Source organism: Kumtagia ephedrae (assembly GCF_003012745.1).
Lineage (GTDB): Bacteria > Pseudomonadota > Alphaproteobacteria > Rhizobiales > Rhizobiaceae > Kumtagia > Kumtagia ephedrae.
Window position 1 is genome coordinate 1 of sequence record NZ_PXYK01000024.1, and the last position, 90,324, is coordinate 90,324.

Sequence of the window (90,324 nt, forward strand, 5' to 3'; positions counted from 1 at the left end):
CGCCGCGCCGCAGGCCGTTGCGCCCGCTCCCCAGAGCCCGCCGCGGCCGCAGCCGGCCCCGCCGCCGCGCGAGGCGCCGCGCCCGCAGCCCGAGCGCAGCGGCATGGTTCTGAACGAACTCTCGATCAGCGAGATCGAGGCACGCCGCCGCGCGCTCGAGGGCTCCAAGGCGCGCGAGCAGGAAGACCGCCACCGGGCGCTGGAGGAAGCACGCCGCCGCGCCGAGGACGAAGAGCAGCGCAAGCGCGAGCGCGAGGCCTCCGCCCGCCGCCAGGCCGAGGAAGAGGCGCGGCTTCAGAAGGAAGCCGAGGCGCGCAAGCGCGCCGAGGAGGAAGCGCGTCGCCGCGCTCCCCAGCTGGAGACCGCCAGCGACGACGAAGAGCCTGCGGCTCGTCCACGTCTCGGCATCGGCGCCGGCGCGGGTGCCGCGCGCGGCGCTCCGGTTCGCCGTCCGGTCACGCCCGAAGTCGCCAAGCCCACCAAGACGCGCGGCGACGACGACCGGCGGCGCGGCAAGCTCACCGTCAGCTCGGCGACCGGCGACGAGGATGCGCGCGCGCGCTCCCTGTCGGCGATGCGCCGGCGCCAGGAGAAGTTCAAGCGCGCCATGCACCAGGAGCCGCGCGAGAAGATCTCGCGTGAGGTGGTGCTGCCCGAGACGATCACCATCCAGGAACTGGCGCAGCGCATGTCCGAGCGCGCCGTCGACGTCGTCAAGTACTTCATGAAGCAGGGCCAGATCCTGAAGCCCGGCGACGTGCTCGACGCCGACACGGCCGAGCTGGTGGCGTCCGAGTTCGGCCACACGGTCAAGCGCGTCGCCGAGGGCGACATCGAGGAAGGTTTCTTCGGCGGCCCCGACAACCCCGAGGACCTGCGGCAGCGTCCGCCGATCGTCACCATCATGGGCCATGTCGACCACGGCAAGACCTCGCTGCTCGATGCCATCCGCAACGCCAACGTCGTCTCCGGCGAGGCCGGCGGCATCACCCAGCATATCGGCGCCTACCAGATCGAGAAGAACGGCCAGAAGATCACCTTCATCGACACGCCTGGCCACGCCGCCTTCACGGCGATGCGCGCCCGCGGCGCCAACATCACCGACATCGCGGTGCTGGTGGTGGCGGCCGACGATTCGGTCATGCCCCAGACGATCGAGTCGATCAGCCATGCCAAGGCCGCCGGCGTACCGATCATCGTGGCGATCAACAAGATCGACAAGCACGAGGCCGATCCGCAGAAGGTGCGCAGCGAGTTGCTGCGCCACGAGGTTTTCGTCGAATCGATGGGCGGCGAGGTTCTCGACGTCGAGGTTTCGGCCAAGACCGGCCAGGGCCTCGACAAGCTGCTGGAAGCGATCCTGCTGCAGTCCGAACTGCTCGACCTCAAGGCCAATCCGGACCGCACCGCCGAGGGCGTGGTCATCGAAGCCAAGCTCGACAAGGGCCGTGGCCCCGTGGCCACCGTGCTCGTGCAGACCGGCGACCTGCTGGTCGGCGACATCATCGTGGCCGGCAACGAGTGGGGCCGCGTCAGGGCGTTGCTCGACGACCGCGGCGATCAGCTGGAGGGCGCCCTGCCCTCGCAGCCGGTGGAGGTTCTCGGCCTGCAAGGCACGCCGATGGCCGGCGACCGCTTCGCGGTGGTCGACTCCGAGGCCCGCGCCCGCGAGATCACCGAGTATCGCCAGCGCAAGGCGCGCGACAAGGCCGTCGCCAAGCATGTCAGCCAGCGCGGCTCGCTGGAACAGATGATGTCGCAGCTTCAGGCGACCGGCATCAAGGAGTTTCCGCTGGTCATCAAGGGTGACGTGCAGGGTTCGGTCGAGGCGATCATCGTCGCCCTCGACAAGCTCGGCACCGACGAGGTTCGGGCCCGCATCGTGCACAGCGGCGCGGGAGCGATCACGGAAAGCGACATCTCGCTGGCCGATACGTCGGGCGCGGCGATCATCGGCTTCAACGTGCGCGCCAACCCGCAGGCCCGCCAGGCGGCCGAACACGCCGGCATCGAGATCCGCTACTACAACATCATCTACAATCTGGTGGATGACGTGAAGGCGGCGATGTCGGGGCTGCTCTCGCCGGAGCGCCGCGAGACCTTCCTCGGCAATGCCGAGATCCTCGAGGTGTTCAACATCACCAAGGTCGGCAAGGTCGCGGGCTGCCGCGTCACCGAGGGCCGCGTCGAGCGCGGTGCGGGCGTGCGCCTGATCCGCGACAACGTGGTCATCCACGAGGGCACGCTGAAGACGCTCAAGCGCTTCAAGGACGAGGTGCCCGAGGTGCCGGTCGGCCAGGAGTGCGGCATGGCCTTCCAGAACTACGAGGACATCCGCCAGGGCGACATCATCGAGTGCTTCCGCGTCGAGATGGTGACGAGGACGCTGTAACTCGCGGAGACCTCGATATGATCGCACGACCATGTGGTGCGAAACCTAATGTAGGTTTCGCCGCGGTTGTGGTTTTGTGGTCTATTGTAGTCGTTTTCTCGGGCAAAGCCGCTTGGGCGGATGACCGTTCCGCTCAAGCAGACCTTGTGCTCAGAACCGCAATCGATCTCTATGGCGAGTATGCTGCAGCGCTTGGTGTCAGCGAATATTGCCCCGGCGCGTTTAGCAAAAGTGAAGTCACCTTTATCAAGTCACGTTTGCCGCAGTATGTTCAAGCCATCCAGGCATTGTCACAGAAGCACGGCATCAACGCCGAGGAAACCTCATTTCGGTTGAATGCGCTTGGCCAGAACAATTTGAAGCAAGTTCGTCAAGAAGTTGCTTCAGGAGGCTGCTCAAGCCGCAAAATCGTACAAACGATTGACTATGTAAAAAAGGCGAAACGTCGCCAAAACTGATCTGATGGCGTAGATTCGGGAACGTCCCGCGCTCTCAATGGAACTATAACTATGACTCAAAGTAGCAGTGGCCCCTCCCAGCGCATGCTGCGCGTCGGCGAGCAGGTGCGCCACGCGCTTTCCGACGTGCTGCAGCGCGGCGAGGTGCGCGACGACCTGATCGAGACGACGGTGATCTCGATCTCCGAAGTGCGCATGTCGCCCGACCTCAAGATCGCCACCGCCTTCGTCGCGCCGCTGGGCGCGGCCGACGACGAAGCCGTCATCGCCGCGCTCAACCGCAACGCCCGCTTCATCCGCGGGCGCGCGGCGGCCGCGCTCAGGCAGATGAAATACATGCCGGAATTCCGCTTCCGGCTCGACACCAGCTACGACAATTTTTCGAAGATCGACCGCCTGCTGAGGTCGCCCGAGGTGGCGCGCGATCTGGACAAGGACGAGGAATGACGGACGCCGACATGCTCTCCCCCCTTGAGGGGGAGATGGCTGCGAAGCAGCCAGAGGGGGTAATCGCGGCAGCGCGGGACGTATTGATCGGGTCGAGCCCTTCCGGGGCGACCCCTCCCGGCCGCTTCGCGGCCACCTTCCCCTCGAGGGCAGGGCTATCGCATATGGAATTACCCCCACCCCTAACCCCTCCCCACAAGGGGGAGGGGGACCGGCTGGCTCTCCGCCAGGCACAATCGCCGACGATTTCGCGTTGCACAACGGCCGCGAAGTCCCCCTCCCCCTTGTGGGGAGGGGTTAGGGGTGGGGGTGCGGGCCGGGCAGCAGTCGCTGAAATCCGATATGCGGCCACGCTGCCCTCGGGGGGGAGGGACTGATGGCCCGTCGCGGCAAGAAGAAGGGCCGGCCGGTCTCCGGCTGGCTGGTTTTCGACAAGCCGGTCGGCATGGGCTCGACCGAGGCGGTGTCCAAGATCAAATGGCTGTTCCAGGCCGAGAAGGCGGGCCATGCCGGCACGCTCGACCCGCTGGCGTCGGGCATGCTGCCGATCGCCCTCGGCGAGGCGACCAAGACCGTGCCTTACGTGCAGGACGGCGCGAAGGTCTACCGCTTCACCGTCGCCTGGGGCGAGGAGCGCTCCACCGACGACCTCGAAGGCCCGGTGACGAAAACCTCGGACAAGCGGCCCGGCGAGGCGGAGATCCGCGCCCTGCTGCCGAACTACACCGGCGTGATCATGCAGACGCCGCCGCAGTTCTCCGCCATCAAGATCGCCGGCGAGCGCGCCTACGACCTCGCCCGCGAGGGCGAGACGGTCGACATCCCGGCACGCGAGGTCGAGATCGGGCGGCTGGAGCTGATCGAGACGACGCCGGAAGGCAATTCCATCTTCGAGATCGAGTGCGGCAAGGGCACCTATGTGCGTTCGCTCGCCCGCGACCTCGGCCGCGATCTCGGTTGCTACGGCCATATCGCCACGCTGCGCCGCACCGAGGTCTTTCCGTTCACGGCCGACGACCTCGTGCCCCTCGACGCATTGGAGGCCGCCGCGCCCAAGCGCGAGGAGGCTGCGCCGGAAGGCGGCCGCCCGTTCGCGGCGCAGGGCGAGCGCTTTGTCGCCCTCGACGCCTTCCTGCTCGACACCGGCGAAGCGCTCGACTGCCTGCCGCAGGTGGCGATCACCGACGACGCGGCGGCCAAACTGAGGCTCGGCAACCCGATCATCCTGCGCGGCCGCGACGCGCCGGTGCAGGCCGACGAGGCCTGCGCCACCGCGCGTGGAAAACTGGTGGCGATCGGCGAGATCGAGGCAGGCATGTTCAAGCCGAAGCGGGTGTTCGCGGGGTAGCTGAGAATGTCGCCGGCGTCGGCGACGGACACCTGCGCCGATTTTCTACGAGGCCCGGTCATCCCGTTCCGCACCGCCGGAGCACTTCGCTGGCGTTCCGGCATGGATCCTATGGTCTCCGCGACGGCCTTCGGCCTGCTCCGCCATAGGATGACGAAGGCAAAAGGGGTTTACCGCTAGTCTCCGACGTCGGCGATTGGCGGAGACGTCCGACGAATTCGTCATCCTAGGGCGGAGCCGGAGCGAAGCGGAGGCGGAGACCCTAGGATCCATGCCGTACCGGTGGCGAAGTGCTCCGGCGGTGCAGAAGCCCCGCATCTCCGCCGCATTTCGGCTCGCCCGACGACGGACACGAGCGGGATAAGGGGATAGTTTTCTTTCCTTCCGCCGAAAAACGGTGCCGCTTCAAAGCCGACGCGAACCAGAAAAGCGAAATTTCCCCGTCACTTGACCGTTTCCGCTGGCTCGGGCGAACAGGCTGACGGCAGCGACTTTATCCCCTCCCTTCTCGCCTCCCCTATACTTGCGCCCGAAAGCCGCTCCCTTGCGGGAATCTGGTGCGCACCGGGTATCAGGAGGGAGCGTCGGCGCCGGGTCGGTCGTGCAATCGGTAGCGCGGCTGGCGAGAGCTGGAGACCCGGGCCCCAGCCGCGACACCTGCGGAAATGCAGAGCTAGCGGACGGGCAAGAACGCCGGCGGGGCGCGGGTCACCGCGCCACGTACTTTACTTAGAGAGGCTCGGCCCCGCGCCCCGCTTCCCGCACTTTCCTTTCAATGGCCAGACTGCGAAAAGCAGGGCGTGGCGAGGATGAGGCTTGGCTACAGGGGACAGTTTAGTTTCTTTCGGCAGAAATGCCGCAGCGGTTCAGAGGTCGCGCGGGCCGAAAAAAGTAAACTGTCCCCGGCGCCAACACCCGTTCCGGCCGCGAATGCCCCCGCCGAGTCAGCAGTCTGCGACACAAGGCTTTGCTTGCGCGTGCAAAACCTTATCTTCGGCCTCATGCGTGCCCGCGACCTGCTTCACCCGCGGCCGGAAGGCCTTTATTGCCCGCCTGGCGACTTCTTCATCGACCCGGTCCGGCCGGTCGGCCGGGCGCTCATCACCCACGGCCATTCCGACCATGCCCGTGCGGGCCACGGCGCTGTGCTCGCCACCAAGGAAACGCTCGACATCATGGGCCTGCGCTACGGCGACGGTTTTGCCGGCTCGACGCAGGCCGCGAAACTCGGCGAAAAGATCGCCATCAACGGCGTATCCGTCACCTTCCACCCGGCCGGGCATGTGCTGGGCTCGGCGCAGATCGCCGTCGCGCACAACGGCACCTGCATCGTCGCCTCCGGCGACTACAAGCGCCAGGCGGACGCCACCTGCGCGCCGTTCGAGCCGGTCGCCTGCGACGTGTTCATCACCGAGGCCACTTTCGGCCTGCCGGTCTTCCGCCATCCGCCGGACAGCGACGAGATCGCCCGCCTGCTGAAGTCCGTCCGCCAGTTCCCGGAGAGCGCGCATCTCGTCGGCGCCTATGCGCTCGGCAAGGCGCAGCGCGTCATGCGGCTGCTGCGCGAGGCCGGCTTCGACCAGCCGATCCATATCCACGGCGCCCTGGCGAAGCTCAGCGCCTACTATCAGAGCCGCGGCATCGACCTCGGCGAGCTTCAGCCGGCGACGCTTGAGGACAACACCAAGGCCGATTTCGCCGGGGCCATCGTCATAGGTCCTCCATCCGCCTTCGCCGACCGCTGGGCCCGGCGCTTTCCCGAGCCGATCGCCTGCTTCGCCTCGGGCTGGATGCGCATCCGCCAGCGCGCAAAACAGCGCGGCGTCGAGCTGCCGCTGATCATCTCCGATCATGCCGACTGGGACGAGCTGACCCGAACGATCCGCGAGACCGGCGCCCGCGAAGTGTGGGTCACGCACGGCCGCGAGGAGGCGCTGGTGCGCTGGTGCGAGCTTTCCGGCATCGCCGCGCGGCCGCTGCATCTGGTCGGCTACGAGGACGAGGGCGACTGATGAAATCCTTCGCGGAACTCCTCGACCGTCTGGTGCTGACGCCGTCGCGCAACGGCAAGCTGAAGCTGATGAGCGACTATTTCGTCGCAACGCCGGACCCCGACCGCGGCTATGCGCTGGCAGCGCTCACCGGCGACCTGTCGATCGCGGCGGTGAAGCCGGCGATGCTGCGGATGCTGGTCACCGAGCGCATGGACCCGGTGCTGTTCGGCTATTCCTACGACTATGTCGGCGACCTCGCCGAGACGGTGTCGCTGGTGTGGCCCGACCCGCCGCCGGAGAAGAAGCCGAACCACGCGCCGACGCTGGGCGAGGTGGTTGCCGCGCTGCAATCGGCGAGTCGTTCCGACGGGCCGGCGGTGCTGGCGAAACTCCTCGACAGCGCCGGCATCTCGGCGCGCTATGCCATCATCAAGCTGGTGACCGGCGGCCTGCGCATCGGCGTGTCGGCCAGGCTCGCCAAGCAGGCGCTGGCCGATCTCGGCAAGATCGAGGTGAGCGCGATCGAGGAGGTCTGGCACGGGCTGGAGCCGCCCTACGCCACGCTCTTCGCCTGGCTGGAAGGCAAGGCGCCGCCGCCGCAAAGCACGGCGCGCGCGCTGTTCCGCTCGGTGATGCTGTCGCATCCGGTCGAGGACAACGACCTCGAGAAGCTCGATCCGGCCGACTATGCGGCTGAATGGAAATGGGACGGCATCCGCGTCCAGGTGGTGGCGGAAGGCGGCGTGCGAAAGCTCTATTCGCGCACCGGCGACGAGATCTCCGGCGCCTTCCCCGATCTCGTCGAGGCGATGGCTTTCGACGGCGCGCTCGACGGCGAGCTGCTGGTCGGCCACCCGCCGCAGCACACCGGCACCTTCTCCGACCTGCAGCAGCGGCTCAACCGCAAGAGCGTGTCGCCGAAGATGCGCGAGCGCTTTCCCGTGTTCGTGCGCTGCTACGACCTGCTGCAGGACGGCGCGGAAGACCTGCGGGCCCTGCCCCTCCTCGTGCGGCGGGCACGGCTGGAATCCTTTGTCGGCGGGCTCGATCCCTCCCGCTTCGACGTCTCGCCGATCGTCGCCTTCGCCGCCTGGGCTGAACTCGACGACAGGCGTCGGCACCCGCCGCATCCGGTGATCGAGGGCGTGATGCTGAAGCGCAAGGACTCGCCCTATCTCGCCGGCCGGCCGAAGGGCCCGTGGTTCAAGTGGAAGCGCGACCCGCACACGGTCGACGCGGTGCTGATGTACGCCCAGCGCGGCCATGGCAAACGCTCCAGCTTCTATTCCGACTACACCTTCGGCGTCTGGGCCGGACCCGAAGGGGCGGAGGAACTGGTGCCGGTCGGAAAGGCCTATTTCGGATTCACCGACGAGGAGCTGCGGCAGATCGATAAATATGTGCGCGACAACACGGTCGAGCGTTTCGGCCCGGTGCGCTCGGTGCGCGCCGACAAGCGCAGCGGGCTGGTGCTGGAGATCGCCTTCGAGGGGCTCAACCGCTCGACCCGGCACCGCTCGGGCGTGGCCATGCGTTTTCCGCGCATCTCGCGGCTGCGCTGGGACAAGCCGGCGGCCGAAGCCGACCGCATCGAGACGCTGCAGGCGCTGCTCGACGAGCCCGGGCCGGCGAGCGCCGGCGGTCAGGGCGAGACCGAGACCTTGATCTCGTAGATGTCGACCGCCTGGCCCTCGTTGCCGAAGTCCGGGATGATGGCGATGGTGCCGCCGGCGCCGGGATCCTCCTCCGGCAGCGCGAGTTCGAACAGGAAGTCGGCGCTTTCGTAGCCGACCGCATAACGCTTGCGGCCGCAATCGCCGAGCTCGCCGAAGTTGCAGTCGACCGCCATCTCCGTCTCCTGCCCGTCGGCGGCGCGCGCGACGATGTCGAAGGTGGCCTTCCTGCCGGCGATCTTCTCCAGCACGCCCTGGCCGACGTCGAAGACGACGGCCGCTCCCGATTCGTTCGAGCGGATGCGGAAGAAGCTGCCGGTGTCGTCCTCCATCGCCTCGGCACTGGTGCCCGCCGGCGCGCTCACCGACGTCGCGTCGTCCGGGGTGAAGATGCCGATCCAGTCGCGCTGCAAATCGGGCTGGCTGGAGAGCACCGGCGGCCCTTCGTTCTCGGGGATGAAGTCCTCCTCGCCGGCGGTCTGCGGCGGGTTCGGCACGGACGTGTCGCGCTCCTCGGGCGACTTGAACAGCCCGGTCTGGTAGGCGAACAGCACGCCCATGCCGACCAGGGCGACGAGCGTGGCGGCAACGAAGATCATGGCAAGCGGCCGGCGGCCGCGGGCGGCGCGCTCCGGCTCGGGATCGGGCCTGACCGAAGGGGACGACTGCGGCGCCCGTGCCGGAGCGGCCGCGTCCCGCTCCGCGCGCATGTCGAGACGCCCGAGTTCGTCGGAAGCACCGGCGTGGCGGCCGTTCGCCCGCGATTCCACCGACACCTCGGGCGCCGATACGGCCGGAGCCTCGCCCGGCTCCATGCGCAGCTCGAAAGCACCGGCGAGCGGGTCAGGCTCGGGCGCCGGCACGGCCGGGATGAATTCCGTCTCGATCTCGGCGACCTTCGCCTGCAGCACCTTGCGACGATTGATCGCCGCCTCGACCGTCAGTTGCGGGTTGGCCTGCAAAGCGCGGTCGAGCGCGGCGAAGGCCTTGCGGTACACGCCTTCGCGAAACGCCTTGTCCTCGGCGTCGCCTTTCTCCAAGGCGCCGCGGATCGCTTTCTCGATCGGATCCAAACCGTTCTCCCACGAACCGAACACCCTTCACATGATCGTTAGCGGCAGCGGCGCGTTCAATCAACGGGCGGACGGAAGGGAAACGCCGATGGTCGCCGACAAGCCGGCCCGGCGGCCGACGGGGCGCCCCGGGATGAAGCCGCGCCGCCAGTCCGGCAGTCCCTGCAAATCGCCGCCTCGACGGCTTGAATTTGCCGCGCAATCCGGCTATCAGGCGCTCACCGTCGGGCCAGCCCGAACCGGCAGCCGCTTTAGCTCAGTTGGTAGAGCACATCATTCGTAATGATGGGGTCGCGTGTTCGAGTCACGCAAGCGGCACCAGCTCTCGCGCAAATTGACTATAAAAATCAACTTGATGGCCAAGTGCCGCTGTCGACGTGTCCTGCCGGAAAGGCAGGCTACCATGTCCAGCGCAGGTACGAAGTCGCCAAACCGACCTATCCCCATATCGCGCCATACAAGGTCCAGATGACGGCGATGGTCACGACGGCAACCGCCAGCATGAAGCCGATCCCCAGAGCCCAAGGCCGGTTGTGAGGTTCTTCTGGCGACGGCATCGACCGATCCCCGGCTGTTTCACGGCAAGTCAAACAGGTTTTGAGCCGCAACGAAAGGCTCGACCACGTCACCGCAGCCGGGGCTGGCTACCAATGATGACCTGGCTGGGATGGAGCCGCGAAAGCATGTCAGAGAGCGGTGGCGGTTGACTCCCTCCCAAGGTCGACCTCGCAAACGAACGCGGGCCCGGCACAGCGCCGAGCCCGCGACTTGATCTCCCGCGGACGTGTCGTCCCGGCCGCCGTCGGCGGACGCCGCCGGAATCGAGGTCCTATTCAGCCGGCACGGCCGCCGCATCACCGGCATAGCCGGTGCGTTGCTGGCGCTGCGCCGCCGCGGCGTTGATCTTGGCCAGCACTCCGGCACGGTTCACCGATCGGCGCTCCGCATCGATGCGGTTGATCAGGAGGTCCGCCCGCTCGACGCTGCCGAGGATGGCGAGGATCGCGCCGCGCTCGGCGGCGCCGATCGCCGGCCCGGTGTTCAGCACCTTGGCGCGCATCTCTTCCACGGTCGGGATCTGCACGTGGCCGGCCGGCATGGCCGGCGCGGTCACGCCGCCGTTCGGCATGATCAGGCGCATGGCGTGGTCGAGCTTGAGCAGCGCCGTGTCGACGACCTCCTGGGCCTGGCCGCCGAATTTTTCGCGCTTCACGCGCCGCGCCACCTGATGCAGCGCCTCGGCGAGGCTCGCGGTGAAGTCGGCCTCCTCGATCAGGCTGGCGACGAGGTCGAGCTGGTCGTAGGGCATGTCGTCCTTGAACAGCGACGCCGAATAGGCGCGGATGTCGCGGTTGAGGATGTCGACGGCGGTGAAATGCTCGCCCGGATCCTTGGGCGCATTCTTGGCGCCCCGCGCGATGTCGAGGAAGACGGCGCCGGCTTCGAGGTCGCGCAGCGTTTCCTGCTGCACGGCGGGAACGGCCTTCAGCAGATCGCCCGAGAAGGCGCGGTCGAGATATTTCGGCGTGGAATAGTCCTCCATCTCCTCCGCCGCCGTATGACCGATCCGCGACAGGTATTTTTCGAAGACGCCGACGAAGGGGAACAGCAGCATCGTGTTGAAGATGTTGAAGGCGGTCGAGTAGATGCCGATGGCCACCGGCACCAGCGGATAGGTTTCCTTGCCGTTGACCATGACCGGCAGGCCCGGATCGCCGCCGAACCACTGCATCGCCGCTTCCAAGAGCTGCATCGACAGGAAGAACAGCGGCAGCATCACGGCCACGCCGAGGAAGTTGAAGGAGATGTGGGCGTAGGCCGCGCGCTTGGCGTTCTTGGAGAGATTGAGCGAGGCCATCCAGGAGGTGATGGTGGTGCCGAGATCGGCGCCGAGCGAGAAGGCGACCGCCGTCTGCCAGTCGAGGATGCCGGCCGCGCCGAGGCCCATGACGATGCCGATGGTCGCCGACGAGGAATGGATCAGCGCTGTGATGCAGGCGGCCACCAGCACGCAGCCAAGCAGGCCGAAAAAGCTGTCGGCGTTCAGGCTGGAAATCAGCGACATGATCTCGGGCATGTTGCGCAGCGGCTTCAGGCCGCCGGTCATCAGGTTGAGGCCGTAGAAGATCAGGCCGAAGCCCATGCAGGCGAGCGCGATGTTGCGCACCCTCTCGCTCTTGGAGAAGACGTAGACCAGCGCGGAGACGCCGGCGAACAGCAGGCCTAGCGGCCCGAGCGGCAGCGCGATCAGCCCGTTGCCGAGCGTGGTGCCGATATTGGCGCCCATGATGACGCTGATCGCCGGGCGCAATGCCACGACGCCGGCATTCACCAGGCCGACGACCATCACGGTCATCGCCGTGGACGATTGCAGGACGCCGGTGATGACGGTTCCGGCGAGCACGCCCTTGACCGGCGTTCCCGCGAATTTGGCCAGCAGCGCGCGCATGCGGTTGACGGCGAGCGCCTGGATACCGTTCGACATGAATTCGAGGCCAAGCAGAAAGATGCCGAGACCGCCGATGACCGGCACGATGATCTCGCGGAAATAGTCGACTTCCATGGTGTGGATCCTTTCGGCCCGAAAATCGTCCAGGCGTGCTTGTGCTACTCAGAGCCCGGCGCCGCCCGGCAGGGTGCTATGCCAATAGTCCTTGACCTTGCGCACCAGAGGCTCCGGCAGGGGCACGTAGCCGAGCCCGGCCGCCTCCTCGCCGCCGCGCTCCAGCGCGTGCGACAGGAAGAACAGGGTGCGGCGGGTCCGTGCCACCGAGCGCTCGCTCTTGTGCATCATCACGAAGGTCGCGGCGGTGAGCGGATAGGCGTCCGCGGCGTCGACCTCGGTGAGTTCGAGATAGAAGTCGCGCTCCGGGTCCCAGGCGGCCTTGGCCGCCGTCGCCGCGAAATTTTCGGCGCCAGGCGCGATGAAATTGCCGCTGCGATTGCCGACCTGGGCATAGACCAGCCCGGCGCGGCCGACCTGGCCGAATTCCATGTAGCCGATCGCGCCAGCGGTCTGCTTGACGGCGGCGATCATCCCGGCGGTCCCTTCCGCGGCTGTCCCCTTCGGCCACTCGACCAGGGTGTCGGCACCCACGCGCTCGCGCCATTCGGCGCTCGCGGCGGAGAGATAGCGCGTCCAGGTCAGCGTCGAGCCGGAGCCGTCGCCACGGTGGACAACGGCGATCGGCAGGTCGGGCAGAGAGAGATCGGGGTTGACGGCGACGACAGCCGGATCGTTCCAGCTTGTGACCTTGCCGAGATAGATCTGCGCCAGGACATCGCCGCCAAGCTTCAGCCGGCCGGGCTCGACACCCTCCAGGTTGACCACCACCGCCAGGCCGCCGATGACGATCGGAAACTGGGCAAGGTCGAGCTTGGCCAGTTCCTCCGGCGGGAGGGGTGCGTCGGACGCGGCGAAATCGACCTCCGGCTGGGCAAGCCGCATGACACCGCCGAGCGAGCCGATCGGCTCATAGTCGACGCCGATGTCGCCGAAGACGAAGTCGCTGCCGGCCGCCCGGAACTCGAGGAAGCTCTTCGTCCACGCACTGATGACCGGAAAGGCGAAAGTCGAGCCGGAACCCTGGATGCGCTCGGCCTGGGAACGCTCGACGGAGGCGAGCGTGAAGGCGACGGCAAAGAAAAGGGCGAGAGCCAACAACGGCCAGCCCCGCCGACCGTCCGGCCGAAACGCAAAGAAAAATCCCGACACGCGACGCCCCCATCAACTTGTCGCTTCAACCTAGGGGCATGATGTGACAGTCGAGTGAAGGTTTACGGGTGGTTAAGGAGCCGGCCAGTTGCAACTTCGGCCACCGTGGCGGCGCAATTCGCCAGCGGTTCGGGTCCGGCAAGCGTGCGAGACGGTTTCTTGCGATCAAAAGGCGAACGAGGCGAGGAGATGGTCCGGCCGCGCGCCATGCTCGCCATAGAGCGCCTCCAGTCCCTCCGGCGCGAGATCGGCCAGAACGCCCGATCTGACCAGGGCCGCGGCCAAGCCAGCGCCTTTCGCGCCGGCGATGTCGTGCTCGATGCTGTCGCCTATGCCGACGACGCGGGCCCTTTCGGGGTCGCCGACCAATTTCAGCGCCGCTTCGTAGATTGCGGGATACGGCTTTCCGATCCATTCGACCGTGCCGCCGAGCTCGGCATAGAGCTCGGCGATGCGGCCGGCGCCGAAGCGCGGGCCGACGGCGGTCAGCATGATCTTGTCGGGATTGGTGCAGACGAGCCGCGCGCCGCCTTTCGCCGCCGGCGCAAGCAACCCGGCATAATGCTCGAGCGGAAAGCGGTCGCCCTCGCTGCCGCTGAGCAGCACGATCTCGGCCGCCGCCGTATCATTCACGATGTCGAGGCCGAGTCCTTCGACCGCACTCCTGTCGCCGTCGCGGGCAATCAGCAGGCATTTCGTGCCGGGGGCGAGCCGCGGCTCACCCATCTCGCCGGCAAAAACCTTCCAGGCCACCTCGCCGGAGCTGACGAAGACGTCCCAGGAAGCGGGATCGAAGCCCAGCCGGGCCATGCGCTCCTCGTTGGGCCTGGCGCGCTTGCCGGAGTTGGAGAGCAGCACCACCGTCTTGCCTGCCGCCTTCAGCCGCGCCAGCGCCTCGATGGCACCGGGGTAGGCGGCGCTGCCGTCATGCAGCACGCCGAACTGGTCGACGAAGAAGACGTCGTAGCACGCCGCCAGTTCGGCTAGGCCGGTCGTCCCGGCTGCTTTTGCCGCGGTGCTCACAGCAATCCCTCGGCGCGCGCGCCCTGCAGCGCCAACCGCGCCGTTCCGGCAGCCGCTTCCTCGGATAGCGCCGGCAGGAAGGGCACATCGAGCCGGCGCCGGCGAATTGCGGTCCAGACAGGATTCGCCGCGCCGCCGCCGACACTGCGCAGCGATGCGAGCCTCGGTCCGCCGAGTTCGGCGAGCAATGCGTAGGCGCGCGCCTCGATACCGGCGATGCCTTCCAGGATGCCATGCAGGAACAGACTGTCGTCGTCGGGCCGCGGCTCCATGCGGGGCGCAAGCTCGGGGTCGGCGACCGGAAACCGCTCGCCGTTGCCGAGCAGCGGATAGTAGTCGAGGCCGCTCCGCCGCTCCGGATCGATCCGCTCCGACAGCGCCACGATCCACTCGACCGGGAAATAGTGGGCCAGCACCTTGCCGCCGGTGTTGGAGGCCCCGCCGGCCAGCCAGCGGTCGCCGATGCGGTGGCTGTAGAGCCCGAAGCGGGGCGAGAAGATCGGCTTGTCCGACAGCACCTTCACCGTCAGCGAGGAGCCGAGCGCCGTCACGCCGTCGCCGATCACGGCAGCACCGGTCGCTAGGAAGGAGGCGCAGCCATCCGTCGTGCCGGCCACGACGATCGCCTGCGACGGCAGGCCGAAGCGCCGGGCCTCCCGCGCATCGACGCGGCCGACCGGTGTTGCCGGTGCCACCACCTCGGGCAGCAGGTCCGGGTCGGCGCCGGCCGCCGCGATCCAGTCAGGCCAGCGCCGCGCCACCGGGTCGTATCCGGTCTTCAGCGCGTTGTTCTCGTCGCTGACGTCGAACCGGCCGGAAAGCTGGCCGGCGATCCAGTCGGCCTGATGGATGACCCTCCACGGCGTCAGCGTCTTGCCGAAACGCATCGCCTTGGCGAGGCCGGATGTCGGCCCGTGCGCGGCGCTCTCGGCGGGCGCCGCCGCGGCGATCGCCGCGAGAATGCCGGCGTCCGCGACCGGATCGGAATACATCAATGCATCGGTCAGCGGCCGCCCGTCGCGGTCGATCGGCAGCATGGTGCCGGAGGTGCCGTCGACAGCGAGCGCCACGACCGCAGCAGGATCGATGCGCGACAGCAGATCGCCGAGTGCAGCCTGCAGCGCGCGCAGCCATACCGCCGGGTCGCGGCCGTTTTCGCCATGCTCTGCCATTCTGGTGCCGGCCTGCGCGGCGACGGTGCCCGACGGGTCCATCGCCACGGCGCGCACGCCCGACGTGCCGACATCGATGCCGACGACGAGGCTCATTGCCGGGCGGCTTCCATGCGGCGGGTCAGCTCCTGTCGGTATTTCTCGGCATCCCAGTTGAGAAGCTGGTGGGCGTCGGCGGCGCCGAGATAGTGCAGGCTGGCATGCTCGTCGATGCGCGCCGTGACGTCGGCGAGGCAGCGGGCCAGCGCCTCGGCGCCGGCATTGGCGTCGTTGCGCATCAGCACGCCCTTGCCGGGGAACAGGATCGACATCGGTGCGTCGCGCCCTTCGGCGGCAAGCCGGTGCACAACGGCCTGCGCCGTCTCGCCCGGCGCGGCGACGACCGACCCCTCGCCGAGGAAGATCACATGATCCGGGTAGAGCGTTCCGCCGGCTGCGATCTGGCAGCTCGCCGGATCGCTCGCCGCCGCATGCGCTTCGGGCGATGCCGGCAGCCGATAGTTGCTGCCTGCGGCCAGCCGGAGCAGCGCGTCCGTATCGGCCTGGGGCGCCGGGCGCGGTGTCCGCGCCAGTAGATCGCAGACGCGGGCGAGCAGGTCTTCCGTTTCCGCCACCGTGTCGGCCGCCACCACCAGTCCGTGGTTGCCGAGGACGAGGACGTTCGTCTCCCGCCCCCGCCGCTCGGCGATGGCGCGCGCCAGCGGCAAGCCCGGCCGGCAATAAGGGACGAAGACCCAATCGAGCCCGCGCAGCCGCTCACCGACCACGGTCTCGGCATCCGACCGCACGGCGAGCGAAATGGTCTCGACGCAATGCACATGGACGACGACACGCTGCGGCATCAGCGCATGCACGGTAGTCTCGATGGAGGGCCTCAGCCCCAGCGGATTGAGGTCGGCGACGACGAAGGCTTCGGCCTTCTCCGCCGCCGGGTCGAGGTCCGCCACCGCCTGAAGCAGCGGCGGCATCTTTACCGGCACGAAGATGTCGTCGCGCCCGGCATGCATCAGCCAGGTGCCGGAGGCCTTGATCCACAGCACGCCGTCGTCCTTCAGCGAGGTGTTGCCGCCCGCCGCCTGCACCAGCAGCGGATCAGCGCCTACGCGCGCCGACAATGCCCTCAACGCCGCGAACTCCGCGGCGGCCCGATCATTCCTGAACCCCGTCATCATCCTGCCTTTGCCAGCCGTCCGGCGCACCAGTCCTCGAAGGCGGCCCGCTCCTCATCGTCGAGGTGCAGCCCGTGCTTGGTGCGCCGCACCAGAATATCCTCGGCCGTCTCGGCCCACTCCGTTTCCGTCAGGAACGCCGCTTCGCGCTCGTAGAAATCCGGGCCGAAGCGGCGGCCGAGATCGGCCAGCGACTTGGCACGGCCGACCAGCGCGGCGGTGCGCGTCCCGTAGAGGCGGGCATAGTGCTTCGCCAGCGAGACCGGCAGCCACGGATAGGCGGTGCGCAACCCGCCAAGAAACCGGTCGAAGTCCGCGTCGGCCAGGTCGCCTCCCGGAAGATGCGCCGCCGCGGTCCAATTGCCGCGCATCGCCGGGAAGAACGGCTTCAGCTTCTCCAGCGCATGCTCCGACAGCTTGCGGAAGGTGGTGATCTTGCCGCCGAAGACGGAGAGCAGCGGCGCCTCGCCGGCCCTGGCGTCGAGCTCGAAGATGTAGTCGCGCGTCACCGCGCTCGGATTGTCGGCGTTGTCGTCGTAGAGCGGCCGCACGCCGGAGAAGCTGTGGATCACATCGTCACGCGTAAGCTTGCGCTTGAAGTAGCGGTTCACGACCTTGATCAGGTAGGCGATCTCGTCCTCGCCGGCCACGACGTCCTCCGGCCGGCCGGAATAGGGAATGTCGGTGGTGCCGATCAGCGCCAGGTCGCCTTCATAGGGATTGATGAAGATCACCCGCTTGTCGGTGTTCTGCACGAGATAGGCCTGCCGGCCTTCCCAGAACTTCGGCACGACGATGTGGCTGCCCTTGACCAGGCGCACGGCGCGCGCGGCGTTCACCCCGGCGACATGGCCGATGACGTCGTTCACCCATGGTCCGGCGGCGTTGACCAGCGCGCGTGCCCGCCAGGTCTGCCGGACGCCGGTGCGGCCGTGGCGCGTCTCGACAAGCCAGGCGCCGCCCTCGCGGCGGGCCGAGACGCAGGCGGTGCGCGTCATCACGCGCGCGCCGCGCTCACGCGCATCAAGCGCGTTGAGGACGACCAGCCGGGCATCGTCGACCCAGCAGTCAGAATATTCGAATGCTTTCGTGAAAGCCGACTCGATCGGCGCGCCCTCGGGCGCGGTGCGCAGGTTCAGCGTACGCGTGCCAGGCAGCCGCTTGCGGCCGCCGAGATGATCGTAGAGGAACAGGCCGAGCCGGACCAGCCAGGCCGGCCGGTCGTCGGGGCTGTGCGGCAGCACGAAGCGCATCGGCCAGATGATGTGCGGCGCCGAATTGAGCAGCACCTCGCGCTCGATCAGCGCCTCGCGCACCAGCCGGAACTCGTAATATTCGAGATAGCGCAGCCCGCCATGCACCAGCTTTCCCGAACGCGAGCTGGTGCCTTGCGCGAGGTCGTCCTTCTCGGCGAGCACCACCGACAGGCCGCGCCCCGCCGCGTCGCGGGCGATGCCGGCGCCATTGACGCCGCCGCCGACGACGAAGAGATCGACTGTGTCGGGCTCGGTCATGGACGGTACCCGCCGGCGGCGCGGCCAGCACTCTTCTCCCCGGATGAGGGGCGGCGAAGGTCCGGGGTTCTGTTTTCACCGCCGGAGTACGGCCGCACCGGTACGGCATGGATCCCGGGGGCTCCGCCTCCGCTTCGCTCCGGCTCTGCCCTACGATGACAATAGGGTTTTGCGGCCAATCGCCGACGTCGGAGACTGGCGGAGGCACCCCTCCCATTCGTCATCCTAGGGCGAGAGCCGGAGCGAAGCGGAGGCGGAGACCCTGGGATCCATGCCGTAACGCTGCGGCCGTACTCCGGCGGTGACCGTTCTATTACTGCAACCATCGCCCGGCACTCAACACGGATTGACCGGCGGCTGCCCCGCCAGATACCGCCGCACCTCCTCGGCCGCCTTCTCCGCCGCATAGGTCACCGTGCGCACCGAGGCGCCGGCGATGTGCGGGGTCAGCGTCACGTTGGGCAGCTTCAGCAGCGGCCAGTCGGCCGGCACCGGCTCGACAGCGAAGGTCTCCAGCATGGCGCTGCCGATATGGCCGGACACCAGCGCCTCGTAGAGCGCATCGTAGTCGGCCAGCGGACCGCGTGCGGTGTTCACGAAGATCACGCCCGGCTTCATCTTTGCGATCGTGTCGCGGTTGATGATGTGCTTCGTCTCCTCGCTCACGCGTGAATGCAGCGTCACCACGTCGGAGCGCGACAGAAGCTCGTCGAGCGCCACCAGCTCGACGCCGGCATTGCGGTCCTCGGCGCTGAGCTGCACATAGGGGTCGGCGACGAGCACCTTGGTGCCGAAGGCGCGCAGCAGCTTCACCACCTTGGTGCCGATGTTGCCGTAGCCGACCACGCCGACGGTCATCTCCGACAGCTCGCGGCCGGTGCGGTCGGCGCGGTAGAGATCGCCGCGCCATTCGCCGGCGCGCAGCGACTCGTGGCCGACGCGGATCAGCCGGGTCTCGGCCAGGATCGCGCCGAGGGTGAACTCGGCGACCGCGCTGGCGTTGCGGCCGGGCACGTTGACGACCTTGATGCCATTGCGCCTCGCCGCGGCGATGTCGATGTTGACCGGCCCGCCGCGCGACACGGCGACCAGCCTGAGGTCGGGCAGGCGCTTCATCATGCCGTCCGACAGCGGCGCGAGCTGCGTCACCAGGACCTCGGCGTCACCGATGAAGCCGACCACGTCGTCGGGATCGCCAAAGTACTCCTTCAGCCCGTCGAGGCCGTTCACCGCATAGCCGTGCTCCATCGGCTCGTCCGGCCAGGGCTGCTCCAGCGTCCGGATGTCGAGGCCGTCGCCGCAGGCCTTCTCGATCTCCTGCCGAAACACCTCCGGCAGCATGAAACGATCGCCGATGATCGCGATCTTGCGTGTCATTTCAGTGCTCCCGCGCCATCGTCCGCCACACCGGGCGCAGCGCCCGCCACGCCTGCGCATAGGCGGGATAGGCTTTCTCGTAAATGCCAGCCAGTGTCGCATCCGGCTCCTCGGCCGGGCCGAGCAGCGGCGCGACCCATTCGGCCGCGCAGGCCTCCATCGACGGGTAGAGGCCGATGGAGACGGCGGCGATCATCGCGGCGCCTGCCGCTCCCGCCTCCTCGCGCTTGCTGGTGCGCACCTTCGACCCGAGAGCCGCGCCGAGAATCCGTCGCAGCGCGTTGCTGCGCGCGGCGCCACCGGTCAGCCGCACCTCGCCCGGCAGCGGGCCGGCCGCCGCGTAGCAGTCGCGCGCGGCGAAGGCCAGGCCCTCGAAGACGGCGCGCACCAGGTCGCCATAACCGTGCCGGCTCGATATGCCGATGAAGCCGGCGCGGGCGTTGGCATCGACGAAGGGCCCGCGCTCGCCCGCCTCGGAGACGTAGGGCTGGTAAAGCAGCGACGCCGGCTCGGAGGTCGCGATCCACTCGTCGATCAGCGGGATCATCTCGGCGGAGGAGCGGCTGATGCCCTGCGAGGCGAGGATGCCGGCGGCCAGCCCCAGCACCCAGTCGATGTTGAGCGTCGCCGCCATGTTCGACTGCATCTGCGCACAGACGCCCGGCGCCGGCATGCACATGGTGTAGCCGGTGCGGTCGTTGTTGAGCTGCACGTCGTCGGCGCCGACCGCGAGCCGCATATGCATGCCGGTCGAGCCTATGATGGAACAACCCGGCCTGGCGGCGGGGTCGAACAGGCCCGCGCCCAGCGCCGTGCAGGCGACGTCGACATAGCCCAGCACCACGGGTGTGCCGGGCAGCAGCCCGGTCATGCCGGCTGCGGCGTTGGTGAGCGCGGTGCTTCGCGCAGCCCCGTCGACGATCTCCGGCAGCAGCCGGCTGAGATGCGTCAGCCCGAGGATATCGATCACCTCGTCGGAATAACGCCTGGCGGCGAAGTCGCCGAAGGTGAAGCAGCCCTCGGACGGATCGCTGGCGCGCTCGCCGGTGAGCTTGAAATAGAGCCAGTCCTTGCAGTGGAAGGCGGTCGCGGCGCGCTGCAGGCGCTCCGGCGTCGTCCGCTCGATCAGCCTGAGCTGCGGGCCCTGCTGGCAGGCGGCGAGGCCCGTGCCGGTCCTTTCGTAGCGCAGCCGGTCCTCCGGACGCGCGCGGATGTCCTCGACGATCGAGGCGGCGCGCGCGTCGAGCCACAGCCAGCCCTTGCCGACCGGCTCGCCGTCCCTGTCGATCAGCCAGGTGCCGTCGCCCTGGCCGGTGACGGCGATCGCCGCCGTGCGCCGCGCCAGATCCGGCACCTCGTCGCAGAGTAGGCGCAGCGTGGTCGCGGCGTCCGCCCAGGTACGCGCCAGATCCTGCTCGGCGCCGCCGCCGGGTATCGTCTCGTAACGGTTCGGCAGCGCCGTGCAGGCGATCTGCCGACCGGAGAGGTCGAAGGCCACCGACTTGATGACCGAGGTGCCGGCATCGATGCCGATGAGCACGTCCGGAGCGGCATTCATGCGGTCGCTCCAGATTGCTGGCGTGTCGCTCGATATTCACCCCCACCCCTAGCCCCTCCCCTCAAAGGGGAGAGGGACCGGCTTGCGGCTCCGCAGGGCACCGACTGTCGTCGGTCTTGTGCGGCATGGCGGCCGCAAAGTCCCCCTCCCCCTTGAGGGGAGGGGCTAGGGGTGGGGGTAAACTTCCATCCAGACAACCGCGACATCAGGCGAGCTCCGCGCCGTGCGAGATCGCCGCGCCCGAGCCGGCGTCGAAGACGTGCAGGTTCTGCGGATCGATGCGGATGCCGATCCGCTCGCCGCGCTCCAGCCGGGTGCGGTCATGCTCGACCAGCACCAGCGAGCCGCCGGCGAAGTCGGCGGCGATATGGGTCTGATCGCCGAGCCACTGGTTGGCGGAAACGGTGGCCGGCATGCCGTCCCTGGCGCGGCGCACCGCATAGGGGCGGATGCCGATGACCACGCGCTGGCGCCGCAGCAGCGCGTCCCGCACGTCGCGGGCGAATGCACCCTGCTCATAGTCGAGCGCCAGGCCGTCGGGCAGCCGCAGTTTTATGCCGTCGCTCTCGCCGGTCACGAACGCCTCGAACACGTTCATCGGCGGCTCGCCGACGAAGGTGCCGGTGAACAGATTGGCGGGCCGCTCCTTGATGGTCTGCGGCGCGTCGAACTGCTGCAGCACGCCGCCTTCCATCACGGCGATGCGGTCCGCCAGCGCGTTGGCCTCGGTCTGGTCGTGGGTCACCAGGATCGCCGTCAGCCCGCGCTCCTTGATGAAATGCTTGATGCGGCCGCGCAGCACGGCGCGCAATTGCGGCTCGAGCTGACCCATCGGCTCGTCGAGCAGATGCAGGTCGGCATCGCGCACCAGTGCGCGGCCGAGGCTGGCGCGCTGCTGCTGGCCGCCGGAGATCGAGCTCGGATAGCGGTCGAGGATGTCCTCGATCTCGAGCAACCCGGCGATCTCCGCCACCTTCTTCTCGACCGCCGCCTTGCCGAGCCGCGACGCCTTGAGCGCGAAGCCGATGTTCTCGCGCACGGTGAGCGGCGGATAGAGCGAATAGCCTTCGAATGCCATGGCGACGTTGCGCTTGACCGGCGCCAGCATGTGCACCGGCCGCCCGGCGATGGCGATGGCGCCCCGCGATACCTCCTCGAAGCCGGCGATCATGCGCAGCGTCGATGTCTTGCCGCAGCCGGACGAGCCGAGCAGGGCGACGATCTCGCCCTTGGGAATGTCAATGGAGAGCTGCCTGACGGCGTGGACACCGCGGTCGATCGGACCGTAGAACTTGTCGACGTTCTGGATGGAGAGGATGGTGGTCATGAGAACGTCTCCACCGTCGATTCCTTGTGACACCCTCCTCTGTCCTGCCGGACATCTCCCCTGCAAGGGGGGAGATCAGCCGGCCGCATTGATTTCGCCAATCGCCGGCGTTGCCGGAAGCACAGCGTCGTCAAAGCTGCCAATCTCCCCCCTTGCGGGGGAGATGTCCGGCAGGACAGAGGGGGGTGCGAAGGAGCACGATGCTGAACGAGGTCGACTGCATCAACACTCATGCCGCTTCTCCGCTCTTCAGCGCCACCACCTTGTTCGCGCCGATCCGGTCGCCGGTGGCACGGTCGAACAGCAGCGCGCTCTTCGGATTGACGGCGATATGCGCATTGCCGCTCACCGGTCCCGGCGTTCCGGCCGGACGCGACACCAGGATCTCGCGGCCACGCACGGTGCGCACCAGCGTAACCGTCTTCTCGTTGAGCGGCGTCTCCGCCTCAACCGTCACCGGAACCGCCGCCGGCGCGTCGGCGCGCACGAACGAAAGCGCCTCCGGCCGCAGCCCGATCACGCAGTCGCGCCCCACCGCCTGCTCGAACGGACCGGCCAGATGCACCTGCACGTTGGACAGGCCTACATAGACGCCGCGTCCATCCTTGGCCGGCTTGACGTCGAGCAGATTGATGGTCGGATCCCCGAACAGCCGGGCGATCTCGATGGTGGCGGGCTCGAGATAGATCTGCTCGGGCGTGCCGAGTTGGCGGATGCGGCCCTGCGACATCACAGCGATGCGGTCGCCGAGCGCCATCGCTTCCTTGTAGTCCTGCGTGACGTAGACGACCGTCGCGCCCTGCGTGTCGAGCAGGCGCGGCAGCTCCAGCCGCATCTCGAAGCGCAGCTTTGCGTCCACATTGCGCAGCGGATCATCGAGCAGCAGCACCGGCGGCGAGCCTGCCAGCGCCCGGCCGAGCGCGGTGCGCTGCTTCTGGCCGTTGGAGAGGGCACGCGGCTTGTGGCTGAGCACGTGGTCGATCTTCAGCAGCTTCGCAACGCTTTCCACGCCCGCCTTGATGGCGCCAGGCGCCTGCCGCCTCGCCTCGAGCGGAGTGGCGATGTTGTCGAAGGCGCTCATATGCGGGAACAGCGCAAAATTCTGGAACGCCATGCCGACGCCGCGATACTCCGCGTCGACGTCGGTGACGTCCTCGCCGCCGATGAGGATCGCGCCCTCGTCGGGGTCGACCACGCCGGCGATGAGGCGCAGGAGCACGGTCTTGCCGGCGCCGGACGGGCCGAACAGCACGACCGTCTCGCCGTCCGCAACCTTCAGCGTCACGTCGTCGAGGACGGCCTGACCCTTGTAGCGCTTGACGATGTTCTTCAGTTCGAGCGTTGCCATGCCGCTACCCCTTGACCGCGCCGAGTGACAGGCCCTCGACCAGATAACGCTGGGCGTAGAGCGCGAGCGCCAGCGTCGGCGTGATCGACAGCACGATCGCCGCGGCGATCTGGCCGTACTGGATGCCGCTGGCGGTGACGAAGGCGAGCGCGCCGACCGTGACCGGTTGTTTGTCGGCCGAGGCGAGCACCAGGGCGAAGACGAAATTGTTCCACGCGAAGATGAAGGCGAGCAGGCCGGCCGCCGCGATGCCCGGCCCGGCGAGCGGCAGCGCGATCTTGCGGAAGGTCGCGAACCACGAATGGCCGGCGATGCGATAGGCATATTCGACGTCGGCCGAAATGTCCTCGAAATAGCCGCGCACGATCCACAGGATCAGCGGCAGGCAGATGAGCTGGTAGACCCAGACCAGGCCGAAATAGGTGTTGGAAAGGCCGAGTTGCTGGAAATAGATGGTCAGCGGCAGCAGCACCAGCAGCGGCGGCGCGAAACGGAAGGACAGAAGCGTGAAGGCGATGTCCTCGGAGCCGCGGAACTTGTGCCTGGCGAAGGCATAGGCCGCCGGCACGCCAAGCAGCAGCGCCACCGCCACCGAGGTTACCGACAGGAAGACCGAGTTCCACAGGGTGCGCAGGAAGTTGATCTCCAGCGTGCCGGCCGCCGTCTCCAGCCGGCCGGTGATCAGCGCCGCATAGTTGGACAGCGTCGGCTCGAACACGATCGACGGCGGAATGCGCAGGATCGTCTCGTTAGTCTGGAACGACATCATGAAGATCCAGAACAGCGGAAACATGAAGAAGATGACGACCAGCGCCAGCGCTGCGCCGCGCAGCACACGTTCGAGGGTGGACGTATGTTCCATGACAGCCTCCCCTCAGCCGTTGCCGCGGGCGCGCTCGCGCAGACGCAGCCAGTTCTTGATGAAGATGTTCGACAGGAAGTAGGTGATCGCCCACAGGATGATCATCAGCGCCGCCGACCGACCGACATTGGTCGACTGGAAGAAGTTGAGATAGGCCTCGACCTGGAACACCGTCAGCGTGTCGCCCGGCCCGCCCTGGGTCATGGCGTAGATGATGTCGAACTGCTGGATGGAATCGAGCAGGCGGAACAGCGTCGCCGTCAGGATGTAGGGCGTCAGCATCGGCAGGGTGATGCGGAAGAACACGAAGGTTCGCGGCACGCCGTCGAGTGCGGCCGCCTCGAAGGGCTGCGTCGGCAGCGACCGCAGGCCGGCAAGCAGCAGGATCATGATGAAGGGCGTGTAGACCCAGATGTCGACGAGCACGACCGTGAACAGCGCCGTGGACGGCGACGAGGCCCAGCGGAAATCGTGGAGCCCGATCAAGCCGGCCAGGTAGCTCAGGATGCCGAAGCCGGGATTGGTCATCAGCTTCCACATCAGCGCGGCCAGCGCCGGCGCCGTCATCAGCGGCAGCAGCAGCATGATCGAGATGAAGTTGTTCAGCGTCGTGCGCTTCTGCAGCAGCAAGGCGATGCCGAGGCCAAGCAGCAGTTCCAGCACCACCGTGGTCGCCGCGTAGGTGAGCGAGATCTGCAGCGTGTTCCAGAATTTCGGATCGGTGAAGAAGGCTGCGTAATTGTCGAACCAGATGAACTTGTAGCCCCAGGGCTGGCTCAGCCGGTAGCGGTGCAGCGAGTACCAGGCGGCCGTCAGGAACGGGATCAGGATGCCGATGCAGACGAGCAAAGCCGGCAAACTGAGGACATAGGGCAGCACGCGCTTGCTGATGCGGAAACCCGACGGTCGTGCGCGGGCGGTGGCGGCGGCGGTCATTCACGGCTCCGGATTTGAAGAGGCGCCCGGCCGGCCTGACAGGGAGCGGCGGCCGGGCGGGCGGTCAGCCGCGCACTGCGCCGCTGGTACCAGACGGTGGTTTCATGGCGTTCGGACCGGCCGCACCGCGACCGGTCCGAGACCCGGATCAGCCCAGGCCGGCGTCCTTGAGCTGCCCGTCGATGCTCTGCGCCAGCTGGTCGAGACCCTCGTCCACCGGCACCTGCTTGGCCACCATCTTCTGCAGCGTCGCCGCCCATTCGGTGGTGAGGTCGAAGAACAGCGGCTGCGCCGTGAACTTGATCGAGGCGCCCGGAGCCGAGGCCGTGAACATCTCGAAATAGCCGGGGTACTTCTTCAGCTTCTCCACGAACATCTCGTCCTTCCAGACCGCGTTGCGGACCGGGTTGACGAAATCATGCTTGGTGGCGCCGAAGATGGCGTGCTCGACGCTCGAGGCCCACTGCAGGAAGTACCAGGTGGCGTCCTTGTCCTTGGCGAAGGACGACATGGCCAGCGACCATATCCAGATGTTCGGCGTCGGCGCCTCGGCCGCCGGGTTGGCCTTGAAGCCGTGGAAGGCGAGCTTGCCGGCTTCCTTGGTGCCGCCGTTCTGGAAATAGCCGAGGATGTCGGCGTCGAAGATCATCGCCGAGGCGCCGGCGCCGAGGTCGGTGCCGACCTGATACCAGGTGTAGGTCGACCAGTCCTTCGGGCCGCTGTTCTGGATCATCTCGACCCACTTGGCGTGGAAGGCCTTCGATTCGGCCGTGTTCATGGCTGCCGACAGCTTGCCGTCGGTGACGTTGAGGTCCTTCTGGCCGAAGTTGGCGTAGGCCGAGAGGAAACCGGGATGGATCGTCGCCCAGGAGCGCGAGCCGCGCACGCCGACGCCGTAGACATTGTTGCCGACGTCCTTGGTCAGCTTGGCCGCCACCGCGACGAGGTCGTCGAGGTCCTTCGGCGGCTGCACGCCGACCTTGTCGAACATCTCCTTGTTGTAGGTGATGTTGTTCTGCTCGAAGCCCCAGGGAATGCACCACTGCTTGGCGTCGTCGGAGCCGAGCGTGCCGCCGGGCTGGCCGTTCCAGGCACAGGACTTGCGCACGCCCTCAAGCACGTCGTCCCAGGCATAGGTCGGGCTGGTCTTGGCTGGATCCTTGATCCACTGGTTGAGATCTTCGGTCCAGCCGGCCGGGCCGTAGGTCCAAGTCATGTAGGCACCGGTCATGAAGGCATCATATTCCGACGAGCCCGACGACAGCGCCGCCGTCACCTTGTCGAAATAGACGTCTTCCGGGAACACGTCATAGGTGACCTCCATCCCCGTCAGGTCCTTGAAGGCCTGCAGGTTGGCGATCATGGCGTCGGCATAGGGATGCTTGTTGAGCAAGAGCTTGAGCGACTTACCCTTGTGCGCCTGCCAGTCGAAGTCGGCGGCCATGGCGCGGCTCTGCGCCATGGCGAGCAGCGTGCCGCCCATGGCGGCCGTCAGGCCGAGCGCGCCGAGGCCCTTGATCAGGCCGCGACGATCCACCTGCCCGCGAATGAACGCGTCAACGAGGTCTTTCTCTCTTTCATACATCTTCCATTCTCCTCCACAGGGTAGTTCCGTTGCCAATGTTTGCCGGCTACCCGACCGGCTTAGCCTCCACGAGCGACCGCGCCGTCCGCTCGTCGGTGATGAGGCCGCGCAGATAGCGGCTCTCCAGCACCGAGCGGACCGCCCGGATCTTCACCTTGCCGCCGGCCACGGCGACGATCCGGCGGTTCCTCAAATCCTCGCGGCCGAGCGCCATCACCCGGCTCGACAGCGGCGCCTCGAACGGCGCGCCGTCGGCATCGAAGAAATGGCCGAGCAGCTCGCCCACGCCGCCGCCGCGCTTCACCTCCTCCATTTCCGGCCGCTCGACCATGCCGGTCGCCACCAGCGACGCCTGCCGCTCGGTCGTGCCGATGCCGGCGAGCAGCAGGTCGGAGGTCCGGGCCAGGTCGAACACCTCGGCCACGCCCTTCTGGCCGAGCAGAACCTGGCGGTCCTCGACCGTGTTGGCGAACATCGGCACGGGAACGACATAGGCCTCGGCGCCGGTGCGTTCGGCCAGCCGATGGATCACGTCGTGCGGATTGGCCGAGAATTTGCGCGTCAGCCCGCCTAGCAGCGAGACGAAACGCGCCGTCGGCGCAGCGGTCCGCGGCAGATACTCCACGCAGGCGGCCAGCGTGCGGCCATGGCCGACGCCGATCATGATCCGGTCGCCGCGCTCGATCTCGCGCTTCAGATACTGGGCGCCGGCGACGCCCAGCGCCTTCAGCGGCAGATCCTCGTCGTCGAACTCCGGCACCACTTCGCAATAGTCGAGGCTGTAGCGGGAGCAGAGTTCGGTCTCCAGCGCCACGCATTCCGAAACGTCGCCGTCGATATAGACCTTCACCAGCCCGTCCTGGTTGGCCTTGGTGATCAGGCGATGCGCCTTCAGGCTGGTCAGGCCGAGACGCTTGGCGACTTCGGACTGGGTCAGGCCGCCGGCATAATGCAACCAGGCGGCACGCGTCGCCATGCTGCTTTCGTCGTCGCGAAGGAGGCCGTTTCCCGTCCCTGACATCGTCCAGGTTTTTCTGCTGCGGACTGATATTTTTTGCAACGATTGCAAAATTTTTCATGCCTGTCAACGCGCCCGATGAAGGCACCATGGCGTTGCTCGTCTGACTGTCGGCGTCACGTCGAGCTTGGGAAAAGGCCGTACAAAAGGAAGCATTGCCTTTTCCGGTGGGCTATTCTCGGCTGGAGAAATGGCTGTCCTCCAAACAGTCTTCAGCCATCGGAGCCGCACCGTGACGAAAGCCGATCTCTCCGACCTCTACCGAGGCTACATAACCTGCCTGAACCGGCAGGACTGGCCGGATCTCGGACGTTTCGTCGACGAGGACGTGCGCTACAACGGCCGGCGGATCGGCCTGTCGGGATACCGCGAGATGCTGGAGCGGGATTTTCGCGACATCCCGGACCTACGGTTCGACATCCGGCTGCTGATGTCCGACCCGCCCTATGTAGCGAGCCGGCTGGCATTCGACTGTTCGCCGAAAGGCTCGTTCCTCGGCCTCGAGGTCAATGGGAAGAGAGTATCCTTCGGCGAGAACGTCTTTTATGAGTTCCGGGACGGAAAGATCGTTGAAGTCTGGTCGATCATAGACAAGGCCGCCGTCGAGGCGCAGCTCTGACACCGCGGTTTATCGCCGAGCGGGGCGGCGATGTCCTTCCTCGTCGCTACCGCTCGGGTGCCCTCCCCTTGAACTCAGGCCGACACTTTCGGCCGGCGGTCCTTCCACGGCATCTCCTGCTCCAGCACTACGGCAAGCGCCAGCACCGTCGCCTCGTCGCCGTAGCGGCCGACGGCCTGCACGCCGATCGGCACGCCGCTTTCGGACATGGCGAGCGGGATCGACATGGCCGGTTGCCCCGATATGTCGAACGGGAACATGAACACCGAATCCGTCCAGAGATCGTTGTAGGCGTCGAGATCGGTCATCGACATGTCGTAGAAGCCGACCGGCCGCGGCAGTTGCGTCAGCGTCGGTGTGAGATAGATGTCATAGCCATCCAGATCCGTGGCAATGGCGCGGCTGGCCTGGCGCACCGCCTCGACGTCGGAGATGTGGCTGATACCACTGGTGGCGCGGCCGCGCTCGATGATCGCCCAGGTGATCGGCTCGACGTCGTTCCTGGTTACCGGGCGGCCGAGAGCGCCCTCAAGCCAGTCGAAGACCGCCGCAGTCTGCACGCAGCTCATGTTCGTGTAGGTGCGCCAGATCCTGCCGGCGTCGAGGCTCATGTCGTGCTCCTCGACGTCATGGCCCAGCCGCTCCAGCAGCCTGGCGGTGTCGAGAACGGCCCGCCGGACCTCGGGATCGATCGGCCGGCCGTGCGGCGGCGTCACGGTAAAGCCGACACGCAGCTTGCGGGGCGAACGCCGCGACAGCTCCAGCCATGACTTTTCCGGCACCGGCGGCTGATACGGATCGCCCGGCAGCGCGCCGGCGACCGCGTCGAGATAGGCGGCGGTGTCGCGAACCGTACGGGTGTTGGCCAGGAAATAGGCGCAGCCGTGCCAGACGTCGCCGAAGGGCGCCATGGTGACGCGGCCGCGCGACGGCTTCAGGCCGAGCACGCCGCAGCAGGAGGCGGGCACGCGGATCGAGCCGGCGGCGTCGCTGGATTCTGCCACCGGCACCATGCGCGCGGCGACCGCCGCCGAGGAGCCGCCGCTCGACCCGCCAGCCGTCACGTCGGCGCGCCAGGGATTGACGGTGGCGCCGTAGAGCTTCGGCTCGGTCGAGATCGACCAGCCGTTTTCCGGCGCGTTCGACTTGCCGACCAGCAGAAACCCGGCCTTCTTGATGCGGGTCACCACTTCGGCGTCGAAATCGGCGACGACATCCTTGAGGTAGACGGACGAGTTGGTGTTGGGGGTCCCCTTCCAGGAGGTGGCGAGTTCCTTCAGCAGATAGGGGACGCCGGCAAACGGTGCCTCGCGATCGACGGCGACGGCGGCCATGCGGCCGATGTCGTAGAGCTTGTGGACGACCGCGTTCAGCTCCGGATTGAGCTTCTCGATGGTCGCCACGGCGGCCTCGACGAGTTCGCCCGGCGACACCTCGCCCTTGCGCACCAGTCCGGCCAGCGCCAGCCCGTCGGAATCCGCATAGGTCCGCAGCAGGCTTTCGGTCACACCAGGCATCTTTCTTCCTCCCATCCTTGTTGTCCGGAGCACGACCCGTTGCATCGGGACTTGCCGGGACCGTGCCAGGACGCGCCACGCAACCTCGCGCGCCGCTCCTGATGCTGGGTCAACTCAAGAGGATTCGAAGGCCGACCGACAGGGATCAGTTCGGGAAGAAATTGGGGCCAACGACCCGGACCTTGCGGTCAGCCGGCAAGTCGACCACCGGCGCCTGGTTATCGCCCGTCAGCGCCATCAGCGGCACGGGCTCGTCGGGACGCTCCCTCGGCAGCGGGATGACGGCGTTCTTCATGTTGAACGGCGTCACCGTTCTGGCGCGCGCCTCGTTGACGCGGCGATGATAGCCCTGGAAATCGCAGGCTTCGAAGCCCGTCCTGTTGCGATAGGCGAACGCGGTCGGCAATTCTCTGTACGGCCTACCGGTGTCGACCGAGATCATCTCCTCTGTCTCCAGTTCTGGGTCGTCGAGCCGGTAGACCGAGGTCTGGCTGCCGCGGCAGATGTAGCTGCACTGGTCGACGGCCTGCTTGTAGTCCCTGGAATCGATGAACTGCGACCCGGGGACCGGGAAGAAATAGCCATCCTCCACGCGCACGCAGAACAGCATCACGCCCGTATCGATGGATGGACCGGAACGGGCCGGCGCCGCGCGCTTGACGGAAGCTTCCACCACCTCGCGGCGTTCCTTGCGCTGCTGCGGCTTGCCGCAACCGAGAGCGGCGATGCGCGCGCGCAGCGCCGCCTGGTTGCCGCCCTGCGACCGGGCCAGCTGGCGCTGCACGTCGGCCTTGCGGTTGGCGAGATCGGCGCAGGGGTTGAAGAGGCCGCCGGTACCCCTGGACGAGCACTGACGCTTGCGCTCGAGGGCCTGGATCGCGGAGAGCTGCTTGGACAGCGCCACGCTTTGCGCGCTGGCACCGCCGCGCGCGGCGCGGGCGAGCAGGTCGGCGCAGGCATTGGCGTAGGCCGACGTCATGCCTAGGGAGAGCAGCGCGGCAACCGCGCCGATCCCGATCAGACTACGCTGCAACCGCATCAATGAACGGGAAAGCGCCAGCCGGTGATCACGATTGTGCAATGCCGGCTCATCCGAACGAACGGACCTTGCCTCAAAGACCCGACGTACCATCGCATGCTACCCCAGATTGCCCGCGGACACGCTTCGACACGCAATGGCAGCAACCTGACCAAAGGTCAATTGCCGCCCGAAAAACCTACAGAACAAGGTAAACGATTTTACGGCAAGTCGGACCTGCCGGAATCGCGCTCCAGTGCCGCAACCGTGCCGCGCCCGATCGCGAAAATGTGATCGCGAATTGGTCTGCCGCCTTGCTTCAGACTGCGTTTTTGCGTGCTCCGGGAAGCGGGGTACCGGCCGGAATGCGCCGCGGCGTAGGATGGCCGCGGCGCAAGGTTTCCTGGTCAGATCTCGGTGACGAACTTCGTGCGCAGGTATGCCTCCAGACCTTCGATGCCGGATTCAGAGCCGTAGCCGGATTCGTTGATGCCGCCGAAAGGCGTCTCCGCCGTCGACACCATCATGTGGTTGACACCGACCATGCCGGCTTCGAGGGCCATTTCGGTCTTCTGCGCAAACGTGCCGTTTTGCGTGAAGACGAAGGAGGCAAGACCGAAGGGCAGGCTGTTGGCGCGCTCGATGACCTCGTCGAAGGTCGAGAACGTCGTCGTCGGCGCAAGCGGCCCGAACGGCTCCTCCGACATGATGAGGGCGTCGTCCGGCACGTTCTTCATCAGGGTCGGCGCATAGAAATAGCCTTGGTTGCCGATGCGCTCTCCGCCGGTGACGATTTCCGCGCCCTTGGCCCTGGCGTCGGCCACGAAGGAGTCCATCACATCAAGGCGGCGCGGCGCGATCATGGGCCCCATCTGCGTGCCCTCGTCGAGGCCGTTGCCGATGCGTATCCTGCGGGTGCGGGTGGCGAAGCCGTCGATGAAGGGCTCGTAAAGCGACTCATGCACGTAGAAGCGGGTCGGCGAGGTGCAGACCTGACCGGCATTGCGGAACTTGAAGGCGACGACCGTGTCCAGCGTCTTCTCGAGATTCGCGTCGGCATGGACGATCACCGGCGAATGGCCGCCCAGTTCCATGGTGCAGCGCTTCAGCGTGTCGGCCGCCTGCTTCTGCAGGAGCTTGCCGACGGCGGTCGAGCCGGTCAGCGACACCTTGCGCGGGATCGGCGAGGACAGGAGGTGCGACGAGACCTCGGCGGGAACGCCGAAGACGATGTTGAGCACGCCCGCCGGAAGGCCCGCATCCTGGAAGCAGCGGCCGAAGGCGACCGCGGTGCCGGGCGTCTCTTCCGCCGGCTTGATGATGATGGAGCACCCGGCGCCGAGCGCGCCGGCGATCTTGCGGATGACGTTGCTGGCGGGAAAGTTCCATGCGGCGAAGCCGGCAACCGGCCCGACGGGCTCCTTGAACACCATCTGGCGCACGCCAGGCAGACGGGCCGGCACGATGCGGCCGTAGGCGCGCTTGCCTTCCTCGGCGTACCAGCGGGTCACGTCGGCGGAGAACTGCACCTCGCCAAGGGCCTCGGCCAGCGGCTTGCCGTTCTCCATCGTCAGCGTGCGGGCGATCTCGGCCTTACGTGCCTCGATCAGGTCGGCCGCCTTGTCCATCACGGCGAAGCGCTGGATCGCGGTCATAGCCTTCCACACCTTGAAACCCTTCGCCGATGCCGCGAGCGCCTCGTCGAGGTCGGCTGCCGAGGCGTGCGGCAGGCGGGCGATCGTCTGGGCCGTCGCCGGATTGATCAGGTCTTCGCCCGCTCCGGTGCTTCCCTGGCGCCAGACGCCGTCGATCAGGAGTTCAAGTTTCTCGAGGTACATATCGCTTTCCTTCCGTTCGGCTTCGCGCCAAAGCCAGCCGCATATCACGCGAGATCGGCTCCTGGCTGCCCGGAACGCCAGCTTTACACAATCTCGGCGACGCCGCTTGACCTGTACATTGTATACAGTATGGTGTCGACATGCTTTTGCAACGTCCATCACGTCTGACCGTGGCCATCCCCGAGAGCCTTGCCGAGATGCTCGAGGAGGAGATCGTCATGGGTCGCCTGAAGTCCGAGGAGCGCTTGACCGAAGAGGACGTCGCCGAGCGCTACGGGGTGAGCCGCTCGCCCGTTCGCGAAGCGCTGCGCCTGCTGGAGCGCGACGGCCTCGTCATCCGCGAGCCGCGGCGCGGCATCTGGGTGGCGCCGATGTCGCAGCGCGATTTCGACGAGGTCTACACCTGCCGCATCGCCCTCGAAGGGCTGGTGGCGCGGCAGGCGGCCGAATCCACCGAGATCGAGCGCAAGCAGGAATTGCGCGGCGTGCAGGCCGAGCTGGCGGAAACGCAGGCCAGCGGCGATGTGCGCCGGTTCTTTGCCGCCGACGTCCGCGGCTCCTTCATGATCTACGATCTGGCCGACAACCGGACCCTGTCGCGGCTGCTGCGCGGGCTCGAAAAGCAGGCCCTGCGCTATCGCTTCCACGCCTATCAGCGCAATCCCGACATGATCAAGCTGTCGCTCGAGGACACGACGCGCATCTTCGATGCGATCCTGGAGAGCGACGGCGCCGCCGCGCAGGCGGTCACCGAGAAGCTGATCCGCGAGATCTGGCAGAGCATGCGCGACGAAGTGCGGAACTCCTTCGGAAGCTGAGTTTTCATGGTATCCCTGAGTGCGTCATTCTCCGTCGTCGACAGCCATACGGCCGGTCATCCGACACGCGTCGTCTTCAGCGGCATTCCGAGACTGAACGGCAGGACCGTGCGGGAGCGCCGCGACGACTTCCGCACCCGCTTCGACCATTTGCGCCCGGCGCTGCTGCACGAGCCGCGCGGCCATGCGGCCATGGTCGGGCTGGTGCCCGTCCCTTCTGAACTCGCCGACTACGGCGCATTCTTCATCTCGTCCTACGTCTATCTGGACATGTGCGGGCACGGCACGATCGGCCTTGCCAAGACGCTCGCCTTCACCGGTGAGATCAGCCCCTCGACCGGCGACAGCTTTACGCTGGAGACGCCGGCCGGCATCGTCACCGTCGGTCTCGTCTGGGGCGAGGACGGCACGCTCGACGCCGTCACCATCCGCAACGTGCCGGGCTATGTCGGCCTGGAAGGGCTTGCCCTCGACATCCCCGGCGTCGGCCGCGTGACCACCGACATCGTCTATGGCGGCATGTGGTACGCCATGGTCGACGGCGCCGGGCTCGGGCTGGAACTTGTCCCCGACCAGGCGTCGAAGCTGATGCTGGCCGGCGCGGCGATCAAGAGCGCCATCAAGGAGGCCATCGCCGGCAACCCGCTCTTCGCTGGGGCGGCCGCGCCCAGCGTCCTGTTCCACGCCGCCGACGCGCCCGACAGCGCGACGCATTTCCTGGTGCTGGAGTCCAACAAGTTCGATCGCTCGCCCTGCGGGACCGGCACGGCGGCGCGCATGACGCACCTCCTGCACACCGGCGTCCTCAAGCCCGGCGACGTCTATCGCGCCCGCAATATATTCGGCATCCCGTTCGAAGCCCGCCTGTCCGAAATGGTCAAGGTCGGAGAGCAGGATGCCGCAATCGTCGAGATCAAAGGCTCCGCCTTCATCACCTCGGCGCAAACGATCTTCTTCGAGAGCGGCGATCCGCTGTCGGGGGGATTCCTCAGCCGTTAGCACTCTGAACAAAAGAAGGGGCGCATCAATGATATCGTTCAGCCTGAACAAGATTTTCGCCGCGGCCGCCGTAGCGCTGTCGCTTCTGGCCGCTCCGGCCGCGGCCGTCGCCGACGACAATCCGTCCGCCGTGCTCGACCAGATCCGCTCCTCGGGCGTGCTCAAGATCCCGGTCATGACCGGCGAGGAGCCGGGCTACATCAAGGACCCGGCGACCGGCCAGTGGAGCGGCTTCTACGTCGAGTTCCTTTCGGAGATCGCGACCGAGCTCGGCGTGAAGATCCAGCCGGTCGAGACGACCTGGGGCAACCTCGCCGCCGACTTCCAGTCGAACAAGATCGACATCGCCATCGGCGTCAATCCGAACCCCAAGCGCGGCCTCGTGGTCGACTATCTGTGGGAAGCGCTGTTCACCGACGCCTGGGCCGTGCTGACGCCGGTCGGCAAGCCGGTCAAGACCTGGGCCGAACTCAACGATCCGTCCAAGACCGTCGTCGTCCAGAAGGGCTCGACCATGCAGGTCGTCGCCCAGGCCCTGCTGCCCAAGGCGAACATCACGCCGGTCGAGGATCGCGGCCTGGCGCTCATGGAGTTGCAGTCGAACCGCGCCGACGGTGTCGTCCTGTCTGTCTTCGACGCCCTGCAGATCACCGAGAAGAACATCGGCGAGGTCTCGCTGCCGGAGCCGCTGCTGCGCAATCCGGCAACGCTCGCCGTCGCCCGCAAGCCCGGCAACGCCGGCTACATCAACTTCCTGACCAACTGGGTCCTGCAGCAGCGCTCGCTCGGCCAGGCGCAGGGCAAGCTGATGCAGTCGTGGGAAGCGCGCGGCATCGACATGTCGATCCTCCCGGAAGGCTTCAGCTTCTGATCCCGAAGCCTTGATCGCACCCGGTCGCCGGCACGAGCCGGCGGCCGGGGTCCCTGGCCGGGCCGCGGCCCAGCCGAACATGGGGAAAGACAATGTTCGATTTCTCGGTCATCACGAACAATATCGGCCTCCTCTGGGACGGCCTGCTGATGACGCTCTACTTCACGGCGATCACCATCCTCGCCGGCCTCGCCATCGGCCTGGTCATCGGCCTCATCCAGCTCAGCACGTTCCGTCCGCTGGTCCTGCTCGGCCAGATCTACGTGGAGTTCTTCCGCAACATCCCGCTGCTGGTGACGCTGCTCTGGGTCTACTACGCCTTCCCGATCTTCGCCGGCGTCAACGTCACCAAGTTCTGGGCCGGCTTCATCGGCCTGAGCTGCTACGTCGGCTCGTTCTACGCGGAGATCCTGCGCGCCGGCGTCCAGTCGGTCGATCCCGGCCAGACCGACGCCGCGACGGCGATCGGCATGTCCTACGGGCAGCGCATGCGCCGCATCATCCTGCCTCAGGCGTTCAGGAAGATGATCCCGCCGCTCGCCGGCCAGTCGATCATCCAGATGAAGAACACGACCCTGCTGTCGATGATCACCGTGCCGGACCTGCTTTATCAGGCGAGCTACATCTCCAGCTTCACCTACCGCCCGATGGAGGTCTACACGGCCGTCGGCGTGATCTTCCTGATCATTCTGGTGCCGCTGACCTTCCTGTCGCGCAAACTCGAAAAGAGCGGAGCGGCCACGAAATGACGCACGAACCAAATTCAGCCGCCGAGAGGGCGGCCACGCCGGGCAAGGAGGTGCTCCGCCTTGAGCGCATCTGCCTCGATTTCGGCAATCGCAGCGTCCTTCGCGGGATCGACCTCACCGTGCAGGAGGGCGAAGTGGTGGTGCTGATCGGCGCCAGCGGCTCGGGCAAGACATCGCTGCTGCGCTGCATCAACCTGCTCAACACACCGACCAGCGGCAGCATCGTCATCGACGACGACGTGATCTTCCAGCAGCAGGCCGGCGGCGCCGCGCGGGCCATCTCCAATCAGGAAGTCAACCGCATCCGCTCGAAAACCGGCATGGTCTTCCAGCAGTTCAACCTGTTTCCGCACATGACCGCGCTCCAGAACATCATGGAAGGTCCGGTCACCGTGAAGAAGGAAGCGGCCGACCCGGTCCGCCGCAAGGCTATGGATCTGCTCAGGATGATGGGGCTGGAGCAGCACGCGGAAAAATACCCGCGCCAGCTCTCCGGCGGCCAGCAGCAGCGCGTGGCGATCGCCCGCGCCATGGCGATGCAGCCGAAGGTGATGCTCTTCGACGAGCCGACCTCCGCGCTCGACCCCGAACTGGTGGGCGAGGTGATGAAGGCGATGGTGGAGCTCGCCAGGAGCGGCATGACGATGGTGATCGTCACCCACGAACTGGGCTTTGCCTTCGAGATCGCCGACCGGGTGGTCTTCCTCGACGAGGGACTCGTCGCCGAGCAGGGGCCGCCGCAGGAGATCCTGCTTCATCCCCGGCACGAGCGGCTGAAGAGTTTCGTCGGGCGCTTCCACGAGTCCGCCGACATGCTGCGTCCGTTTCTTGAGGCAAAGCACGCCGAAACCGCGTGATCCACTGCCCTGCCGGCAGCGAACGAGACTTCCGCCGATAGCGACCGGCACGAGGTCCGTGCGCCGGCCGTCGAGACAATGGCTGCCTGGCAGCCCAAAAAGGAAGACACCATGACCCTGAGTTTCGATCCGAACAGCATCAGCGTTCCGAAAGGACACCATATCGGCGGGCGCTCCGTGGAGCTTCCCGGCGCCGGCATCGAGGTTCTTCGCCCTTCCGACCAGCAGCCGATGGGCACCGTCGGCGACGGCGGCGAGGAAGCCGTCGAAATGGCGGCCGCCGCGGCCAGGGCGGCGCTCAAGACCAGCAACTGGGCGAAGATGGCGCCGCGCGAGCGCGCCAAAGTGCTGATGCGCTTCGCGCAACTCATCGAGGAGAACAACGTCTATCTCGGGCAGCTCGAAGCCATGGGCTCCAGCCGTCTCGTCTCGGGAACGATCACCGGCGACGCGATCCGCACCGCCGGCGTCGTGCGCTACTTCGCGGAATATTGCGACAAGCTGGAAGGCATCGTGACCGCTACGGAAGGCGGCACGCTGAGCTATGTGAAGCGGGAGCCGTACGGCATCGTCGGCGCGATCGTCCCGTGGAACTTCCCGATGATCACCGCGGCATGGAAGTTCGCGGGCGCGCTCGCCGCCGGCAACGCCGTGATCATGAAGACATCGGAGCTGACGCCGCACAGCCTGCTCGCCCTCGCCGAGCTGGCGGCCAAGGCCGGGGTGCCCGCCGGCCTGTTCAACGTCGTCAACGGCTACGGCCACACGACGGGCGCGGCGATCGTTCGCCATCCGGACGTGATGATGATCTCCTTCACCGGCTCGACGCAGACCGGCGCCGCCATCATGGCGCTCGCCGCGCAGTCGGGCATCAAGCCGGTCGCGCTGGAGCTCGGCGGCAAGAGCCCACAGCTGGTGCTGGCCGATGCGGGCGACCTCGACGTGGTCGCCGGGCGTGTTTCCACCGCCTTCATGGCCAATGCCGGACAGGTCTGCACGGCCGGCTCGCGCATCATCGTGGACGAGAAGATCGCCGACGAGCTCGTCGAGCGCATCGTCGGCAAGGTCAGGCAGATAAAGGCCGGGCCGACCTGGGACGAGACGACGACCTTCGCGCCGATCATCAGCCGCAGGCAGCTCGACCGCATCGATGCCATGGTGCGCCAGACGGTCGCCGAGGGCGGTTCGGTCGTCACCGGCGGTGCGCCGCTGGAAAGCCGCAACGAAGGCAATTTCTACGCGCCGACGCTGCTCAAGGACGTGGCGGACGACAATATCGGCTTCCGGGAGGAATTCTTCGGCCCGGTCGCTACCGTGCGGACATTCGCCGATCTCGAGGAAGGCATCGCGCTCGCCGCGCATCCGACCTACGGCCTCTCGGCCAGCATCCATACCTCCGACTTGAAGAAGGCGCTCAAGGCCGCCGACGGAATCGAGGCGGGCATGGTCTGGGTCAACCAGCACGGCCGCAGCCCGGAATTCACCTACACGGCAGGTGGCTTCAAGGGCTCGGGTTTCGGCAAGGACATGGGCCGTGCCGGCTTCGAGGAATTCACCCGGCAAAAAGCTGTCTGGGTCAACTACGCCTGAAACGAGCCCGCGTCATGCAACTCGACTACATCATCGTGGGCGGCGGATCGGCCGGGGCCGTGCTCGCCAGCCGGCTGTCGGAGAACGGCGCCAAACAGGTCGCGCTGTTCGAGGCCGGACCGGACACGCCGCCCGATGACGTCCCGGACGTCATCGCCGACAGCTATCCCGGCCTCTCCTATTTCGACCCCAGATACCATTGGACGCAGCTCAGGGTGTACAACCGCTCCCCCAGGCTGAACTCGCAGCCGCCGAAGACCGCCAAGCTGGAGCAGGCCAAGGTCATGGGCGGCGGCTCCAGCATCAACGGGCAGTTCGCCGTGCGAGGGCTTCCCCACGACTACGACGAGTGGGAAGGCCTCGGGCTGAAGGGCTGGGGCTGGGAGGGCATGCTGCCCTACCTGAAGAAGCTCGAGCGCGATCTCGACTTCGACGGCGAGCTGCACAACAGGAGCGGCAACATCCCGATCCGCCGCGTCTTCCCGGACGACTGGGCGGGCTTCACCAGATCCGTGCTGAAGGCGACGGAGGCAGATTGCCCGTACCAGCCCGACTACAACGCCAGCTTCGAGGACGGCTCTTTCCCGCTGCCGCTTTCCAACGAGAACGAGCGCCGCGTCTCGACGGCCGTCGGTTATCTCCACAAGGAAGCGCGCGCCCGCAAGAACCTGCATATCTTCGCCAACGCCTTCGTTGAAAACCTGATCATAGAGGGCAAACGGGCGACCGGCGTGCGCGTCACCATCGGCGGCGACACCAAAACCTATTCGGCGCGCGAGGTCATCGTTTCGGCCGGCGCCCTGCACTCGCCGGCGATCCTGATGCGCGCCGGCATCGGCCCGGCCGCACAGCTCGCCCGCCTCGGCATCGACGTCGTGGCGGACCTGCCCGGCGTTGGCGAGAACCTCACCGACCACCCGCATATCGCCGTCGGCGCGCACTTCAGGAAGTCGGCGCGGCTGCGCCCGGGCCAGCGGCGGCACATCTTCCTCGGCGTGCGCTACTCGTCGAACCATGCCGACTGCCACACCGGCGATATGCTGCTGATGCCGGTCAATCGCGCCGGCTGGCATCCGCTCGGCAAGGCCATGGGGGCGTTGAACGTCTGCGTCAACAAATCCTATTCGCGCGGAACGGTGACGCTGAAGTCCCGTGACCAGAACGAGGAGCCGATCGTCGACCTGAACCTGGCCTCCGACGGGCGCGACCTGATGCGCCTGGTCGACGGGTTCAAGCGCATCTACCGGATCATGACGGCCCCGGACGTGCAGCGCCACGTCAACACCTGGTTCCTCGCCGGCTACAGCGACGAGGCGCGCGCGCTCAGCGTCCGCAAGGCATCCAACTGGATCAAGACGGCAAGTGCGGCCTATGCGTTCGACTACCTGCCCTTCTTCCGCGAGGAGCTCCTGAAGCGGAAGTTCGGCACGACCGACCGCATGCACAAGATGATGCAGGACGAAGAGCTCATCGTCGAATGGGTCAAGCAGTCCGTGTGGTCGGGCTGGCATGTCTCAGGCACCTGCAAGATGGGCACCGAGGATGATCCTCTCGCCGTTCTCGACGACCGCTGCCGCGTGCGCGGCGTCGAGGGGCTGCGCGTGGTCGACGCCTCGATCATGCCGACCATCGTTGCCGCCAACACCAACATCACCACGATCGCGATGGCCGAGAAGGCCGCCGATCTGATCCTCGAGTCCGTCAATTAGAAAGGAAGCATGATCATGCGCAGGAACAAGGTTAAGGACATCTGGGCCGCCGGCGGCGAAGTCGTCACCGGCTGGCTCGGCATTCCCTCGTCGATCTCCGCCGAACTGATGGCACAGCAGGGCTGGGACGCGCTGACGGTGGACCTCCAGCACGGCGCCTCGGACTACACCGACATGGTGCCGATGCTGCAGGCGATCTCCATCACCGACACCGCGCCCTTCGTGCGCGTGCCCTGGAACGATCCGGCGATCATCGGCAAGGTGCTCGATGCCGGCGCCTACGGCGTCATCTGCCCGATGGTCAACACGGCCGAGGAAGCCGAGGCCTTCGTCAAGGCCTGCCGTTACTTCCCGCAGGGCGGCCGCTCGGTCGGCCCGCTGCGCGCTTCTCTCTACGCCGGCTCGGACTATTTCCAGCACGCCAACGACACGGTCGTGACCATGGCGATGATCGAGAGCGAGCAGGCGGTGAAGAACCTCGAGGACATCCTCAGGACGCCTCATCTCGACGCGATCTTCGTCGGCCCGTCGGATCTCGCCGTGACCATGGGCGAGGCTCCCGGCTTCGACCCCCGCTATCCCGCCGTCTACGAGGCGATCGAATACATCGCCGCCAAGTGCAAGGAAGCCGGCGTCATCCCCGGCATCCACTGCGGATCGGTCGCCTATGGCGTCGACATGCGGCGGATGGGCTATCGCTTCATGGCCTACCTCTCCGACTTCCGCATGCTGCAGCAGGTCGTGTCGCGCTCGCTGCCGGCGTTCCGCGCCGGCGCCGTCAGCGACTTGACGCCGTAACGCGCCTCTCGGGGTTCATCGCTATGGGTCAGGGCAGCCGGGGCGTGCAGGGCACGAAGGTGACCGTCATCGGGGCGGGCATCGTCGGCGTTTGCAGCGCGAACTATCTTCTGAAGCAGGGTTTCGAGGTCGAGGTCATCGACCCCGCCCTGCCCGGCTCGGAAGATCAGTGCTCCTACGGCAATGCCGGCGGCATCTGCCCCGGCTCCTGCATCCCCAATTCCATGCCGGGCGTGCTGAAGAACGTCCCGAAATGGCTGATGGACCCCGAGGGCCCGCTCTACGTGCGGCTGGCCTACCTGCCGCACGCCCTGCCCTGGCTGCTGCGCTTCCTCGCCGCCAGCCGCAAATCCCGGGTCGAGGAGATTGCGGCGGCGATGCGGTCGCTGCACCGCTACACCTTCGATTGCTACGAGCCACTGATGAAGGAGGCGGGCTGCGAGGAGCTTCTGCAGAAGCGCGGCCAGCTCTTCGTCTATGAAAGCGAGGACGGACCCGCCAAGGGCGCTTACGGCCTCAGCCTGCGGCGCAACCATGGGGTGCGCGTCGAGATCCTCGACGCCGACCAGATCCGCCAGCTCGAGCCGGCACTTGCGCCGATCTTCAAGAGCGCCGTCTACCTGCCCGAGCAGGGCCAGTGCCCCAATCCGGGACGGCTGGTCGCCAGGCTTGCCGAACACGCGGCGCGCCAGGGCGCGCGTTTCATCCGTGCCCGCGTGCGGGGTTTCGAGACGGGGCCGAACGGCGCCAGCGCGGTCCTTCTCGAAGGCGGCGAACGCCGGCCCGTAGACCAGGTCGTCCTCGCCGCGGGCGCGTGGTCGGCTGAGCTTGCCCGCCAGCTCGGCGACCGCATCCCCTTCGAGACGGAGCGCGGCTACCACGTCATGATCGGCGGCGCGGAGACGGGCCTGCGCATCCAGACGATTTCCGCCGACCGCAAATTCGTCGCGTCGCCGATGGAGGAAGGATTGCGGATCGCCGGCAATGTCGAGTTTTCAGGGCTAAAAATGCCGCCGAACTTCTTCCGCGCCGACGCGCTGCTGAGACAGGCGCGGCCGATGTTCCGCAAGCCGATCGAGGGCGAGGTGAAGCGCTGGATGGGCCACCGCCCGGGAACCCCGGACAGCATCCCGGTCATCGACCGGGCGCGTCATGCGCCGAACGTCATCTATGCGTTCGGGCATGGCCACCAGGGACTGATCGCCGGCTCCGTCACCGGCAGGGTGGTGGCCGAGATGGCGGCGGGACAAAAGACGCTGATCGACTTGACGCCGTTCAAAGCCGGTCGCTTTTAGACGCAAGTCCGGCGGATATCGGGATGGATCGCGAGATTTCGATCTCTATTCACATGGATTTCCGCCGGAAATGGACAGTTTTCCCACCATGGTTTCAGCCAATATCCTGATCTGCGATCTCGTCGGCCTCCGCTTCGATGCGCGGGGCATGCCGGATTTCAGCGAGACCAAGGCCCATATCGAGGCCCGCGGCGGGCTGTTCCACGAAACCGGCATCGACATGGCCGGCCCGCTCGAAAGCGGCCGGCTGCACTTCTTCTACCAGCCCGATCTCAGCACTCGGGAGGAACTGCTCGCCGCGGCCGGCGACGGGCAATACGACGCCGTCATCGCGGCGGCGACCTTCATTCCCGCCGAAGCGAAGTTCCGGCTCGGCGGCGTGCGCATCGGCGCCGGCACCGGCAACATGGGCTCGGCCTCGTGGGGCGGCGGCAGCGGCAATGGCGGCGAGGCGCCGCTGATGAACACGCCCGGCATCAACAGCCGCGCCACCGCTCAGATGGCCATGAAGGCGCTTCTGAAGGTCCGCCCGGACCTGCCCGTCGACGACTTGCACAGGCTCGTCGCCGAGGGCAATTTCGATACGGGAAAGCAGTTGCGCGACTACCCGACGGCCAAGCTCGAAGGCAAGAAGCTCGCGGTGATCGGCTACGGCAATATCGGCCGGGAGCTCGCCAAGCTCGGACAGGCATTCGGCATGCGCGTGGCCATTCATGCGCGACCGCACCGCAGGAAATGGATCGAGCTCGAAGGTTTCGACTATGCCGCGGACCTCGTCGAGGCGGCGCGCGGCGCGGACGCGCTGTCCGTCCATGTCGGTCTCGGCGCGTTCGATGCGGAAAAGCAGCGTCATGCGAACGCCGGCCTGATCGGCGACGCCGTGTTCGCCGCGCTCAACCCGGGCGCCGTGGTGATCAACTACGACCGTGGCGAGTTGGTCGATGTCGCGGCACTTCGGCGCGCGCTCGATACCGGCAGGGTCGACCATGCGGCGATCGACGCCGATCTGTTCAAGGATCCAACGACGGGAGCGCTTTCCGGCCCGATGCTGCCCTATCTCGCACTGCTCGACGAGCATGGCGACAGGTTGGAGCTGTTGCCGCATGCCGCGGCCGACACCGACCACCCGTCGCGCGTCGCCGGCGCACGCCAGGCCGTCGACCAGATTTTCGCCGCCATCGTCGACCGGCAGCTCTTCAACCTCAAAGGAACCTTGCCGGGCGGCTATACCGACATGGGCGCCAGGGTTCCCGACGGGGTCGGCGGCATCAGGTCTTCGACGCTGCTTGCGCTCGCAGGCAACCAGGCGGAGGCCGAGGCGCTGGCCTCGTCGAGCGCCAAGATCGCTTCGTTCTTCGAGCGCGCCTCCGGCGGCTCGAAACAGGAGCTGCAAGATCAGATTCGCGCGGAGGGCGAGGCCGTGGCGGAGGCGCTGAACAGGCTCGCGACGCTGCTGCGGAAGCACGGTCTCACCGGGCCTTTCGCCTGACAGGCACCTGAACCCGCTGCGGCGATGACGCCCGGCGCCGATGTGCTCCACCTCACTTTGGCTGGCCCCGGACACCATCACGGCCGCACCGCCGGCGTCTCGACCGGCAGGCCGCGCGAGCGCTCCATCAGGTAGAGTTCCAGGTCGATGGACTCGGGTGCGCCGAAGGCGAAGGGCTCGGCCCTCACCCCGATCATGCAATTGCGCAGGCGCCGCTGCAGCGAGCCGACCGTCTGCCACTCCAGGCGATAGAGGGGATAGCCGTTCGGATGCGCCTGCGGGATAACGCCGCCGCCCAGCCGCTTGCCCCAATTGGCGTCATGGCAGGTGGCGCAGGAGAGGTCGAGCTGGCCGATGCGGCTCTGGAACAGGCGGCGGCCGTTGTCGCGGAACGGCGCGAGCCGCGGGTCGGCCGCCGGCGTCACCGGCATGCCGCGCGACTGGTGCGCGACATAGCTGGTGAGCGCCAGCAGTTCGTCCGATTCCGGCGCCAGCGGCTCGGCCTGCTGGCGTGAAGCGCGGCAGGAATTGACGCGCCCGGCAAGGTCGATCGGCCGCCCCGTAGCCTCGTCGAAGGCCGGATGGCGGGCGGCGACACCGCGCATCGACTGGGCCGCATCGCCGTGGCAGCCGGCGCAGGCGACATTCGCCCGGCCCTCCGGCTGCCGCCAGAGCTGCTCGCCTTGCAGCACCCACAGCATGCCGGGATTGCTCGTGTCGTCGGCCTGCAGGGCCTGTGTCTCGCGCGTCATGAAGTCGAAGCCGGAGCGCTTGTCACCCTCCTCGATGCCGGCGGCGGCGACCACGCCGCAGATCAAGGCGGCGGCGATGCCGGCAAGGCCCCAGAGGGCGCGCATCAGCTCACCGTGATATCAGCCGACGCTGTCTGCGTCTCGCCCGCGTCATCGGTCCAGGCGAAGCTGATGGTGCCGCTCGTCGTGGCGACGAGCGTGAAGGCGATGAAGGGATTGGCCGACATCGCCGGGAACAACTCGGCGGCAAATACCTCCTCGCCGTCATAGGCGCAGACGAAGCGGCGGATGATGTCGCGCGGCATGTTCACGCCGTTCGGACCCATGCGGTAGCCGGTCTCCATCGAATGCGCGACCATCGCCCGAATCTCGACGATCTCGCCGCGCCTGGCCGTCTTCGGCACGTTGATCAGCGCCCGCGCCATCACGAAAGGTCCTCGATACAGGCGGCCAGCGTAACGATGGCGCTCGCGCGGCTCGACCAGAAGCTGCCGTCGCTCATCTCGGCGACGGCGACGACCACCTGCGAGGTTGCAAGCCGGATGCGCGTCGACACCTCCGCGCGGCCGCAGCGCGGCCCGAGTTGGAAGACGACGACATTCGCCTCCGGATTCTTCTCGTTGAAGACCCCGATGCGGCGCACATGGTCGGCCGCCGTCATCGGGCTTTCAGCGGCAATCGTGATGCCGACGGCATTGCCGTTCTCGACCAAAGGCGGCAGCTCCAGCCGGACGCGCCCATCCAGCACCTCGGCGCCGCCGGTGAAGGTGTTTATCGCCTCCTCCAGGCTTGGCCGGGCCAGCACCCGGCGCGGCAGACTGACGACGACCAGCCCGGCAAGTCCGGCTGCCAGCACCTGCCGCCTTCCGATGGGGAACGAGAGATTTTGATTTCGGCTCGGGTCGTCCATTCCTACCCTTTCAGCGTCGCCAGATAGGCGACGATGTCCTCGATGTCGGCGCCCGACAGGATCGGCTTGCCGCGCCAACCGGCGGCGATGCGCCGATCCTCCTCATCCACGACCCGGTAATAGGACGGCATGATCGTGTCCGGCATCAGCCGCCGCATGTCGACGACGCGCAGCCGGATCTGGCCTTCGGAAAGCCGCGCGCCGACGCCTGCAAGGCCGGGCGCCAAATTGCCGTGCAGATGCGGATCGGGGAACGGGCCGGCGTGGCAGAGCGTGCACAGGCTGCGGTGCCGGTCCGACATCAGCACCGCCCCGCGCTCCGGATCGCCCGTCCCACCGGTGAGCGGTTGAAGGATCGCGTCGCCGGTCACGATGTAGGCTCCCGCCTTCTCGCTGGCAGGAGAGCTTCCGCGTTTCGGACCCCCACCCCTAACCCCTCCCCTCGAAGGAGAGGGAGACTCTGCGACCGCCATGTCGCGCAAACCGGTTGACGATTGGCCTTCAGCGGAAGTGCAACCAAGTCCCCCTCCCGCTTGTGGGGAGGGGTTAGGGGCGGGGGTAAAGACACACGCGGCAACCTCGTCGCCGCGAGCGGCCGATGCGACAAGCGCCATTGCCATCACAAGACCGGCTATACCTTTCATCCGAACACTTCGCTGGTGATCGTCCGAAACCAGTCCTCGGCATAGACTGCCTCGAGTTCGCGAACGTCCGTGGCCGCATCGAGCGGGCTGACGCCGCCCGCACCCTCGACTTCCGCCAGCAACCCATCGCGCGGCTGGTAGACGCCGGCGATCGAAATGCCGTAATCCGGCGCCACCAGGCTGTAGCAGGTGTTGATGAGTTTCGGCTGCGCCGGCTCCCGCTCCCGCAGCAGGGCAGCGACCGCCGCCGCGCAGGCTTTCGCCTGGGCGTTGGCGCTGAATGCGGATTTCGGCATCGCTCCGCCGATTGCAGCGTCGCCGACGACATGGATGCCGGGCTGGAGGCGCGACTCGAAGGTGACCGGATCGATCGGGCACCAGCCCGTCCGGTCGGCGACACCGGCGGCCTGCGCGATCGCCCCCGCCCGCTGCGGCGGGATGACGTTGGCGACGTCGGCCTTATGGCTGCCGAACTCGGTCACCAGCGTCTTCGTCGCCGGATCGACTTCCGTCACCCGGCCGCCGGCCGACAGCGGCACCCATTCGATCAGGCCGGGATAGAGTTCGCGCCACGCCGCCTCGAACAGACTCCGCTTCGAGAAGGTGTCCTTGGCGTCGAGGATGATCAGTTTCGACCGCGGCTTGGCGGTCTTGAGGTAGTGCGCGATCAGGCTCGCCCGCTCATAGGGGCCGGGCGGGCAGCGGAAGGGATTGGCGGGGGCCGAAATGACGACCGTCCCGCCGTCCGGCATCGCCGCCAACTGATCGCGCAGCAGCAGCGTCTGCGGCCCCGCCTTCCAGGCATGCGGCATGATCTCGGCGGCCGCTGCGTCATAACCCGGCAGCGCCTCGAAGTTGAGGTCGATGCCGGGCGCCAGCACCAGCCGGGCGTAGTCGATGTCGGTGCCGTCATCCAGCCGGACGCGGCGGCGCTCGGTATCGACGGCTGCCGCCCGCTTGTGGATCAGCGCGATGCCGTCGAAGCCGTCATAGCCGAAGGTCTGCGCCTCCATGCCGCGCAACCCCGCCAGCACGGCATTGCTGAACGGACATGCGATGTAGCTCGTCTCCGGCTCGACCAGCGTGACCGCGATATCACCATTCAGCAGGGCGAGCGCGCGGGCGCAGCTCGCGCCGGCAAAACCGCCGCCGATCACCACGACACGTGGGCGCGCCTGCGCATGGACATGCGGTGCGGCAAGCATGGTCGCGGCGATACTTGCCGCCGCGCCGCCGAGCAGAACCCTACGGCTGGGCATGGCGCTCCGCCTCCGGTCGGGCGAGCCATTCGGCGATGGCGCGCGTCTCTTCCTCGGTAAATCCCCGGGCGATACGGCCCATCACCGTCGCCGAACGCTCGCCGTTGCGGAAGGCCTGCATCTGCACGGCGATATCGGCCGCCGCATGATTTTCCAGAGACGGGATAGCCGAGCCGAGCGCCGCCGGCCCGTGGCAGCCGCTGCAGGCGGCAGCACCGGGCGGCGCGGCGACCTGCACCGGTGTGTCGGCCAGAGCCGGCGCGGCCGCCGCCAGGGCGGCAAGCAGGACAGTCGCGGACAATCGCCCGCGCCCGTCCTTCATCCTGTCATGCCAGGTCATGGTTCTTCAGCGGCAGCGTGCGGATGCGTTTGCCTGTGGCCGCGAAGATGGCGTTGAGGACGGCAGGCGCGGCAACCGCGATGGTCGGCTCGCCGACGCCGCCCCAGAAACCGCCGGACGGCATGATGATCGTCTCCACCGCCGGCATGTCGGCCATGCGCACGACCTCGTAGCTGTCGAAGTTTTCCTGCTCCATGCGCCCGCCATTGACGGTGCATTCGCCGTACAGGCAGGCGGAGAGGCCGTAGACGAAGGAGCCTTCGACCTGCCGCTCGATCTGCGCGGGGTTGACCATATGGCCGGGATCGGTGGCGGCGACGATGCGGTGAATCGTCAACTGTCCGTCGGTGACGGATACTTCCGCCGCCGCCGCGACATAGCTGCCGAAACCCATGATCTGCGCAAGGCCGCGATGGATGCCGGCCGCAGGCGGGGTATCCCAGCCGATCCGCTCCGCCACCGCCTCGAGCACGGCAAGGTGCTTCGGATGGTTGGCCATCAGCTTGCGGCGGAAGGCGAGCGGGTCTTGCCCTGCCTCATGAGCGAGTTCGTCCATGAAGCACTCCACGTAGACGGCGTTCTGATTGAGGTTGACGCCGCGCCAGAAGCCCGGCGGAATTGGCGGGTTGCGCATGGCATGGTCGATCAGCAGATTATCGACCCCGTAGGCCAGCGTACCTTCCGCGCCGGTGAGCACGAGACCCTGGAAGACGACCGGATCCATGCCTCCCTGCATTCCTTCCGGCCGCACCGCCGCCAGGATCGACTGGCCGGAAATGCGCATGTGCAGCGCGGTGAGATTGCCGTCGGCGTCGAGCGCGCCGGTCAGCTTGCACTGCGTGGTCGGATGGTAGGCGCCGTGCAGCATGTCCTCCTCGCGCGACCAGATGAGTTTCACCGGCGTTCCCGGCATCTGCCTGGCGATGCCGACGGCCTGGCGCACATAATCCTGGAAATTGCCGCGCCGGCCGAAACCGCCGCCGAGATGAATCTTGTGCACCTCGCATTGCTGCACCGGCAGGCCGGCTGCCTCGGCGGCCGCCGCCAGGCTCGCCTCGCCGTTCTGGGTCGGCACCCACACCTCGCAGCGCTCCGGCGTGTAGAGCGCCGTGGCGTTCATCGGCTCCATGGTGGCGTGGTTCTGGTAGGGGAAGGCGTAGGTCGCGGTCACCGTGCGGGTTGCCGAAGCCAGAACCGCGCGGGCATCGCCCGCCTCGGCACCGATGAAGGCATCCGTGGCGTCGAGCCCTTCCGCCAGCATCGCCGCGATGGAGGCGCTGGTCACGTCGCGGTTGGGGCCTTCGTCCCAGGTGACCGGAAGCGCATCGAGCGCCGTCTTGGCCTGCCACCAGGTGTCCGCGACCACGGCGACGGCCGTCTCGTCGACCTGCACCACGTTGCGGACACCCGGCATGCTGGCGACCGCGGCGGCGTCGAATCCCGCGACCTTGCCGCCGAAATAGGGGCAGGCGCGGATCACCGCGTTGAGCATGCCGGGCAGCTTGAGGTCGATGCCGTAGACCTGGGAGCCGTTGAGCTTGTCGGCGGTATCGAGCCGGGGCAGCGGCTTGCCGGCGATGGTCCAGTCCTTGGGATCCTTGAGCGGAACGTTGGCGGGCGGCGTGATCCGCGCGGCCGCCGCCGCCAACTGCCCATAGGAAGCAGCCCGGTCGGACGCCGCATGCGTGACCATGCCCATGCTCGCCACGCATTCGCTTGCCGGCACACCCCACTCGGCAGCGGCGGCGGCGATCAGCATCTCGCGCGCGGTCGCACCGCCCAGGCGAACGTATTCGTGCGATTCGCGAATGCCGCGGCTGCCGCCGGTCGAGAAATTGCCCCAGACGCGGTCGCGCGCCAGATTCTCGGCCGGAGACGGATATTCGGTCGTGACCTTCGACCAGTCGCAGTTCAGCTCCTCGGCGACGAGCTGCGCCAGGCCGGTCAGCGTTCCCTGCCCCATCTCGGAGCGGGCGATGCGGATCACCACCGTGTCGTCCGGCCTGATCACCACCCAGGCGTTGATCTCCGGCACGGTCTCGGCGCCTTGCGCATGCGCGGGCTCGAGAAAAGGTACGTTGAAGCCGAGAGACAGGCCGCCGGCCGTCGAGGCGACGCCGACGATGAAGCTGCGGCGCGAGATGGAGATTATCGCGTTCATGACCGTTCTCCTCAGCCGCCCTGGGTGGTGGCTTCACCGCCATTGGCGGCAAGCTTGATGGCGGCGCGCACCCGGTTGTAGGTGCCGCAGCGGCAGATGTTGGTGATCTCGGCGTTGATGTCCTCGTCGGTGGGGCTAGGGTTCTGCTGGAGCAGACCCGCCACCGCCATGATCATGCCGGCCTGGCAGTAGCCGCATTGCGGCACGTCGAGCGCCAGCCAGGCCTGCTGGACCGGATGCGAGCTGTCGGGCGAAAGCCCCTCGATCGTGGTGATCTGCTGGTCCGCCTCCACCGCGCTCACCGGAAGCACGCAGGAGCGCGTCGCAACGCCGTCGATGTGGATCGTGCAGGCGCCGCAGGCGGCCACGCCGCAGCCGTATTTCGTTCCCGTCAGCCCGATCTGCTCGCGGATCACCCAAAGCAGCGGCGTGTCCGGATCGACTTCGACCTCCCGTGGGGTGCCGTTGATGGTCAGTCTGGCCATTTGCGTTCCTTTCGGTCAAAAGCTGGCTTGGGAATCACGACCCGTTTGCGGCGCACTCAGGCGGCCGGACGGGAATCCCGGCTAGCGGCGGGGCCAAGCTAGGCGGGAGCTGTCGCAGAACCTTGTCCCGGCGACCGGCAGTTCATCGCAAGCTGTCGCAGGCAGATGCGCCTGTTACATTTCGTTACACTTCTCACGTTTTGTTGAAGTCGCCGGAGATTGCCGCCATGGTGCGGAAGGTGAACATCCGTGTAGAGGCGGACTGAATATCGTCGATGCTTGCCGATTATTGGCAGGCCCTGGAGCATTGCATGGAAGCGACGCAGCACATCGCGGTCGTCGACGACCACAGGGATATCCGCGACCTCGTTGGGAAATACCTCACCCAGCAGGGTTATCGCGTCAGCGTCGCCGACAGCACGACGGCGCTGAAGCGGCTGCTCGAGCGCAGCCTGCCGGATCTCATCGTGCTCGACATCATGATGCCGGGCGAGGACGGGCTCGCTGCCTGCCGGCATGTGCGCGGCACCGTCGACGTGCCGATCATCTTCCTCACCGCCATGGCCGAGGAGGTCGACCGCATCGTCGGCCTGGAGATCGGCGCCGACGACTACCTGACCAAACCCTTCAACCCGCGCGAGCTCTTGGCGCGCATCAAGGCGGTGCTGCGACGCGTCAACAGCCTGCCGCCGCAGCGCGGCCGGCTGAAGTCGAGCGCGCTGCGCTTCGACCGCTGGACGCTGAATGTCGGCCGCCGCGAGCTGGTCGGCCTCGACGGCGTCGCGGTGGCGCTGAGCACGGCCGAGTTCCGCTTGCTAACCGCCTTCATCGAGCATGTCGGCATCGTGCTCAGCCGCGACCAGCTGCTCGACCTGACGGTCGGCCGCACCGCCGACGGGTTCGACCGCGCCATCGACAACCAGGTGAGCCGACTGCGCAAGAAGATCGAGGCGGATCCGAGAAACCCCATGCTGATCAAGACGCATTGGGGCGGCGGCTACTGCTTCACGGCAGAGGTGGCCCAGGCATGATGCTGCTGTGGAGACGAAGCCTCGCGGCCCGCTTCCTCACGCTGGTGCTGTTCGCCCTGGCGCTGTCGCAGGCGATCACCTTCCTGATCTCCTGGGACGAGCGCGGCCAGGCCCTGCACTCGGCGGCGAAGGGCGAGTTCGTCAGCCGCACCTCGTCGCTCGCCCTGCTGCTCGACACGACGCCCCCGTCGCTGCGGCCCGACATCCTCGACGTGAGCGGCACGGTCTATACGCGCTTCTGGACCTCCCGCGACGGGCCGAGCGATCCGCTGGCCTGGCAGAAGGAGGCTTTCGCTCAATTGTCCAAGCCGCTGCCGGGCGTCGCCGGCAAATACGCGGCTGCCCTGAACGGGCAGGCCTCGACGGGCGTCGATAGCGCCGATCCGTCGGTGTCGCCGCGCATGCTGGACGTGTCGACCAACGGCGTCGGCCCTTTCACGCGGCCGGCGAAATTCCTCTACATGAACGCCGCGCCGAACGGCATGGGCCTTTCCGTCCGCCTGGACGACGGCACCTGGCTGAATGCCGCCTACGCCAAGGCGATACCGAACGCGTTCTGGACGTCGCAATCGGCGATGTCGCTCGGGCTGACGGCGCTCATCCTGTCGGCCATCGCCATCTTCGGCGCGCAGGCGATCGCCCGGCCGCTGCGGCGGCTCGCCAATGCGGCCGAGCTGTTCGGCCGCGGCGAGACGGTGCCGCGCCTGCCTGAATCCGGGCCGGACGACATCCGCCTGACGGCCGAGGCGTTCAACCGCATGCAGGAGCGCCTGCAGCGCTTCGTCGAGGACCGCACGCGCATGCTGGCGGCGATCAGCCACGATCTGCGCACGCCGCTCACCTCGCTCAGGCTGCGCGCCGAATTCGTCCAGGATCACGAGCTTCAGGAGAAGATGCTGAAGACCATCGAGGAAATCCAGACGATGACCGAGGCGGCGCTTTCCTATGCGCGCGAGGACGCCGCGGTCGAGGCGACGCGGACCGTCGATCTTTCGGCGCTGGTCGGCAGCCTGTGCGACGATCTCGCCGAACTCGGCCAGAACGTCACCGTCAGCGAAGGCCCCAAGGTGCTCTACCGCTGCCGGCCGGACTCGCTGCGCCGGGCGATACGCAACCTCGTCGAAAATGCCGTCCGCTACGGCGAGCACGCGACGGTGAGCGTGGTCCGGAAGCCTGACAGCCTGGACATCGTGGTGAAGGACGGCGGGCCGGGCATCCCGACCGCCGATATGGAACAGGTGTTCGCCCCCTTCTTCCGGCTGGAACAGTCGCGCAACCGCGAGACAGGCGGCGTCGGGCTCGGCCTGTCGATCGCGCGGGCCATCGCCCGCCATCACGGCGGCGACATCCTGCTGGAGAACCGGACGAAAGGTCTGCGCGCCATCATCCGGCTGCCGCGGATCGACATGACGAAACAAGTCGCGCCGGCGCCAGCGCCCGAGGTGCCGGAGCCGGCCGGCCTGAGAACCCTGCCGATCTGACAGTCTCCTTCCGATCGGGCGCGGCGATCTTGTTCCGCGTCCGAAGATTCCATCTCCTGGCCGAACAGAGAACAGAGCCTCCGCCATTTCCCATCCGGCCTCCCCACCCGCGCTCGGGACGCGGGCGAACCGCTCGCTGCCGCGAACGCGAATCCTCCCACGGACTACAGAGGTGATCCCATGAACCGTGCACACTCTCTCTCGCCTGCCCGCGCCGCCGTGCGGACGGCGTCGTCCCTGCCATCTCTGCCCGAAGGCGTCAGCCATGCGCGCCCGGCCTTCACCGGGCTGCTGATTGCCGTCGGATTGCTGCTGCCGACCGTCGCTTTCGCGCAGCAGGCCGACGGCGAGCGGCTGTTCCGCCAGCGCTGCGGCGCCTGCCACACCATGGACGCAAGCCAGAACCGCGCCGGCCCGCATCTGTCCGGTGTCGTCGGCCGGACGGCCGGCAGCGTCGAGGGGGCCCGCTATTCGCCGGCGATGCAGAAGTCCGGCATCGTCTGGGACAGCCAGACGCTCGATACCTTTCTCGCCGCGCCCCGCCAGACGGTCCCGGGCACGACGATGACCGTCGGCATTCCCAACGCCGAGCAGCGAGCTGCCATCATCACCTATCTGGAAGGCGCAGGCGGCTGACTGAACGCCTGCAGACGGCGGCTCGTTCGCGTGTCGACGCATAGGTAGCCGGCGGTTCCGGCCTCCGGCGCTTCATGGAACCGCGACGCGGCCGCCCGCAGCCCGCGTCGCGAAAGCATACCCTGCGTTTCAGGCCGCGTTTTTTCGAGCGAGGCGAGCGCGGATGCTGTCGACGTCGGCGCGCGGGGTCGCGGCGAACAGCGTCCTGGTGTAGCTGTGCTGCGGGTCGGAGAACACGGCGTCGCGGCTGCCGTACTCCACCGCCTCGCCGAAATACATCACCATCACGTCGTCGGCGATGTAGCGGACCACCGACAAATCGTGGCTGATGAAGACATAGGTCAGCCCGAACTCGTCCTGCAGGTCGGCGAGCAGGTTGAGCACCTGCGCCTGCACCGACAGGTCGAGCGCCGACACCGGCTCGTCGAGCACCAGCAGGCTGGGATTGAGCATCAGCGCCCTGGCGATGGCGATGCGCTGGCGCTGACCGCCGGAGAACATGTGCGGATAGCGGTTGTAATGCTCGTGGCCGAGCCCGACCTTCTTCAGCATCGCCATGGCGAGCTCGCGGCGGTCCTCGGCGGTCCGCGTCGTGTTGATCAGCAGCGGCTCGCCGAGCACGTCGCCGATCTTCTGCCGCGGATTGAGCGAACCGTAGGGATTCTGGAAGACGATCTGCACCTTGCGGCGCATTTCCGGCGTCAGACCGCCCTTGGAAATATCGACCTTCCTGCCTTCGATGAACAGCTCGCCCGCGGTCGCCGCATCGATCAGGGTGATGATGCGGGCAAGAGTCGATTTGCCGCAACCGCTCTCGCCGACGATCGCCAGCGTCCTGCCCTTGTCGACCTTGAAGCTGACGCCCTTGACCGCATGGATGGTGCGCGCCGCGCCGAACATGCCGCCGCGGATGTGGTAGTCGCGGACGATGTTCTTGCCCTCGAGGATCGGACCGGTCATTGCGCTGCTCCGCGGAAGCCGCCATCGGTCATGAAATCGGAGATCGTCGGCAGCCGATCGCCGGTGGCATTCTCCGGCAGCGCCGACAGGAGCGCCCGGGTGTAGTCGCTCTTCGGGTTCTCGAACAGCGACAGCACGTCCGCTTCCTCCATCTTCCTGCCCTTGTACTGGACGATGACGCGGTCGGCCGTCTCGGCGACCACGCCCATATTGTGGGTGATCATGATCAGCGCCATGCCGTGCTCGGCCTGCAGCCGCATCAGGAGGTCAAGGATCTGCTTCTGGATGGTGACGTCGAGCGCCGTCGTCGGCTCGTCGGCAATCAACAGCTTGGGATTGCAGGCGAGCGCGATGGCGATCATGACGCGCTGGCACTGACCGCCCGACATCTGGTGCGGGAAATGGCCGAGCCGGTCTTCCGGCTGCGGGATGCCGACCAGCTTCAGGAGTTCGATGGCGCGCGCCCGCCGCGCCTTGCGATCGAGGCCGAGATGCACCTTCAGCACCTCCTCGATCTGGAAGCCGACGGTGAAGCACGGATTGAGGCTGGCCATCGGCTCCTGGAAGATCATCGCCATGTCCTTGCCCACCATCCTGCGGCGGTCGGCGACGGACAGCGACAGCAGGTTGCGGCCGGCGAACGTCATCCGGTCGGCGCTCACTTTTGCCGACCACGGCAGAAGCCCCATCACCGCCAGCATCGACACCGACTTGCCCGATCCGGACTCGCCGACGATCGCCAGCACTTCGCGCTGGTCGATCGACAGCGACACGCCGTCGACGGCGCGGAACGGGCCGGACGCCGTCTGGAACTCGACGATGAGATTTTGGATTTCGAGAAGGGGCATTTTTGCTATACCTTGCCTGTCGGAGCTGACATCTCTGGACTTGGCCTCCTATCGAACCTACGTCCTAAGACATGGAGCACATGATGAGCCAGTCGAAGCCTCTACCCACTCCCAAGCCGATCACCGGACAAACCGGTCCTCGGCCCGGATATTGATGCTCCATTGAGTGCCGCCTCGGCGTTCTGCGCCAAATCGCGCCAGGTTTCCCACATTCTCAGATAGTCTTCATACATCGCCATCTGCTGGTCCTTGGATAAAATCCTGAACGCAGGGTCCCTCATATCCTCGACGAGACTCGCCAATGCATTTCGCTGCCGCGCGAACAGCACGACGGGATCGATGACAGTTTCCGGGAGGATATGAATGTCCTGGATGAGGGCATCGAAGACCGCCTGCCTGACCGGGCGAGGTACTGACACGGAATATCCTTCGACCGTATCGTAGCGGTGCTTCACCTCGCGGCGCTGAAGCTCGATGTCGTACTGTGAGAGATTCCGGAGTTCGGCTCGAATCTCGGCGCGCAAGGCGATCTGAAAATCCCGGATCTTCTCGTCCCGCCTGATCTGCTCGGTTCTTCGGGACTGACGAACATTGAGTTGGACCAGCACAAGGCTGACCAGCCCCGAAATAACCGCTGCAACGATTGCCGGTCCGATCCAGGCCTGCATTTCTCATGACCGCTTCAGCTTCGGGTCGAGCGCGTCGCGCAGGCCGTCGCCCATCAGGTTGATGGCGAGCACCGTGATCAGGATCGCCAGGCCTGGGAAGGTCACCACCCACCAGGCGCGCAGGATGAATTCGCGCGCTTCCGCCAGCATCGTTCCCCATTCCGGCGTCGGCGGCTGCGCGCCCATGCCGAGGAAGCCGAGGGCTGCGGCGTCGAGGATGGCGTTGGAAAAAGACAGCGTCGCCTGCACGATCAGCGGAGCCATGCAGTTGGGCAGGATGGTCCTGAACATCAGCCGCATCGGCCCGGCGCCGGCGACGCGCGCGGCGATCACGTATTCGCGGCTTTTCTCGGCCATCACAGCGGCGCGCGTCAGCCGCACGAAATGCGGCTGCAGCACCAGCGCGATGGCGATCATCGCATTGGTCAGGCCGGGGCCGAGCACCGCCACAAGCACGAGGGCGAGCAGCAGCGACGGGAAGGCCAGGATGATGTCCATGACGCGCATGATCACCGTGTCGACCCAGCCGCCGACATAACCGGCGAAAACACCGACGACGATGCCGCCGACCAGCGCCAGCGTGGTCACCACCACGCCGATGAACAGCGAGAAGCGCGCGCCGTAAAGCAGCCGCGAGAGCATGTCTCGGCCGACGGCGTCGGTGCCGAGCAGATAGCCGGCATTGCCGCCGTCCAGCCAGACCGGCGGCAGCAGCACCGCGTCGCGGTATTGCGCATTCGGCGCATGCGGCGCGATCAGCGGCGCAAGCAACGCCAGCGCCACCAGGATGACGAACACCCACAGGCCGATGACGGCGCCGCGATTCTCCGAGAAATAATACCAGAAGTCGGCGAGCCGGCGCCGGCGGGATGGATCGAGCGATACGGGTTCGATTGCGGTCGTCTGAACCATGGCGCCCTCCTCAGTGCCGGATGCGCGGGTTGATTAGGCCGTAGAGCAGGTCCACGACCAGGTTCACCAGCATGATGATGCCGGCGATGATGAGCAGCCCGCCCTGGATCACCGGGTAGTCGCGGCGGAACACCGAATCGACCATCCACTTGCCTATGCCCGGCCAGGAGAAGATCGTCTCGGTGAGGATGGCGCCGGCCATCAGCACGCCGACCTGCAGGCCGATCGTGGTGATCACCGGGATCATGGCGTTGCGCAGCGCATGCACGCCGACCACGCGGAAGGGCGACAGGCCTTTCGCACGCGCCGTACGGACATAATCCTCGCCCAGCACCTCGAGCATGGCCGAGCGGGTCTGGCGGGCGATGACGGCGAGCGGGATGGTGGCCAGCACGATCGTCGGCAGGATCAGGTGGCTGACGGCCGACTTGAAGGCGCCTTCCTGCCCCGACAGCAACGAGTCGATCAGCATGAAGCCGGTCACCTGCGGGAAGAAGAACATCAGCGAGATGCGCCCCGACACCGGCGTCCATTGCAGGATGCCGGAGAACAGGATGATCAGGAGCAGCCCCCACCAGAAGATCGGCATGGAATAGCCGACCAATGCAGCGCCCATGACGCTCTGGTCGAAGAAGGAGCCGCGCTTGATCGCCGCGAAGATGCCGGCCGGAATGCCGAGCACGATGGCGACGATGATCGCGCAGATCGACAGTTCGAGGGTTGCCGGGAAAAGCTGCAGGAACTGTTCCAGCACGGAACCCTTGGTCGAGATCGAGGTGCCGAAGTCGCCGCGCAGCACCCCCCACAGGTAGTCGAGATATTGGATGACGATCGGCCGGTCGAAGCCGAGCTGATGCGAGATCTCGGCATGCCGCTCCGGCGACATCACACGCTCGCCGGAAAGCAGCGCCACCGGATCGCCGGGCAGCATCCGGATGAACGAGAAGGCGATGATCGATACCCCGATGAAGGTCGGGATCAGCACAGCCAGCCGTCTGAGAAGAAACCGAAGCATGTGGACTCCAGATGTCCTGCGCGCTGCAGGCCCCGCCGGCCATCGCGCCGCGCATGCGATCCGCTGGCCAGCGCACGTCCGGAGCGCTGCGGGACCGTTTGCCGATCATAACAGAAGGGCGTCCGCCGTCGCGAACGCCCTTCCGCAACCTCTGCGTCGGGCCTTATTCGGCCAGATCGACGCCGTCGAAGGTAAAGTCGCCGAGCGGGCTCTGGACGAAGCCCTGCACTTCCTTGCGCATCGGCACGATCGCCAGCGAGTGGTCGAGGGTGGCCCAAGGCGCCTCGCGCTTGAACACGACCTGCGCCTCCTCGTAGAGCTTGGTGCGCTCGGCCTGGTCGCTCGCCTCCTTGGCCTTGGTGACCAGATCGTCGAACTCCTTGTTGCACCACTGCGCGCGGTTGTTGCCGCCGACGGCGTCGCAGCCGAGCAGCGTGTCGAGGAAGTTGTCCGGATCGCCGTTGTCGCCGGTCCAGCCGAGGATCACCGCGCCGTCGCGGTCCTTGGCCTTGGACTTGTCGAGATACTCGGCCCATTCATAGGAGACGATCTCGACCTTGACGCCGATCTTGTCGAAATCGGACTGGATCAGCTCGGCGGCACGGCGGGCGTTGAGCATGTAGGGACGCGCCACCGGCATCGCCCATACCTTCATCGACAGGTCCTTGACGCCAGCAGCTTCCAGGGCGGCCTTGGCCGCTTCCGGATCGTATTTGTCGTCCTCGATCGCGTCGTTGTACGACCACATGGTCGGCGGGATCGGGTTCTTGGCCGGCGTGGCGGCGCCCTGGAACACGGCGTCGACGATCGCCTGCTTGTTGATCGCCATGTTCAGCGCCTTGCGCACCTCGACCTTGTCGAACGGCGCCTGGGTGGCGTTATAGGCGAGATAGGCTACGTTCAGGCCTTCCTGCTCCGATATCTTCAGGCTCGGATCGGCCTTCATCGACGCCACGTCGGCGGCGTTCGGATAGGGCATCAGGTGGCACTCGCCGGCCTTCAGCTTCTGGTAGCGCACGGCGGCGTCGGTGGTGATGGCGAACACCAGGTCGTCGATCGGCTGCTTGCCGCCCCAGTAGTCCGGGTTGGCCTTGTAGCGGATCACCGCATCCTGCTGATAGCCGACGAAGGTGAACGGACCGGTGCCGAGCGGCATCTGGTTCATCTGGTTCATCTTGCCGTCGGCCTGCAGCTTGTCGGCATATTCCTTGGACAGGATCGAGGCGAAGGGCATCGCCACATTGGCGAGGAACGGCGCCTCCTTGCGCTTCAGCGTGAAGCGGACGGTGTGGTCGTCGACCTTCTCGATCTTGTCGAGCAGCTCGGGCATGCCCATGCCGGCGAAATATTCCCAGGACGCCCCCTCGACATATTTGTGCCAGGGATTGTCCTCCTTCCACGGCCTCTCGAAGGAGAAGATCACGTCGTCGGCATTGAATTCGCGCGTCGGCGTGAAGAAGTCGGTGGTCTGGAACTTCACGCCCTGGCGCAGCTTGAAGGTGTATTGCAGGCCGTCGTCGGAGACCTCGTAGCTCTCCGCCAGGCCCGGCTCGACCTCGGTGGTGCCCTTCTTGAACTCGAGCAGACGGTTGTAGACGGGGTGGGCGGATGCGTCGAAGGTGTTTCCGCCGGTGTAGAGCCCGGGGTCGAATCCTTCCGGCGACGCTTCCGAGCAATAGACGAAGGTTTTCGCGTTCGCCGCGCCAGCCAGCGCGGTCGCCGCCAGCAGCGCGGCCGCGAACGTCAGTTTCCTTATCATCGGGTTCTCCCTGTTCTTATTCCAAGCCCCTCTAGCAGGCTCGCGAAGGCGGCATATAAGCAAAGAATATGGGGCTTTGGAACTCCCCGCACGGTTTCCGTTCCGGAAGGGAAATTTTTGTTTCGAATTGCCGGCCGTGGCAGACATATGATTTCCTGAAAGCAGCAATCCGCGCAATTTCGCGGAATAGTTGTGCCGGCAACGGATCCTCCTCGCCGATGCCGCAACGGCCGCGGCGACGCCGTGCCGTTGCGGCATCGGCACAAACGGCGGCAAAGGCTTGCGCGGGGCAAAGCCGGCGCAATACAAAGTATGAAGAAAGCCGGCTGCCCGCAGTCGCGAGGCGCCGGCCCGCAGGGGAGGATATGTTGGCCACAGCAGCGCGCGAAACCGGCGTTCCAGCCAGGTCCTGGCTGAAGAGCTACCCGAAAACCATTCCCGCCGAGATCGGGCCGCTTCCGGCGAACTCGATCGGCGAGTTCTTCCACGCGTCGTGCCGCCGCCATGCCGACCGTCCGGCATTCGTCTGCATGGGCAAGACGATGCGCTTCTCCGAGCTCGAGGCGAAGGCGGCCGCCTTCGCGGCCTTCCTGCAGTCGAGGGGGCTCGCCAAGGGCACACGCGTCGCGGTGATGATGCCCAACATCCTGCAGTATCCCGTGGCGATGATGGGCATCCTGCAGACCGGCTGCACCATCGTGAACGTCAATCCGCTGTACACACCGCGCGAGCTCGAGCACCAGCTCAAGGATTCCGGCGCCGAGGCGATCGTCATCCTCGAGAACTTCGCCGCGACGCTGCAGGCGGTGATCGGCCGCACGTCGGTCAAGCACGTCGTCGTCGCCACCATGGGCGACCTGCTCGGCCTCAAGGGCGTGCTGGTCAATCTGGTGGTGCGCAAGGTCAAGAAGATGGTGCCGGCCTGGTCGCTGCCCGGGCACATCCCCTTCAACGCGGCGCTGAAGACGGGCGCCGGCTCCCGCTTCACGCCGGTGGAGGTCGGCCCGGACGACGTCGCCTTCCTGCAATACACCGGCGGCACGACCGGCGTCGCCAAGGGCGCGACGCTGCTGCATCGCAACATTCTCGCCAATGTCGAGCAGCTCACGTTGTGGCTGGACGATGCCTATACCGTGCGTAAAAAGCCGGAAAACCTGACATTCGTCTGCGCGTTGCCGCTCTACCACATCTTCGCGCTGACCGTGAACGCGATGATGGGCATGCAGCAGGGCGCACTCAACCTGCTGATCCCCAATCCGCGCGACATTCCCGGCTTCGTCAAGGAGCTGCGGAAGCAGCCCTTCCATTTCCTGCCGGGCCTGAACACGCTATTCAACGCGCTGCTCAACAACGAGGATTTCCGCAAGCTCGACTTCTCGTCGCTGGTGCTGACGCTGGCCGGCGGCATGGCGGTGCAGAAATCGGTGGCGGATCGCTGGCAGGCCGTCACCAAGGTCGCGATCACCGAAGGCTATGGCCTTTCCGAAACCTCGCCGGTCGCCACCGCGAACCGGGTCAACGGCGCTTCCTTCACCGGCACGATCGGCCTGCCCATACCGTCCACCGACATCGCCATCCGCGACGATGATGGCAACGATCTTCCGGTCGGCGAGGTGGGCGAGATCTGCATCCGCGGCCCGCAGGTGATGGCGGGCTACTGGAACCGGCCCGACGAGACGGCCAAGGTGATGACCGCCGACGGCTACTTCAAGTCGGGCGACATGGGTTTCATGAACGAGGAAGGCTTCACCAAGATCGTCGACCGCAAGAAGGACATGATCCTGGTCTCCGGCTTCAACGTCTATCCGAACGAGCTGGAAGAGGTGGTTGCCGGCATGCCGGGCGTGCTGGAGGTCGCCGCCATCGGCGTGCCGGACGAGCATTCCGGCGAAGTTCCGAAGCTGTTCATCGTCAAGAAGGACCAGGCGCTCTCCGAGGAGGCGGTGCGCGCCTTCTGCAAGGACAATCTGACCGGCTACAAGCGGCCGAAATTCATCGAGTTCCGCACCGAACTGCCGAAGACCCCGGTAGGCAAGATCCTGCGGCGCGAGTTGCGAGACAAACAAGCCGCGAAGCCTTGAACCGCAAACCTGGGAGGAAGCCGTGCCGGGTTCGGAGATCGACGGCGTAAGAGCCCTCCTCACCTCGCTGCCGCGGCCCGATAGCCTGGCAGAGCGCCGGGAGCGGCTGGATGCGGTCGCCTCGGTGGATGGCGTGGCGCCCGATATCGGCTTCGAAACGGTGGAGATCGGCGGCTGCCGGGCGGAATGGTCGCTTGCGCCGGGCAGCGATGCCGGCAAGGTCCTCCTGTTCTTCCATGGCGGCGGCTACTGCTCCGGCTCAATCCGCAGCCATCGCGCCATGGTGAGCGAGATCGGCCGCGCCGCCAAAGTCCGGACGCTCGCCCTCGGATACCGCCTCGCTCCCGAAAACCCGTTTCCGGCGGCGCTCGACGATACGACGGCCGCGTTCGAGTTCCTGCTGAACGACGGCTATCCAGCCACCCGGATCGCCGTGGGTGGCGACAGCGCCGGCGGCGGTCTCTCTCTTGCGCTGATGGTGCGGCTGCGCGACAGCGGCCGGCCGCTGCCGGCCTGCGCCTGGCTGGTGTCGCCCTGGGTCGACCTCGAAATGACCGGCGCCAGCATGGACGGCAAGGCGGCGATCGACCCGCTGATCCACCGGGACTATCTCGAGCAGCTCGCCGACAACTATCTCGCGGGGCATGATCCGCGCGACCCGCTGGTATCGCCCCTGTGCGCCGAGCTGGCCGGCCTTCCGCCGATCCTGGTGCAGGTCGGATCGGCGGAAACGCTGCTCGACGACGCCGTCCGGATCGCCGGCAGGCTTGGCGCGGCGGATGTGGCGACCCGGCTCGAGGTGTGGCCGCACATGATCCACGCCTGGCATCTGTGGTCGGCGCGGCTCTCCGCCGGGCGGGCGGCGACGGCATCGGCCGGCGCCTTTGTCGCCGGTCATCTCGCAGGCTGATCGGTCGCGGCGTGCGGGCGGCCCGTCGGCCGCCGATGATCTCGAAGACCGGCAACGGCAAACCTGTTCCCCGTCCTTGCGGACCGCGTGCCATCTGGCCTTATGATCACTCACAAAATTTAGGCCAAATGGAACTTTTCAAGCTGCAACTTTTTGCCGCACAATAGGACAGTTTCACTGACGAAGCGTGTTCCTGCCAGGGGCATACGGCCATGAACATCCTTTTGAAGCGTATCATCGATCGCGTCGTGCGAATCGGACACCTGAAGATCACCGGCCCGAACGGTGGCACCTCGACCTTCGGCGACGGCAGCGGACCGCTGGTGCACCTGCACATCAAGACGGCGCATGCCGAACGTGCGATCACGCTGCACCCGACGCTGGCGATCGGCGAGGCCTTCATGGAGGAGGAACTGGACTTCCTCGAAGGCGACGTGCTGTCCTTCCTGAAGCTCGTCTACGTCAATATCGGTCCGATGGGCGCGACGGATGCGTGGACGCGCGCCGTCGAAGGGCTGCGGGTCGCCTTCCGCCGGCTCCAGCAGGTCAACACCGCGGCGCGCTCGAAGCGCAACGTGCAGCGGCACTACGATCTCTCCGGCGAGATCTACAAGCTCTTCCTTGACGAGGACATGCAGTATTCCTGCGCCTATTTCGAGCGGCCGGACATGACGCTGGAGGAGGCGCAACTCGCCAAGAAGCGCCACATCGCCGCCAAGCTTGCGCTGAAACCGGGTCAGTCCGTGCTCGACATCGGCTCGGGCTGGGGCGGCCTCGGCCTCTACATCGCCAAGAATTTCGAGGCCGACGTGCTCGGCGTGACGCTGTCGACCGAGCAGCACGCGGTCTCCACCGAGCGGGTGCGGGCCGAAGGCCTGGAAGGCCATGTGCATTTCGAGATCCGCGACTATCGCAGCCTCAGCGAACGCTTCGACCGCATCGTCTCGGTCGGCATGTTCGAGCATGTCGGCGTCAACCACTACCGCACCTTCTTCGACAAATGCGCGACGCTGCTCAAGCCCGACGGCGTCATGCTGCTGCATTCGATCGGCCGCTTCGGCCCGCCATCCGCCACCAACGCCTTCATCCGCAAGCACATCTTCCCCGGCGGCTACATTCCGGCGCTGTCCGAGGTGCTGCCGGCGATCGAGAAGTCAGGGCTGATGGTCGGAGACATCGAGATCCTGCGGCTGCACTATGCCGACACGCTGAAGCACTGGCGCGAGCGCTTCCTGGCCAACCGCGACAAGGCCAAGGCGATCTATGACGAGCGCTTCTGCCGCATGTGGGAATTCTACCTGTCCGGCTCGGAAGCGGCGTTCCGCTGGCAGGACATGATGGTCTTCCAGATCCAGCTCACCCGCAGGAACGACACGGTGCCGGTCACCCGCGGCTACATGGACAAATGCGAGAAGGCGCTGGCCATGCGCGAGATGGCGCATCGCGAGATCGATGCACCGGCGCAAAAGCCGAAGCGCGGCCGCCGCAAGGTCTCCGATCGGGAGTAGCCGGTCGGCACCCCCGGGGCCGCATCTGGCCCCTTGTGGTTCGACAAAGCTCACCACGAGGGCGCTGGACGCCGCACGGCAGCATTGGGGAAAAAACTGCGGGAGCGAAAACGTGGCCTGGGGCAATGGGCACGGCAGAAGCTCCCGCAGAAAAGTTTTCTGCGAACTGGAGCCTGGGCCGGATGAACTGCCCCGCGCCCAACGGACGGACGGAGCCCACGTACTTCCAAGCAATTGAATTGTAAGGGAGGCGCGTTACGGTTGCAAGACACTTCGGCTGCCGCCGGCTTCGTCCGGCGAGGAAGAGCCGCCATGCTCCGGAAGGTGCGGGCGATCCTCCATCCCCGGCTGCCGGCGGGCGCCTTGAGTTCGCGCCGGCCACCTGCAACATAGCGCCGATCAGCATCGGATCCGTTTCATGAACTACCTGGTCTTCGCCGCGGCGGCGCTTGCAGAGATCGCCGGCTGCTTCGCCTTCTGGGCATGGTGGCGGCTGGACAGGTCGCCGCTTTGGCTGGCGCCCGGCCTGCTCTCGCTCGCCGCCTTCGCCTGGCTGCTGGCGCTGACGGACGCCGAGGCCGCCGGCCGCGCCTATGCCGCCTATGGCGGCATCTATATCGCCGCGTCGCTCGCCTGGCTTTGGCTCGCCGAAGGCATGCGGCCGGACCGCTGGGACATGCTGGGGGCAGCCGTCTGCCTCGCCGGCGCATCCGTCATCCTGTTCGTGCCGCGCCCCGCCTGAACATGGAGCTGCCTCCAGCCCTGCGGCAGACGGTCGACCGGCTGCTGGAGAACACGCCTCTGGCCGAGCTGCGCCGCGCCGCCGGCCTGCTGTCCAGCCGCTACCGCGCCGAGCTGCGCGACGGGCGGCTGCATCTCGACGGCGAGCTCGCGGTCAAGGCCTATCTGGCGACGCGGCTGCCGGCGACCTATGCCGCCGTGCGCGCCAGCTTCGAGGCCGTCTCGGAGGTGCTGCCGGATTTCGCGCCGCAAACGCTGCTCGATCTCGGCGCCGGTCCGGGCACCGTGCTGTGGGCGGCGAGCGATCGCTGGCCCAGCCTCGCCGATGCGCAGCTTGTCGAGGCGAGCGCGGCGGCGCGCGCCGCCGGCGAGACGCTCGCCACTGCCCTGCCCGCCGCCGAGACCCGCTGGATCGCCGGCGACGCCACGCGTACGCTGCCCGCTCTCGGCCCCGCCGACCTGGTCACGCTGTCCTACGTGCTCGACGAGCTCGCGCCGCAGGCGCTGCCGCCGCTGGTCGACCGGCTGTGGGCGCTGACCGCCGGGGTGCTGGTGGTGGTCGAACCCGGCACGCCGGCGGGCTGGGCCCGCATCCTTGCCGTTCGCGAGCGGCTGATCGCCGCCGGCGCGCATCTGCTCGCTCCCTGCCCGCACGCTGCCCCCTGTCCGCTCGCGCCGCCCGACTGGTGCCATTTCTCGCGGCGCGTCACCCGCTCGCGGCTGCACCGGCTGGCCAAGGACGGCGACGTGCCGTGGGAGGACGAGAAGTACATCTTCGTCGCCGCCTCGCGCCGGCCGGGAGACCAGCCGGCCGCACGCGTCATCGCTCCGCCGCGGGCCGCCAAAGGCATGGTGAAGCTGAAGCTCTGCCGCGCCGACGGCTCGGCCGGCGAGACGACCGTGACCAAGCGCGAGGGCGAAACTTTTCGCATCGCCCGGCGGCTCGACTGGGGGGATGCGGTCGCGGCGACCGAGGGTCGGCAGGATCGCGTGCCGGAGTAATGCCAGCGGTTGGCTGCCCTGACGGCCGGCGCCATCCCCGTCGTCCCGCCGGTCACTTCTTCCCGTAATCCTTCGGCGAGCCCGGGACGGAGAGGCGCCTTCCAGGCGTGGTGGGCCTCGAGTATCATTGAGTTCGAGGAGCGGCGCCAGTTGACGGGGAGGCGGCGGACGCGCTTCCGGAACCGCCGACTGCAGGATGCCTTCGGTCGAGCACTGCCGCGGCGACCCCACCCGGCCGCTTCGCGGCCACCCTCCCCTCAAGGAGGAGGGAAGGCCGCGCCTCATCCTCGCCACGCTGCCTTGCGGCCCTGGCCATTGTTCAAAGAGCGCTCCCTGCCGCGGAGGGAGAAGTCGGGAAGCGGGGCGCTGGGCCGAGCCTCTTTAGTAAAAACATGGCGCGGCCTTCGCGCCCCGCCGGCGATTTCGGGCACCATCCCGTTCCGCTTCGCTATAGCTCCGGCTCCGGCTTCTTGCGTCGCCTCGGCTGGCCATGCCGCAGCACTCGTCCAGTGCGCCCCGCACATAGTTGCGGAGGAGGAACCTTCGGACGGGCCTCCCCGAGCGCGGGCTACGTCTTCCCGCACCGGAGGCGCCGGTCCCTCCCCACCAAACCACCGTCGCGACCGGCGTTCCCGCGGGAGGAACTGCCGGGGATTATCGGAGAGACGGAAAGGGAGGGGATAGAAATCGGCTGAAACGCGTCTCTTGCCTGCCGCCGGGATTGCGGAGAAAGCGGGTAAGTGCTGGGGACAGTTGCCTTTTTCTGCCAGCACCAGCCTTGAAGCGGCACCGCTTTTCTACGGAAAGAAAATAAACTGTCCCCTGCCGCCACTTCGAGCATCGAACCCGTGAGGACGAATTTTCGAGCTGTCCGTGGACCGGAAACCAGCTCCCGCGCCCCTTACCCGATGGTCTCGATCAGGCCCGCCAGCTCGCCGAGATGGACGATCTCGCGATAGCGCGGCTGGTCGGCAGGAGCCTCGGCATGCTCGAAGGCCCAGGTGAGGTCGTGCGGCACATAGACGCCCCAGCTGCCTGCCCTGAGCGCCGGCACGACATCCGACTTCAGCGAGTTGCCGACCATCATGGCGTGCGCCGCGCCGTCGCCGTGGCGGGCGAAGATGCGCTCGTAGGTGCCGACCGACTTGTCGCTGACGATCTCGACCGCCTCGAAGAAATCGCCGAGCCCGGACTGCGCCAGCTTGCGCTCCTGGTCGATCAGGTCGCCCTTGGTGATGAGCACAAGACGATAGCGGCCGCGGAGCCGCTCCAGCGTCTCGGCGGCATGCGGCAGGGTCTCGATCGGATGCGCCAGCATCTCGCGGCCGGCCGCAAGAATCTCGCCGACGACGGAGGACGGCGCCTTGCCTTCGGTGATCTCGACCGCGGTCTCGATCATCGACAGGGTGAAGCTTTTTATGCCGAAGCCGTAGAAGGCGATGTTGCGCCTGGCCGCCTCCAGCAGCCGCGCGGACAGGTGCTCCGGCGCCGCGTAGTCGGCAAGCAGCGCCTGAAACCGCTTCTCCGTCATCTGATAGAACTGCTCGTTCTGCCAGAGCGTGTCATCGGCGTCGAAGCCGATCGTGGTGAGCCGGGCCATGCAATTCAATCCTCCTCGCCGCTGACCTACCCAGCGGGAGTGAACATGGCAAGGCGCCGGCGCTGCGGCGTGGGCAGAGGCATCGCGGCCGGCGCTTTCTCTCCCCCGAGGACCGGCTAACGTGTTTCAGGCATCTCGATTGGTTGTAGCTTACCATCCAGACGCAGCCAGTCTTCCGCCGACTTTGGCTTCGCCACCAAAGTCGGCGGAATATATGAACCCGACAGCCGATCGGGTGTCGAGGGTAACGTCCGAGGCCAGATCGCTTCAGATTCCGCCGGAAAACCCCTCCGCCGGGGTCTGCCGCACCTCTTCGAGCATCCAGGCGCGGAAGGCGGAGACGCGCGGCTCGTCGGTCATCTCGACGGGATAGACGAGATAATAGGCGAATTCCGGCGCCATCTTCAGGCCGAGATCGAAAGGCCGCACCAGCCGGCCAGCCGACAGGTCGTTGGCCACCATCGAGAAATCGCAGAGCGCCACGACATTGCCCTCGATCGCCGCCTGGATGACGCTGCCGGAATCGGAGAACAGCACGCAGCGGCGGTCGTCGAAGTCGTCGATGCCGGCGGCCGCCATCCACATGCGCCAGTTCGGCCAGGTGACGCCCTGGCGCGACCATTCGATATGGACCAGCGTGTGGCGCAGCAGGTCGCGCGGCTCCTTCAGCGGCGGCCCCGACTTGAGCAGGCGCGGGCTGCACACCGGGACGATGAGGTTGTCGAACAGCCGGTGCGACGCCAGCCCGGCATAACGGCCGGCGCCGAAGCGGATGGCCATGTCGACGTCGTCGCGGCCGAAATCCCTGAGGTCGAAGCAGATGTCGAACAGAAGCTCGATGTCCGGCCATCTCTCGCGGAAGCGGTCGAGCCTGGGCACCATCCATTTCGATGCGAACAGGCCATCCATCGTAATCTTGAGTTGGGTGACGCCGCGCGACAGTTTTCGCGCCCGCGCCGCCGCCTTGCCGAGCAGGTCGAGCGCCTCGCCGGCCGCCTCGTGGAAGACCGCGCCGGCCGGCGTCAGGCGGATGGTGCGGCTGGTGCGCAGGAACAGCGCGACGCCGAGCTGATCCTCGATCTCCTTGATCTGATGGCTCACGGCGGCCGGCGTCAGCCCGAGCTCGGCCGCCGCGCGCGAAAAATTGAGGTGGCGGCCCGCGGCATGCAGCACCTTCAGCGCGCGTGTCCCAGGGATATGCACGATCCCACCATCTTCAAGAAAAGTTTGTAGACCATGCAAATATTCCTCGTTTTCCCTTTTTATTTCAATGCCCTATTTTAGTAGGCAGGAAACATTCTGAAAGCGATGGACATGATTACCCCTGCTGTCTGCGCTCCGCCGGCATGCGCGGAGCGAACGCCTTCGCTCGCCCTGCGGCTTGCCGAATTCATGCGCGGCGCCTTTTGGCGCCGACGCGCGATCAACGACCTGGAGAAGCTCGACGACCGCGCGCTGCGCGACATCGGCGTCGAGCGCGGCGACATCGCCACGCATGTCGACAGGGCGATGACGAGGATCACGCTGTCGACGCTCGGCCGGTAAGCGGCGGATCGATACCGTCCGGAACCTTGTAAGCCCTTACTTACCGATAGCCGGTCGCGTCGGCCGGCTTGCCGGCATGCTCCACCTCGACGATGTAGCGCCACGCATCGGGCCGCGAGCCGTCGAGGTCGGTGAAGCCGTAGACCTGCGCCAGCCCGCCGCTGGACAGCGACTGGCCGTTCCAGCGCGCCCGCTGCGGGTCGGCGGCGAGCGCCGCCACGGCGCGGCCGACGAAGCGCGGCGTCTCCGAGATGACGAAATGCGGCACCTTCGCGGTCGCGTCGCGCCAATTGTCCTCGCGGACGCCGAAGGCCTCCAGCATCATCTCGGAGCGCAGCCAGCCCGGCGTCAGCGACACCGAGGTGGCGCCATGCGGGGCGAGGTCCTTGGCATGCGACCAGCCCATGCGGTTCACCGCCACCTTGGCGAGATCGTAGAAGGGCGACAGCCGATAGGTCGTGGCATTGTACTCGGCGGTGCCGTCGGTGACCTCCACCAGGAGGCCGCCAGGCCGCTCGATCATGAGCGGCAGCGCGTAATGGGCGGTGATCAGATGGGTGTCGATGCCGAGCCGCAGCATGCGCAGGCCGTTGCCGAGATCGTGGTCCCAGACCGGCTTGTTCCATTCGAACAGCTTTTCGCCGCCCCAGATGTCGTTGACCAGGATGTCGAGGCGGCCCTGCTCGGCGCGGATACGGGTCACCAGCGCCTTCACCTCCTCCGGCACGAGATGGTCGGTCGGAACGGCGATGCCCGTGCCGCCGGCCGCCGTCACCAGCTCGGCCGTCTCTTCGATGGTCTCCGGCCGCTGGTATTCGGACTGCCGGTCGCGGGTCGTGCGCCCGCTGACATAGACCGTCGCGCCCGCCGCCCCCAGTTCGGTCGCGATGCCGCGGCCGGCCCCGCGCGTCGCGCCGGCGACCAGCGCCACTTTTCCTTGCAGCGTCATTGGATTCTCCCGAATTATCCGTCGCGTCGGGCTGGCGCCCGCCGTCGTTTCAAGATATATAAATGATTATTCGGTTATAAACGGAAGTCAAGATGCCCCGGCCAAAAACACTGCCCGACCGCGACGTGCTGGAGGCGGCGCTGCGCATCATCCACGAGCGCGGACCCGAGGCGCTGACCTTCGCCAGCCTGGCAACAGCCTGCGGGCTGTCGCCGGCGACGCTGGTGCAGCGTTTTGGCGGCAAGGACGAACTGAAGCGCGCCGCCCTGCTGCACGCCTGGGACGGGCTGGACGACAAGACGGCTCGCCTCGCCGGAACGGTAGCCAAGACACCGGACGGCGCGGTGCAAATGCTGGTCGGCCTGTCGGGCGACTATGGCGGCATCGAAGCCTATGCCGAGGGCCTGCTGGTGCTGCGCGAGGACCTGCGCGACCCGGCCTTGCGGGCGCGCGGCGCGGCGTGGAAAGAGGCGTTGACGGGCGCCCTGGAGGCGTGCTTTTCCGCCACGCCGCACGCGCCGCCGGGCATCGGCCTGCTGATGGCGTCGCAATGGCAGGGCTCGCTGCTGTGGTGGGGGTTCGATCCCCGGGGAAGGCTGGACGATTTTGTCGAGGACGGGCTGAGGCGTTTCGTCGAGGCGGTTGTGATGGAGGGTGCACGTCACGATTGATCGTGTCGCCGACGCTCGGCGGAGTACTCCCCCTCTCCGTCTCGCCCTTCGGGCTCGCCACCTCTCCCCCACTTCGTGGGGGCGAGGAATTGCTGCCGTGACGCCGGCGCTTGTCCAGCCTGGGTTCCTCGCCCCTGCGAAGCGGGAGAGAGGTGGCGAGCCCGAAGGGCGAGACGGAGAGGGGGTTCTCTGTCCGGCGTCAGGAAGGCTCAGAAGAGGCAGAGGGCTTTCTCACAACCCCATGCCGCTGCGCGGCAGCTTGATCAGGTCGCCGAAGGTGGCGCGCAGGCGGTCGTCCAGAAGCTTCGGCACATGGCGGGGGAAGCGCTCAGCGAGCACGCGCTTCTTCTCGGCGATGGCGCGCGCAAGAATGTCGGGCTTGCCCTTCTCGTTCCATTCCTTGGGCGAAAAACGGTCGCCGACGGCGGGATAGAAATATTCGGTCTGCATGAGGCGCAGCGTCTGCTCGTTGCCGAGATAATGGCCGGGGCCGTTGAGGCAGACTTCCGTGATGGTATCGATCGACAGCGCGGCGTCGGTGACCTCGATGCCGCGCACGCAGCGCTGGCAATAGCCCAGCATGTCGTTGTCGATGATCAGGCTTTCCAGGCAGAAGCCGAGCAGCGAGGCATGCATGCCGGCCGATTCGTAGACCAGATTGAGGCCCGACAGGCCCGCCATGACGTCGGTGATGCCCTTTTCGAAGCCGGACTGGATGTCGGGCAGCTTCGAATCGGCCATGCCGGCGGCGGAACCGCCCGGCAGGTCGTAGAACTGCGCCATCTGCGCACAGGCGGCCGTCAGCAGCGCCTGCTCGGCCGAGCCGCCGGACATGGCGCCGGTCCGCAGATCCGACACGAACGGCCAGGTGCCGAAGATGGCGGGATGACCAGGCTTGAGCGCGTTGACGTAGACCAGCCCGACCAGCACCTCGGCCACCGCCTGCACCACCGCGCCGGCGATCGCCGCCGGCGCAGTCGCTCCGGCCTGCCCGGCCGACAGCAGCAGGATCGGGATGCCGCCTTCGACGCAGGCCTCCAGCACGCCGCAGGCATCCTCGGCGAATTTCATCGGCGGCACGACGAAGCAGTTGGAGTTCGACACGAAGGGTCTTGCGCGGAACCTCTCCTCGCCGCCGGCGATGGCGTAGAGCATCTCCAGCGCCGGCGCGACGTTCTCGCGCACGGTGAAGGACGTGCCGACATGCTTCGAGGTGCCCATCACGCAGGCGTAGAGCGTGTTGAAATCCATGGCGAGCGGGTCGGGCACGTCGCGCGGCACCATCGGGCGCTGGAAGAAATGAATGTTGTCGAGCCCGTCGACGAGGCGGGCGGCGTCGTAGATGTCCTGGAGCTGCGACTCGCGGTATTCGCGCTTCTCCACGTCGACCAGATGCACCGCCGCACCGGCCGTGCCGTAGTGGACGCGCGTGCCCTGGATCAGCATGTCGTGGCGGGGGTCCTGGCCGTGCAGCGTGAAGTTGCGGGCGGCCTTGCGGATCGTCGCCTCGATCAGGCCGCGCGGGAAGCGCAGGCGGCCGTCGGCGCCGAGGATCGCACCGGCCTTGACGCAGACATCGGCGCAACTCGGGATGGCATTGGCGAAGCCGACGGTTTCGAGCAGAGTCAGCACGGCCTCGTGGATGCGCTCCAGGTCGTTCTGGACCAAAGGCTTGTACCTGCCGCCTTCCAGCCCGGGGCGGACCGGGCGGACGTCGTCGGCAAGCGGCGCGGCCCTCAGCGCCCGGCGCGCCTCGCGCCCGCCGGAGCGGCGCGAGCGCGCTTCCGCCGCGGAATCCTGCACCACGGTCGCAATCTCCGCCGGAGCCGACATGCTCTTTCTCCCTTCGCGGAACGATCCGGCCACTGTGAAACCGCGGGCCGGTGGCTCGTCCGAACAGTCCCCTTGACGTGGACTATGCTCCGCCGCCGTGACGGACGGATGGACCAGACAATACGGCAAGATGGTCCAGAAAAAGCGCTGGTTAGCGGCCGTGCGGGACCGTCGGGTGACGCCCGCGGCTTGCCGGGCACGATGAGCTCGCCGCGCAATAGCCAACCCTGCGCCGCCTCCGCGGGCGGCGCGGCGCGCAGCGGCGGCGCACCCTCCGCCGGGTCGCGAGCGGGCACGACCGCCGAGTGAAGCGATGGCTTGCCGTGCCCGCGGGGCTCGGCTACGGCTTCATCCATGACGACACATCGCTTCACCGCCACCCAATGGCACAACGTGCTGGGCACCTTGCCCGCGGCCCTCACCATCGCTTCGGGCGACACGGTGATCACCGAGACGCTCGACGCGCATGGCATCGACAGGGACGGCGAGCAGCGGGCCGCCGAGCCGAACCCGATGAACGGCCCGATCTTCGTGACCGGCGCGGAGCCGGGGGACGCGCTGCGGGTCGAGATCGTGCGCATGACGCCGATCCGCGCCACCGGCTGGACCCGCGCGTCGCTGGCGGGCAACGTCGTCGATCCGGAATTCGTGCGCGGCCTGCCGCCGCGCGACAAGGTCAACTGGCGGGTCGACCGGCAGGGCTTGACGGTGACGCTCGACCCGCCGGTGCCGGGCCTCGAGCATCTCACGCTGCCGCTCGAGCCGATGATCGGCTGCTTCGGCGTTGCGCCGGAGCTGGGCCAGGCATTCTCGACCGCCACCAGCGCCGAAAACGGCGGCAACATGGACTATCGAGGATTCGGTCCCGGCGCGACCGTGTGGTTCCCCGTGGCCGTGCCCGGCGCGCTGTTCTTCCTCGGCGATTGCCACGCAACGCAGGGCGACGGCGAGATCGTCGGCACCGGCATCGAAACCTGCTTCGAGGTCGAGTTGCGGCTGACCGTCGAAAAGCGCCGCGCTCTGGTGTGGCCGCGTGGCGAGAACGCCACGGACATCTTTTCGGTCGGCAACGCCCGGCCGCTCGACCAGGCGTTGCAGCATGCGACGACCGACATGTTCAACTGGTTGACCAGCGAGCATGGCCTGAGCCCGGCGGCCGCCAGCCATCTCATGGGCCAGGTCGTCCGCTACGACGTCGGCAACGTCTTCGATCCGGCCTACACAATGGTCTGCCGGATCGAGAAGAAATGGCTGCCGAAGCGCTAGAGTGGCCGTCATGCTCGGGACAAGCCCGAGGATGACGGAAGACCGTCGACCGGCGTTTATGCCGCCGCCGGCCGCCTTCCCGCCGCGGTCGCCAGCTCGCGGATGCCGGGCTCGATGTGCTGCAGCGCGATCGAGGAGATGCCGAGGCGCATGAAGCGGGCCGGCTTCTGCGCGCCGTCGAAGAAGCGGTCGCCCGGCTCGATGATGACGCTGCGCGCCGCCGCCGCTTCCGCCAGGCCACGTGCATCGATGCCTCGCGGGCCCTCCAGCCAGAGCGAGGTGCCGCCGGCCGAGTCGGTCGAGCGCCATTCCGGCAGGAAGGCGGAGATCGCCTGGGAGAGCCGCTTGCGCCGCTCCTCGAAGGCGCTGGACAGGCGGCGCACCAGCGCCTCGTGATGGCCGAGCGACAGGAACAGCGCGACCGCGCGCTGGTTGTTGGCCGGCGGATGGCGGAACATGAAGCGCCGCAGCGCCCGCAGCTCGGCCACCAGCGGCGCCGGCGCGACGATGTAGCCCATGCGCAGGCCGGGCGCGAGCGTCTTCGACATCGAGCCGACATAGATGACGCGCCCCGAACGGTCGAGGCTCTTCAGCGCCTGCTGCGGCGCCTCGTCGATCAGCTGGCTGTCATAGCCGTCCTCGATGACGATCTGGTCGTTGCGGCTGGCGCGCTCGAGCAGATCCTGCCGGCGCTCGGCAGACAGCGGCACCATGGTCGGGCAATGATGGCTCGGCGTGACGAAGACGAAATTGGCTGCGTCGGGGATCGCCGAGGTGACAATGCCGGAGCCGTCAACCGGCGTCGGCACAATTTCGGCGCCGGCCAGCCGGAAGATCGAGCGGGCGTCGGGATAGCCCGGATCCTCCATCGCCACCCTGGTGCCCTTGGCCATCAGCAGCGTCGCCAGCATGTAGAGCGCGTTCTGCGCGCCAAGCGTGACGATGATCTCGTCGGGATTGGCGAAGATGCCGCGCCTGGGCAAGAGCCGCGCCTGGATCTGCTCGATCAGCAGCGGATCGTCGCGATCGACCATGTCGGCCGCCCAGTTGCGGATCTCCAGCACGGCCAGCGCCATGCGGTTGCACTCGCGCCATTCGGCGGTCGGGAACAGCGCCGGGTCGAACTGGCCGTATACGAACGGATAGGACGACTTGATCCAGTTCTCGTGCTTGGCCGGACGCGGCATCTCGCTGGGCGCGAACTGGCGCAGCGCCTTCCAGTCGACCTCGCTCGCCGTCTCCTGCTGCCTGTGGTGCGGCTTGGCGGGGGTGGCCAGCACCTCGGGATTGACGAAGTGGCCGCGACGCTCGCGCGCCACGAGAAAACCCTGGTCCACCAGCTGCTGGAAGGCGAGCACCACCGTGCCGCGCGCCACGCCGAGTTTTTCCGCCAGGATGCGGCAGGACGGCAGCGGCATGGAGGCTGCGATCTGGCGGTCGAGAATGGCGGCGACGATCGCCTGACGGATCTGGGCCTGCAAGGTCTGGCCGGATTCGGCCGAGATGCGGAAGAGGCCGGACCATATGGCCGTGTCGTTTCTCTGGGGCATCGGCGTTTCCTCGAACAAGATTATTCTTCATACTTTTTGGACCAGTGAATGGTATTCTTGGTCCAACGACTTGCGCCAATGAAAATTTCTGATCGCAAGGATTTGTACCAGTGATGCATCAAGGTCGGGCCAGCACGGCCGCCAGCCGATGAGCGCGATGCGAAACGATTGAATTTCCCGCGCCGCTGTCCCCAGCGACGCAAAGCCGTGCTATTGGCCAGCCGGTTGGCCATCCAGCTTGCGGAGAAGAGCCGTGACGACAGCTTCCACCAAAGCGGCGCTCGACGCCCTGCGCGCGCATCGCGCCAAAACGCCTTCCGACATGCGCGCGGCGTTCGCCGCCGATCCCGGCCGATTCGCCGCCTTCTCGCTCGGCGACGGCGACCTTTTGCTCGACTGGTCGAAATGCGCCGTCGACGCCGAGACCATGCGGCTGCTGGGCGAGTTCGCCACGGCGGCCGGGGTCGCGGCTCGGCGCGATGCGATGTTCTCCGGGCAGAAGATCAACATCACCGAAAACCGCGCCGTGCTGCACACCGCGTTGCGCAACCCGGCCGGCACCTCGGTCCTGCTCGACGGCATCGACGTGGTTCCCGAGGTGCATGCCGTGCTCAACGCCATGCGGCGCTTCTCCGACGCGGTGCGCGACGGCTCGGCGACAGGCGCGACCGGCAAGAAGATCACCGACGTCGTCAATATCGGCATCGGCGGCTCGGACCTCGGCCCGGTGATGGCGACGCTGGCGCTCGCGCCCTACCATGACGGGCCGCGCGCGCACTACGTCTCCAATATCGACGGCGCGCACATGCATGACATGCTGAAAGGCCTGTCGCCGGAGACGACGCTGTTCATCGTCGCGTCCAAGACCTTCACCACGGTGGAGACGATGACCAATGCCGAGACGGCGCGGAACTGGATCGTGGCGGCGCTGGGCGCGGCGGCGACCGGGAAGCATTTCGCCGCGGTGTCGACGGCGCTCGACAAGGTCGCGGCGTTCGGCATCGCGCCGGAGCGCGTGTTCGGCTTCTGGGACTGGGTCGGCGGCCGCTATTCGCTGTGGTCGGCGATCGGCCTGCCGATCATGATCGCCATCGGCGCCGACAATTTCCGCGCCTTCCTGGCCGGCGCGCATGAGATGGACCGGCATTTCGCCACCAGGCCGCTGCTCGAAAACATTCCGGCGGTGATGGGTCTCGTTGGCTTCTGGCACCGCGTCGTCTGCGGCTACCCGGCGCGCGCCGTCATCCCCTACGACCAGCGGCTGGCACGCCTGCCCGCCTATCTGCAGCAGCTCGACATGGAATCGAACGGCAAGGGCGTGACGCTCGACGGCAGGGCGGTGGCGACGCCCACCGGCCCGCTGGTGTGGGGCGAGCCGGGCACCAACGGCCAGCACGCCTTCTTCCAGCTGCTGCACCAGGGGACCGACATCATCCCGGTCGAGTTCCTGGTGGCGGCCCAAGGCCACGAGCCGGAGCTGAAGCACCATCACGACCTGCTGCTCGCCAACTGTCTGGCGCAATCGGAGGCGCTGATGAAGGGCCGCACGCTCGACGAGGCGAAGAGCCAGATGCTGGCCAAGGGCATGAAGGCGGACGAGGTCGACAGGATCGCGCCGCACCGCGTCTTCTCCGGCAACCGGCCGTCGGTGACGATCCTCTACGAAAAGCTCGACCCGCGCACGCTCGGCCGGCTGATCGCGCTCTACGAGCACCGCGTCTTCGTCGAAGGCACGCTGTTCGACATCAATTCCTTCGACCAGTGGGGCGTCGAGCTCGGCAAGGAGCTGGCGACGGCGCTGCTGCCGGTCGTGGAAGGCAAAAAGGATGCCGCAGGCAGCGACGCCTCGACGGCCGGCCTGGTGGCGCATATCAGGGCGCTACGGGGCTAGAACGGCGACACGGGGCGAGGGCAAAATCTTGCAAGACATCAAAGGCATCCTGTTCGACAAGGACGGGACACTGGTCGACTTCCAGGCGACGTGGTTCGCGATCGGCGACCTGCTCGCGCTGCAGGCGGCGGGCGGCGATCGCGACAAGGCGAACGCGCTGCTGGCGATCGCCGGCTACGATTTTTCCGCGCACCGCTTCAAGGCCGACTCGGTGTTCGCCGCCGGCACCAATGCCGACATCGTGGCCCTGTGGTATCCGCAGGTGCCGGCCGCCGAGCGGGCCGAAATGACGGTCGGTTTCGACCGCTTCACCGCGGAAGCGGGCGCGGCGCAGTCCGTGCCGCTGCCCGGCAGCCGCGACGCCATCGCCGCGCTGCATGCCGCCGGCTTCCGGCTGGGGGTGGCCACCAACGATTCCACCGGCGGTGCGGAGAAGACGCTGGCGGCGCTCGGCGTGGCGCAGATGTTCGACGCGGCCTACGGCTATGACGGCGTCGCCAAGCCAAAACCGGCGCCCGACACGATCTATGCCTTCTGCGACCTGACCGGCCTCAAGCCGTCGCAGATCGCCATGGTGGGCGACAACCGCCACGACCTCGAAATGGCGCGGGCGGGCGGCGCCGGCCTGGCGGTCGGCGTGCTGTCCGGCACCGGCACGCGCGACAGCCTTGCGCCGCTGGCCGACGTGGTGCTGGATTCGATCGCGGAGCTGCCGGCGTTTCTGCTTGGCGCGCGGTTGGACCAGTAGCCGCCGCGGACCAGCCAGCACTTTGGTGCGATGGACAGCGCCTTCCCCGTCGGCTAGGCCTTGCGCACCATCATCGCGGAGGACGTTCCATGGCGCTCACCATCGAAGGCGAGGAAACGATCGCCGCCCCGATCGCAAAGGTCTGGGCCGGGCTGAACGATCCCGAGGTGCTGAAGGCCTGCATTCCCGGCTGCCAGAGCCTGGAAAAGACCTCCGACACGGAACTCGCCGCCACGGTGGTGCTGAAGATCGGCCCGATCAAGGCGACGTTCAACGGCGAGGTGACGCTCACCAAGCTCAACCCGCCGCATTCCTACACGATCTCCGGCGAGGGCAAGGGCGGCATCGCCGGCTTCGCCAAGGGCGGCGCCGACGTGACGCTGAGCGAGGCCGGCCCCAACGAGACGCTGCTGAAATACGCGGCCAAGGCCGACGTCGGCGGCAAGATCGCCCAGCTCGGCAGCCGGTTGGTCAGCTCGACCTCGAAAAAGCTCGCCGGCGAGTTTTTTTCGACCTTCGGGGAGAAGGTGAGCGCCTCGTAGGCTTCGCTCGTCAGGCGGCTCTTTTGCGGGCGAGCCTCGAAGGACGCACCTGGGCACTTCCCGATGACCCCGGCCAGGGATTTTGGCTTTATGCCGCCTCGACCGCCGCAATGACGCCGGTCGCCAGCGCGTGCAGCTCGTCGCGGTAGCCGTTGCGTGCCGACGGATTGTCCTCCGCCGAGGTCATGACGATCGTCAGCTCGAGGCCGGGCACGATGTAGAGCATCTGCCCGCCATAGCCCCAGGCGTAGACGGCCTCGCGCCCGCCGAGCGGGCGCAGGAACCAGCCATAGCCGTAGCCGTCGCCGTTGAAGCGCGAAATGGTGCGCGGCTGCCAGGATTGTGCGATCCAGTGGGCCGGCACGAGCTGCTCGCCATCCGGCGCGCGGCCCTGATTGCGGTAGAGTTCGCCGAAGGCGGCGAGCGAGCGGGCGCTCATCGCCATCTGGTTGCCGCCGACATAGATGCCCTGCGGGTCGCGGTCCCAGGAGGCGATGCGGAAACCGTCGAGCGGCCCGAGCCAGTCGCGGGCGAGCGCCAGCGTGGATTTTTTGCCCACCCGCGTCAGGATGGCCGAAAGCAGATGCGTCGAGCCGGTGGAATAGAGCATCGGCCCGCCCGGCTCCTCCTCGAACGGCATGGCGAGGGCGGCGCGCACCCAGTTGGAGCTGGAGACCCAGCGGCCGTAGTTCGGGCCGGAGGTGCGGCCCAGCCCCGACTGCATGGACAGCAGGTGGCCGATGGTGATCTCGCCCATGCGCGGATCGGGGTCGGCCGGCAGGTCGGCGCGCAGCAGCGGCGCGATCTTCTGGTCCGGCCCGTCCAGCAGTCCCTTGTCGATGGCGATGCCCACCAGTGCCGAGACGATCGATTTCGACGCCGACTTGATGTTGGTCGGGCCGCCAAGCGTGTTGCCGCGATAGCCGCGCTCGGCGACGGTCTCGCCGTTGCGCAGCACCAGCACGGTCTTGAGCGCGGTGAGGCTTTCCGCCTCGTCGAGCAGGTCAGGGACCGTCGCGGGCGGGGTCTGGGCCCGGGCGACAGCGGGCCGCGCGAGCGCGGCGGAGGCGGCGAGGCAAAGGAGCACGCGTCTGTTCATGCCGGCGAGATAGGTGTCGCGCGCGGCGAAAGCTGGGCCGTCGGCCCAGCGCCGGCCGGCTTCACGCAGATGTGACGGCAAGGGCTCTGATCAGCGCCCGATGGCTTTAAGGCGGTGCCGGCTTCTATCGCCCGAAGGCTGCCCGATACCGATCCAGCGCGGTTTCCAGCCGCTCCAGGTTCTCGGCGGTGTAGGCAGCGTAGTCGGCGCCGGGCGCGTCGAGGTGGAGTTCCGACACCAGGCTCCACATCGCCTCGCGCAGCAGCGAGGCGCATTGCATTGCCGCGAAGGCGCGGCGCAGCGAAGGGTCCGGCGTCTCGCCGAAATAGGCGGCGAGCAGGGCGTCCGCCTCGGGCTCGTCCATCCCGGCATTGGAGGCGATGCCGGCGACGTCGAACATGGCGGTGTTGAACCCCGCATATTCGAAATCGATCAGCCAGAGCCGCTCGCCGTCGTCGAGGAAGTTGGCGGGCAGCAGGTCGTTGTGGCCGAACACGATCGGCAGCGGCTTCTGCGCCTGCTCCAGTTCCTCGGCGAGCGCCAGGAAGCGCGGCAGCTCCGCCCTCAGGCGGCTTCCGCCGGCGGCGAGCGTGCGCGCATAGTCGCGGACGACGTGGAACACCCAGAACATGAAGCCGGCGCCCGAGACATGGCGCGGCATCTCCTCGTGAAAACGCCGCACCAGCGCGGCGACGCGGCCGGCATTGGCGCGCACGTCGCCGCCCCCATAGGTGCGGGCGCCGAGGAAAGCGGTGACCATGACGCCCGGCTCGGCGAAATGCACGGCGGGGCCGAAGCCGGCCGCCTCGGCGGCGCGCGCCGCCATGATCTCGCGCTCGCGGTAGACGTGGTGGAAGGGAAAGTCGCGGCCGAGCCGCACGACGTGCCGTCCTCCGGGATCGGTGACCAGAAAGCTCTCATTGCTGAGGCCGCCCTTCAGCGGCTCGATCGTTACCGGTCCCTTCCACAGCGGCAGCGCGCGAATGCGGTCTTCCGTGGCCGTCATGCCGGTACCCTGCTCCTCACGGCCGGCACTGTCTTGCGGTCTTTTTGCCGTGTCAACAAAAGCTGTGGCTATTTCTGCGTTGTTGACCGGCGGAGCCGCGGATTCGTTGTGTTCTCTCGGCATTTCCCGTATCAACCGGGCAGAGAGAGGCGCCGGGACGGGACACCCTGATGAACCATTCCAAGCGGCATGGCGAGATCCTGCGCCTGGTGCAGGAGGCCGGCACCATCACCATCGCCGATCTCGCCACCAGGCTCAACGTCTCGCTGGAGACGGTGCGCCGCGACGTGAAGCCGCTCACCAGCGACGGCTCGGTGCTGAAGATGCACGGCGCCATCGGCCTGCCGGCGCTGGCCGGCGAAGCGCCGTTCGAGCGGCGCATGCGCGAGAACGCCGACGCCAAGCGTCTCATCGCCAGGACGGTGGCGGCGACCATCCGCGACGGCGACTCCGTCATGCTGGACACCGGCACGACGACGAGCTTCCTTGCCCGCGAGCTGCTCAGCCACCGGCGGCTGACCGTGATCACCAACTCCTCAGACATCGCCCGCACGCTCGCCACCGTCAACGGCAACAAGGTCTATATGGCCGGCGGCGAGCTGCGCAGCGATTCGGGCGCTGCCTTCGGCGGCTCGGCGGTGGAGTTCGTCAGCCGCTTCAGCGTCAACCACGCGGTGATCAGCACCGGAGCCGTCGATGCGGTCATGGGCGTCATGGACTACGATCTGGAGGAGGCGGAGTTCGCCCGCATGGTGCTGTCGCGCGGCGCCCGCCGGCTGGTGGTGACCGACCACTCGAAATTCGGCCGGCAGGGCCTTGTCCAGGTCTGCGGTTTCGACGGCTTCGGCGAGCTGGTCACCGACCGCGCGCCGCCGCGCGACATCGCGCAGGCTTTGGACAAGGCCGCCGCGAAACTGACGATCGCAGCGGCGTAGCTCACGCCTCGAACACCAGCGAGCGGTGTGCGGCGGCGCCGGCCATGGCACCGTCGGCGACGACGATGGCGACATTGGCGGCCTTGCGGTTGATGTCGCCGGCGGCAAACACGCCCGCGACGCTGGTCTGCTGGGTCCCGTCGACGCGCACATGCGGACCGAGCGGCCCGTCCTCCAGCGCGCAGCCCAAAGCCTCGGCGATGCCGCCGGCGGGATGCGTCCTTGGCGCTGTGAAGAGAGCCGCCAGCGCGACACGCCGCCCGTCGGCGAGACGGACGGCAAGGCCGGCCGCGTCGTCTTCGATCGCCTCGACACGCTCCCGCTCCACCGTGATCGCGTGGCGCGGATGGGCATGAGCGTCTTCCGGCTGGACGCCGTTGTGGAAGAAGACAACCGGGGCCCAGTCGGCGACCAGCTGTGCCTGATGCGAAGACATCGGCCCGGTCGCCAGCACGCCGATAGACCCGGCGGGAATTTCGTAGCCGTGGCAATAGGGACAGTGGGCGACGGTCCTGCCCCATCGTTCGCGCAGGCCGGGAATGTCCGGCAGCGTGTCGGTCACGCCGCAAGCGAGGATGAGCCGCGCGGCCATGAGCGAGGAGCCGTCCGGCAGGTCGACGGCGAAGGCGCCTTTCGTGCCGCCGCATCGTTCGGCCCGGCCCTGCACGATCGAAGCGGTGGGATAGGCGAGCAGCTGGCGCCGCGCCTCGTCGAGGATCTCCGCCGGCGCGCGGCCGTCCTGGCCGAGGAAGCCATGCGAATGGGCGGCGAAGCGGTTGCGCGGCTGGCCGTCGTCGACGACGACGACCTTGCGCCGGGCGCGGGCGAGTTGCATCGCCGCCGACAGGCCGGCAAAGCTTCCGCCGATGATGGCGACGTCATGATCCATGGTGTCTTGCTCCTTCGTTGGCGAAGCGGTGCCGGAAATCCGCCGCCAGGTCGGCGAGCGTGAATTTGGCCAGGCAGCCGCGCAAAAAATCCTCGGCCTGCCGGCGGCAGTCCTCCAGCAGTTCGTCGACGGCCGCCTCGACCAGGCAGCCGGGGCTTTCCGGCTCGCTGCGCACCGGCAGCAGCGATTCGCCCAGCGCCTCGCCGATCTCGGCGAGCGAGATGGCCGCGGCAGGACGCGCCAGAACCATGCCGCCGCCGCGGCCGCGCTCCGTCGACAGGATGTCGGCCTCGCGCAGCCCCGCGAACACGCGGCGCACCACCACCGGATTGGTGTCGAGCCAGCGCGCCACCTCCTCCGAGGTGCGCGGCCGGTCGGGCTCCTGCGCCATATGGACCAAGGCGTGGAGGGCGGCGGAAAGGCGGCTGTTGCGCTTCATGTAACTTACATAGTTACAATATTACGGGAGGTCAACAGCCTTGCCCGCCCTTCCCATCGCGGCTGTCGCGGTGTCTATTCCGTGCATGGCCTTCACGCTGAGACAGCTTCAGTATTTCGTCGCCGTCGCCGAGCAGGGCTCGGTGTCGCGCGCCGCCCAGAACCTGTCGATCTCGCAGTCCTCGGTCACCGAGGCGGTGAAGGAGCTCGAGGGCGATCTCGGCGTGACGCTGTTCGAGCGCCATCCGCGCGGGCTGACCATCACCCACAAGGGCCACCAGTTCCTGCGCCACGCGACGAAGATTCTGACCGACGTCTCGGACGCGCGCCGCACCTTCTCCGCCGAGCAGGAGCGCGGCGGCGGCAGCCTGCAGCTCGGCGTCACCTCGCTGGTGGCCGGCTACGTGCTGTCCGACCTCCTGGCGCGCTACCGCCGCGCCTTTCCCGGCGTCGAGGTCGGCGCCATCGAGGACAATGGCGACTATCTCGAGCACCTGCTGGTCGGCGGAGAGCTCGACGTCGCGGTGATGGTCATCTCCAACCTGCGCGACCGCATGGCGCTGCAGGCGGAAATCCTCGAGGTCTCGCCTTACCGGTTGTGGCTGCCGCTCGGCCACCCGCTGTCGGCCGCCGAGATCATCGGCATCAACGACATCGTCGCCGAGCCGCTGATCATGCTGACCGTCGACGAGATCGAGGAGAACACCGGCAAGCTGCTGGCGGCTCTTGGCGCGCGGCCGCATGTCGCCTTCCGCACCCGCTCCGTCGAGGCGGTGCGCAGCCTGGTGGCCACCGGGGCCGGCATCGCGCTCCTGCCCGACCTCGTCTACCGCCCATGGTCGCTGGAAGGCGACCGCATCGAGTCGCGCGACGTGTCAGGCGCGCTGCCGGTCGTCCAGGTCGGCATGGTGTGGCGGCGCGGCTCCAGCCTGCCGCAGTCGGCGCGCGACTTCATCGGAATTGCACAGGGCCAGCGTACGATCCGACATCGGCTGTAGACCGCAGATCATCGAGTTGCACAGGACAAGAGGCGCAAAGATGCAGATCGGCATGATGGGACTGGGCAGGATGGGCGCCAACATGGTGCGCCGCCTGATGCGCGGCGGCCACGAATGCGTGGTGTACGACATCAATCCCGCGAGCGTGGCGGATCTGGTGAAGGACGGCGCGGTCGGCGCGGCCGCGCTGGAGGAATTCATAGGCAAGCTGGCCAGGCCGCGCACGGTCTGGCTGATGCTGCCCGCCGCCATCACCAACAGGGTCGTCGAGCAGGTCGCGGCGCTTCTGGAACCGGGCGACATCATCGTCGACGGCGGCAATTCGCACTATCACGACGCCGTCGACCAGGCCGTGCGGTTGCAGGCAAGGGGCCTGAGCTTCGTCGACGTCGGCACCAGCGGTGGCGTGTGGGGGCTGGAGCGCGGCTACTGCCTGATGATCGGCGGCCCCGACGCCGCGGTGAAACATCTCGAGCCGATCTTCGCCACGCTTGCACCCGGCGCCGGCGCGGGCTCGGCCGAAGGCGGCGACCTCGGCACCGCGCCTCTCGGCTACCTGCATTGCGGGCCGAGCGGCGCCGGCCATTTCGTCAAGATGGTGCACAACGGCATCGAATACGGCGTCATGGCGGCCTATGCGGAAGGCATGAACATCCTCAAGCAGGCGAACGCCGGCAGCGAGCACCGCGACGCCGATGCCGAGACCAGCCCGCTGGCGCAGCCGCAATATTACCGGTTCGACATCGACCTGCCCGCCGTCGCCGAGGTCTGGCGGCACGGTAGCGTCATCGGCTCATGGCTGCTCGACCTGACGGCAGGGGCGCTGAAGGCCGATCCGGCGCTGGCGCAGTTCGGCGGCAGGGTTTCCGACTCCGGCGAGGGCCGCTGGACGCTCAAGGCGGCGATCGACACCGGCGTGCCCGCGCCGGTGCTGTCGTCGGCGCTGTTCAGCCGGCTCACCTCGCAAGGCGAATCGGAATTCGCCGACAAGCTGCTGTCGGCCATGCGCTACGCCTTCGGCGGGCATGTCGAGAAGCCGAAGGCGTGAGCGGGGAGGCATGATCATGGCGACCGAGCGATCCGATGCGCTGGTGCTCTTCGGGGCGACCGGCGACCTCGCACACAAGAAGATTTTCCCGGCCCTCTATGACATGGTGGCGCGCGGGACGCTGGCCGAACCGGTGATCGGCGTGGCGCTCGAGGACTGGGATGTCGGCAAGCTGCTGGAGCGCGCCCGCGACGGCATCATCAAAGCCGCGGGCGGCATCGACGACGCGGTTTTCGCGAAGTTCGCGTCGCTCATCCGCTATGTCAGCGGCGACTATCGCGACCAGGCGACCTTCGACAAGCTCAGGGCGGCCATGGAACCGGCCCGGCATCCGCTCTACTATCTTGCGGTACCGCCCAGCATGTTCGAGCCCGTGGTGCAGGGCCTGGAACAATCCGGCGGCGCGGCCGGCGCGCGCCTCATGGTCGAAAAGCCGTTCGGGCGCGACCTGCAGTCGGCGCGCTGGTTGAACCGGGTGCTGCACATCGTCTTCGCGGAGGAGGCGATCTTCCGGATCGACCACTATCTCGGCAAGGAAGCGATCCAGAACCTGCTCTATTTCCGCTTCGCCAATTCCTTCCTCGAGCCGATCTGGAACCGCAACTTCGTCGACAGCGTGCAGATCACCATGGCCGAGGATTTCGGCGTCCAGGGCCGCGGCCGCTTCTACGACGAGGTGGGGGCGATCCGCGATGTGATCGAGAACCACCTGCTCAACGTCCTGCTGCTGCTGGCGATGGAACCGCCGGTCACCCGCTCGATCGAGGATCTGATCGACGAGAAGGTGCAGGTGCTGAAGGCGGTGCGCACACTGACCCGAAATGACGTGGTGCGCGGCCAGTTCAGGGGTTATCTCGACGAGCCGGGCGTCAGGCCGGAATCGCCGGTCGAGACCTTCGCGGCGGTGCGCTTCTTCGTCGACACATGGCGCTGGAAGGACGTGCCGTTCTTCATCCGCGCCGGCAAGATGCTGCCGGTCCGGGCGACCGAGGTGGTGGTGCGCCTGAAGCCGCCGCCGCTCGGCGTGTTCGACGACATCGATGCCGCGCAGGCCAACTTCTTCCGCTTCCGCATCTCGCCGGAGATCGCGATCGGCCTCGGCGCGCGCCGCAAGTCCGCCGGCGATGCCATGGTCGGCGAGCAGGTGGAACTGAGCGCGATGGACGACGCCGCCGGGGACATGGAGCCCTATGAGCGCCTGATCGGCGACGCCATGAACGGCAATGCCCAACTCTTCACCCGCCAGGACGCCAGCGAGATCGCATGGCGGATCGTCGGGCCGGTTCTCAACGACACCACGCCGCCGCATCTCTACGAGCCGGGCACATGGGGCCCAGTCGAGGCCATGGCCGGCTTCGGGCCGCCGAACGGCTGGGTCAATCCGGCGGGCTGAACGCTTGAGGGAAAAAGCCTCGATCGGCAGTTCGAGCCGATCCCGTTTCGCGCCGGCGGCGGAGTTGTGCCGGCGGCGCGCACCTTCACCCGCGTCGCGCCGAGCCGCCACGCCGTGAGGCGGAAGCGAGACCGGAAGCAGCGACCTCCTCCGCCTTGAACACCAGCTTCGGCGGCTCGAAGGCGCCGGCGCCGGCAAGGCGCACCGCACGCCGGAAGGTCGGGCAATCCATCGGGTGCGGCGCCGGGCACGCCGCGGCATGGCGCAGCCCTTCGCGCATGGCGGTCAACCTCTGGATGGTGCGGTCGAGTTCCTCGGCCTTGGCCCGCAGCCGGTCCCGGTCGATGTGCGGCCGGCCGCTAGCCGGCAGCATCTCGGCGATCTCGTCCAGCGCGAATCCGGCGGCGCGGCCGAGCGCGATCAGCGCCAGGCGCTCGAATATCTCGGGGTCGAACAGCCGCCGAAGGCCGCGTCGGCCGATCGACGCGATCAGCCCCTTCTCCTCGTAGAAGCGCAGCGTGGATGCCGGAACGCCGGAGCCGCGCGCAGCGGCGGCAATATCCAGATTTTTCACCCTTGACCTCAAGTTCACTTGAACTGGCATAGTGGCGCATGCCGTCGATGCAATCAATGCCAAGGGAGAAGCCAGATGTCGGACATGTCGCCCAATCGTGATCAGGCAGCGCTGTGGAACACCGCCAGCGGCGCGGCCTGGGTCGAGATGCAGGCCGTGCTTGATCGTATGCTGGAGCCGTTCGGACGGCTCGTGGTCGATGCCGGGGATCCCGGCGAGGGCGGCCGGGCCCTCGACATCGGCTGCGGCGGCGGGGCGACCACCTTGGCGATGGCGCGGCGCGTCGGTGTCGGCGGCCGCTGCCTGGGGCTCGACATCTCCCGCCCGCTGGTCGCGGCGGCGAAGGCGCGTGCCGTAGCCCAAGGCGTGACCAATGCAAGCTTCGTCGAAGGCGACGCACAGACCCATCCGTTCGAGCGAGACCGGTATGATGCCGTCATCTCGCGCTTCGGCGTCATGTTCTTCGACGATCCGGTGGCGGCGTTCGCCAATATACGTGGCAGCGCGCGGGCTGGTGCGAAGCTGGCCTTCGTCGCCTGGCGCAGCAGGGCCGAGAACGAGTTCATGACGACGGCGGCCCGCGCAGCGGCTCCGTTGCTGCCGCCGATGCCCGTTCCCGATCCGGACGCGCCCGGACAATTCGCCTTCGCCGACAAGGCTCGGGTGACGTCGATCCTGGAGGCGAGCGGCTGGTCGGAGGTTGATCTCCAGCAGGCGGACGTGGTGTGCAGGGTGGATGAGGACGATTTGATGGCCTATGTCACCAAGCTCGGTCCGGTGGGCCTCGCCCTGCGGGAGGCGGACGACGCTACGGTGGAAAGGGTGACCGCGGCGCTGCGCCTGGCGTTTGCTCCGTTCGTGGAGGCCGGTTCCGCGCGGTTCACCGCCGCGTGCTGGCTGGCGACGGCACGAGCGTAACGCCATTGGTCCGATGCGCTGCGCCGAGACGTGTTTGCTGCCGCAGTTGGTGGATGCTATCCTAGCGTCATGAACCAGCCGTTCCGATCCCCCGAGCTTTCGCTCACGACGCAGGCCGCCGAGGGCCTGATGCGACGGCGCTGGACGGTGGCCGAGATCGAGGCGCTAGTGCGGGCCGGCATCATCGACGAGCACGAGCGTTTCGAATTGATCGGCGGGGAGATCGTTCCGATGAATGCCAAAGGCATCCACCACGAACTCCTGAAGAATTCGCTCAACCTTCATTTCGCCACAACGATCCCAGGCGCCTTCCGCTTTGCGGTCGAAACGACCTTCCGTCTCGACGAGGACAGCTTTATCGAACCGGACTTCATTTTTTTCCGCAAAGCCGACGGCTTGGCCAACCTCAATCCGCGCACCGCTCTGCTCGCCGTCGAGATCGCGGATTACAGCCTGAAATGGGACCTCGGCCGCAAGGCCAGGATTTACGCCAATTTCGGCGTTCCGGAACTCTGGGTCGTCGAAGCGGTGTCACGTGTCGTGCACGTCCGCAGGCGCCCGGGTCTGGAAGGCTATGATGAGGTCGCCAAGGTTTCGGAAGATCAGCCGCTGGTTTCCACAGCCGTACCCGGTCTTTCGGTGACGCTCTCCACTCTGGAAGCCATATAGTCAGGCCAGTCCCAAGCTATCGGAAAATCCGATATCGGCGTTCTGACAAATGAATTTGCGAAAGCGCAGCATTCGCGTCACCTTCATCCTTGAGGGATGACGTCGCCGCCGGAGAGCGACGCCCCGTAATGGGAGACGTTGCCATGAAAGCATTCCTGAAATCCTGTACGGCGCTTGCCGCCGCCCTTGCCATGAGCGGCCAGGCCATGGCGCAGCTGAAGGAAGTCGGTGCCGGCGAAGGGCAGGTGACGATCATCGCCTGGCCCGGCTACATCGAGCGCGGCGAGACCGACAAGAAGTTCGACTGGGTCACCAAATTCGAGGAGGCGTCGGGCTGCAAGGTCAACGTCAAGACCGCCAACACCTCGGACGAGATGGTGGCGCTGATGAACGAGGGCGGCTTCGACCTCGTCACCGCCTCGGGCGACGCCTCGCTGCGCCTCGTCGCCGGCAAGCGGGTGCAACCGATCAATGTCGACCTGGTGAAGAGCTGGTCGACCGTCGACGACCGCCTCAAGAGCGCGCCGTGGCACACGGTCGACGGCGTCCACTACGGCGTCCCCTACATGTGGGGCCCGAACGTGCTGATGTACAACACCAACGTCTTCAAGGAAGCGCCGAAGAGCTGGAGCGTCGTCTTCGAGGAGACGACGCTGCCCGACGGCAAGACCAACGCCGGGCGAGTGCAGGCCTATGACGGCCCGATCCATGTGGCCGACGCCGCGCAGTACCTGATGGCCCACAAGCCGGAACTCGGCATCAAGAGCCCCTACGAACTCAACGAGGACCAGTACAAGGCGGCGCTGGATCTGCTCAGGACGCAGCGCAAGCTGGTCGGCCGCTACTGGCACGACGCCTTCATCCAGATCGACGACTTCAAGAACGAGGGCGTGGTCGCCTCCGGCTCATGGCCGTTCCAGGTCAACCTTCTGAAGGGCGAGAAGCAGCCCGTCGCCTCGGTCATTCCCGAGGAAGGGGCGACCGGCTGGGCCGACACCACCATGATGCATGTCGACGCGCCCAACCCCAACTGCGCCTATATGTGGATGGAGCACACGCTGTCCTCCAACCTGCAGAGCGACCTGTCTGTGTGGTTCGGCGCCAACCCCTCGGTGCCGGCCGCCTGCACCGACGGCCGCGGCATGCAGACCAAGGAAGGCTGCACCGCCAACGGCATGGACGATTTCGAGAAGATCCGCTTCTGGACGACGCCGACCTCGAAATGCGCCAGCCAGAACGACCAGTGCGTGCCTTACTACCGCTGGGTGTCGGACTATATCGGCGTGATCGGCGGGCGGTGAGAGATAGCATCGGCGCGGGAAATCCAGCGCCGCGGCACCCCCTCACCGGCCCTTCGGGCCACCTCTCCCCTGCCCGGCAGGGCTGTCCGGGGAAAGTTGTTGGTGAATCGAAATGCCGCAGGCGCATGCCCCGAGAGACGGGGATTTTCCGTCTACCTTCTGGTTGTCGAGACTCAGAAAGGGACGGGGCATGCGCTTTGCA

At 67.1% G+C, this 90,324-nt stretch carries 81 protein-coding genes and 1 tRNA gene; 40 read left to right on the forward strand and 42 right to left on the reverse strand.

Features of this window, described 5'->3' with window-relative positions:
- From infB to C7I84_RS21775, 6 genes are all read left to right on the forward strand, one after another.
- A partial coding sequence (infB, locus tag C7I84_RS21755; RefSeq protein WP_106774323.1) for a translation initiation factor IF-2 occupies positions 1 to 2,392 on the forward strand: 2,392 nt, incomplete at its 5' end.
- Between the two features lie 17 nt (positions 2,393 to 2,409).
- Positions 2,410 to 2,850 carry a hypothetical protein gene (locus C7I84_RS29780; RefSeq protein ID WP_133170136.1) on the forward strand — a complete coding sequence of 147 codons (441 nt, stop codon included), beginning with the start codon at positions 2,410 to 2,412 and terminating at the stop codon, positions 2,848 to 2,850.
- 51 nt (positions 2,851 to 2,901) lie between these two features.
- Positions 2,902 to 3,297, forward strand: a complete 396-nt coding sequence (gene rbfA / locus C7I84_RS21760) for a 30S ribosome-binding factor RbfA (RefSeq protein WP_106774324.1) — start codon at positions 2,902 to 2,904, stop codon at positions 3,295 to 3,297.
- 376 nt (positions 3,298 to 3,673) lie between these two features.
- A complete protein-coding gene (gene truB / locus C7I84_RS21765; protein ID WP_106774325.1) occupies positions 3,674 to 4,645 on the forward strand; it encodes a tRNA pseudouridine(55) synthase TruB in 972 nt (323 codons plus the stop codon).
- Positions 4,646 to 5,646: 1,001 nt separating this feature from the next.
- Positions 5,647 to 6,657 carry a ligase-associated DNA damage response exonuclease gene (locus tag C7I84_RS21770; RefSeq protein ID WP_106774326.1) on the forward strand — a complete coding sequence of 337 codons (1,011 nt, stop codon included), beginning with the start codon at positions 5,647 to 5,649 and terminating at the stop codon, positions 6,655 to 6,657.
- Positions 6,657 to 8,312 carry a cisplatin damage response ATP-dependent DNA ligase gene (locus tag C7I84_RS21775; protein WP_106774327.1) on the forward strand — a complete coding sequence of 552 codons (1,656 nt, stop codon included), beginning with the start codon at positions 6,657 to 6,659 and terminating at the stop codon, positions 8,310 to 8,312. The genes C7I84_RS21770 and C7I84_RS21775 overlap by 1 nt, the downstream gene beginning before the upstream one ends.
- Here the strand turns inward: C7I84_RS21775 and C7I84_RS21780 are convergent.
- Positions 8,282 to 9,385 carry a hypothetical protein gene (locus C7I84_RS21780; protein WP_106774328.1) on the reverse strand — a complete coding sequence of 368 codons (1,104 nt, stop codon included), beginning with the start codon at positions 9,383 to 9,385 and terminating at the stop codon, positions 8,282 to 8,284. The genes C7I84_RS21775 and C7I84_RS21780 overlap by 31 nt on opposite strands.
- A 245-nt stretch (positions 9,386 to 9,630) precedes the next feature.
- On the opposite strand from C7I84_RS21780, the gene C7I84_RS21785 reads away from it, so the two are divergent.
- A tRNA-Thr gene (locus C7I84_RS21785) sits at positions 9,631 to 9,706 on the forward strand.
- A 508-nt stretch (positions 9,707 to 10,214) separates the two neighbouring features.
- On the opposite strand, the gene C7I84_RS21790 is transcribed toward C7I84_RS21785, so the two are convergent.
- The 14 genes from C7I84_RS21790 to C7I84_RS21860 form a co-directional block, all read right to left on the reverse strand.
- A complete protein-coding gene (locus tag C7I84_RS21790; RefSeq protein ID WP_106774329.1) occupies positions 10,215 to 11,948 on the reverse strand; it encodes a Na/Pi cotransporter family protein in 1,734 nt (577 codons plus the stop codon).
- A 48-nt stretch (positions 11,949 to 11,996) separates the two neighbouring features.
- The gene (gene pstS, locus C7I84_RS21795) at positions 11,997 to 13,046 is read right to left on the reverse strand and encodes a phosphate ABC transporter substrate-binding protein PstS (protein WP_245428556.1); all 1,050 of its coding nucleotides are present in this window, start codon (positions 13,044 to 13,046) and stop codon (positions 11,997 to 11,999) included.
- 219 nt (positions 13,047 to 13,265) lie between these two features.
- On the reverse strand, positions 13,266 to 14,123 hold the full coding sequence (locus C7I84_RS21800; RefSeq protein WP_106774331.1) for a TIGR01459 family HAD-type hydrolase: 858 nt from the start codon (positions 14,121 to 14,123) through the stop codon (positions 13,266 to 13,268).
- Complete coding sequence (locus C7I84_RS21805; protein WP_106774332.1) at positions 14,120 to 15,391, reverse strand: FGGY-family carbohydrate kinase; 1,272 nt, start codon at positions 15,389 to 15,391, stop codon at positions 14,120 to 14,122. Before C7I84_RS21805 ends, C7I84_RS21800 begins: the two co-directional genes overlap by 4 nt.
- Positions 15,388 to 16,464, reverse strand: coding sequence for a class II aldolase/adducin family protein (locus C7I84_RS21810; RefSeq protein WP_106774390.1), 1,077 nt, complete (start codon positions 16,462 to 16,464; stop codon positions 15,388 to 15,390). The genes C7I84_RS21805 and C7I84_RS21810 overlap by 4 nt, the downstream gene beginning before the upstream one ends.
- Positions 16,464 to 17,978: a glycerol-3-phosphate dehydrogenase gene (locus C7I84_RS21815; protein WP_106774333.1), complete on the reverse strand. Its 1,515-nt coding sequence runs from the start codon at positions 17,976 to 17,978 to the stop codon at positions 16,464 to 16,466. The genes C7I84_RS21810 and C7I84_RS21815 overlap by 1 nt, the downstream gene beginning before the upstream one ends.
- A 336-nt stretch (positions 17,979 to 18,314) precedes the next feature.
- Positions 18,315 to 19,355 carry a 2-hydroxyacid dehydrogenase gene (locus C7I84_RS21820; protein WP_106774334.1) on the reverse strand — a complete coding sequence of 347 codons (1,041 nt, stop codon included), beginning with the start codon at positions 19,353 to 19,355 and terminating at the stop codon, positions 18,315 to 18,317.
- A gap of 1 nt (position 19,356) precedes the next feature.
- A complete protein-coding gene (locus C7I84_RS21825; RefSeq protein ID WP_106774335.1) occupies positions 19,357 to 20,913 on the reverse strand; it encodes an FGGY-family carbohydrate kinase in 1,557 nt (518 codons plus the stop codon).
- Positions 20,914 to 21,118: 205 nt separating this feature from the next.
- Positions 21,119 to 22,240, reverse strand: coding sequence for an ABC transporter ATP-binding protein (locus C7I84_RS21830; protein WP_106774336.1), 1,122 nt, complete (start codon positions 22,238 to 22,240; stop codon positions 21,119 to 21,121).
- A 229-nt stretch (positions 22,241 to 22,469) separates the two neighbouring features.
- Entirely contained in the window at positions 22,470 to 23,588 is a 1,119-nt protein-coding gene (locus tag C7I84_RS21840; RefSeq protein ID WP_106774337.1) for an ABC transporter ATP-binding protein, read from the reverse strand.
- A gap of 4 nt (positions 23,589 to 23,592) precedes the next feature.
- Positions 23,593 to 24,450 carry a carbohydrate ABC transporter permease gene (locus tag C7I84_RS21845; protein WP_106774338.1) on the reverse strand — a complete coding sequence of 286 codons (858 nt, stop codon included), beginning with the start codon at positions 24,448 to 24,450 and terminating at the stop codon, positions 23,593 to 23,595.
- A 12-nt stretch (positions 24,451 to 24,462) separates the two neighbouring features.
- Positions 24,463 to 25,386 (reverse strand): carbohydrate ABC transporter permease, encoded by a 924-nt coding sequence (locus tag C7I84_RS21850; RefSeq protein ID WP_106774339.1) that lies wholly within the window; start codon positions 25,384 to 25,386, stop codon positions 24,463 to 24,465.
- Between the two features lie 148 nt (positions 25,387 to 25,534).
- Positions 25,535 to 26,971: an ABC transporter substrate-binding protein gene (locus tag C7I84_RS21855; protein WP_106774340.1), complete on the reverse strand. Its 1,437-nt coding sequence runs from the start codon at positions 26,969 to 26,971 to the stop codon at positions 25,535 to 25,537.
- Between the two features lie 46 nt (positions 26,972 to 27,017).
- A complete protein-coding gene (locus C7I84_RS21860) occupies positions 27,018 to 27,992 on the reverse strand; it encodes a sugar-binding transcriptional regulator (protein ID WP_106774341.1) in 975 nt (324 codons plus the stop codon).
- A gap of 229 nt (positions 27,993 to 28,221) precedes the next feature.
- Between C7I84_RS21860 and C7I84_RS21865 the strand changes: the two genes are divergently transcribed.
- Positions 28,222 to 28,608, forward strand: coding sequence for an ester cyclase (locus C7I84_RS21865; RefSeq protein WP_106774391.1), 387 nt, complete (start codon positions 28,222 to 28,224; stop codon positions 28,606 to 28,608).
- 74 nt (positions 28,609 to 28,682) lie between these two features.
- Here C7I84_RS21865 and C7I84_RS21870 read toward each other — a convergent pair whose 3' ends face one another.
- Entirely contained in the window at positions 28,683 to 30,125 is a 1,443-nt protein-coding gene (locus C7I84_RS21870) for an amidase (protein WP_106774342.1), read from the reverse strand.
- Positions 30,126 to 30,270: 145 nt separating this feature from the next.
- Positions 30,271 to 31,206 carry a DUF2865 domain-containing protein gene (locus C7I84_RS21875; RefSeq protein WP_165816171.1) on the reverse strand — a complete coding sequence of 312 codons (936 nt, stop codon included), beginning with the start codon at positions 31,204 to 31,206 and terminating at the stop codon, positions 30,271 to 30,273.
- Here C7I84_RS21875 and C7I84_RS30145 point away from each other — a divergent pair.
- Positions 31,189 to 31,437, forward strand: coding sequence for a hypothetical protein (locus C7I84_RS30145; RefSeq protein ID WP_165816172.1), 249 nt, complete (start codon positions 31,189 to 31,191; stop codon positions 31,435 to 31,437). The two genes, C7I84_RS21875 and C7I84_RS30145, sit on opposite strands and share 18 nt — an antisense overlap.
- A gap of 113 nt (positions 31,438 to 31,550) precedes the next feature.
- On the opposite strand, the gene C7I84_RS21880 is transcribed toward C7I84_RS30145, so the two are convergent.
- Entirely contained in the window at positions 31,551 to 32,981 is a 1,431-nt protein-coding gene (locus C7I84_RS21880; RefSeq protein WP_106774344.1) for an NAD-dependent succinate-semialdehyde dehydrogenase, read from the reverse strand.
- Between the two features lie 140 nt (positions 32,982 to 33,121).
- Between C7I84_RS21880 and C7I84_RS21885 the strand changes: the two genes are divergently transcribed.
- From C7I84_RS21885 to C7I84_RS21930, 10 genes are all read left to right on the forward strand, one after another.
- A complete protein-coding gene (locus tag C7I84_RS21885) occupies positions 33,122 to 33,799 on the forward strand; it encodes a GntR family transcriptional regulator (RefSeq protein WP_106774345.1) in 678 nt (225 codons plus the stop codon).
- Between the two features lie 6 nt (positions 33,800 to 33,805).
- Positions 33,806 to 34,798, forward strand: coding sequence for a proline racemase family protein (locus tag C7I84_RS21890; protein WP_106774346.1), 993 nt, complete (start codon positions 33,806 to 33,808; stop codon positions 34,796 to 34,798).
- 28 nt (positions 34,799 to 34,826) lie between these two features.
- Complete coding sequence (locus C7I84_RS21895) at positions 34,827 to 35,669, forward strand: transporter substrate-binding domain-containing protein (RefSeq protein WP_106774347.1); 843 nt, start codon at positions 34,827 to 34,829, stop codon at positions 35,667 to 35,669.
- Positions 35,670 to 35,761: 92 nt separating this feature from the next.
- Positions 35,762 to 36,418: an amino acid ABC transporter permease gene (locus C7I84_RS21900; RefSeq protein ID WP_106774348.1), complete on the forward strand. Its 657-nt coding sequence runs from the start codon at positions 35,762 to 35,764 to the stop codon at positions 36,416 to 36,418.
- Positions 36,415 to 37,275 (forward strand): amino acid ABC transporter ATP-binding protein, encoded by an 861-nt coding sequence (locus C7I84_RS21905; protein ID WP_106774349.1) that lies wholly within the window; start codon positions 36,415 to 36,417, stop codon positions 37,273 to 37,275. The genes C7I84_RS21900 and C7I84_RS21905 overlap by 4 nt, the downstream gene beginning before the upstream one ends.
- A 111-nt stretch (positions 37,276 to 37,386) precedes the next feature.
- Positions 37,387 to 38,865 carry an aldehyde dehydrogenase family protein gene (locus C7I84_RS21910; RefSeq protein WP_106774392.1) on the forward strand — a complete coding sequence of 493 codons (1,479 nt, stop codon included), beginning with the start codon at positions 37,387 to 37,389 and terminating at the stop codon, positions 38,863 to 38,865.
- Positions 38,866 to 38,879: 14 nt separating this feature from the next.
- Positions 38,880 to 40,574 (forward strand): GMC family oxidoreductase, encoded by a 1,695-nt coding sequence (locus C7I84_RS21915; protein ID WP_106774350.1) that lies wholly within the window; start codon positions 38,880 to 38,882, stop codon positions 40,572 to 40,574.
- Between the two features lie 15 nt (positions 40,575 to 40,589).
- Positions 40,590 to 41,372, forward strand: a complete 783-nt coding sequence (locus C7I84_RS21920; protein ID WP_106774393.1) for an HpcH/HpaI aldolase family protein — start codon at positions 40,590 to 40,592, stop codon at positions 41,370 to 41,372.
- A 44-nt stretch (positions 41,373 to 41,416) separates the two neighbouring features.
- Positions 41,417 to 42,667, forward strand: coding sequence for an NAD(P)/FAD-dependent oxidoreductase (locus C7I84_RS21925; protein WP_165816173.1), 1,251 nt, complete (start codon positions 41,417 to 41,419; stop codon positions 42,665 to 42,667).
- A gap of 88 nt (positions 42,668 to 42,755) precedes the next feature.
- On the forward strand, positions 42,756 to 44,156 hold the full coding sequence (locus C7I84_RS21930) for an NAD(P)-dependent oxidoreductase (RefSeq protein WP_245428558.1): 1,401 nt from the start codon (positions 42,756 to 42,758) through the stop codon (positions 44,154 to 44,156).
- Positions 44,157 to 44,233: 77 nt separating this feature from the next.
- Here C7I84_RS21930 and soxA read toward each other — a convergent pair whose 3' ends face one another.
- From soxA to C7I84_RS21970, 8 genes are all read right to left on the reverse strand, one after another.
- A complete protein-coding gene (soxA, locus tag C7I84_RS21935) occupies positions 44,234 to 45,013 on the reverse strand; it encodes a sulfur oxidation c-type cytochrome SoxA (RefSeq protein ID WP_106774353.1) in 780 nt (259 codons plus the stop codon).
- Complete coding sequence (gene soxZ / locus C7I84_RS21940; RefSeq protein ID WP_106774354.1) at positions 45,013 to 45,333, reverse strand: thiosulfate oxidation carrier complex protein SoxZ; 321 nt, start codon at positions 45,331 to 45,333, stop codon at positions 45,013 to 45,015. The genes soxA and soxZ overlap by 1 nt, the downstream gene beginning before the upstream one ends.
- Positions 45,333 to 45,818, reverse strand: a complete 486-nt coding sequence (locus C7I84_RS21945) for a SoxY-related AACIE arm protein (protein WP_106774355.1) — start codon at positions 45,816 to 45,818, stop codon at positions 45,333 to 45,335. The genes soxZ and C7I84_RS21945 overlap by 1 nt, the downstream gene beginning before the upstream one ends.
- Before the next feature lie 2 nt (positions 45,819 to 45,820).
- Positions 45,821 to 46,189 (reverse strand): sulfur oxidation c-type cytochrome SoxX, encoded by a 369-nt coding sequence (gene soxX / locus C7I84_RS21950; RefSeq protein ID WP_245428560.1) that lies wholly within the window; start codon positions 46,187 to 46,189, stop codon positions 45,821 to 45,823.
- Between the two features lie 269 nt (positions 46,190 to 46,458).
- Positions 46,459 to 47,721 (reverse strand): NAD(P)/FAD-dependent oxidoreductase, encoded by a 1,263-nt coding sequence (locus C7I84_RS21955; RefSeq protein ID WP_106774357.1) that lies wholly within the window; start codon positions 47,719 to 47,721, stop codon positions 46,459 to 46,461.
- Entirely contained in the window at positions 47,708 to 48,061 is a 354-nt protein-coding gene (locus C7I84_RS21960) for a c-type cytochrome (RefSeq protein WP_245428561.1), read from the reverse strand. Before C7I84_RS21960 ends, C7I84_RS21955 begins: the two co-directional genes overlap by 14 nt.
- On the reverse strand, positions 48,048 to 50,222 hold the full coding sequence (locus C7I84_RS21965) for a xanthine dehydrogenase family protein molybdopterin-binding subunit (RefSeq protein ID WP_106774358.1): 2,175 nt from the start codon (positions 50,220 to 50,222) through the stop codon (positions 48,048 to 48,050). Before C7I84_RS21965 ends, C7I84_RS21960 begins: the two co-directional genes overlap by 14 nt.
- A gap of 11 nt (positions 50,223 to 50,233) precedes the next feature.
- Complete coding sequence (locus C7I84_RS21970; protein WP_106774359.1) at positions 50,234 to 50,707, reverse strand: (2Fe-2S)-binding protein; 474 nt, start codon at positions 50,705 to 50,707, stop codon at positions 50,234 to 50,236.
- 311 nt (positions 50,708 to 51,018) lie between these two features.
- Here C7I84_RS21970 and C7I84_RS21975 point away from each other — a divergent pair, with 311 nt between their 5' ends.
- The 3 genes from C7I84_RS21975 (at position 51,019) to C7I84_RS21985 (ending at position 53,855) form a co-directional block, all read left to right on the forward strand.
- Positions 51,019 to 51,738 (forward strand): response regulator, encoded by a 720-nt coding sequence (locus tag C7I84_RS21975; RefSeq protein WP_106774395.1) that lies wholly within the window; start codon positions 51,019 to 51,021, stop codon positions 51,736 to 51,738.
- Positions 51,735 to 53,219 carry an ATP-binding protein gene (locus C7I84_RS21980; protein WP_106774360.1) on the forward strand — a complete coding sequence of 495 codons (1,485 nt, stop codon included), beginning with the start codon at positions 51,735 to 51,737 and terminating at the stop codon, positions 53,217 to 53,219. Before C7I84_RS21975 ends, C7I84_RS21980 begins: the two co-directional genes overlap by 4 nt.
- 180 nt (positions 53,220 to 53,399) lie before the next feature.
- The gene (locus C7I84_RS21985; RefSeq protein WP_106774361.1) at positions 53,400 to 53,855 is read left to right on the forward strand and encodes a c-type cytochrome; all 456 of its coding nucleotides are present in this window, start codon (positions 53,400 to 53,402) and stop codon (positions 53,853 to 53,855) included.
- Positions 53,856 to 53,984: 129 nt separating this feature from the next.
- Here the strand turns inward: C7I84_RS21985 and C7I84_RS21990 are convergent, their stop codons facing one another.
- The 6 genes from C7I84_RS21990 to C7I84_RS22015 all read right to left on the reverse strand — a co-directional run bounded on the left by C7I84_RS21990 (position 53,985) and on the right by C7I84_RS22015 (position 60,017).
- The gene (locus C7I84_RS21990) at positions 53,985 to 54,815 is read right to left on the reverse strand and encodes a dipeptide ABC transporter ATP-binding protein (RefSeq protein ID WP_106774362.1); all 831 of its coding nucleotides are present in this window, start codon (positions 54,813 to 54,815) and stop codon (positions 53,985 to 53,987) included.
- On the reverse strand, positions 54,812 to 55,663 hold the full coding sequence (locus C7I84_RS21995; RefSeq protein WP_106774363.1) for an ABC transporter ATP-binding protein: 852 nt from the start codon (positions 55,661 to 55,663) through the stop codon (positions 54,812 to 54,814). The genes C7I84_RS21990 and C7I84_RS21995 overlap by 4 nt, the downstream gene beginning before the upstream one ends.
- A gap of 101 nt (positions 55,664 to 55,764) precedes the next feature.
- The gene (locus tag C7I84_RS22000; protein WP_106774364.1) at positions 55,765 to 56,331 is read right to left on the reverse strand and encodes a hypothetical protein; all 567 of its coding nucleotides are present in this window, start codon (positions 56,329 to 56,331) and stop codon (positions 55,765 to 55,767) included.
- Positions 56,332 to 56,334: 3 nt separating this feature from the next.
- Positions 56,335 to 57,243, reverse strand: coding sequence for an ABC transporter permease subunit (locus C7I84_RS22005; protein ID WP_106774365.1), 909 nt, complete (start codon positions 57,241 to 57,243; stop codon positions 56,335 to 56,337).
- A 10-nt stretch (positions 57,244 to 57,253) separates the two neighbouring features.
- Entirely contained in the window at positions 57,254 to 58,258 is a 1,005-nt protein-coding gene (locus C7I84_RS22010) for an ABC transporter permease subunit (protein ID WP_106774366.1), read from the reverse strand.
- A gap of 163 nt (positions 58,259 to 58,421) precedes the next feature.
- Positions 58,422 to 60,017 carry an ABC transporter substrate-binding protein gene (locus C7I84_RS22015; RefSeq protein WP_106774367.1) on the reverse strand — a complete coding sequence of 532 codons (1,596 nt, stop codon included), beginning with the start codon at positions 60,015 to 60,017 and terminating at the stop codon, positions 58,422 to 58,424.
- 365 nt (positions 60,018 to 60,382) lie between these two features.
- On the opposite strand from C7I84_RS22015, the gene C7I84_RS22020 reads away from it, so the two are divergent.
- From C7I84_RS22020 to C7I84_RS22040, 5 genes are all read left to right on the forward strand, one after another.
- Positions 60,383 to 62,098, forward strand: coding sequence for a long-chain-fatty-acid--CoA ligase (locus C7I84_RS22020; RefSeq protein ID WP_245428562.1), 1,716 nt, complete (start codon positions 60,383 to 60,385; stop codon positions 62,096 to 62,098).
- Between the two features lie 22 nt (positions 62,099 to 62,120).
- Positions 62,121 to 63,008 (forward strand): alpha/beta hydrolase, encoded by an 888-nt coding sequence (locus tag C7I84_RS22025; protein WP_106774369.1) that lies wholly within the window; start codon positions 62,121 to 62,123, stop codon positions 63,006 to 63,008.
- A gap of 212 nt (positions 63,009 to 63,220) precedes the next feature.
- Positions 63,221 to 64,516 carry a cyclopropane fatty acid synthase gene (locus C7I84_RS22030; protein ID WP_106774370.1) on the forward strand — a complete coding sequence of 432 codons (1,296 nt, stop codon included), beginning with the start codon at positions 63,221 to 63,223 and terminating at the stop codon, positions 64,514 to 64,516.
- 418 nt (positions 64,517 to 64,934) lie between these two features.
- Positions 64,935 to 65,258: a YnfA family protein gene (locus C7I84_RS22035; RefSeq protein WP_106774371.1), complete on the forward strand. Its 324-nt coding sequence runs from the start codon at positions 64,935 to 64,937 to the stop codon at positions 65,256 to 65,258.
- Between the two features lie 2 nt (positions 65,259 to 65,260).
- Positions 65,261 to 66,259, forward strand: a complete 999-nt coding sequence (locus C7I84_RS22040; RefSeq protein ID WP_106774372.1) for a small ribosomal subunit Rsm22 family protein — start codon at positions 65,261 to 65,263, stop codon at positions 66,257 to 66,259.
- Between the two features lie 901 nt (positions 66,260 to 67,160).
- Here C7I84_RS22040 and C7I84_RS22045 read toward each other — a convergent pair.
- Positions 67,161 to 67,859: an HAD family hydrolase gene (locus C7I84_RS22045; protein ID WP_106774373.1), complete on the reverse strand. Its 699-nt coding sequence runs from the start codon at positions 67,857 to 67,859 to the stop codon at positions 67,161 to 67,163.
- Between the two features lie 267 nt (positions 67,860 to 68,126).
- Positions 68,127 to 69,065, reverse strand: coding sequence for a transcriptional regulator GcvA (gcvA, locus tag C7I84_RS22050; RefSeq protein WP_106774396.1), 939 nt, complete (start codon positions 69,063 to 69,065; stop codon positions 68,127 to 68,129).
- Positions 69,066 to 69,251: 186 nt separating this feature from the next.
- On the opposite strand from gcvA, the gene C7I84_RS22055 reads away from it, so the two are divergent.
- Positions 69,252 to 69,404 carry a YjiS-like domain-containing protein gene (locus C7I84_RS22055; protein WP_245428563.1) on the forward strand — a complete coding sequence of 51 codons (153 nt, stop codon included), beginning with the start codon at positions 69,252 to 69,254 and terminating at the stop codon, positions 69,402 to 69,404.
- A 40-nt stretch (positions 69,405 to 69,444) separates the two neighbouring features.
- Here the strand turns inward: C7I84_RS22055 and C7I84_RS22060 are convergent, their stop codons facing one another.
- On the reverse strand, positions 69,445 to 70,353 hold the full coding sequence (locus tag C7I84_RS22060; protein WP_106774374.1) for an SDR family oxidoreductase: 909 nt from the start codon (positions 70,351 to 70,353) through the stop codon (positions 69,445 to 69,447).
- Positions 70,354 to 70,445: 92 nt separating this feature from the next.
- On the opposite strand from C7I84_RS22060, the gene C7I84_RS22065 reads away from it, so the two are divergent.
- Complete coding sequence (locus C7I84_RS22065; RefSeq protein WP_106774375.1) at positions 70,446 to 71,024, forward strand: TetR/AcrR family transcriptional regulator; 579 nt, start codon at positions 70,446 to 70,448, stop codon at positions 71,022 to 71,024.
- A gap of 231 nt (positions 71,025 to 71,255) precedes the next feature.
- Here C7I84_RS22065 and C7I84_RS22070 read toward each other — a convergent pair whose 3' ends face one another.
- The gene (locus tag C7I84_RS22070; RefSeq protein ID WP_106774376.1) at positions 71,256 to 72,857 is read right to left on the reverse strand and encodes a trimethylamine methyltransferase family protein; all 1,602 of its coding nucleotides are present in this window, start codon (positions 72,855 to 72,857) and stop codon (positions 71,256 to 71,258) included.
- Positions 72,858 to 73,211: 354 nt separating this feature from the next.
- On the opposite strand from C7I84_RS22070, the gene C7I84_RS22075 reads away from it, so the two are divergent.
- Positions 73,212 to 74,123 (forward strand): acetamidase/formamidase family protein, encoded by a 912-nt coding sequence (locus tag C7I84_RS22075; RefSeq protein WP_106774377.1) that lies wholly within the window; start codon positions 73,212 to 73,214, stop codon positions 74,121 to 74,123.
- A gap of 56 nt (positions 74,124 to 74,179) precedes the next feature.
- On the opposite strand, the gene pdxR is transcribed toward C7I84_RS22075, so the two are convergent.
- On the reverse strand, positions 74,180 to 75,673 hold the full coding sequence (pdxR, locus tag C7I84_RS22080) for a MocR-like pyridoxine biosynthesis transcription factor PdxR (protein WP_106774398.1): 1,494 nt from the start codon (positions 75,671 to 75,673) through the stop codon (positions 74,180 to 74,182).
- Positions 75,674 to 75,926: 253 nt separating this feature from the next.
- Here pdxR and pgi point away from each other — a divergent pair, with 253 nt between their 5' ends.
- The 3 genes from pgi to C7I84_RS22095 all read left to right on the forward strand — a co-directional run bounded on the left by pgi (position 75,927) and on the right by C7I84_RS22095 (position 78,854).
- Positions 75,927 to 77,564, forward strand: a complete 1,638-nt coding sequence (pgi, locus tag C7I84_RS22085; RefSeq protein WP_106774378.1) for a glucose-6-phosphate isomerase — start codon at positions 75,927 to 75,929, stop codon at positions 77,562 to 77,564.
- Positions 77,565 to 77,592: 28 nt separating this feature from the next.
- A complete protein-coding gene (locus tag C7I84_RS22090) occupies positions 77,593 to 78,312 on the forward strand; it encodes an HAD family hydrolase (RefSeq protein WP_106774379.1) in 720 nt (239 codons plus the stop codon).
- An 89-nt stretch (positions 78,313 to 78,401) separates the two neighbouring features.
- Positions 78,402 to 78,854: an SRPBCC family protein gene (locus C7I84_RS22095; protein ID WP_106774380.1), complete on the forward strand. Its 453-nt coding sequence runs from the start codon at positions 78,402 to 78,404 to the stop codon at positions 78,852 to 78,854.
- A gap of 88 nt (positions 78,855 to 78,942) precedes the next feature.
- On the opposite strand, the gene C7I84_RS22100 is transcribed toward C7I84_RS22095, so the two are convergent.
- Positions 78,943 to 79,953 carry a serine hydrolase domain-containing protein gene (locus C7I84_RS22100; RefSeq protein WP_106774399.1) on the reverse strand — a complete coding sequence of 337 codons (1,011 nt, stop codon included), beginning with the start codon at positions 79,951 to 79,953 and terminating at the stop codon, positions 78,943 to 78,945.
- Between the two features lie 124 nt (positions 79,954 to 80,077).
- Positions 80,078 to 80,959, reverse strand: coding sequence for a phosphotransferase family protein (locus tag C7I84_RS22105; protein ID WP_106774381.1), 882 nt, complete (start codon positions 80,957 to 80,959; stop codon positions 80,078 to 80,080).
- 170 nt (positions 80,960 to 81,129) lie between these two features.
- Here C7I84_RS22105 and C7I84_RS22110 point away from each other — a divergent pair, with 170 nt between their 5' ends.
- Positions 81,130 to 81,894, forward strand: a complete 765-nt coding sequence (locus C7I84_RS22110; RefSeq protein WP_106774382.1) for a DeoR/GlpR family DNA-binding transcription regulator — start codon at positions 81,130 to 81,132, stop codon at positions 81,892 to 81,894.
- 1 nt (position 81,895) lies between these two features.
- Here C7I84_RS22110 and C7I84_RS22115 read toward each other — a convergent pair whose 3' ends face one another.
- Together C7I84_RS22115 and C7I84_RS22120 are read right to left on the reverse strand one after the other, a co-directional pair.
- Entirely contained in the window at positions 81,896 to 82,783 is an 888-nt protein-coding gene (locus tag C7I84_RS22115) for an NAD(P)/FAD-dependent oxidoreductase (protein WP_106774383.1), read from the reverse strand.
- Positions 82,773 to 83,222 carry an RrF2 family transcriptional regulator gene (locus tag C7I84_RS22120; protein ID WP_106774384.1) on the reverse strand — a complete coding sequence of 150 codons (450 nt, stop codon included), beginning with the start codon at positions 83,220 to 83,222 and terminating at the stop codon, positions 82,773 to 82,775. The genes C7I84_RS22115 and C7I84_RS22120 overlap by 11 nt, the downstream gene beginning before the upstream one ends.
- A gap of 85 nt (positions 83,223 to 83,307) precedes the next feature.
- On the opposite strand from C7I84_RS22120, the gene C7I84_RS22125 reads away from it, so the two are divergent.
- From C7I84_RS22125 to zwf, 3 genes are read left to right on the forward strand one after another with little or no spacing between them, the layout of a single operon-like run.
- Positions 83,308 to 84,219: a LysR family transcriptional regulator gene (locus C7I84_RS22125; RefSeq protein WP_106774385.1), complete on the forward strand. Its 912-nt coding sequence runs from the start codon at positions 83,308 to 83,310 to the stop codon at positions 84,217 to 84,219.
- A gap of 40 nt (positions 84,220 to 84,259) precedes the next feature.
- Positions 84,260 to 85,267 carry a phosphogluconate dehydrogenase (NAD(+)-dependent, decarboxylating) gene (gene gnd, locus C7I84_RS22130; RefSeq protein WP_106774386.1) on the forward strand — a complete coding sequence of 336 codons (1,008 nt, stop codon included), beginning with the start codon at positions 84,260 to 84,262 and terminating at the stop codon, positions 85,265 to 85,267.
- Between the two features lie 16 nt (positions 85,268 to 85,283).
- Positions 85,284 to 86,660: a glucose-6-phosphate dehydrogenase gene (gene zwf, locus C7I84_RS22135; RefSeq protein WP_106774400.1), complete on the forward strand. Its 1,377-nt coding sequence runs from the start codon at positions 85,284 to 85,286 to the stop codon at positions 86,658 to 86,660.
- Between the two features lie 85 nt (positions 86,661 to 86,745).
- Here zwf and C7I84_RS22140 read toward each other — a convergent pair whose 3' ends face one another.
- The gene (locus tag C7I84_RS22140; protein ID WP_106774387.1) at positions 86,746 to 87,234 is read right to left on the reverse strand and encodes a helix-turn-helix domain-containing protein; all 489 of its coding nucleotides are present in this window, start codon (positions 87,232 to 87,234) and stop codon (positions 86,746 to 86,748) included.
- A gap of 75 nt (positions 87,235 to 87,309) precedes the next feature.
- On the opposite strand from C7I84_RS22140, the gene C7I84_RS22145 reads away from it, so the two are divergent.
- The 3 genes from C7I84_RS22145 to C7I84_RS22155 all read left to right on the forward strand — a co-directional run bounded on the left by C7I84_RS22145 (position 87,310) and on the right by C7I84_RS22155 (position 90,122).
- Positions 87,310 to 88,152, forward strand: a complete 843-nt coding sequence (locus tag C7I84_RS22145) for a class I SAM-dependent methyltransferase (RefSeq protein WP_106774388.1) — start codon at positions 87,310 to 87,312, stop codon at positions 88,150 to 88,152.
- 147 nt (positions 88,153 to 88,299) lie between these two features.
- Positions 88,300 to 88,821 (forward strand): Uma2 family endonuclease, encoded by a 522-nt coding sequence (locus tag C7I84_RS22150; RefSeq protein ID WP_207771054.1) that lies wholly within the window; start codon positions 88,300 to 88,302, stop codon positions 88,819 to 88,821.
- A 143-nt stretch (positions 88,822 to 88,964) separates the two neighbouring features.
- Positions 88,965 to 90,122 carry an ABC transporter substrate-binding protein gene (locus C7I84_RS22155; RefSeq protein WP_106774389.1) on the forward strand — a complete coding sequence of 386 codons (1,158 nt, stop codon included), beginning with the start codon at positions 88,965 to 88,967 and terminating at the stop codon, positions 90,120 to 90,122.
- Positions 90,123 to 90,324 lie beyond the last annotated feature (202 nt).

Excerpts from the sequence above, each read along its gene's own strand:
- C7I84_RS29780 (WP_133170136.1), top strand. The coding sequence starts at position 2,410 with ATGATCGCACGACCATGTGGTGCGAAACCTAATGTAGGTTTCGCCGCG.
- rbfA (WP_106774324.1), top strand. The coding sequence starts at position 2,902 with ATGACTCAAAGTAGCAGTGGCCCCTCCCAGCGCATGCTGCGCGTCGGC.
- truB (WP_106774325.1), top strand. The coding sequence starts at position 3,674 with ATGGCCCGTCGCGGCAAGAAGAAGGGCCGGCCGGTCTCCGGCTGGCTG.
- C7I84_RS21770 (WP_106774326.1), top strand. The coding sequence starts at position 5,647 with ATGCGTGCCCGCGACCTGCTTCACCCGCGGCCGGAAGGCCTTTATTGC.
- C7I84_RS21775 (WP_106774327.1), top strand. The coding sequence starts at position 6,657 with ATGAAATCCTTCGCGGAACTCCTCGACCGTCTGGTGCTGACGCCGTCG.
- C7I84_RS21790 (WP_106774329.1), bottom strand. The coding sequence starts at position 11,948 with ATGGAAGTCGACTATTTCCGCGAGATCATCGTGCCGGTCATCGGCGGT.
- C7I84_RS21805 (WP_106774332.1), bottom strand. The coding sequence starts at position 15,391 with ATGAGCCTCGTCGTCGGCATCGATGTCGGCACGTCGGGCGTGCGCGCC.
- C7I84_RS21810 (WP_106774390.1), bottom strand. The coding sequence starts at position 16,464 with ATGACGGGGTTCAGGAATGATCGGGCCGCCGCGGAGTTCGCGGCGTTG.
- C7I84_RS21815 (WP_106774333.1), bottom strand. The coding sequence starts at position 17,978 with ATGACCGAGCCCGACACAGTCGATCTCTTCGTCGTCGGCGGCGGCGTC.
- C7I84_RS21820 (WP_106774334.1), bottom strand. The coding sequence starts at position 19,355 with ATGACACGCAAGATCGCGATCATCGGCGATCGTTTCATGCTGCCGGAG.
- C7I84_RS21825 (WP_106774335.1), bottom strand. The coding sequence starts at position 20,913 with ATGAATGCCGCTCCGGACGTGCTCATCGGCATCGATGCCGGCACCTCG.
- C7I84_RS21830 (WP_106774336.1), bottom strand. The coding sequence starts at position 22,240 with ATGACCACCATCCTCTCCATCCAGAACGTCGACAAGTTCTACGGTCCG.
- C7I84_RS21840 (WP_106774337.1), bottom strand. The coding sequence starts at position 23,588 with ATGGCAACGCTCGAACTGAAGAACATCGTCAAGCGCTACAAGGGTCAG.
- C7I84_RS21845 (WP_106774338.1), bottom strand. The coding sequence starts at position 24,450 with ATGGAACATACGTCCACCCTCGAACGTGTGCTGCGCGGCGCAGCGCTG.
- C7I84_RS21850 (WP_106774339.1), bottom strand. The coding sequence starts at position 25,386 with ATGACCGCCGCCGCCACCGCCCGCGCACGACCGTCGGGTTTCCGCATC.
- C7I84_RS21855 (WP_106774340.1), bottom strand. The coding sequence starts at position 26,971 with ATGTATGAAAGAGAGAAAGACCTCGTTGACGCGTTCATTCGCGGGCAG.
- C7I84_RS21860 (WP_106774341.1), bottom strand. The coding sequence starts at position 27,992 with ATGTCAGGGACGGGAAACGGCCTCCTTCGCGACGACGAAAGCAGCATG.
- C7I84_RS21870 (WP_106774342.1), bottom strand. The coding sequence starts at position 30,125 with ATGCCTGGTGTGACCGAAAGCCTGCTGCGGACCTATGCGGATTCCGAC.
- C7I84_RS21880 (WP_106774344.1), bottom strand. The coding sequence starts at position 32,981 with ATGTACCTCGAGAAACTTGAACTCCTGATCGACGGCGTCTGGCGCCAG.
- C7I84_RS21885 (WP_106774345.1), top strand. The coding sequence starts at position 33,122 with ATGCTTTTGCAACGTCCATCACGTCTGACCGTGGCCATCCCCGAGAGC.
- C7I84_RS21890 (WP_106774346.1), top strand. The coding sequence starts at position 33,806 with ATGGTATCCCTGAGTGCGTCATTCTCCGTCGTCGACAGCCATACGGCC.
- C7I84_RS21895 (WP_106774347.1), top strand. The coding sequence starts at position 34,827 with ATGATATCGTTCAGCCTGAACAAGATTTTCGCCGCGGCCGCCGTAGCG.
- C7I84_RS21900 (WP_106774348.1), top strand. The coding sequence starts at position 35,762 with ATGTTCGATTTCTCGGTCATCACGAACAATATCGGCCTCCTCTGGGAC.
- C7I84_RS21905 (WP_106774349.1), top strand. The coding sequence starts at position 36,415 with ATGACGCACGAACCAAATTCAGCCGCCGAGAGGGCGGCCACGCCGGGC.
- C7I84_RS21910 (WP_106774392.1), top strand. The coding sequence starts at position 37,387 with ATGACCCTGAGTTTCGATCCGAACAGCATCAGCGTTCCGAAAGGACAC.
- C7I84_RS21915 (WP_106774350.1), top strand. The coding sequence starts at position 38,880 with ATGCAACTCGACTACATCATCGTGGGCGGCGGATCGGCCGGGGCCGTG.
- C7I84_RS21920 (WP_106774393.1), top strand. The coding sequence starts at position 40,590 with ATGCGCAGGAACAAGGTTAAGGACATCTGGGCCGCCGGCGGCGAAGTC.
- C7I84_RS21930 (WP_245428558.1), top strand. The coding sequence starts at position 42,756 with ATGGTTTCAGCCAATATCCTGATCTGCGATCTCGTCGGCCTCCGCTTC.
- soxA (WP_106774353.1), bottom strand. The coding sequence starts at position 45,013 with ATGCGCGCCCTCTGGGGCCTTGCCGGCATCGCCGCCGCCTTGATCTGC.
- soxZ (WP_106774354.1), bottom strand. The coding sequence starts at position 45,333 with ATGGCGCGGGCGCTGATCAACGTGCCGAAGACGGCCAGGCGCGGCGAG.
- C7I84_RS21945 (WP_106774355.1), bottom strand. The coding sequence starts at position 45,818 with ATGGACGACCCGAGCCGAAATCAAAATCTCTCGTTCCCCATCGGAAGG.
- C7I84_RS21955 (WP_106774357.1), bottom strand. The coding sequence starts at position 47,721 with ATGCCCAGCCGTAGGGTTCTGCTCGGCGGCGCGGCGGCAAGTATCGCC.
- C7I84_RS21960 (WP_245428561.1), bottom strand. The coding sequence starts at position 48,061 with ATGACCTGGCATGACAGGATGAAGGACGGGCGCGGGCGATTGTCCGCG.
- C7I84_RS21965 (WP_106774358.1), bottom strand. The coding sequence starts at position 50,222 with ATGAACGCGATAATCTCCATCTCGCGCCGCAGCTTCATCGTCGGCGTC.
- C7I84_RS21970 (WP_106774359.1), bottom strand. The coding sequence starts at position 50,707 with ATGGCCAGACTGACCATCAACGGCACCCCACGGGAGGTCGAAGTCGAT.
- C7I84_RS21975 (WP_106774395.1), top strand. The coding sequence starts at position 51,019 with ATGGAAGCGACGCAGCACATCGCGGTCGTCGACGACCACAGGGATATC.
- C7I84_RS21980 (WP_106774360.1), top strand. The coding sequence starts at position 51,735 with ATGATGCTGCTGTGGAGACGAAGCCTCGCGGCCCGCTTCCTCACGCTG.
- C7I84_RS21985 (WP_106774361.1), top strand. The coding sequence starts at position 53,400 with ATGAACCGTGCACACTCTCTCTCGCCTGCCCGCGCCGCCGTGCGGACG.
- C7I84_RS21990 (WP_106774362.1), bottom strand. The coding sequence starts at position 54,815 with ATGACCGGTCCGATCCTCGAGGGCAAGAACATCGTCCGCGACTACCAC.
- C7I84_RS21995 (WP_106774363.1), bottom strand. The coding sequence starts at position 55,663 with ATGCCCCTTCTCGAAATCCAAAATCTCATCGTCGAGTTCCAGACGGCG.
- C7I84_RS22000 (WP_106774364.1), bottom strand. The coding sequence starts at position 56,331 with ATGCAGGCCTGGATCGGACCGGCAATCGTTGCAGCGGTTATTTCGGGG.
- C7I84_RS22005 (WP_106774365.1), bottom strand. The coding sequence starts at position 57,243 with ATGGTTCAGACGACCGCAATCGAACCCGTATCGCTCGATCCATCCCGC.
- C7I84_RS22010 (WP_106774366.1), bottom strand. The coding sequence starts at position 58,258 with ATGCTTCGGTTTCTTCTCAGACGGCTGGCTGTGCTGATCCCGACCTTC.
- C7I84_RS22015 (WP_106774367.1), bottom strand. The coding sequence starts at position 60,017 with ATGATAAGGAAACTGACGTTCGCGGCCGCGCTGCTGGCGGCGACCGCG.
- C7I84_RS22020 (WP_245428562.1), top strand. The coding sequence starts at position 60,383 with ATGTTGGCCACAGCAGCGCGCGAAACCGGCGTTCCAGCCAGGTCCTGG.
- C7I84_RS22030 (WP_106774370.1), top strand. The coding sequence starts at position 63,221 with ATGAACATCCTTTTGAAGCGTATCATCGATCGCGTCGTGCGAATCGGA.
- C7I84_RS22035 (WP_106774371.1), top strand. The coding sequence starts at position 64,935 with ATGAACTACCTGGTCTTCGCCGCGGCGGCGCTTGCAGAGATCGCCGGC.
- C7I84_RS22040 (WP_106774372.1), top strand. The coding sequence starts at position 65,261 with ATGGAGCTGCCTCCAGCCCTGCGGCAGACGGTCGACCGGCTGCTGGAG.
- C7I84_RS22045 (WP_106774373.1), bottom strand. The coding sequence starts at position 67,859 with ATGGCCCGGCTCACCACGATCGGCTTCGACGCCGATGACACGCTCTGG.
- C7I84_RS22055 (WP_245428563.1), top strand. The coding sequence starts at position 69,252 with ATGCGCGGCGCCTTTTGGCGCCGACGCGCGATCAACGACCTGGAGAAG.
- C7I84_RS22060 (WP_106774374.1), bottom strand. The coding sequence starts at position 70,353 with ATGACGCTGCAAGGAAAAGTGGCGCTGGTCGCCGGCGCGACGCGCGGG.
- C7I84_RS22065 (WP_106774375.1), top strand. The coding sequence starts at position 70,446 with ATGCCCCGGCCAAAAACACTGCCCGACCGCGACGTGCTGGAGGCGGCG.
- C7I84_RS22070 (WP_106774376.1), bottom strand. The coding sequence starts at position 72,857 with ATGTCGGCTCCGGCGGAGATTGCGACCGTGGTGCAGGATTCCGCGGCG.
- C7I84_RS22075 (WP_106774377.1), top strand. The coding sequence starts at position 73,212 with ATGACGACACATCGCTTCACCGCCACCCAATGGCACAACGTGCTGGGC.
- pdxR (WP_106774398.1), bottom strand. The coding sequence starts at position 75,673 with ATGCCCCAGAGAAACGACACGGCCATATGGTCCGGCCTCTTCCGCATC.
- C7I84_RS22095 (WP_106774380.1), top strand. The coding sequence starts at position 78,402 with ATGGCGCTCACCATCGAAGGCGAGGAAACGATCGCCGCCCCGATCGCA.
- C7I84_RS22100 (WP_106774399.1), bottom strand. The coding sequence starts at position 79,953 with ATGAACAGACGCGTGCTCCTTTGCCTCGCCGCCTCCGCCGCGCTCGCG.
- C7I84_RS22105 (WP_106774381.1), bottom strand. The coding sequence starts at position 80,959 with ATGACGGCCACGGAAGACCGCATTCGCGCGCTGCCGCTGTGGAAGGGA.
- C7I84_RS22110 (WP_106774382.1), top strand. The coding sequence starts at position 81,130 with ATGAACCATTCCAAGCGGCATGGCGAGATCCTGCGCCTGGTGCAGGAG.
- C7I84_RS22115 (WP_106774383.1), bottom strand. The coding sequence starts at position 82,783 with ATGGATCATGACGTCGCCATCATCGGCGGAAGCTTTGCCGGCCTGTCG.
- C7I84_RS22120 (WP_106774384.1), bottom strand. The coding sequence starts at position 83,222 with ATGAAGCGCAACAGCCGCCTTTCCGCCGCCCTCCACGCCTTGGTCCAT.
- C7I84_RS22125 (WP_106774385.1), top strand. The coding sequence starts at position 83,308 with ATGGCCTTCACGCTGAGACAGCTTCAGTATTTCGTCGCCGTCGCCGAG.
- gnd (WP_106774386.1), top strand. The coding sequence starts at position 84,260 with ATGCAGATCGGCATGATGGGACTGGGCAGGATGGGCGCCAACATGGTG.
- zwf (WP_106774400.1), top strand. The coding sequence starts at position 85,284 with ATGGCGACCGAGCGATCCGATGCGCTGGTGCTCTTCGGGGCGACCGGC.
- C7I84_RS22145 (WP_106774388.1), top strand. The coding sequence starts at position 87,310 with ATGTCGGACATGTCGCCCAATCGTGATCAGGCAGCGCTGTGGAACACC.
- C7I84_RS22155 (WP_106774389.1), top strand. The coding sequence starts at position 88,965 with ATGAAAGCATTCCTGAAATCCTGTACGGCGCTTGCCGCCGCCCTTGCC.